Origin of the sequence: Actinoplanes campanulatus, from assembly GCF_014647795.1 — a bacterium.
GTDB classification, from domain to species: Bacteria; Actinomycetota; Actinomycetes; order Mycobacteriales; family Micromonosporaceae; genus Actinoplanes; species Actinoplanes campanulatus.
Genome location: NZ_BMPW01000003.1, coordinates 230,245 through 344,049 on the forward strand (window position 1 = coordinate 230,245; position 113,805 = coordinate 344,049).

The following is a 113,805-nucleotide window of genomic DNA, read 5'->3' on the forward strand; positions in this document are numbered from 1 at the left end:
CGACTCCTCACGGCGCTGGCCGGTGTCCCCGGTCTGCACCCGCGCGCCGACCAGCGGGTCCCCCCGGTCATCACCTGGGACGACGGGCCCTGCGGGCGGACCGCGACGGCCGCCCTCGCCGCCGCCGGCTTCCAGGTGAGCGAGCCGTTCTGGGCCGGCGGCCTGGTCGACACCCGCGACCCGGAACCCTGCGTCTTCCAGCGGGTGCTGCGCCCGGAGACGGCCGCGCTGCTCTACCTGCACGGCGCCGAACCGGACACACCGGACGGTGACCGCGCCCTGGCGCAGCGGATCTTCGCCACCGACCTGCCCGGTGAGGGCTACCTGCCCGGAGACCCGTCCGAACAGGTCGCCGTCCACCTGCTGGTCGGCGAGGCGGGTGACGCCGACTACGGCGGGGACGCGCTGTTCACGCAGATGGGCGAGGCGGTGCGGGCCACCTTCGGCGGCCGCGCCGGCCTGGTCGAGATCGCCCGCCGGGCCGCGATCTGATGCCGCCCCTCGCCCGCCGGGCCGGCTCCACCGGGTGGGGATCGCCGCGGTGAGCGGGCTGGCGCACGCCGGTTACATCCGGGCGGTGGCCGCGGCGCTCGAGGCTGCCGGGGTGCCGGTCGCCGACTGGCGCGCCGACGACGGCGTGCCGCGCGACGGCTGGATCCCCTTCGATCTGGCCCGGCAGGTCCGCCTGCACGGACGGCCGGTCTGGGACCACGACGAGGCCGGGGCCGCATGGTCCGAGATGGACGGCTGGCGACTGCTCACCGTCGACGACCCGGGTGGCCGGAACGTCCGGAGTGTCCATGCCCTGGACGTGACGACGGTCGCCGCGCCGTCGTCGGTGGCCCGGGCCGTGACCGAACGGGCGGGTATTCGATCCGGCGGGCCGGGCGACATCCCTCCCGGTTCGCCGGGCGACATCCCTCCCGGCTCGCGGGGCGACATCCCTCCCGGCGAGCCGGGCGCTGCCACTCGGCGGGCGGCAGACCCTTCGGGCAGTGGTCCCGCCACCGGCGATCCCGCGGACCGTGGGACCGGGGAACCCACAGGCGCCCGATCATCCGGCGCCGGCCGGTGCCCGGGGAGCGGCGAGTCCCGAGCGGAAGAGGTGGACACCGACTTCGCCGGGCGGCGGGCGGGCACCGGGGATCCCGCTTTCGAGGCGGCTCTGCGCCGATATTCGACGGGTCGCACAAAGTGCGTTGACGGGTGGCCGGAGGCGGCGGAAGGTCGAGGGTAGAACGACGACCTCCGACGGAGGGCCCCGTGACTCTCGTCGATGCCAGCCGGATCATCCTCATCCTCGCCGCCCCGGCCGTCGTGGTGGCCGCGGTGCGTCATGTGCCCCGGGGCTGCGCGGTCCTCGCCGACCGCTGGCGACAGCGGCGACCGGCCGAACCGGCACCCTACGGCCCACCGATCGAACGGCTCGCCGCCGACCTGCGGCGTCTGCTCCGGCTGCACGGAGAGCTGGCCGCGTCGGCGCACGCCGCGATGTCCGCGCACCGGGTGTGGGCGGTGGAGGCGGCCATCGGCGCCCGCGCGATCGAGGCGGCCACCGCGCTCGGGGTACCCCACCCGCATCCGTCCCGGGCGGCGGCGCTCACCCGTACCGAATTGTCGTCGATCTTGACCCTCTTGGCCGAGGCGGGCCTGGTGTTGCCGGCCCGGGTCGGCGGATTCACCACCGACGGGCGGTTCTGAAGCAGAGGCGGCGGCGGGCCTGCGCCCACCGCCGCCTCCGTCCCGGCCGGCCTGGGAAGGAGAAGACCACCAACCGGGATTCCCGGGAACAAAGCACCACGAAGAACTCAGAGGCCGGAGTGGTGGCGGAAGACGAGCTTCCGCCACCACCCCTCGACCCGGCCGGGTGGAGGTCACCGGCCACCGGACGACAGGGGGAATGCGTCCAGCGGACCGGTATCCGGGGGGAGACGACAACCACCGACCGGGAGGTTCGGGCATTACGGGTCCGGTGAGGGGAACAGCGGCGGGAGACAGGTCCCGCCGCCGTCCCTCAACCCGGGCAGGCGAAGTCACCGGCCGGAGGACGGAAGGGGGCGCCATCCATGGGCCGGTCTTGGGGGCGACAGTCGCCGACCGGGAGGTCTCAGGTGGTGATGGGGGACGGTGGCGGGAAGGAGGAACCCGCCACCGTCCGCCGGCCCGTCGGCCCCGGTCCGTGCGGACCCACGGACCGGGCGCCGGGCATGCGACGGCCACCGCATCGGGGGGAGCGGAGCGGCCGTCTGCCGGAGAAGGTCTGACTGGTGTGTGCCGGGGAGGACGGCGACGGGAGATGGGCTCCCGCCGCCGCCTCCTGCCCGGCCCCGTGCCGAACCGCCAACCGCGGAGGAGACAGGGGGCGTCGTCTCCGCGGATATCGCTCACGGGCAACGGTGCGGCCGCCTGACTGGGGGGCGGTGGCCGCCGGCCGGGAGGCCGAGGAATCTCAGACCCGGGCGGTGGGGCCCGGGAGACCAGGTCGTGGAAAATCCGCCGAGGACGTCGTTGGCCGCGGCGGGTCGCTCGGCAGAACCGGGCGCTCATCAACCGTGCCAGGCGGAAAGCCCTTGATCCGCGAAAGTCCAGAGTGGCCTTCGACACTTCGTGGTCACCTGTTCAGGGTCATCCACAAGTTCTTAGCTCTCCTGAAAGGGAGCTTAAAAGGTTCTTAAGTCGTCATGTGTGCCGTCACCCCTCAGCAGCGATCCCCGTTGATTGCGACGGGTCCGGCCGACCGCTCCCGAACTACGTGATACTCACTGCTCAAACCGTTGAACCGGGCAGCTCCGCAAGACGTATACCCCGGTGATCGCGCTATCCCGGCGGGCTGCGGCGCCGGGGCGGTCAACGCTCGCGGGCCGTCCGCGAGGCCGGTGACGGGGCTCCGCAGAGCGGTGGCGCACTTCGCAAATCCGTGGTTAACCTTCCACATCCACCACGTGGCAGGCGTTGATCGCGGAGGGCGAGGGGCGGGCACCGGGGTGCGGAGGTGGGACAGCATGAGGACGGTGGCACGGATGCGGTGTCGGGGCGAGGGGACCCTCCCCAGCCGATTCGGGACCGCGTCATGAGCTTCGAAGACGACGAGTACTGGGAGGACGAGTACAGCGAGTACTCGTTCATGCCCAGTTCCGCGGTCATGCAGGAGCAGCACTACACCAAACGTACGGTCCCCGACCCGGTCATCCCGACCCGCCGCCGGGCCGGAGGCGCCGACGAGGCCGCCGCGCAGCGGGCGAAACGGACCCCCTTCGACGGCGAACGGCCGAGCTGGCTCAACGACCCCGACTTCGAGCCGATCGACACCTCCGTCGACAACCTGGTCGGCGACGACTTCGACGACGTCGACTTCAACCGCCCCGAACTCGGTGTCGACTTCGACAAACCGGACTTTCCGATCATCGACCCGGCGGCCCGGCCCGATCTGCGCCGCGGCGCCGCCCCGCAACGTCGTGGGCCCGACCGGTACGACCCCGCCGCGGGCGAGCGCCGCGACCGGCGTGCCGATGACCGTGAGCCGGGGCGGCCTTCGGGTGGCCGTTCGGAACGGCGCCCGGACGGGCGTTCTGACCAGCGTCTGGACGGGCGTTCGGACCAGCGCCCGGACGGGCGTTCTGACCAGCGTCTGGACGGGCGTTCGGACCAGCGCTCGGACGGGCGTTCGGAGCGGCGCGACAGCCGGTATGCCGAGCCTCGGTACCGGGATGAGGCGCCCGGCGGCCGGGACGGCTACGAGCGCGGCTACCGGGACGACTGGGACGACCGCAGGCAGCCCTCCCGCCGGGACCGCGACGACCGCCGTGAGCCCGCTCGCGCCGACTGGAACGAACCGGTACGCGACGACCGCCGGGACCCCCGGGCCGATCGGGCGGGTTCTCGCGGCTCCCGCGACGTCCGGGACCCGCGCGACCCTCGGGATCTTCGCGACACTTCCGACATCCGCGGCGCACGGGACCCCCGCGACTCTCGGGATCTTCAGGACCCGCGCGACTCTCGTGAGGTCCGGGACACTCGCGACCTTCGGGACTCGCGCGATCCGCGGCGTGGCGAGGGCCGCGAGGCTGTCCGGGCGGACTGGGCGGATCCCGCTCGCCGCGAAGGCGGCCGCTCCGAGTGGGCCGAGCCGTCACGGGACGAGCGCCGCGACAACCGTCCGCCGCGCGACGACCGGCGCGGCCGGCGGGCCGTCGAGATCGGACCCGACGAGCTGTGGAGCAACGACGGCGACCTCGGCCGGGAACGTGCCGCCGAGCCGGTCCTCGAGGACGAGCGGCCGGCCGCCGGACGGACCATCGAACTGGGCGCCGACGAGTTCTGGGAGGAGCCCGCGGCCTCGCGGGACAACGCCACCGAGATCGACCCGGAGCGGCGGCGTGGGCCGGCCCCGGCATCCCGCAACGAACCCGGGCGGGCCGCTCAGACCTGGGACGACGAGAACTTCGGGCCGATCCGGCCGCCCGGCGGACGGCGTCCGCGCCGCGACGAGGAGGAGCCCCGGCGGGCCCCGGCGCCTCGCCGCGACGACCTCGCGGTCACCGGGCGCGCGCAGGTGCCGGCTCCGGGTGCGGAGGATCCGTACGAGGCCTCCCGGCCGGACGGGGAGCGCCGCGGCGTCCTCCCGGCCGGTGGGGACAGCCGCCCCGCCCTCGCACCGGACCAGCGTCCCGCCGCCCGGGAATCGGCCGACCGCCAGCGTCCCGGCACCCAGGCGCCCGGCGATCGCGCACAACCCGGCACCCAGGCACCCGGCGACCGCGCACATCCCGGCACCCAGGCGCCCGGCGATCCGGCACGCCCCGGCGCCCAGGCGCCCGGCGATCGGGCACATCCCGGCACGCAGGAACTCGGCGACCTCCGGCAGCCCGGAACCGGGAACGCCGGCGACCCGCAGCGGGCCGAACAGCGGCAGCGGACCACCGGGCCGGAAGCGGACGACGGACAGCGTTCCGCGGCGTGGGACGCGGACGGTCAGCGCCTGGCCGGTGGAGCCTGGGCGAACGGTCCCGGCACGACCGCCTCGGGCGTGGCCGGGAACGAGACGTCCGGATCCGGCGCGGGCCGGGCGGAGGATGGGCGCGGGCAGACCGGGTTCGGTTCTGCGGCTCCCGTGCAGGGCGCCGAGGTCTCCGGCCCGGTCGAGGCCGGGCGCGGCGTGCCGCCGTTCGCCGGCGAAGCCGCGGTGCGCGACGGCCGGGATGCCCGGCCGCACCCGGCGGAGCCCTATCCGGACGGTTCCGGTCCGGCCCCGGCCGGGGCTCGCGGGCAGGCACCTTCCGAGCCGGGTGGTCAGGTGGCGGCCGGTTCCGGCGCCACGGAACCCTCGAACACGGACGCGGCACGCGAAGGCAACGAGCGGCGGGGTGAATCCTGGCGGTCGAAGGTGGTTCGCCTGCTGCCCGGTCAGCGCCGGGCGGCCGCGAACAACCCCACGGAGCCGACAGCCGACCTGACCGACCGCGGGCGCGGCCCGGACGGGTCCGCCGCCATCCCCGCGCAGGCTCAGGAGCCGCAGGCCTACGGCACCGGGCAGGCCCCGCGGGATCCGGCCGCCGAGCGGGGTCAGCCGGCCTACGGCACGGCGCCGGGCACTGAGCGCCACGGCTCCGGCGACCAGATCCGCTCCGGCATGGGGGACGGCGGAAATCAGCCGGGGCCCGGAAGCGGACGTGATGCGGACCGGTCGGGTCCGAACAACGGACGTGACACGGACCGGTCGAATTCAAGCAACGAACGCGGCATGAGCCAGCCGGGTTCGAGCACCGGGCGCAGCGCGGACCAGTCGAATTCAAGCAACGAACACGGCATGAGCCAGCCCGGTTCGAGCACCGGGCGCAGCGCGGACCAGCCGCCCGTAGGCCACGGGCCGGGTGGGCATCGCGTGGAGCCGGGGAACGGGCGGGGAGCCGGCGGCGAGGCCGGTCCGGACCGGGTGGGAGCCGGCGACGAGGAGACCAGGGACCTGCGGGAATCCGGGTCCTGGCCGGCGCCGGGCAGCGAGACGGCCGGTGGGAACGGTCCGCGGGAGGACGGTCCTCGTGTGGTGCGGCGGGCGGAGCCGCCCGTACCGCCGAAGGTTGTCAGCAGGACCACTCCGCCGCCCGCACCGCGCGTGATCAAGGCTGACCCGCCGGCCGCACCGCGGGTTGTCGCGGCGCCAACGCCGGTGCCGCCGGCTCGCGTGATCGGGCCGAACGGGCCGCAACCAGCCGTCGAGCCCGCCCGCCCGGCAGCCGGTACGGACGCCACCTATCGACCGCACGATCCCGCCCCGGCGCAGTGGAGTGGCCCGGACGCCACCTCGCGCGGCACGGTCGCACCGCACGACCCCGCCATGACGCAAAGGGGTGGCCCGGACGCCGCCCCGCGCGGCGGGGCCACACCGCACGATCCCGCTACGGCGCAGTGGGCCGAGAGCGCGGGCGTGCCGGATGATCCGACCGGTGGCCGGTGGGGTGGTCCGGTGGACCCGCGGGGTGCCGCGGCCGGCGATGCGTGGCAGACGAACAACCCCTACGTGACCGGGGAGATCCGGCGGCCGGACGAGGCTCAGCCGGAGGTTCCGCAGCAGCGTTCCCGGCGGTCGCCCCGTGCGGCGCACGTGTTCCCCGCCGAGGGTGACGGTCCGTGGGCGATCGTGCCGGACGAGGCCCAGCCGCTCACCGGGTCGCGGCCGGTGTCACCGGCGCGGCCGCCGGTGGTTCCCGGGGCGGGTGCCGCGGGTCAGCCCGGTGCGGTCCCGGGCGGCCAGCCCGGTGCGGTCCCGGGCGGCCAGCATGGTGCGATTCCGGGCGGCCAGCATGGTGCGATTCCGGGCGGCCAGCATGGTGCGATTCCGGGCGGCCAGCCTGGTGCGATTCCGGGTGGTCAGCCCTCTCCCGCGGCGGCGTGGCCGCCCGCGGTTCGGCCGGACGCGAGTCGGCCTGTTTCGGGGGGTCCGGCCGTGCCGCGACCGGAGAGCGCCTGGCCGCCCGCGGTTCAGCGGGGCCCGGGCGGTGACAGGCAGGCGTGGCCGGTTTCCGGTCAGCAGCCGCCCTCGGCCGGGTGGCCTACGCCTCCGGTGGGGGGATCGACGCCGGTCCGGACGGGACCGCAGCCCTCGTCCCCGGCCGGACCGAACGCGACACCCACGGGCCCGACGCCGTCCGCCGCAGGCCAGGGCGAGACCGGACCGAACGCGACGACCACGGGTCCGATGCCACTCGCCCCGAACCAGGGCGGGACCGGACCGAACCCGGCACACGCGGGCCCGGTGCCACTCGCCGCGGACCAGGGCGGGGTCAGGCGGCCCAGTCCGAAAGCGGCGCCCAAGGCGGTCCCGCCGCCGCCGGGATGGACCGAGACGCGGCCCGCAGCCGATGGTGTCGCTCCTCCCGCCGCGACATGGCGGGAGGCGGGGCAGCCCGCAGCCTCCGGCGAGCGGAGTGACGCGACACCGCCCAGCACCGCATGGCGGGAGGACGGGCAGCCCGGGCTCACGCCTCGCTCGCCCGTGCCGGATGTGGATCGGTCGGCTTGGAATGCCGCGACGCCGATCTCGGTGCCTCCGGTGGACAAGGCGGACGGCGGCCAGAACCGGCAGGCCGGACCCGTGCCGGCGCCGCCGGTGGACGGTTTCGGTGGGCCGGGGCGGCCGACGAGTCCCGCCGCTCCCGGGGTGGCTCGCGCACAGTCGCTGGGCGACCTTCCGGGCGTTCAGGGACGCGGGCCGGGCGGATCGCAGGATTCCCGTCCGGTGGCGCAGCCGGGCGACGAACAGGCCGGCGGCGGTTCCGATGGCCGCTCCTCGGACGCGGTTCGCCGGGACGGGCAGCCGAGCGGGCAGCCAGCCGGCCGGGACGGTGCACCGGCCGGGCAGGCGATCCCGGGCGGAACGCAAGCCGGGCAGAGCGAGCCGACACGGAACGCAAGTCCCGGACCTATCGGCGGTGGGACGACCGCTGGGCGGCCGACGGTGGCGTTGCCGCGTCCGGCCGCGGGAACCGACCACGGCGACACCGCGGCCCGCGAGCGGATCGGATTCCCGCTGACGCGTCCGGGCCAGGCCGGACCGGAAGGGGCGCAAACCGGCCCGGATGCGGCGCAACCCGGACCGGAAGGGGCGCAACCCGGACCGGAGGCGCTCCGGGCCCACGCCGAAGCGGCACCGGCGCAGAGCCACACCGATGCGGCGCCGGACCGGCCCACGGCCGAGGGCGACCGGGCCGCGGTGCCCGCGCAGCCCGAGAAGGACCGGGCCGACATGGTGCGGGACTGGGCCGATATCGATCAGCCGTACATGGATGCGGACGGGGTGCTGCACAACCTGCGGCCGATCGCCCGTCTGGAGACCTCCGGGCCGGACACCGAGCCGCGGCGGTACTCGGACACCGCCCTCGGTAGCGGCTGGTTCGTCAGCAAGACGCCGGCGAAGACCGAGGACGCCACGGGTGCCGATGACGCCGCGGCAGCGACGCCGAAGGAGGCGAAGCCCGCGGAGGGCGAGGCCGCCGGCACTGCGGAGACGACGGCCGAGGGCGAGCAGCCGCCGGGCCCGGAACTGGCCCCGCATCTGCCGCTGACCGCCGCGGACCTGTCCGCGATCCGCTGGCGGCTGGACGGCGCCAGCCTCCGCGAGGTGGTCGACGACCGGAGCGCGCTGCGCGAGCTGGGCGAACGCCTGGACGGCCCGCTGGCCGACGAGGCCGACAACATCGTCAAGGCGGGGCTGCTGAGCGTACGCGCGGAGGTGTACCGCCTCCTGGGTGAGCTGGGCATGGCCGCGGCCGCCGCCCGGCTGGCCCTGGCGCACGCCGAGTCGGCGCAGGACCTTCAGTCGCAGGTGATCGCGCAGGCCGAGCTGGCCCACGTGCTGCGGCTGCGGGGCGACTACATGGAGGCGGACCGGCTGTTCCAGCGGGCGGTGGACGCGGATGTTCCGGCCGCCGTGCGCAGCGTGGTCCACGAGAACGCCGGGCGCAGCTGTTTCGACCAGAACCGGCACATGGAGGCGCTGGACCACTTCGCGCGGGCGATCCGGTTGGGTTCGCCGGAGGACACCGATCTGGTGGAGCGCATCGGCGTGTGCCTGGAGGCCGTCTACATCCATGTGCTGCGGGACGGCTGGGGCCCGTACCCGCGGAAGTCTCCGGAGATCAGGGCGCCGCTGGGCGCGCGCCCGGCCGCCGAGGGTGAGGAGGCGCTCACCGAGTCGACGGCCGAGCATCCGGTGGTGGATCCGCGGCGGTAGTCAGGCCGCCAGGCGGGCCGGGCCGGCCATCGTGCTGCGCCCGCGCCCGCCCTCCTTGGCCCGGTAGAGCGCGGCGTCGGCGACCCGCTGGAGGTCGTCGGGGCCGGTGGCGTGGTCGGGGGCGACGGCGATGCCGATGCTGAGCCGGGTACGCAGTGCCTGGTCCCCGGTGGCGTGCCCCCACGTGTCGTTGATCGTCTTGAAGTGGTCGACGTCGATCATCACGAGGGCGAGGGGGTCGTCTGGCCCGGCCCGGTTGACGGCGCGGCCGATTTCGGCGTCGAAGGCGCGCCGGTTGGCGGCGCCGGTGAGCGGATCCGAGGTGAGGTCACGCAGCCGAATGGGCAAGGCCGTTCGCCTCCGGGGGTCGATCCTGAACCTCATTCGGTACGGCCGGCGGTGATCTGAGGGGTTACTCGGTACGCAGGGCGACGACCGGGTCGAGCCGGCCGGCCCGCTGCGCCGGCACCACCCCGAAGATGATCCCGACGGCCGCCGACACCCCGAAGGCCAGTGCCATGGACCACCAGGTCAGGGCGGCCGGGACCGGGCTGAGCCGGTCGACGAGCAGGGCCGCGGAGCCGCCCAGCAGCATGCCGAGCACACCGCCGGTGGTGGTGAGCAGGACCGCTTCGAGGAGGAACTGGACGCCGATGTCGCGGGGCCGGGCGCCGACCGCCTTGCGCAGGCCGATCTCCTTCGTCCGCTCGCGCACCGAGACGAGCATGATGTTGGAGACGCCGACCCCGCCGACGAGCAGGCTGATCCCGGCGATGGCGGCGAGCACCCCGGTCAGCACACCGAGGATGTCGCCGAGCACGCCGAGGATCTGCTCCTGGGTGACGGCGGAGAAGTCGGTGTCCGGGTGCCGTTCGGCGAGTGCCGCGACGACGGCGTCGGAGAGTTCGCCGATGCGTTCCCGGTCGGGGGCGCGGATCGCGATGCCGTCGATGCGTTCGGTGCCGAGCAGGCGCTGCGCGGCGGTGACCGGTACGTGCACCTCGCCGTCCCGGTCGACGCCGAGGCTCTGCCCGAGCCGCTCGAACACGCCGATCACCCGGAACCGGACCCCGCCGATGGTGATCTGCCGGCCGATCGGGTCCCGGTCGCCGAACAGGTCCCGGGCCGTCCCGGCGCCGAGCACCGCGACCCGGCGGCCGGTGCTCACATCGGTCCTGGTCAGGTAGCTGCCCCGGTCGAGGCGGCGGACGAAGACGGTCGGCGTGGTCTCGAGGACGCCCTGCATGCTGGAGAAGCGGGTGCGCGAGCCGGCGCGTACCGTCTCGCCGGAGGCGATGGTGACCGCGACCCGCGTCCGATCGCCGACCACCCGGTTGATCGCGTCGATGTCGTCGAGGGTGAGCGGCGAGGACGTGGGCGCCGAGCCCGCCTCGATCCGGCCGGGCACGACCAGCAGCAGGTTGGAGCCGAGCCCCTCGACCTGGCGCTCGATCTGTTCCTTGGTGCCGGTGCCGATGGCGACCAGGGCGACCACGGCGGCCACCCCGATGACCACGCCGAGCATGGTGAGCAGGCTGCGCAGCCGGTTGGCGCGCAGCGCGTCGAGGGCGACCCGCCACGCCTCAGCGAGTCGCACTGATCAGCCCGTCCCTCATCACGATCTGCCGCCGGGCCCGGGCCGCGACCTCCCGGTCGTGGGTGACCAGCACGACCGCCACGCCGTCGTCGTTGAGCGATTCGAGCAGGGCCAGGACGGACTGTCCGGTGGCCGAGTCGAGGTTGCCGGTGGGTTCGTCGGCGAGCAGCACCGACGGCCCGGTGACCAGGGCCCGGGCGATGGCGACGCGCTGCTGTTCACCGCCGGACATCTGGTTGGGCCGGTGGGTGATCCGGTGGGCGAGGCCGACGCGTTCCAGCATGGCGGCGGCGCGGTCCCGGCGCTCGCGACGGCCGATGCCGCGGTAGACCAGCGGCAGGCCGACGTTGTCCTGGGCGGTGGTCCGGGCGAGCAGGTGGAACGACTGGAAGACGAACCCGATCGTGGTGTTGCGCAGTTCGGCGAGCTCGTTGGGGGTGAGCCGGGCGACGTCGCGGCCGCCGATCAGCAGGGTGCCGCCGGTGGGCCGGTCCAGGCCGCCGAGCAGGTGCATGAGCGTCGACTTGCCGGAGCCGGAGGTGCCGACGATGGCCACGTAGTCGCCGGGTTCGACGGTGAGCGACACCCCGCGCAGCGCCGGCACCGACAGGCCGTCGAGCTGGTAGGTGCGGCTCACGTCCTGCGCGACGATGGCCGGGGTGCTCACGGCGCCTCGTCCCCGGCGCTCACCTGGTCGGCGCCGGCGATCACCACCCGCTCCCCCGCGCCGACGCCGGACAGGATCTGCACGATGTCCTCGCCCTGGACGCCGAGCCGCACCGGGACGGCGGCGTACCTCCCGTCGCGCACCGTCCAGACGGTGTCCCGGCCGTCGGCGGCGACCACCGCCGAGGCGGGCACGGTGACCGCGCCGGCGGCCTGCCGCACCTTGAGACGGATCACGGCGCTCATCCCGGGGCGTGGGACGGGCGCGGTCTCGCCGCTGTCCGGGTAGCGGCCCTCGGCGAGTTCCAGGCGGACCCGGTAGGAGACGCCACCGCGGGCCGAGGTGGTGGGCAGCAGATCGACGGCGCGGACGGTGGCCGGGTAGCGGGCGCCGGGCGCGGCGTCGAGCTCCGCCTCCGCCTCGACCCCGTCCTCGACCAGCAGCACGTCGGTCTCGTCGACCTCGGCGGAGAGCCCGAGCCGGCCGGTGTCGACCACGGTGATCACCGGGGTGCCGGCGGCCACGTAGCCGCCCTCCGGCACGGCGGCGTCCACACCGGACGACACGGTCCCGGTGGTCTGCGGAATCTGGCCGCTCTCCAGCAGTCCGGCCAGGGATCCGCCGCCGCCGGCCGGGGGTGGCCCGCCGTACTGGACGACCCCGGCGACCGGGGCTTTCAGGGTGAGGGCGTCGACGGCCGTGTCGGCCAGCTGGTACGCCTGCTCGGCCTGCATCCGCTGCGCCGCGGCGAGGGAGCCCATGGCCCGCCCGAGCGACGCCACGCCGCGCTGCACCGACCGCAGCGCCGCGGCCGAGGCGGCCGACGCCGTCTCGTACTGCTTCTCGGCGGCGTCCACCTGATGCAGCAGCGCCGCACGCACCCGCGGGTCGGCGATCTGCCCGGCCGCGTCCCGGGCCTGCTCGAACGCGGCCGCCGCCTGCTTGTCGGTCCGCTTCCGCACGGCCGTGAACTCCACGGTGCCGCCGACCGGGACGCTCCCTCCGGACGGCGCCTGATCGAGCGCCTCCCGAGCCGCGTCCCGCCGCCGCGTGAGCTCCGGCGAGTCGATGACGGCGAGCACGTCGCCCTTCGCCACCCGCTCCCCCGGCTCGGCGAGCAGCTCACGCAGCGTGCCGGCGGCCGGGGCGGTCAGCGTCGCGGCGGTCCGGGCGGTCACCGTCCCGGGGGCCTCGACGATCTCGTCGACCGTCCCGACCTCGGCGGACCCGAGCCGGACGGCGCTCGCCTCGTCGTCACAGGAGGCGCCGGTCTGCGACAGGAGCAGGACACCGAGAGACATGATCACGGCACGTGAGCGGGCGCGAGACACAGAGGCCACTCTATGCCGAGAACGCGCCACCGGCTTTCCCCGAGATATCAAAACCTTTCTCTCGTACGGGCTACGCGCACCCGATCGTCCAGGGGGGCGATCGTCTGCCCGCACCGGGCCGTTGGGCCGCTGCGGGCGTGAGCGGGTCGCAAGCACACAGGCACGGGCCTCCGGCCCGCCCATGCCGCGTTTACGGGTCCGCCCGGTCCGGGTCGCGCTGGGTGGGGATGACGCCGTGGCCCGGGCGCGGGGACGGTGGCGCGGCCTCGTTCTCCGGCGCTGTGCCGTCGGCCGGGCTCGCGCCGTTCGACGCAGGCTCGTCCGGGGAACCGGGATCCGGGGCGGCGCCGTTGGTGGACGGCGGGTCGGGGCGGCGCCAGATGGACGGGTCCGGGGTGGTGGCGGCCGGGACCGCGGCGGGCTCCGGGGCGGCGACCGGCTCCGGGACGGGTTCGGCGCCCGGCCGGGACGGCAGCGCGACGGGGACCCCGCCGTGGTCGCGGTGTGCGGCGAGCGCGGCCCGGTGGTATTCCTCCAGCTCGGCGATGAACTCGGCGTCGGCGTAGACCGAACCGTCGATCAGCGGGCCCGGCCGGCCCTCCAGGACGGCGATGACGTCCTCGCCGGTCAGGGTCTTGTGCGTCTCCAGGGCGTGCGCCAGGGCGAGCACCTCCCGCCGGTTCTCCTCGAGCAGCGCGGCGGTGCGCCGCAGCATCTCGCCGAGGTTGTCCTCGATCCGGTCGGCCAGCGCGCGGCGGGCGCTGATCTCGGGTTTCTCGCCCTTGCCGGGACCGCCGGGGGTGCCGGTGCCGAGGCGGCTGGAGTAGGAGTACGACGACACGGTGGAGCCCATGCCCCAGACGCCCTCCATGTGGGTGGCCACCGCGGTCGCCGACTCGAGGTCGCCGGAGACGCCGGAGGAGCTGTCGCCGTCGAAGAACATCCGTTCCCCGGCGAGCGACGCGAGCGACACGTAGATGTCCGACTCGTAGTGGCTGCGCCAGGTGGTGAACTGGTCCTCCGGCGGGATGCTGGCGACCATGCCGAGGTAGCCGCTGCCCTTCTCGATGGTCGCGATGTCGATCTCGAGGTGGTGCCGGGTGCGGTAGGCGATGACGGCGTGGCAGGCCTCGTGCACCGCGACGGCGTGCCGTTCCCGTTCGATGTACTCGACGTTCTCCGCCGGGCCGAGTTCCTTGAGCTGCTTGGCGCGGATGATGTCCCGCCAGGTGATGGTGTCCCGGCCGTGGCGGATGGCGGTGATCAGCGCCTCGTTGACGGTGTCCTTGATGGTGGCGCCGGTCGCGTACGGGGTGATCGTGGCCAGTTTGTCGATCTGCTCCTCGGTCAGCTCGTGCTGCACCTTGTCCAGATAGCCCTGGTAGGTGCGCACCCGGCCGGCCTTGGTGGGGTAGCCGACCTTGTAGATGCGGTCGATCCGGCCGGGCCGCAGCAGCGCCTCGTCGAGGGCCTCGGGCAGGTTGGTGGCCATCATGACGAGGATCCGGTACTTGGGTGGCGGCTTGGGCCGCATGCCGAGCGCCCGGCGGACGTGCCGGTTGATGAAGCCGCGTGGCTTCTTCAGCCCGGACAGCTCGGTGAGCAGGGCTTCCAGCGTGCCCATGCCGCCGCCACCGCCCATGCCCCCGCCGTACATCATCCTGGTCTTGCGGGTTTCCGGAAGGTCGTGCCGCATGGCCTCGCGGGTGAGCAGCAGCCGCGAGTCGCCGGACAGGTAGGTGAAGCCCTGGCAGCCGTCGGCGAACGGCGCGGGGGTCATGCCGCCGCGCGGGAAGCCGGGCCCGCCCTGGGCGAGGGCGCCGCGGTTGCCGAGTGAGTCGGCCTCGTCGAAGAAGACGATCACGCCGCCGTACCGGAGCGCGAGTTTGCGCAGCTTGCGGAAGAGCGACTTGACCTTGAGCACGCCGACGCCGAAGAACATGTTGATGAAGGCGCCCGGGTCGACGAACACGTAGGGCTTGCCGGTCTCGCCGGCCACCGCCTCGGCCATCAGCGTCTTGCCGGTGCCGGGCGGGCCCCAGAGCAGGATGCCGCCGGGCACATAGCCGCCCTTGGTCTCGATGGCCTCCGGGTTCTCCAGGTAGACGATGTTCTCCTTGACGCGTTCCAGCACGTGGTCCTGGCCCCACACGTCGGCGAACCGGGTCTTCACGTCGTCCGGGTAGTAGACCTCGACGCCGCCCCGGGACAGGAACCAGAAGATCGCGACGAACTGGCCGACCGCGATGAACAGGATGAAGATGACCTGGAGGAACATCGGCGCGACGGACCACAGCAGGGCGGGCAGCTCGAAGAGGGCGAGGGCCGGCGAGGTGTCCAGCACGGACGCGAGCACCAGCGACACCAGGCTGATGAAGAGCAGCCACTTGAAGATGCGGACCAGCCGGAACCGGGTCCAGTCGGAGAACATCCGGTGGGTGAGCCGCTCGAAGCCGCCGAAGATGCCCCTGGTCCACAGCCGGTGGTAGCCGGCCGAGTGCTCACTGATCAGGAAGTGGATCTGGCGCAGCACCTCGATGCCGGACAGCACCATCACGGTGATGCCCTTGCCGCTGGCCGCGAGCTCGCGCACCGCGTCCTCGAACGGCAGGATCGGGTTGTCCGCCATCGCCGCCCAGACCAGGGCGAACCACACCACGACGAAGAGCAGCAGGAACTTGATCCGGTCCCAGAACGGCAGCCGCTTGCGGGTGGGGCGGACCTGTTCGCCGGGTCCCTCGTCGGGTGGGCGCAGTCCCTCGGGCGCGGTCATGTGTCACTCCTCACCGTGAAGGAGGTGGCGATCGTGTCGAGTTCGCCGGACCGCTCGGCGTAGCAGCTCGTGGTGCACCGGATCAGCAGCAGGTAGAGCTTGCTGCCGTCGTTGTTCACCAGGGCGGTCTGGTCGAAGGTGTGCAGGACGCCGAGCCCGAGGTCGTAGTTGTAGACGACGCGGACCCCGTGCAGCCCGTTCTCCGGGGTGAGCACCTCGTCCTGGAGCAGTTCGAACCCGGTCAGGGAGGTGCTCTGGGCGACCGAGTCGCGGGCCTCCTCGGTGACCGGGAGGAAGAAGTTGCGCAGGATGTCGAGCGAGATCGTGTCCCGTTGCGCCTCGGTGGTCTGGGCGACACGCGCGTACAGGATCGGCTCGGTGGTGACGCCGGCGGTCATCAGGTGCTCGGCGCTCGGGTCCGCGGAGGCGTCGTACGCGACCGACCACCACAGCCGCTGGCGCAGGCCCGCGGCGGCCGAGTCGGAGTTGAGCCCGGTCAGCGCGTCGTCGAGCGACTTGGTGCCGACCTCGTGCCACTCGTGCGGCACCTTGAAGTAGGTCTGCTCGCCCGAGTTCTTCACGTAGGTGAACTCGGAGGCGCCACACCCGGCGAAAAGGGTCAGAGCGGCGACGGCCGCCGCTGGAAGAGAGGTCGCTCGTTTCAGCATGGGCGGCTCCACTGCCTGACGGGTGAGTCCGTCCCCGCAGTGTCCCCCGAAATTGTTACGAAAACGCTATTCGGGATTCAGCTCCATCCGCAAGATCAGGCGGATCCGCCCAGGCCACCGCAGAAACGGGCCGCTCCCTGAGGAAGCGGCCCGTTCCACGGTTCGGACTCCGATCAGGTGCCGGGACGGCGTCCGAACACCTTCACCGTCATACCGATCTTGCCGATGCTGTAGTACAGCTTCGCGTCGGACTGCAGCAGGTTCACGCAGCCGTGCGACCCGCGCCACTTGTCGTGGATGTAGGTCGTGGTCTGGTGGAAGCCCCGCCCGCCGATGAAGCGCTGCCAGTACGGCAGCCACACCTCGTACGGGTCGGACCACTCCTTCTTCGTCCGCTTGTTGATCGAGAAGGTGCCCGCCGGGGTCCGGTATCCCGCGTACCCGGTACGGGTGACGGTCGGCTTGGTGTGCAGCTTCCCGTTCTTCATCACCCACGTCGTCTGGTTGGTCAGATCGACGCAGAAGGTGATGCCCTTCTTCTTCGGCTTGCAGGCCGACGTCTTCGTCGCCGCCAGTCGCTTGGCGACGTCGTAGGTGGTCGGGCCGGCGAGCCCCTTGGCCGGCTGGATACCGAACCGCTTCTGGAACTTCACGATCGCGGCACAGTCGGCGGTGGACTGCTTACCGTCGACCGTGACCGTGCCGTACCCGCCCAGCTGCTTGAGGTAGCCCTCGACCTTTTTCTGGTACTTGCCGGTCGCGCACGACGCGGCAGCCGCCTTCGTGACCACCGACGTGGTCACGGCCGCGGCCACCGGCGCGGCCGCACCGGCGCTCGCCGGCGTCAGCGCGACAGCGCCGAGACCGCCACCCACCAGAGCCGCCAAAACGGCCCCGGTGAGGCGGGCGGAAACCCGTCTCGTTGCCAATCTGATCCCTCCCCAGGGATGTGGTGTCCGCACATAGAAGCACAGCCGTCCCACCGGTGACCTGTGGGGAAGGACGGTGACATGAAACCGGTATGCCATCGGCACACGGCCATGCCCGCTTGAGGCGAACTCCGCTCCGGGGAGTCAGCGGATCATCAACGGTGCGTGGCGAGCTCCTGCACCCAGTACGGGGTCCCGCCGGACGACAGCGCCAGGCCCACCCCCGTCTGATCGAGGCGGCAGTCCAGGATGTTGCGCCGGTGGCCGGGGCTCTCCATCCAGTCGGTCACCACCCGGTACGGGCTGTCCTGCCCCCGGGCGATGTTCTCCCCGTAGCGGCTCCACGCGTAGCCCGCGTCGGTCACCCGCGATCCGGCCATCACGCCGCGCGGTGACTCGTGGTCGAAGTAGCCGCGCCGGGCCATGTCGGCGGCGTGCCGGTTGGCCGCCTCGATCAGCCGGCGGTCCAGACTGAGCGGCTCGCAGCCGGCGGCCCTCCGGTGCTGGTTGGCCAGCGCCAGAACCTGCTGCTGCACCGGGGCCTGCGGACTGGACGAGACCGACGCCGCGGTGACCACCGTCCGGGACCCCGAGATCGGGTCACCGGCCGGGGCGGCGCCCCGCCCGGTGAGCGTCTCGCCGTACGAGACGGCGGCGGGCACGGACACCGGCGCCCGCGCGGCGAACCCTCCCGCGACCAGCGCCAAGGTGCCCACACCGAGCACCACCGAAGGTTTCCGCATACCCCGTCGACCCCCTCGTCTCCGTGCGCTCCGGCCGTTCCGGGGCGCTCGCCCGGATGACCAACTCCGGTCGCCGATCACCGGTCACTGTGCCGTTTGCGCCCCGGCGCGCCACCGGAGCCCGCCGGGACCCGCTGGAACGTCGCTGAGCTGCTCGGACGCCGAGAACCGGGGAGCACATCCATCGCACAGCCGCACAGGATTCCGGCATTCTTCCTTCTACCGGGGTAACCCGCTCAGGCGTTGTTGCCGACCACCCGGAGGGTCCCGGCCGGCCTGCCGCGTCGCTACGGTTTCGCGGTGCGCAATCGATACCTGGACATGCTCCGTGCCGCCGCGGTGCTGCTCCGGCTGCGCTGGAAGCCGGTCCGGCAGGCCCCGGCGGCGGCCGAACCGGTGGCCGGGCCGATCCCGGCGGGCTGGCCCGAGGTGGCGCGCGACCAGCCCGCCCCGGCGCCGGATCCGCTGGCCGACGCGGTAACCCGGCGGATCACCGCGGCCCAGCGGGCCGACCTGCCGGTAGCCGGGCGCCCGGTGCCCGGCTACGGGCCGGCCCACGATGCGGGGTACGACGGGGCGCCCTGGTCCGGGTACTCCGCCCCACGGCACGCCGCCGGGAGCCAGCCGCTGTCGCTGCGGTTCCGCGAACCGGACGGCGGCGCCTGAGCAGGCCGGTCCCGGCGTACGGAGGGCGGCCGCACGCCGGGACCGGCCGAAGTACGCTGCTCCCGCCCGTACCAGGAAAAATGCTTGTAAAGGGTTGGCAAGGTGAGCGAAGCTCACAAAAACCTCGCTAGCCTGAAGCCGTGGGAGGGCAGCACGGCGATGCGACGGCCCCGGCGCTGGACGCCGGAGTCCTCGCGCTGGTCTGCCGGGCCGGGCCTCTCCTCTGCGCGCTGCCGCTGGACGAGGTCGTCGAGACCATGCGGCCGCTGGAGACCCGGCCGCTCGCCGGAACGCCGCCCTACGTGCGCGGCCTGACCGTCCTGCGCGGCGAGCCGGCGCCGGTGCTCGACGTGACCCGGCTGCTCACCGGCGCCGACGGCCGGATCGAGCGGTACGTGGCGGTGCGGGCCGGACGGGGCCCGGTCGCCTGCGCCACCGGCCCGGTACTCGGCGTCCAGGAGATCCGGGTGTCCCCGCCGGAGGGGCCGTCGGCGCTGCTCACCGGCGTGTCCCGGGCGCTGGTCGCGGGTGTCGGCACGATCGGCGCCGATCCGCTGCTGCTGTTGCGCGGCTTTCGTGCCGTGCCGGACGCGGTGTGGGAGGCCGCCGGGCACGCTCCGGAGCCGGTCCCATGATCGGGGCGCTGTCGCTGACCCGGTTCCGGGAGCTGTTGCAGAGGCGGCTGGGGTGGACGTTCGCCGACAACGACCCGGGGCAGACCGCCGCCGTGCTGGCCGCCCGGGCGAAGGCGCACGGGCTGACCGACCGGGAGTATCTGGACCGGCTGGCCGGCCGGCGCTGGACCGCGGAGATCGCCGAGCTGGCGCAGGCGCTGAGCATCACCGAGACCTACTTCTTCCGGCACGACGACCAGTTCCGGGTGCTGCGGGACACGGTGCTGCCGGAGCTGCTCCGCAAGCGGGCCGGGCAGCGGGTGCTGCGGCTGTTCTCGGTGGGCTGCTCGTCCGGCGAGGAGGCGTACTCCCTGGCCATGACGGCCTGGCCGGCCCGGCCCACCCCGGACTGGATCATCTCGGTCGTCGGCGTCGACGCCAACCGGGAGATGCTGCACCGGGCCCGTGCCGCGACCTACTCCGCGTGGTCGCTGCGGGACACCCCCGAAGAGGTACGACGGCGCTGGTTCCGGGAGACCGGCGACGAGTTCCGGGTGCACCCGGACATCGTGGCGACGGTGCGGTTCGTCGAGCACAACGTGGCCGGCGACGACCCGCAGCTGTGGCACCCGGCCCGCTACGACGTGATCTTCTGCCGCAACCTGCTGATGTACCTGACCGGTGAGGTCGCGGACGGCCTGGTGCGCCGGATGACCCGGGCGCTGACCGACGGCGGTTACCTGTTCCTCGGGCACACCGACTCGCTCGGCAGCCACCCGAAGGGCCTGGAGCTGTGCCACGACGGCGGCACCGTCTACTACCGCCGGCAGACCGCCGCCCCGCCCGTACCGGCGCCGGAACCCGCGCCGGCCCCGGCCCGCGAACCTCCGCCGGACCGTCCGGCGCCCGCCGGCACCCGGTCACGGGCCCTCGGGCTGCTGCGCGACGACCGCTTCGCCGAGGCCCTCGACCTGCTCGGGCCGGACGACATGCTGCTGCGCGGGGTGCTGCTGGCCCAGCTCGGCCGGGTCGCCGAGGCCCGGGACACCGCGCACCGGCTGATCGACGTGGGCGGGCCGCACCCGGACGCGCACCACCTGCTCGGCGTCTGCCACGAGCTGGACTGCGCGGATCAGGCGGCCGGGCAGTACCGGCTGGCGGCGTACCTGGATCCGGAATTCGCCATGCCCCGGCTGCGGATGGGACTGCTGGCCCGGCGGCACGGCGACCACCGGGGCGCGGCCGCGCACCTGGCGGCGGCGCTGGAGCTGCTGCCCCACGAGGACGAGGAGCGGGTCGTGCTGTTCGGCGGCGGGTTCGGGCGGCTGACGCTGACCACCCTGTGCCGTACCGAGCTGGAGGCGTGCGAGGTGCGGGGATGACGGTGGCCGGCCGGGTGACCCGGTTGCGGGAGGAGTTCGACCGGTCGTTCGCCGAGCCGGCCCGCGTCCTCGAGTGCGGGACCGTCGAGCTGCTCGCGGTCAGCGCCGGTGACCGGCCGTACGCGCTGCGGCTCGCCGAGGCGTCCGGGGTGCACCCGGACCGGCCGGTGACGCCGCTGCCCACCTCGGTCCGGGGACTGCTCGGGGTGGCCGGGTTCGCCGGCGCGGTGGTCCCGGTGTACGACCTGGCGGCGCTGCTCGGTCACCCGGTCCCCCGGCGGCCCCGCTGGCTGCTGCTCGCGCAGGGCACGCCGCCGCTGGCGCTCGCCTTCCATGAGCTCGACCGGCACCTGCGGGTGCCGTTCGCCGACGTGGTCGACGGTTTCGACGGCGGCGGCCAGGACGGCTGCCTGCACGAAATGGTGCGGCTGCCGGACGGCCACCGGCCGATCGTCGACGTGCCGGCCGTCCGGGAGCTCGTCCACCGCCTGGCCGGGCACCGGCCCGTCCCCGAGGAGGTCCGATGACAGCCGGACGTACGTACGGCGGCAAGCTGGCGGTCGGTGTCGTCATCACCGTCCTGCTCACCCTGCTCTCGGTCGCCACCGCGGTGGTCGCCCTGCTCTTCGTCGTCAGCGCGAAGGACGACGCCATCGTGGCGGCGACCGACGACCTGGCCGGCGCGGAGAACCTGAGCCGGACCATGGAGGCGCGGATCGCGGACTACCGGGCCTACCTGCTGGACGCGTCGGCCGATAACGCCCGGCTCACCGAGGAGAACCACCAGGAGTTCCGGCAGCGCCTCGACGAGCTGCGCGCCCACGTCACCGACACGCCGACCCGGCAGGCACTGGACCGGATCGCCGCCCTCGACGAGCAGCACGCGGTGGCGAGCACCGAGGTGATGCGGGCCCGCGCCTCCAACGCCGACATCCCGGCCATCACCCGGCTCAACGAGAACCTGGTCGTACCGGTCCGCAAGCAGCTCGAGGCCGCGCTCGCCGACGTGACCGGGCGGGTCCGGGTGACCGTCGACGACGACCGCGAGGCGGCGTCGAACCGGGCCGAACAGGCCATCGTGCTGATCGTCGGGTTGGGCCTGCTCACCACGCTCAGCGCCGTGCTGGTGGCCCTGCGGCTCAACCGCGAACTGCGCCGCGAGGTGGGCACCGCGGTGGGGCACATCCAGAGCTCCTCGGCCCAGTTGGAGGCCGCCGCGTCGCAGCAGGTCAACGGCGGCCGCGACCAGGCCAGCGCGATGAACGAGATCACCACGACGATCAGCGAGCTGCTGATCACCTCGCGCCAGATCGCGGACACCGCCCAGCGGGTCTCCAAGATCGCCGAGGAGACCGAGGCGGCGGCCCGCGCCGGGGACGCCACCATCGACCAGACCCGGGCCTCGATCACCGCGATCCGCACCCAGGTCGACCAGATCGTCCAGCACATGCTGGCGCTCGGCGAGAAGTCGCAGCAGATCGGGCTGGTCGTGGACCTGGTGTCGGAGCTGGCCGAACAGACCAACATCCTGGCCATCAACGCCACCATCGAGGCCAGCGGCGCCGGCGAGTGGGGCCGCCGGTTCGCCGTGGTGGCCGAGGAGATCCGCAAGCTGGCGGACCGGACAGCGGCGTCGGCCAAGGAGATCCGGGCGCTGATCGAGGACGTCCGCGGCGCGGTCAACACCACGGTGATGGCCACCGAGATCGGGTCGAAGGCGGTGGACACCGGGGCCCGGCAGTTCGACGACGCCACCGACTCGTTCCGGAAGATCGCGCGGCTGGTCTCCACCACCAACGACGCCACCCGCGAGATCGAGCTGTCCACCAAGCAGCAGACCACCGCGGTGGAGCAGGTCAACGTCGCCGCGTCGGAGACCGCCCGGGTGTCCCGGGAGACCGAGACGAGCGCCGTGCAGACCAAGCAGACCGCGGCGCACCTCTCCTCGCTCTCCGGTGACCTGCTGAACCTCGTCGGGACCGGGCACCACTGATGGCCGAGGGCAGGGATCCGCTGCGCTTTTTCCGGATCGAGGCGCGGGAGCTGGTCGACCAGATCAGCGCCGGTGTCCTCGACCTGGATCAGGGCGGCGGTCCCGAACCGGTGGCGCGGCTGCTGCGGGTGGCGCACACCCTCAAGGGCGCGGCCCGGGTGGTCAAGCAGAAGGAGATCGCCGACCACGCGCACGCCTTCGAGGAGGTGCTGATCCCGTACCGGGGTGGGGACGTGCCGCCGTCCGCCGACGCGATGCGGGAGCTGCTGCGGCTCAACGACGAGATCACCGCGCGGGTGGTGGAGCTCGAGGACCCGCCGAAGCCGCCGGTGGGCACCGGGCCGGACGAGCCGGCTCCGGCCCCGGCCCCGGCCGAGGTGGTGGTGAACCCGCGGGCGGCCACCGCCGACCTGGACGAGCTGCTCGACGCCATCGGGGAGACCACCGCCCGGATGGCCCCGCTGCGCACCGGCTGTGCCACCGTGGAGCGCCTGCACCGGTCCGCGGAGGTGCTCGCCGACCAGTTGCGGGTCGGCCGTAGCACCACCCCGGCGACGGCCCGGGCGGCGGCCGGGCGGCTGGCCGGGGAGCTGGGGTCGGCCGGCCGCCGGTTCACCGACGCGGTCGATCAGATCCAGCGGGAGCTGGACGAGGTCCGGGCCAGGGCGGAAGGGCTGCGGCTGGTGCCGGCCGGTTCGATGTTCACCGCCATGCGCCGGGCGGTCCGGGACGCCGCCGACGCCGAGGGCAAGCGGGTCCGGTTCGAGGCCCGGGGCGCCGGGGTCCGGATGGGCGCGCACCTGCTCGGCCCGGTCAGCGGCGCCTTCCTGCACCTGGTGCGCAACGCGGTGGTGCACGGCATCGAACCGGAGCCACTGCGGCTGGCGGCGGGCAAACCGGCCGAGGGGACGGTCACCGTCGAGGTGGAGCGGCGTGGCCGGCACGCGGTGTTCCGGTGCCTCGACGACGGGCGCGGCTTCGACATGGGCGCGCTGCGCGACACCGCCCGGGACCGGGGCCTGCTGCCGTCCGGCGCCGGGCCGCCGGACGACGCCGGCCTGCTCGACCTGGTGCTGCGCGGCGGGATCAGCACCTCGCCGTCGGTGACCGAGGTGGCCGGGCGGGCCATCGGCATGGACGCGGTCCGCGAGGTGGCGACCCGGCTGCGCGGCGAGGTGAAGGTACGCAGCACCCCGGGCGCCGGCGCATCGGTGGAGCTGGCGATCCCGCTGGTCCTGCTCAGCATGACCGGCCTGAACGTGGCGGCCGGCGGCATGATGGTCACCCTGCCGCTGGACGTCGTATGCGGCTGCGTGCGGCTGTCCGCCGAGGACGCCGCCACCGCCGCGGTGACCGGGCGGATCGTCTACGACGGCAGCGCGGCCCCGTTCCTGCCGCTGGCCGAGGCCCTGTACGCGGGCACGGCCGCCCCCGAGTCCGTCGGCATCGGCGCGGCCGTCGTGGTGAAGGGCGAGAGTGGCCTGTTCGCACTCGGCGTCGACCGGCTGGCCGGAACGTCCGCCCTGGTCGCCCGCCCGCTGCCGGAACTGGCCCGGGCGTCGCCGGCGGTCGGCAGCGTCACGGTCGACGCCGACGGCAATCCGCGCCTGGTGCTGGACCCGGACGGCCTGGCCGCCGAGGTGGCCGGCGGGCGCCTGTCCGAAGCCCGCCCGCAGGCGACGGCCGTCCTCACGCCGCTGCCGATCCTGGTGGTCGACGACTCCCTCACCACCCGGATGCTGGAGCGCAGCATCCTGGAGTCGGCGGGGTACGAGGTGGATCTGGCCGCCTCCGCGGAGGATGCCCTGGAGATGGCCCGCACCCGCCGGTACGGCCTGTTCCTCACCGACATCGACATGCCCGGCATCGACGGGTTCACCTTCGTCGAGCGGACCCGCGCCGACCCGCGGCTGGCCGGGATACCGGCGATCCTGGTCAGCTCCCGGGCCAGCGCCGCCGACCGGGACCGCGGCCGGGACGCCGGGGCCGGCGCCTACGTCGAGAAGGGCGAGTTCGACCAGGAGCGGTTGCTGGGCCACATCGAGCGGCTGGTGGTGCGGTCATGAGCGAGCTTGCGAGCGAATCATCGAGCTCAGTCCTGAAGGCATGCCGACGCCGGAGCGAAGCGGAGGTGGCGGCATGACGCGGGTGCTGATCGTCGACGACTCCCTGACCATGCGCCACCACCTGCGGGAGGCGCTCGCGGCGGACCCGGACCTGGAGATCGTCGGCGAGGCCCCGGACGGCGAGCGGGCCGTGGAGATGACCGCCCGGCTGCGCCCGGACGTGATCACGATGGACATGATGCTGCCCGGGATCAGCGGGCTGGCCGCCACCGAGCAGATCATGGCGCAGTGCCCGACGCCGATCCTGGTGGTGTCGTCGGCCGACCGGGAGGAGCTGTTCACCACGTACAACGCCCTGGCCGCCGGGGCGGTCGAGGTGATGGAGAAGCCGCGCGGCGACGACTCCGACGCGGACTGGCCCTTGCGGCTGCGGGCCACCCTGCGCCTGGTCTCCCGGATCCGGGTGATCACCCATCCCCGGGCCCGGCTGGACGGCCGGGTCGCCGCCCCGCCGTCGCCGGCGCCGGCGCCCGCGCCCGGTCCCCACGGCGGTCTCACCCTGGTCGCGGTGGGCGCCTCCACCGGTGGTCCCGCCGCGCTCACCGAGTTCCTGCGCGGGCTGCCCGCCGGGTTCGGGGTCCCGGTGCTCTGCGTGCAGCACATCGCGGCCGGCGAGCAGTTCGCGGTCGCCTTCTCCGACTGGCTGGCCGGGCAGACCGGGCGCGACATCCGGTACGCCGCCGACGGCACCGCTGTCGGCGGGCTCGGCGGGCGGGTGCTACTCGCTCCGCCCGACCGGCACCTGCTGGTCCGCGACCGGACACTGCGGCTCAGCACCGCGCCGCCCCGGCACTCCTGCCGCCCGTCGGTGGACGTGCTGTTCGAGTCGGTGGCCGAGGAGTTCGGGCCGCGCGGGGCCGGTTGCCTGCTCACCGGGATGGGCCGGGACGGCGCGGCCGGGCTGCTGCGGATGCGCGGCCGGGGCGCGGTCACCTTCGCCCAGGACGAGGGCAGCTGCGCGGTGTACGGCATGCCCCGGGAGGCGGCGCTGATCGGCGCGGCCGCGCACGTGCTGCCGCCCGGCCGGATGGCGGCCCGCCTCGGTGAGCTCCTGCCCGCGGCGGTGCGCCGATGACCCCGACCGTGCTGATCGTCGACGACAGCCTGACCGTACGGATGGACCTGCACGAGGCGTTCGCCGAGGACGGGTTCGCCACCATCCTGTGCGCCACCGGGGCGGAGGCGCGGCTCGCGTTCGCCGGGGCGCCGTTCGACGCGGCGGTGCTGGACGTGATGCTGCCCGACGCCGACGGTCTGGAGCTGCTCACCGAACTGCGGCACACGCCGGGCCGCTCCGGTGTGGTGACGATGCTGCTGTCCAGCGCGAGCGAGGTGGCCGACCGGCTGGCCGGGTTGCGCACCGGCGCCGACGAGTACGTGGGCAAGCCCTACGACGCCGGGTACGTGGTCGCCCGTACCCGGCAGTTGCTCGGTGACCTCCCGGACCACGACGGTGACCGGACCACCGTGCTGGTGATCGACGACAGCATGACGTTCCGGGAGGAACTGCGCGGGCTGCTCGAACCGGAGGGGTACACGGTGCTGACCGCGGCCGGCGGGGAGGAGGGCCTGCGGACGGCCGCCGACCGCCGGCCGAGCGCGGTGATCGTCGACGGGGTGATGCCGGACCTGGACGGCGCCACGGTGATCCGCCGGATCCGCCTCGACCCGGCGCTGCGCGACACCCCCTGCCTGCTGATGACCGCCGCCGACGACTACGCCACCGAGATGCAGGCGCTGGACGCCGGCGCCGACGCGTTCATCCGCAAGCAGCAGGACCTGAAGGTGGTGCTGGCGAAGCTGTCCGCGGTGCTGCGGCAGAGCGCCGAGCAGCTGCCGATCGGGGCGCTCGGCGCGATGCACGGGCCGGGCAAGGTGCTGATCGTCAGCACCGACCGCGCCGACCTGGAGCTGTGGGCCGACACGCTGCGGGCCGACGGCTACGACATCGTCCGGGCCACCGGCATCGACGACATCCTGGAGCTGCTCGCCGCCCAGCCGGTGGACTGCATCGTGCTCGGCTTCGACGACGACATGGACCTGGCCCGGGAGTCGTGCCACCGGCTGCGCGAGGTGCCGACCGTCCGGGACACGCCGCTGGTGATGACCGGTGACGACGAGCGGATGCTGGACTGCCTGGCCGCGGGCGCCGACGACTACGTCCGGCAGGCCGACGTGCCGGAGGGGCTGCGGGTGCACGTACGGGCCCAGATCCGCCGCAAGCAGGCGCACGACGAGGCCCGCCGGATCCGCGAGGAGCTGATGCGCCGCGAGCTGGACGCGGCCGAGGAGCGGGCGGCCCGGCAGCTCGCCGAGACCCGGGCGGCGCTGGTCGAGGAACTGGAGTGGCGCAACCGGGAGCTGGAGGCGTTCTCCGGCTCCGTCTCCCACGACCTGCGCGGCCCGTTGCAGGTGATCAGCAGTTTCGCCGAGCACATGCTGGAAGAGGAGGAGGAGACGCTCGGCGAGCGGACCCGGCACCGGCTGACCCGCATCCACTCGGCCGCGCTGCGGATGGCCGACCTGGTGGAGTCGCTGTTGATCCTGGCCCAGGCCAGCCGGGGCGAGCTGCGCCGGGGACGGTTCGACCTGACGGCCACGGCACGCCAGGTGATCGGTGACGTCACGGCCCGGGAGCCGGAGCGGCGGGTGACCTTCCAGGTGTACGAGGAGATGGTCGCCGACGCGGACGAGGGCCTGATCCGGGTGGTCCTGGAGAACCTGATCGCCAACGCGGTGAAGTTCAGCCGCAAGGTCGAGCGGCCGCTCGTCGAGGTGGGTTGCGAGAACGGCCGCTACTTCGTCCGCGACAACGGCGCCGGGTTCCCGGCCGAGCAGGCCGGTGAGCTGTTCCGCCCGTTCGCCCGGCTGCACGACGCCCGTGAGTTCCCGGGCACCGGGATCGGGCTGACCACCGTGCACCGGGCGGTGGAACGGCACGGCGGGGAGATCTGGGCGGAGGGCGGCGAGGGCCGGGGCGCGACCTTCTGGTTCACGCTGCCCCCGGCCCCCGGCCAGGAGGGACCGGAGCGGCACGGGACCTCGCGCCGCTCCGGTTGAGGATCACCTGACGTACGCGAGCCCGTCCGACACCACGGTCGGGCGGCCGGAGGTGCCCTGCACCACGATCGCCACGGTGTGCTTGCCGTAGGCGAGGTTCCGGGTCCACACCGCCTGCCGGTACAGCGACTTGCTCGACTTCAGGTCGATGGTGGTGACCTTCTTGCCGTCCACGTAGACGGCCACCTTGCCGGACTTGGCGGCGCGGGAGAACAGCAGCGACGCGTTCCGGCCGGTGAAGGTCCAGGTCAGCTTCGCGTTCTTCCTGGTCGCGGAGAGCGCCTTGCCGCCGAGGTACGCGCTGCCGGTCTTCTTCGTCCAGGTGCCGGTCTTCTTTGCGGCGGTCTCCGGGGAGAGCAGGACGGCCCGGGTGATCGTCGCGCCCCGGGTGTTGCCGGCCAGGTCCCGGGCGGTGACCGTCCAGGTGGCGGTGCCCGGCCGGACGGCGGTCGCCCAGCTCGTGACCGGTCCCAGGTTGCCGGAGACCGGCCGGCTGACCGTGTAGCCGGCCAGCTTCAGGTTGTCGGCGCCGTTCGGGTAGAACGTCACCGGCACCGAGCCGGTGCTGTACGTGCCGGTGCGCAGCGCCACCGCCGGGGTGCCGCGGAAGGTGGGAGCCGTGGTGTCGCCGTAGATCCACACGCCGAACCGGGCCGTGCTGCCGGACGTGTGCCGGGCCACGATGGTGATCCCGTGCTTCCCGGCCGGGACGCTGACCGTGGCGCTGCGGGCGGTGCCCGGGACGGTGCTGGCCACCGCGCCGTCGACGAGCACGTCGAACTGGGCGATCTCGGCGGAGTCGTTGCCGACGGTCCAGCTGACGGTGGCGGCGTTCTTCACGTACCAGGCGCCCGCCGAGTAGCCGCCGCCGGTGACCGACTTGAGGGCCAGGCCGGTGACCATGAGCTGCGCCTTGGCCCGCATGTCGGCCAGCGCGTCGTACAGGTTGCCGCCGGGGCAGAGGGTCGCGTCGGCGTCGGAGTGCCCGGCCAGCCGCGCCACCGTGATCTTGTCGCCGGCGGCGAGCTTGCCGTTGGCGGATCCGGCGGTGAGGGTCACCGTCGACGCCGGGTTGTAGCCGTACTTGCCGAGCCGGGCCGCCGCGACCTGCGCGATGGTCGTCTCGATGGCGTCGGTGGACTCGGCGTACCGGTAGTCGCCCAGCACCGCGATCGACGCGTACCCGGTGTTGAAGCCCCTCACCGCGGCCGGGACGACGGCGTTCTCCACCCCGCCGGTCCGCCCCTCGTAGAGCCGCCCGCACTTGTCGACCAGGTAGTTGTAGCCGATGTCGGAGAAGCCGTCGCTCTTGATGTCGTATGCCTGGATGGCCCGGATGATGGCCGGGGCGTCCGCGCACTCGTAGTCGTTGGAGCTGTCCCCGGCGTGGTAGGTGTGGTGCACCCAGACCGTCTGGACCTGGTTGGCCACCGAGATCTCGGTGGGCTTGGTGATGGTCTCGTCCGCGCTCCACGCCTTGCGCGAGTAGTAGGTGGGGAACTGCGCCTTGATCGGCGCCGTGGTCACCGCGGTGACCGCCGCGATGCCGGCGTCCGCGGTCGGGGTGACGACCTGCTCGTCGAGCGAGTCGACCTTGGTGGCGTCGTCGGCGCTCGGCGACGGCTCGGCCGTCGGCTCCCCGGTCGCGGCCGGCGCCTCGGTGGAGGTGGTGGTCTCGCCGGGCGCGGGCTCCTCGGCCACCGGTTCGGTCGGTTCCCCGGTCGGCTCGGCGCTGGGCTCGGCAGTCGTGGGTTCCACCGAGGGCGAGGCGGAGGCACTGGGCGCCGGCTCGCCGCCGCCACGGCCGCCGCTCTCGCTGCCCGGGTCGATCAGATCGACCCGCAGCCCGGCCGGCAGCCCGGCGCCCCGACCGGCGATGCGGGCGGCGACGCCGTCGGACGGACCGACCCAGAGCGGGGCGGTGGCGCCCCGGCCGAGGTCGTCGGCCTCCACCCCGGAGGGGGCGTCGTCGCGCATCGCCAGCTTCCGCCAGTCCGACCACTTACCGGTCGCGACGCTGCGGGTACGCACCTCGATGGTGCCGTCCGGGGCGGCGCCACCGTCGTTCCAGGTGACGCCGAGCAGACTGAACCGCTTGGTCCGCTGCTGGGCCAGGTCCGCCTTCGCGCCGTTCGCCGTCAGACCGACGGTGTTCAGCGCGGTCTTGACCCGCGGCGGTTCGGGGTTCGGCTCCGCGGCCAGCGTGCCGGTCACCGCGACCGGCTCGGCCGCCTCCGCCTCCGATGTGGACGGCCAGGTCAGGGCGGCGATGCCCCCGCCTGCCGCGAGCACGGCGACCGCCGTACCGATACCAATTGTCAGCCTTCGCTGCATTCCCCGTGTCCCCCGCGTTGATCGACAACCTTCGCGGGCGTGAACCTTACCGGACGATCCGGACGCGTCCCGTCCCCCATCGGGACATCGTTATCTGTGATCGGACGACTACGCGGGCCGTGTCACCACGGCCCGCGGCATCGATGCCGGTCAGTCGGCACTTTCGGTCAGTCGGCGCCCAGGGCGGTCACCGGGCTGACCCGGGCGGCCCGCCGGGCCGGCATCACCCCGGCCAGCGCGGTCAGCGCCACGAGGATGCCGAAGACCGCGGCCAGCTGCCACCCGGGCAGGGTGAGCGGCGCCTCCAGGCCGATGGCGGAGACCGCGAGCCAGGCGTACGGGACTCCGAGCAGCAGCCCGAGCACCGCCCCGATCACGCCGTACAGCGCGGACTCGGTGGTGAGCATGCCGTGCAGCCCGCCGCGGGACATCCCGACGGCGCGCAGCAGCCCGGACTCACGGACCCGTTCGACCACCGAGAGGGCGGTGGTGGAGCCGACGCCGACGATCGCGATCAGCACGGTCAGGCCGATCAGGGCGAGCGCGATCGCCATCAGCACGCCGAGCGCCTCGGTGATCTGGTCGCGCTGGTCGGCCAGGACGTTGACGCCCAGGTCCGGCTGCGCGGCGACGACCGTCCGCAGCGCACGCAACCCCTTGGCACGGCCGTCCTCGCCGGGCTGGGCGGCGTCGGCGAGCAGCCCGGTCGGCGCGGCGGCCACCCCGAGGGCGGTCAGGTCGGCCGGGTCGAGCAGGATCTGGCTGTGCAGCGGGGCATCGCCGCCGAGCACGGCCGCGACCGTCACCCGTACCTCCTTGCCGTCGGTCTTGACGGTGACCGGATCGCCCAGGGCGAGCCCCTCCATCTCGGCGACGTAGCCCGCGATCGCCGCCTTTCCGGGCGCCACGTCGGTGAGCGCGCCCGCCGAGGTGTCCAGTTCGGCGAGGCGGGGCACGGCCTTCGCGGACACGTCGGTGGCGACCGCGTCGGTGAAGGTGCCGACCTGCGCGCCGCCGGTCCAGCGGTAGGTGGCGACCCGGCTCAGGTCGGCGTTCTGCGCGGCCCGTTCCGCGAGGCCGGCCGGAAGGGTGCTGCCGTCCGGTCCCCGGACCTCGAAGTCGGTGGGCGCCGCGGCCACCGTCTCCCGCTCGGAGAGGACCCGGATCGAGTCGCCGCCGACCAGCACCCCGGCGATCAGGGTGACGCCGAGCGCGACCACCACCGACACCGCGGCCGCCCGCCGGGAGCTGCCGCCGACCCCGCCGACGGCGAGGCGGCCGACCGGCCCGGACCGGCGCAGCGGCCAGCCGGCGATCGCGAGGACCGGCCGGACCAGGACCGGGCCGAGGGCGATCAGGGCCAGGTACGCGAGCAGGCCCGACCCGACGACGGCCAGCATCATGGTCTCGGCGTCGTAGTCCTGCTCCTGCGGGCCGGGCAGGTTGATCGTGACCAGGGCGGCGATCCCGGCCGCGGCCGCCGCGAGGAGCAGCCCGGTGATCGCCCGCAGCAGGCCGACCCCCTGCCGGGCGCCGGTGGTGGCCGCCGAGCGCAGCGCTTCGAGCGGCGCCACCCGGGCCGCGGAGAGCGCCGGGGCGAGCACCGCGACGATCGTGATCAGCACCGCCAGCAGCACCGTCCCCACCGCCTGGACCAGCGGGAACCCGGGCCGGGACACCTCCACGCCGAAGGCGCTGAGCAGCGGCGGGATCAGGTGGCCGACGGCGAGCGCGGCCAGCACCCCGGTGACGCCGGCGACCAGTCCGGTGAGCGCGCCCTCGGCGGCGAGCGCCCGGGCCAGGGCTCCGCGGCCGGCGCCGACCGCGCGCAGCAGGGCCAGCTGCCGCATCCGCTGGGCGAAGACGATCCGGAAGGTGGAGGCGGCGATCAGGACGGCCGCGGCCACCGCCACCGCCACGAACACCCGGACCACGATGAACAGCTGGTCGATCTCGGCGGCCGCCTCCCGGGCCTCGGCGAGCCGGACCTCGGCCCCTCCGGCGACCTCCGGCGCGGCCTCGCCGGCCACCTGGGCGACGACCCTCTCCCGTACGGCGTCCGCGTCCGCGCCGCCGTCGAAGCGCACATCGATGCGGTTGAGCTGGTCGAACCCGTTGATCTGGACGACCGTGGACAGCGGCGCGTACGCCAGGAAGCCGATGTCGTCGCGCGGTTCCAGCACGCCGACCACGGTGAGCGGCACCGCCTTGCCCTCGCCGGGCTGGGCCGTGGTGGTGGAGCCGACGCCGAGGCCCATCCGTTCGACGGTCCGTGGGGTGACCGCGATCTCGCCGGCCGCCGCCGGGAAGCGGCCCTCGGTGACCTTGACCGTGCTGAGCGGGCCGCTGCCCGGGTCGGTGGCGATGATCAGGTCACCGGCCGGGGTCCGGGCGTAGGCCTCGGTGCGGGCGGCGGTCTCGGTGACCCCGGGCAGCTTGCCGATGGCGGTGAGATCCCCCGTGGTGATTTCACCGTTCTGGATCACCAGGTCGACGGTCTCCGGGGTGCCGCTCAGGCCGTTGAGCACGCTGCGCTCGGTGATCTGCTGGGCCAGCACGGTCGCATAGACCACGAACGAGGCGACCAGCACGGCCAGGCCGGTGAGCAGCAGCCGGGCCGGGCGCTTGGCCACCCCCGCCAACTGGGTACGAAGAACCACGCTCATTGGCCGGCCGCCAGATTGCGCAGGGACTCGGTGACCGCGGCGACGTCCGGCGAGTGGATCTCGCCGGCCAGCTGCCCGTCGGCGAGCATCACGACCCGGTCGGCGTAGGCCGCGGCGACCGGGTCGTGGGTGACCATGACGATGGTCTGCCCAAGCTCGTGGGCCGAGTCGCGCAGCAGGCCCAGCACCTCCGCGCCGGAGCGGGAGTCCAGGTTGCCGGTCGGCTCGTCGGCGAAGACCACCTCGGGGCGGGAGACCAGCGCCCGGGCCAGGGCGACCCGCTGCTGCTGGCCGCCGGACAGTTCGGCGGGCAGGTGCCCGAGCCGCCCGGCCAGGCCGAGCGTGGTGATCAGCCGGTCGTGGAACTCCGGATCCGGCTTCCGGCCCGCCAGGTCGAGCGGCAGGGTGATGTTGGCGGCCGCGGTGAGCTGCGGCAGCAGGTTGAACGACTGGAAGACGAAGCCGATCCGCTCCCGCCGGGCCTTGGTGAGCACCCGGTCCGGCTGCTTCGTGAGGTCGGTGCCGCCGAGCAGCACCTGGCCGGAGGTGGCGGTGTCCAGGCCGGCGAGGCAGTGCATGAGGGTCGACTTGCCGGAGCCGGACGGTCCCATGATCGCGGTGAACCGGCCCCGTTCGAAGCCCACGGTCACGCCGTCGAGGGCGCGCACCGCGGTGTCGCCGGTGCCGTACACCTTCACCAGGTCCACGGCCGCGACCGCCGCGAGGCTGTCGCGGCCGGCGACGGGTGAGGACTGCGTCTGCATGAGTGCTCCAAGGTCGCTGGGAACGGACAGAGGGATCCTGGTCGATCGCCGCAACCCGGCACATCGGCCCGCTGTCAGAGCGCGGCCTCTAACTTTCGGCCGATGGGGCACGCCGCCCGTCCGCCTACGCTGGGTCGCGATGATGAACCACACCCTGTTCCGGATGGGCCAGCTCATGGCCCTCGGGACGCTGGCCCTGCTCGGCATCCTCGACGTCAACGGCGGCATCGCATCGAGCGGTTTCGGGTACGGTCTGTGGCGGATCGGCGCCGCGGTCGCGGCCGCCGCGGTCTGGCTGCCCGCGCACCGGCCGGACTCGACGTTCCTGCCCCGGATCGCGACCCTGCTGGGCCTCCAGTCACTGCTGCTGACCTCGCTTGTGGTGCCGCGGTCGGACTTCGACTCGATCTGGGGCCTGGCCGAGTCGGCGGCGCTGCTCGGCGTGCTGATGGTGGTCGCCCGCCGGGGCCGCGCGACCTGGGCGGTGCCGGCGGTGGCGGTGCTGCTGCTGGCCGTGGCCCTGGTGCCGCTGCGAGCCGGGGACCTCGGCAGCTACATCACGTTCTCGCTGGTCCAGGCTCTGGCCGGGGCCGCGGCCATCGGTGTCGGCGTCTATCTGCGCACGCTGGAGGGCAACCGCCAGCGTGCGGTCGACGCGGTCCGCGCCGAGCAGCGTGCCGAGTTCGCCCGCGACCTGCACGACTTCATCGCCCACCACGTCACCGGGATCGTGGTCCAGGCGCAGGGCGCCCGGTTCGTCGCCGAGCAGGACCCGAAACGGGTGCTGCTGGCCCTGGAGCAGATCGAGCAGGCCGGCGCCGAGACGATGGCGTCGATGCGGCGGATGGTCGGCGTGCTGCGGGACGCGCAGTCCCGGCCGGACGCGCCGCTCGCCCCGGTCGCCGGGGTGCCGGAGCTGGCGGCGCTGGTCGAGCAGTTCACCGCGGCCGGTGGGCCGGTGGCCCGGCTGGACGTCGAGGGCGACGTGTCGGGGCTGCCGGTGGAGGTGTCGTCGTCGGCGTACCGGATCGTGATGGAGGCGCTGACCAACGCCCGGCAGCACGCGCCGGGCGCCTCGTCGGTGGCGGTGCAGCTCACCCGTACCCCGAAGCAGTTGTTCGTGCGGGTGAGCAACGACGGTCCGGCGCCGAGGCATCCGGCGCCGCGTGATCGCCCGGGGTACGGTCTCGTCGGCCTGGCCGAACGGGTCCGCGCGGTGGGTGGGCGGATGACGGCCGGGCCCGGCATCGGCGGCGGCTGGATCGTCGACGCCGCGTTACCTCTGGGTTGGAGCGTGCAGCAGTGATCCGGGTCCTGATCGCGGACGACCAGGCGATGGTCCGCACCGGTTTCGGCATGATCATCGGCGCGCAGCCGGACATGGTGGTGGTCGGTGAGGCCGCCGACGGCGTCGAGGCGGTGGCCGAGGCGCGCCGGCTGCGGCCGGACGTGGCGCTGATGGACATCCGGATGCCGCGGATGGACGGCCTCCAGGCGCTGCGGCTGCTGGCCGGGCCGGAGGTGGCCGACCCGGTGAAGGTGGTCGTGGTGACCACCTTCGACCTGGACGAGTACGTGCATCAGGCGCTGCTCGGCGGCGCGGCCGGGTTCCTGCTGAAGGACTCCGGCCCGGCGCTGCTGGTGGAGGCGGTCCGGGCCGCCGCCTCCGGGGACGCGCTGGTCAGCCCGTCGATCACGGTGCGCCTGCTACGGCACCTGGCCGCCCCGGTGGCCCCGTCCGGTGACGGCGGCCTCTCCCCGCGTGAGCTGGAGGTGGTCCGCCTCACCGCCCGGGGCCAGACCAACGCGGAGATCGCCGGCGAGCTGTTCATCTCGGTCGGCACCGTGAAGACCCATCTCGGCAGCATTCATGCCAAGCTGGGCACCCGGAACCGGGTGGAGATCGCCGCGTGGGCCTGGGAACGGCGGCTGGTGAGCTGACCCGGGTCAGCGCACCTGCCGGGTGGTGAGCCGGGCCGCGACCGGCGGCTCGGCCTGCTCGGAGGAGCGGATCTGTGTCCACAGGTTGCGGGCGGCCTGCTTGGCCGGGCCGAGCCGGTGCTTGGCGAGGAGCTCGGCGTCGGCCCGCATCTTGGCGCTACGGGGGATCGGGATCGACGGCTCGTAGCCGAACCGGGCCAGCCGGTCACCGAACGCCGCCTCGCACTTGCGCACCTCCTCGTCGGTGAGCCGGCTGCGCCAGCTCGCGATCCGCTCGGTGGTGGGCGCCTGGTGGGTCAGGGTGTGCCAGGTCTTGTACTCCGGCACGGCGACCGAGGCCAGCTTGTTCGGCGCGGTCATCGCCGGGTCGAAGTCCTCCTCGAGGAAGTCGCAGAGCCGGCGCAGGTGGGGTTCCGGGTCGGCGACCAGGTCCTCGTAGCGCACCTGGTGGTAGACGTCCTTCGGGTAGCGCCGCTGGGCCAGCAGCGACGCGTCAGCCGACTTCGCCCAGTAGTCGATGAGCGTGTCGAACTCGGACGGCTTCCACGGCGTCTCCTTGAGCGACGCCACGCAGTCCCGGCCGTCCCGCATGATGTTGATGATCTGCGCGTCCGGGAAGAGCCGCAGGATCGTCGGCAGGTGCCGCAGGTAGAGCGGCCGCTTGTCGCCCCACCGGGCCTTGCCGAAGCGTTCCGAGTACATCCGGAAGACGATCCCGAAGGCGGAGCCCAGGGTCGGCGGGCCGGCCACGACCGCCTCCACCGTCTTCTCCGGGTCCAGGCCGAGGTCCTCGAACTGTGACGATTCAACGATGAACTGCCCGAGCTCGCGCCGCTTCGCCGGGTCGCCGAGATCGCCGAACTCCGCACGCTTCTGGTAGGCCGCCAACAGGAAGCGGGTCTCCGGCGGCAGCGCGATGCGGGGGTGTGCATGCAGCATGAGCTGCAACATCGTCGTTCCGGACCGGGGGCAGCCGACGACGAAGATCGGGCGATCAGAGGACATGCCGACCACCGTAGATTGCTGCCACCGGGCTTGTCGCCCCCACTGCTGTCATGACGCTCCCTTCCAGGTCTTCCCCATGATCTTGAAGACTTGGCAAAGATTTCGCAAAAGTCGTCTGCATCCAAGCCGAACGAGCTGTCGTGTACCTGTGAATTAACTGAGTGTTCACACACCTTATCTACGCATGGTATTAGTTACCTATACAAAGAGTAATGGTCAGAGCCGATCACCGGGTGGACCGGTCCGCCGTCGCGAGCCGGTCCACTCGCGTCTGCGTCCGCGGCGGCCGCGTGGACAACCAGCAACCCGCCACCACCAGGGCGAACCCGGCAGCCGTGCCGGCCCCGACCGGCTCGTTCAGCAGCAGCACGCCGAGCAGGACCGCCACCACCGGGTTCACATAGGTGACCAGTCCGGCCCGATTCGAACCGGCCAGCGCGATGAGCCGGTAGAACGACAGCAGCGCGACGGCCGTGCAGAACACGCCGAGCACCACCAGCGCGGCCCACGAGTCGGCGCCGACCGGGCCGGCGGGGCGGGCCGTGACGGCGAACGGCAGCAGCACCACCGTGGTGATCGCGGTCGTGCCCACGGTCAGCGACTCCGGTGGGATGTCCGAGGCCCGGCGCTGCACCACCACGGTCGCCACCGCGTAGCTGACCGTCGCCAGCAGCACCATGGCAGCGCCGATCAGGCCCTGCCCGTCGCCGTCGCCGGAGACGTCGAGGCCGACCAGCACCGCCACCCCGGCGAAGCCGAGCACCAGACCGGCGAGGCGGATCGGCGTGATCGGCTCGGAGCCGGACAGCAGCAGGGCGATCACCACCGGCTCGACTGCGATCAGGAGGCCGGTCAGCGACGACGTGATGTGCTGCTCGCCGTACGTGATCAGCAGGAACGGCCCGACGATGTGCACCATCGCGATCAGCGCGACCACCCGGAACCGGCCACGCAGGGCGCCCAGGGTGCCGCGCGCCCACGCCACCGGGATCAGCACGGCGGCGGCGATGGCGGCCCGGCCGGCCACCACGAAGACCGGCGACAGGTCCTCGATCGAAATCTTGATGAGGAGGTAGGGGATGCCCCAGAGGAACGAGACCAGCACGAACAGAAACCAGGCGAGACGATTCACGCTGTCAGCCTGAGCCCGTACGGTAGTAAGCAGAAGTGGCCACTTACTGATGCCGTGTTAAGGAATACTGATGATCGACACGCGCCGCCTCCAGATCCTCACCGAGGTCGCCCGGCACGGCAGCTTCAACCGGGCGGCCGCCGAGCTCCGGCTCACCCCGTCCGCCGTGTCCCAGCAGATCGCCGCCCTGGAGCGGACGGTCGGCACCCCGGTGGTCCGGCGCAGCACCCGCGGCGTCGAGCTGACCGAGGCGGGCCGGGTCCTCACCGAGACCGCCGCCACCATCGCCGCCGAGCTGCTCACCGCCGAACGCGAGATCGAACGCCTCACCACCACCCGGCCCGAGCGGCTCACCGTCGCCACCTTCACCAGCGGCGGGCAGCGGATCCTGCCGCACGCGCTGACCCGGTTCACGGGCGACCACCCCGGCGTCGAGCTGACCGTCATCGAGAGCGAGCCGGAGGACAGCATCCCGGTGGTCCGGGCCGGCGCCGCCGACCTGGCGCTGGTCTACCACTTCGACGGGCAGCCGCCGTCGCCGAGCGGGCTGGACTACGAGCCGCTCCTCGACGACCCGATGTGGATCGTGCTGCCGGCCGGGCACCGGTTCGCCGGGCGGACCGGGCTGACCATCGCCGAGCTCGCCGGGGACCGCTGGGTGCACGGCTGCCTGTCGGTCGGCGAGATGCTCGACCACTACGCCGCGATGGCCGGCTTCGAGGTGCTGACCGCCTGCCGGGGCACCGACTACCAGTTCGCGCAGTCGCTGGTCCGCGCCGGCGTGGGCATCGCCATGATCCCGGAAGTGGCGCTCACCGCCGACCCGGCCGGGCTGACCGCGGCCCGGCTCGTCCCGCCCGGGCCGTGCCGCCACGTCGGCGTGGTCACCGCCCGCCGGCGGACCGGCCCGCTGGTCACCGGCCTGTTGCGGACCCTGCGCGCGACGGTCTCGGCCCTGCCCGCCACCCCGCTGGCTACAGCGTGATCCAGTAGCGCCGCAGGGTGCCCAGCTCGGTGTCCCGGATGTCCTCCAGGACGCCGCCGCCGCGCTCGATGGTCCGGGCCGAGGCCGGATTGTCCACCTTGCACGTCAGCAGCACGCGCGCCATCCCGAGCTTGCGGGCCTCCGGCAGGATCCCGGCGAGGGCCCACCCGGCCAGGCCACGGCCACGCGCCGACGGGCGGATGCCGTAACCGATGTGGCCGCCCGCGTCGAGCAGGAAGTCGTTGAGCTCGTGGCGGAGCGCGATCGCGCCCAGATAGCGGTCGCCCTCGACGATCCAGCGGAAGGTGCAGGGCACCCAGCCCTCGAACAGCGCGGTGCCCTCCGCCTCGTGCAGGCCGGCCACCCAGCGGGCGAAGCCCTCCGGGGTGTCCACCTCGTCGGCGGCACGCAGGCCCGCGCCGTCCTGGTGCACGCCGCGGCCCCACTCGTCACGGGACGCGATCCAGGCGGCGTGCAGGCGGGTGGTCGGTGCGATGAGTTCGGGCACGCGTTCGACCGTACCGTCATCGCTCGAGCTTTTTGGTCTTGCTCTCAGCCCGCCGCCATCGCGAGCAGGCGTTGGATCTGCTTCTGCCGCGACTCCGTCATGCGTTTGGCCAGGTCAACGGCTTCGGGGTACGAACCTGAGGCGGCCTCCATCCGGATGGTCTCCATGGCGTTGTGCAGGTTGCCGAGCAGCAGCGCCACCGCGCCGCGGTCCAGGTCGGGGCCGGTCAGCGCGCCCAGCCCGGTGAAGTCCTCCTCGCGCAGCGAGTGCAGCGCGCCGTGGCCCGCGTGCGCCCCGGCCGACGGGTCCGCCGCGTGCGGCCGCTCCCAGTCGTCGAGCCAGCCCCGCAGCGTCGCGCCCTCGGTACGCCACTGGCCGCGCAGCTCGGCCGCGACGGCCCGCAGCTCCGGGTTCGTGGTCCGCTGCTCGGTGATCTCCGCGACCCGGTCCCCCTCGGTGATCTGCGCGAGCCCCATCTGCGCGAACATCACGTCGGTGTCGCTGAACGCCGGCTTCGGCTCCCGGCCGCACCCGGCGGCGAGCAGCCCCAGGAGCAGTACGGCGAGGGCGGCCCGGAGGACCGGGCCGCCCGTGGCAGCTAGACGGCGGCCCACAGCGCCGCGGTGTACGGGGGCTCCCAGCCGGTCAGCGCGGTGTGCGCCTGCCGGCACTGGTAGGTGACGCCGTTGTAGGTCACCCGGTCACCCACCCGGTACGCCGTGCCGGCCGCCCACGTGGTCGTCCCCGAGGTGGCCGTCGGGGTCGGGGTCGGCGTGACCGTTGGCGTGGGCGTTGGCGTTGGCGTGGGCGTCGGGCCGGCGGTCGGGGTCGGCGTGGGCGTCGGGTTGGCGCCGCCGCCGATGTTCACATCGACGCACGAGTAGAACGCGTTGACCGTGTCCGCGATGTTCCACCGGGCCAGCACGGTCTGCCGTCCGCTGTAGCCGGACAGGTTCACCGTGTGCGACTTGGTGGCGCCGGGCTGCGCGCCGCCGTCGTTGAAGGACGCCACCAGCCTGTTGCCGATGAAGTACTCCCAGGTGGCGGTCGCGTGCCGGGCGGTGAGCACCCAGTTGAAGGTGACGCTGGTGCCGACGGTCGCGGCCGGCCAGCTCTTCGAGGTGTCGTTCAGGACGGTGAACCGGCTGGTGCCGCCGTTGCACTGCATCGAGCCCTTGGGCGCCTCGACGCTCTGCGGCTCGTAGACGATGTCGCCGCAGCCGGAGACCGCGCCGCTCGCGCAGTTGGCCTGCCGGCTGGGCGGGGACGAGATGTAGCCGTGGGCGGACGCCGGGGAAGCGGCCACCAGGAGGGAGCCACCGACCGTCGCGACGGTCAGCAGGGGAAGGGTGAGCCTACGTTTCATGAACTGCTCCTCATTCAGGGGAACGTGTTCATCAACGTAAATTAAAGACACCTAACAGTAAACACTGTTAAGGGATCTTTATGGTTGCCTACGCTGTGGGTATGTCCGTTGACCTGTTCGCCGGGATCTCCGTGCGCGACTACCCGGCCGCCCTCGAGTGGTACGAGAAGCTGTTCGGCGGCCCGCCCGCCTTCTCCCCCAACGACGTCGAATCGGTGTGGGAGGTGGCCGAGCACCGGTACGTCTACGTCGAGCACCGGCCGGAGCACGCCGGGCACGCGCTGATCACCCTCTTCGTCTCCGGCTTCGAGGAACGGATCGCCGGGATCACCGCCCGCGGCCTCGCCCCCGGCAGGGCGGAGACCTACGGCAACGGCGTCCGCAAGACCACGTACATCGACCCGGACGGCAACGAGATCGGGTTCGGCGGCGCTCCGCTCTGAATGTCGTACCCCGTGGGATGCTGCGGGCGTGCGGGGGCCCAGGCCCGGGCCACCACCGACGATCTGGTCGGCCTGCTCACCACCGCGGTCCAGCCCTTCGAGACGGAGGCCCGCCGCCGGCTGGCCTCCTTCACCCGCTGACCTTCCGCTCCCACCCCCGCACGGGTCCCGCTGCGTTCCCCGCCCGGCCCCGCACTCCACCCATCCTCCCGGCGAGCACCCACACTCCGCCTACCGTGAGACCTCACCCCGCCCACCGCACACGCACCACCCACCGTGAGACCCCACCTCCGCTCAAGGCGGCAGCGAGCGTGCGCGGCTGGCGGGGGTCACATGTCGCGACGGCGGAAGTTCAGGAAGGCCGCGGCCAGCAGGGTCAAGGCGGTAGCCGCCATGACGGCGAAACCCGCCCACGGCGACAGTAGGTTCGCGTCGGGAGTCGTGGAGATGACGCGCAGCCCGGCCACCGACGGCCAGAACTTGAGAATCCAGCGGGCCGCCGCCTCGGGCAGGGCGTTCGCGAAGATCGGAACGATCAGCAGACCGGTCATCACGATCGCCACCCCACCCGATGCGGACCGGACCAGCACCCCGACCGCGAGACCGATCACAGCGGCCACGGTGAGATACAGCCCCGCCCCGAGAACGGCCCGCGACACCCCCGGATCGCCGAGGCCGGCGGTCGGGACAAGCTGTCCGACGAGAACCGCATGTCCCACGACGAAGGCCAGGGCCGCCGCCCCGGTCCCGGTGACCAGGACGGTGAGCGCGGTGATCACCACCTTCGCGGCCAGCACCCGGCTCCGGCGCGGTATGGCGGCCAACGTGGACCGGATCGCCCCGGTACCGATCTCCGCGTTGATCACGATGAGCCCGAGCACGGCCGCCGCGATCTGCGTCATCAGGATCTCGGCAAGGCTCACCTCCACGGGATCGAAGGCTCCGCCGTCCCACTGCCGCGCCCGCGCCAACGAGATCATCGCGGCGAGCCCACCGTTCAGCACGACCAGAACGGCCAGCGCCGCAACCGGTGCCCGCAACGACCAGAACTTGATCCATTCAGACCGCAACGCCGCCCCGGCCCCAACCCGGAGCCGATCGCCACTCCGCCATGCCGGACCACGATCGGCACCACCGCCGGACCGAGAACGATCAGCTGCGCCACCGGGCCGGGAGCGCTCGGGAGTAGCGGCACTGTCGGGCCGGGACGCGGCGCTCACCGCGAGCCTCGCGCCGACCGAACCGGATCTCCGCCGGGAACACCGGAGACGGCGGAGACAGGTGCGCTGGCGTGACCGGTGAAATCGGTGCTGGAAGCGGTAGCGGACATGAAGACCTCCTCAAGGGATCCGCGGCGCGGGGACAATTCGGTCAGGACAATGCGGCGGGTCAGGGCGAGACGGCCTATCTCGTACGCCGGAAGCCCGAAGACCAGCCACCCACCCTCAGGAACCTCGCGCACGGAGCCGCCCGCGGCGCTCAGCGCCGCCGGGAATCCCGGATCCTCGGCCCGGACCAGCAGCCCAGCGGGCGCCGCACGATCGAGGAAGGCCGTCAACGAAGTGTCAGCGATGAGCCGTCCGCGACCGATAACGATCAGATGGTCAGCGGTCTGCTCCATCTCGCTCATCAGATGGCTGGACAGGACGACGGTCCGGCCTTCGGCGGCGAGTTCGCGCAGCAGGGCGCGCACCCAGGCGATACCACCCGGGTCGAGCCCGTTGATCGGTTCGTCGAGCAGCAACACGGCCGGATCACCGAGCAGCGCGGCGGCGATGCCGAGGCGCTGTTTCATGCCGAGCGAGAAGGTTCCGGCGCGCCGCCCGGCCACGGCGCTCAGCCCGACCCGCTCGAGAACCTCGCCGACGCGGGCGACGGGCAGGCGATTGCCGGCGGCCAGGGCCCGCAGATGGTCCCGCCCGGACCGATTCGGATGTACGGCCTGCGCGTCCAGAAGCGCACCGACCTCCCGCATGGGCGCGTCCAGTGCGGTGTAGCGCCGGCCGCCGACCCGCACCGTGCCGGCGTCCGGCCGTTGCAGCCCGAGGGCGAGCAGCAGGGTGGTGGTCTTGCCCGCGCCGTTGGGACCGAGGAAGCCGGTCACCCGCCCGGGCCGGAAGACACAGCTCAGGTCGTCGACGGCGGTCACGTCGCCGTACCGTTTCGTCAGTCCACGTAGTTCCAGCATGCCGACGAGCCTGGCCGCCGCTCCTGGCCGTTCCCGCAGAGTCCCTGAACGTTCTCCGAGGCAAGGCCGCTCCCCGAGGCGAGGCCGCTCCCCGAGGCGAGGCCGGAATGATCCGCGTCCGTGGCCGGGGCCTCGTTGATCGCCGGAAAGCGGAGCCGGAAGGTCGCGCCGCCGCCCGGTGGGCTGACCGCCTCGACCCGGCCACCGTGCGCGGCGACCAGGGAGCGCACGATCGACAGCCCCAGCCCCGCTCCGCCTCGGCCGTCACGAACCCGGGCACCGTCGCCACGGTGAAACCGCTCGAAGATCAGCTCAGCCTGGCCGGCTGGGATGCCGGGACCGCTGTCGGCGATCTCCAGGACGGATTCGCCGTCCAGCCGCCCGACCCCGATCCGCACCGGCGACCCGGCCGGCGTATGCGCGTGCACGTTGCCGACCAGGTTCGTGACCACCTGCCGCAGCCGGGCCTCGTCCCCGATGAGGGGCGCCGCCGAGGGCGGCCCGGCAAGCGGACCGGTGAGGGTGACCGGACGGCCCGGGTCGAGGGCGATCAGATCGTCGCGCGCGTCCACCGCCAGGGTGCGCAGATCCATCGGGGCAGTCTCGGGCACCGCCCGGGATTCGTCGAGACGGGCCAGGAGCAGCAGATTCTCCACCAGATCGGTGAGCCGGCGGGCCTCGGAGTCGATCCGCCGCATGGTGCGGTCGACCTCCGCGCCGCCGCCCATCAGGTGCAGTTCGGCGGAGCCGGCGATGCCGAACAGCGGGGTGCGCAGCTCATGGCTGACGTCGGCGACGAACCGCCGCATCCGCGCCTCGGACTCGGCACGGACGACGGCGCCCTCCTCGATCCGGTCGAGCATGCCGTTGAGCACACCGGTCAGCCGGGCCACCTCCGAGCCGGGTGGGGCACGCGCCGGGATGCGACGGCTCAGGTCGCCGCCGGCGATGGCGACGGCCGCGTCCTCGATGGCGCGCAACGGCCGGAACGCCGCCCGGATCGCCATCCACCCGGCCGTGCCCAGCAGCAGGACCAGGACCGCTCCGGTGGCCGCGCAGACCAGCCGCAGCCGGGCCATGACGGCGTCGACCGCGCTCAGTGAGGCGGCGACGGTGACCGTGCCGCCGCCGGGCCGGGACTGGGTGATCTGCCGCCAGGCCGAGCCGTCGCCGCCGCGGACGCCGGTCACCACCCCTGGCGAGGTGGGGGTGGCCGGCGGTGGCTCCGGCGCCGGCCCGTCCCGCATGGTCCGGGTCCGGCCGATGGGCTGTCCGGCGGCGTCGAGGTAGACCAGGGAGAGGTCACTGACCAGGTCGAGCCCGCCGCGCAGCCGCTCGGACGCGGCGTCGTCGGCGGCCCGCATGAGGGCCGGGTCGATCCGGGCCATGAGCGCGGCGAGCCCGGTCACCTGACGGTCCACCCGGCTGACCAGATGCTGCCGCAGCAGCCCGGCCACCACCACGTCGCTGATCACGATCCCGCACGTCAGGAGAAGGAGCGCGATGGCGAGCAGGCGCACCCGCAGAGAGCCCAGCATCATCGGCCCGGCGCCCGCAGCACGTAGCCCTCACCGCGGCGGGTCTGGATGAGGCGCGGCTCCGAGGTGTCGACCTTGCGCCGCAGATAGCTCACATACGTGTCGACGATGCTGGTGTCGCCGGCGAAGTCGTACCGCCAGACGGCGGCCAGGATCTCGTCCTTGGAGCAGACCCGCCCCGCGTTGGTCATCAGGAAGCGGAGCAGCCGGAACTCGGTCGGCGACAGCCGCACCACCCGCCCGCCGCGGGCGACCTCCTGCCGCTCCGGGTCGAGGGTCAGGTCGGCGACCCCGACCGTGGACTCCCCCGACCGCCGCAGCACCGCGCTGATCCGGGCGATCAGCTCCCGCAGGTGGAACGGCTTGGTCACATAGTCGTCGCCACCGGCGGTCAGCCCGGCGATCTTGTCGTCCGGCGCGTCCCGGGCGCTGAGGAAGAGCACCGGGACCCGCTGCCCCGAGGATCGCATCCGCCGGAGGACCTCGAACCCGTCCATCCCCGGGAGCATGACGTCGAGCAGCACCAGGTCCGGCGGCGGCGGAAGGCAGAGGGCCTGGACGGCCTGCGCTCCGCTCGCCGCCGACGTGACCTGGAATCCGGCGAACCGCAGGGCGTCGGAGAGCAGCTCACGAACGGTCGCCTCGTCGTCGACGACCAGCAGCCGATGCCCCGTCATGGCCCCGAGGCTACGGTTCACCTACGACATTTCCGCAGGCGTCTGGGAGAACTCTCAGGCACGCACGCCGCTAGAGGGCACGCCGCTCGAGGAAGTCGTAGACGTCGCGGTTGTCGACGCCCGGGAAGGTGCCCGGCGGCAGGGCGGCGAGCAGGTGCGAGTGCACCCGGGCGCTGGGCCAGGCGTTGCCGGACCAGCGGTCCACCAGCTGGGCGGGCGGGCGGCGGCAGCAGTCCGGGTCGGGGCAGTGCGAGACGGTGCGCCCGGTGACGTCCCCGCCGCGGAACCAGCGGGAGTGCTCGTACGGCGTGCCGACGGTGACCGAGAACAGCCCGGAGCTGGTCGCCTCCACGTGCACGGTGCACCAGTACGTCCCGGCCGTCGTGTCGGTGAACTGGTAGAACGACGAGTACGGGTCGTCGGCCTCGAACACCGTCCGCGACGCCCACTTGCGGCACACCGGCTGCCCCTCGATCGCACCGGTCACATCGGACGGGAAGCGCACGTTGTCGTTCTCGTACGCCTTGTAGACGATGCCGCTCTCGTGCACGCGCGCGAAGTGCACCGGGATGCCGAGATGGTGGGTCGCGAGGTTGGTGAACCGGTGTGCCGCCGTCTCGTAGGACACCCCGAACGCATCCCGGAAGTCGTCGATGGCCAGCGCCCGGTCGGTCTTGGCCTCGGCCAGAAAGTCGACGGCGAACTTCTCCGGCATGAGCAGCGCCGCTGCGAAGTAGTTGACCTCGACCCGCTGGCGCAGGAAGTCGCCGTAGTCGGCCGGGTCGTTGTGTCCGAGCACGAAGTGGCCGAGCGTCTGGAGCACCACGGCGCGCGGGTCGTGGCCCTTGCCGCTGGCCACCTGCGGGAGGTAGATCCTGCGGTTCTTCAGGTCGGTGACCGACCGGGTGGAGCTGGGCAGGTCGTTGACGTAGTGCAGGGTGAAGCCGATCTGGGCGGCGATGTCGAGGATGCCGCGCTGCGACAGGGGGCCGGTCGTGTGCCGTACCGATTGGAGGACCCGCGCCGCCGCCTGCTCGATCTCGGCGTAGTAGTTGTCGCGGCGGCGCATGTCGGCGCGCAGCTGCGCGTTGGCGCGCCGCGCCACCTCGGGTGTGGCGGTCTGTTCGGTGAGCACCCGGTTGAGCTCGCGGTGCATGCCGATGAGCGATTCCAGCGCGTCGGCCGGCAGCCGTCGCCCGGCGCGCACCACCGGCAGGCCGAGGGCCTGGTAGGCCGGGTTCTGCTGGAAGTGGGCCAGCTCGATCTCCAGCCCGGCGCGCCGGCTCGGCGCCTCCGGGCGGAGAAGATCCTGCATCGGTACGCCGAGAGCGCCCGCGATCGCCTGGAGCACCGAGAGTTTGGGCTCCCGTTTCCCGTTCTCGATCAGCGACAGCTGGGACGGCGCCCGCCCGACGGCGTCGCTGAGCTGGTCGAGCGTCATGCCCCGGGTGCGGCGCAGATGGCGGAGCCGTTGGCCCAGCGTCACCAGGTCTACGGAGGGGTCGGAAGGTGAAGCGGTCACGGGTTTCACACTAGCAGAATTTTTGCACTTCTTTCCGCGAGAAGAGACTTCAAAGGGGCTGGTGTGATCCGTGAGAGTGAAGTTCTTCCACGAGGAAGAACGCGACAGGGCACGAAAGGGATTTACCGATGACTGAGTTCGAGAACCGGGGCGGTACCGCTGAGGACCTCACCCGGGAGTGGGCCGACAACCCCCGCTGGGCCGGCATCAAGCGTGACTACACCGCGCAGGACGTCGTGAAGCTGCGGGGCACCCTGCAGGAGCGGCACACCCTGGCCGAGCGCGGCGCCGCCAAGCTGTGGGAGCTGCTGCACACCGAGGACTACATCAACGCCCTCGGCTCGCTGACCGGTGGCCAGGCGACCCAGATGGTGCGCGCCGGCCTCAAGGCGATCTACCTGTCCGGCTGGCAGGTCGCCGCGGACGCGAACCTCTCCGGCCACACCTACCCGGACCAGTCGCTCTACCCGGCGAACTCGGTGCCCGCGGTGGTCCGGCGGATCAACAACGCGCTGCTGCGCGCCGACCAGATCGACACCTCGAACGGCCGCTACGAGCGCGACTGGTTCGCCCCGATCGTCGCCGACGCGGAGGCCGGCTTCGGTGGCCCGCTCAACGCGTTCGAGCTGATGAAGGGCATGATCGCGGCCGGCGCCGCCGGTGTGCACTGGGAGGACCAGCTCGCCAGCGAGAAGAAGTGCGGCCACCTCGGCGGCAAGGTGCTGATCCCGACCCAGCAGCACATCCGTACGCTGAACGCCGCTCGCCTCGCGGCCGACGTGGCCGGCGTGCCGACGCTGGTCATCGCCCGCACCGACGCCCTCGCGGCCGACCTGCTGACCACCGACGTCGACCCCCGTGACCAGCCGTTCGTCACCGGCGAGCGGACCTCCGAGGGCTTCTTCCGGGTCACCCCGGGCGACGACGCCGCGATCGCCCGCGGTGTCGCCTACGCCGACTACGCCGACATGCTGTGGGTCGAGACCGGCAAGCCGGACCTCGAGTTCGCCCGCAAGTTCGCCGAGGCCGTGCACGCCAAGCACCCGGGCAAGCTGCTGTCGTACAACTGCTCGCCGTCGTTCAACTGGAAGAAGAACCTGGACGACGACACCATCGCGCGTTTCCAGAAGGAGCTCGGCGCGATGGGCTACAAGTTCCAGTTCGTCACCCTGGCCGGCTTCCACGCGCTCAACCACTCGATGTTCGAGCTGGCCCGCGGCTACGCCCAGACCGGCATGAGCGCCTACGTGAAGCTCCAGGAGGCCGAGTTCGCGGCCGAGGCCGACGGCTACACCGCGACCAAGCACCAGGCCGAGGTCGGCACCGGCTACTTCGACGCCGTCTCCACCGCTCTCAACCCGGACAGCTCCACCACCGCGCTGTCGGGTTCCACCGAGGCCGAGCAGTTCTGACAAGCGACAGCGACAGGTAGGTAGAGACAATGGGCGCCGAAGAGATCACCATCACCGGTACGACCGCAGGCCGTTACTCCGAGATCCTGACCGCTGAGGCTGTCGAGTTCATCGTGGCACTTGACCGCGAGTTCGGCGCCCGCCGGGTTCAGCTGCTGGAGCGCCGCCGGCGCCGCCGGGCCACCCGTACCACCGACCTGGACTTCCTCACCTCGACGCAGCACGTCCGGGACGACCTGTCCTGGCAGGTCGCCCCGGCGGCTGCGGACCTCACCGACCGGCGGGTCGAGATCACCGGCCCGCCGGAGCGGAAGATGACCATCAACGCCCTCAACTCGGGCGCCAAGGTCTGGATGGCCGACTTCGAGGACGCGACGTCGCCCACCTGGGACAACGTGATCCTCGGACAGCTCAACCTGCGTGACGCGCTGGACGGGACACTGGACTTCACCGCGGCCGACGGCAAGCGGTACGAGATCGGCGACACCACGCCCACGATCATGGTCCGGCCGCGGGGCTGGCACCTGCCGGAGTGCCACCTGCGCATCGGCGGCCGGGCCGTCTCGGCCTCGCTGTTCGACTTCGGCCTCTACCTGTTCCACTGCGGGCGCAGGCAGATCGACCGGGGCAGCGGACCGTACTTCTACCTGCCGAAGATGGAGTCGCACCTGGAGGCCCGCCTCTGGAACGACATCTTCGTCTTCGCGCAGGAGTACCTCGGCATCCCGCGCGGCACGATCCGGGCCACCGTCCTGATCGAGACGATCAACGCGGCGTTCGAGATGGAAGAGATCCTGTACGAACTGCGCGAGCACTCGGCCGGCCTGAACGCGGGCCGCTGGGACTACCTGTTCAGCATGATCAAGAACCGCCCGGACGTGGTCCTGCCCGAGCGTTCGCAGGTCACCATGACGGCGCCGTTCATGCGGGCCTACACCGAACTGCTGGTCCGTACGTGCCACAAGCGCGGCGCCCACGCGATCGGCGGGATGGCCGCGGTCGTCCCGAGCCGTGACCCGGTCGCCGCGAAGCGGGCCCTCAACCAGGTGCGCCAGGACAAGCGGCGCGAGGTCGGCGACGGCTTCGACGGCTCCTGGGTCGCGCACCCGGGCCTCGTCGAGACCTGCCGTGAGGTGTTCGACCAGTGGCTCGGCGACGAGCCGCACCAGATCGTGCGCAAGCGCGAGGACGTGCGGGTCACCGCCGCCGAACTGCTGGACGTCAAGTCCGCCGCGGTCTCGGTCAGCGAGGTCGCGCTGCGCAACAACGTGAGTGTCGCGCTGCGGTACATCGCGGCGTGGCTGGGCGGCCGGGGCGCGGTGGCGCTCGGCGGCCTGATGGAGGACGCGGCGACCGCCGAGATCTGCCGGGCCCAGCTCTGGCAGTGGATCTCGTCGGGCACCCCGACCGATTACGGTGTGCCGGTCACGGCCACCCTGGTCACCCGGATGCTGCGTGAGGAACTCGACGTGCTCAGCGAGACCGGCGCCCTGGACGAGGAAGGGGCCCGCTGCTTCGGCCAGGCCCGGACGCTGCTCTCGGTGCTGCTCACCGAGCGAACCTGCCCGGAGTTCCTGACCCTGCCGGCCTACCTTCGGCACCTGTCCGGCGGGACGGCGGCTCCGGTCACCGATCAGGCTCCTGTCGCGGCCTGATCGGTGCAGGGCGGGGCGGGGATGGTCTCGGTCCATCCCCGCCCCGTCGTTCCGTTTTCTGCTCTACCCCCGGTCCTGCCAGGTGCAGAGGCAGACCTTGTTGCCCTCCGGGTCGGCCAGCACCCAGAAGCTCGGCGCCTCGGCGTCACTGACCAGGGTGCCGCCGGCCGCCAGCGCCCGGTCGATCCGCGGCCGCACCTCGGACGGGTCGACCCACAGGTCCGGGTGCCAGCGCTGGCGCGGCTCCTCGCTTCCGGACCGTTGGAACCAGATCAACGGCACCTTCCCGTACGGGTCGCGCAGATCCCCTTCGGCGTCACGCGGATAGCCCAGCACCGCCTCCCAGAAGTCCAACTGCTCCGGGAACCCCGGGCTGTCCAGCGCCAGCTCCACGACGGCCAGACCATTCGCGGCCGCCGCCACGCCGACCGAGTCGGCCAGCTGACTGATCGTCGCCGCGAGCCGTAGGTCCCGCCCGGTCACCCCGCCCACGTCGTGGCTGCTCAGCACCACGTCCAGATAGGTGTACCGCAGATCCAGGTCGGGATGGTGGTCGGCCGCCTCGGCCGCCGCGCCGATCGTGTTCACCAATGCCAGCCCGGTCGCGAAGTCGCCGGTCCGCAGCCGGGTCCGCAGCGCCCCGAGCAGGTAGACCCACCCCTGCGGCGCCCGTTCGGTGATCTCGCGCCCACTCAGCTTCGTCATGGTCCTCATGCTTCCATCGCGTACCGTGATCCGGTGCTCAACGGGATCGACGACATCGACTGGTTCGCGCTGGACGGCGCCTACGGCCCGTGCACCGAGGCCCCGGACATCCTGCGCGCCATCGCCTCCCCCGATCCGGAGAAGGCCGGCGAGGGCCGCTACGACTTCTTTTCCAGCATCTGGCATCAGAACACCGTCTACCCGGTGACCGCCGAGGTGATCCCGTTCCTGGTGGAGCTGGCCGGCACCCCCGGCGTGCACCAGCGCGACCACCTGCTGCACGCCCTCGGCTCCCTCTGCGACCCCGACCAGGTCAACGGCGAGGCGCGGAACCTGGTCCGGGCCTCGGTGGCGGTGCACAGCGGCCCGCTGCTGCCTCTGCTCACCGACCCGGATCCGGAGATCCGGGCACAGGCCGCCTACGCGGCCGCATGGAGCGGTCCGCACTTCACCGACGCTCTGCGTGAGCGCTGGGCCGTCGAGACCCATCCAGCGGTACGCGCGATGCTGCTCCCCGGTCTGGCCATGCTGGATCCGGTCGCGGCCGGGCCACTGCTGGACGACGCCCTGCACGACCCCGCCCCGCAGGTCCGGGCCGCCGCCGCGGTGGCTCTCACCCGCACCGGGCAGCCACTGCCGGACGGTGCGCTGGAAGCGGTCGGGTCCGCGTTCGCCGAAGCCAACCCGTACGAGAACGCCTGGTCCGGCCAGCACCCCGGCTGGCAGCTCGTGTTCCGGGCGGCCGGCACCGCATCCGCCCGGGTGCTGGCAGCCCGGATGGCCGCGGCCACCGACCCGGAGGCCCGGGTCCGGCTGGCGCACATCCTGGCCGACCGTTTCCACGGTTCCCGGTCGGCGGCGGCCGACCTGCTGCCGGTGGTCCGCGACCTGTTCACCGACCCGGACCCGAAGGTGCGCGACGCCGCGGGCTTCGCCGTCCTGGCCGCCGGGGAGGCCGCCGCCCCGCTCGCCGACGTGCTGATCGCCGACGGCGGCCACGACGCGCTGGACGTCCTGGTTCGCCTCGGCCACCCCGGATACGCGCCGCTCCTGCTCGCCGCCTGGGCGGCCGGTGAGTCGCCGCGGGTCCTGGACACGTTCACCCACCCGGAACCGCCACCGTTCGATCCGGCGGTGCTCACCGCCATCCGCGAACGGCTCGCCCGGCCACCCGCCCGGCACTCCTCGCTCTTCGCGGCGTCCATGGCCGGCGACCCCGTCGGCGACCTGCTCCACGTGCTGCGCTCCTGGGGCCCGGCCGCCGCCGGCGCCGTCCCCGAGATCGTCGCCTGCCTGCCCCACCACCCGGCCGCCGCCGCCCCCGCCCTGGCCGCGATCCTCCCCACCACACTCCCCGCGACAGACCCCACCGCATTTTCCGAGGTGAGCCCGGCCGCGAATCCGGTCGCGCTCGCCGCGATCCCGGCCCTGACCGCCCGGGCCGAGGCCGGCGACGTCCGGTGTGGACACGCCGTGCTCCGGCTGACCGGCGACGCGGCCCCGCTGGTCACCGCCGCGGCACACCTGCTCGGCACCGATTCCGGATCCGCCTTCGAGCTGGACCTCGTCGCCGACGCCGGTCCGGCGGCCGCGCCGCTGCTGCCGCTCCTCACCCGCTGGTTCACCGGCGCGGCCGAACCGGATCACGGGCAGCGCCGAACCCAGGTCGCCGCCGCCCGGGTGGCCTGGCGGGCCACCGGCGACACCGGACCGTTCCTGCCCACCCTGCGCGCGCTGGTCCGGGCCGGTTTCGGCCCCGGCGGCCTGGCCGCCGACCTCCTGACGGAGACCGGCGAGGGCGCGGACCTCACCCACGAGATCCGGCGGCTGCTCAACTCCGATTGGTACGCCCGCAGCCGCGCCGCCCGGGCCCTGCACCGCCTGGGCGTCCCCGCCGAGGACCTGGTGCCCGCCCTGCTGACCGCCGTCGCCTCCGGCCACCGGGACGCCCACGACGCCCTGAACACCCTGGCGACCATCCGGGCGGTGACCGCGGTCCCGGCCCTGACCACGATGGCCGACCGCGACGAACGCCACCCGGCGAGCGCCCCCGGCGACCTCTCCTGGAACGACGACCTGTTCCGCCGCCACCTCCGCACCACGATCGTCGCCCTCACCCCCGTGACCGGGCGATGACCATGTTGTGGGGCGAGGTCGAGGTCTATCAGGGGCGGATGTTCGTGACCCAGGGGCGGTTCACCACCGGGGCGCACATCGCGGACGGCGCCTCCGACGAACAGCTCGGGCAGACGATCCTCGACGTCTACGCCATGCCCTCGGAGCCGTGGAAGAACGACCGGGGCCCGTGGCGGGAATTCTGTGCGAACGTCGTCGGGATTCCGGCTGACCGGTACCGACCCGAGAAGAGCGCCCGGGTCTTCCAGAGAATGGAAAAGTGGACCTTCGGGACCTACTTCGACCCGGACGTGTCGATCCCGGGCGACGCCACGCCGGCTGAGCTCGGCGCCTTCGTGCGCCGCGAACTCGCCGCGCTCGAACCGGACTGGCCGACGGTCCGGTGCGCGGCGATCGAGACGTCGGCGGCCGGCGGTGTGGTCGTCATGCCGGCCGTCCGCACTCGCCTGGTCGGCCCGGCCCGGCCGGTCGAGGCGGAGGCCGGGCCGCTACTCGCCGCCGTCCGGGCCGCGCTCGCCGACTCCGATGACGATCGCCGGGAGCATCGCGACTATCTCGAGGCGCTCGCCGCCGCCGACATCGACCCGCGGCTGTTGCGGGGCGCCGCGCGGTTGGCGGTGGAGGAGCTGTCCACCGGCACGATCCGGATCACCGGCGTGGGCAGCGCGGGCAACCGGCCGGTCGAGCATCAGGTTTGGCTGGGATCCGCCGACGACCTGGCCGCCGTCTGTGACGAGGTGTTGCGGATGCTTCCCGAGCTTCGGGTCGAACATCTGCCTCCGGGCACGCCCACCGGCGAGAGCTTCGGTATCAAGATCTGCTGGCTGGCGGTGCGCGGGAGCACGGTCGAGGAGGTGGCCGCCGCGGTCGGTTTGGAGGGCGCCTGGGAGGAGGGCTGGGAGGAGGGCGTGGCGGCCGCCTACGAGGACGGGGTCTTCGTCTCGCCGCCCGCCGCCGGCTGGATCTTCGTGGTGGGCCAGGTGCTCGGCGCGCCGATGGCGGCGGACCTCAGCGCCCGGCTCGGCGCCGAGGTGCAGTTCTTCGGCAACCACCGCGTCGTCGACTACGCCGAGTGCGCGCTGGCCGTCGGCGGGCGCCTGATCCGCCACGTCTATTGCTGCGAGGGTGTCGAGGGGTGCCAGCAGCAGGGCGAGCCGACGCCGGTGGAGATCGAGCTCGGCTGGTCGGACGACTGGTGGATCGATCAGGACGACGTCATGCGGATCGCCGCCGCCTGGAGCATCGATCCGCACGCCCTGAACGTGACCGAGTCGAGCCCCCGCCCCGGCCTGCTGGGCCGGATCGACGAATAGACCGGCGGACGCCGTCACCGCGGAGCGTGCCCGGCAGCGACCGTCACGGCTGTTTGGGCTACCGCGCCGCCGCTCTGGAACGGAGGCCGAAGCGGCGGCCGGCTCCCCCGTCCGCCGCTGACGACGGCCGCCAGCGGACGCGGCGGTCGAGTACCGCGCGGGACATGACGTAGACGCAGGTGCAGCCGTTCACGAAGGCGGCGACCACGTCGCTGGGGTGGTGCATGCCGCGGTACATGCGGGCCAGCGCCACCCCGGCCGGGACCAGCACGAGCGCCCAGCACAGAGCCTTCAGCCAGGTGTGCCGGGCCAGCATCGCCAGCAGGACGGCGAGGCCCAGGTAGAGGGCGACGGCGGCCGAGGTGTGCCCGGACGGGAAGCTGGAGGTGGGTGGCGATTCGTCCATCCGGGGCACGTCCGGCCGGGGCCGGTCGATGGCGACCGTGGTGAAGTAGAAGACCAGCGCCTGGGCGGTCACCGCGAGGCAGAGGAAGAGCGGCTCACGGACCCGGCGCAGGGTGAGCGCGAGCACGAGCGCGGCCACCGCTGTCACGCCGACGATCCGGGGCGTGTCGGCGATGCCGCTGGCCAGGTGTGACACGTCGCTGAGCGTCTCGGTGCGGTGCCCGGCGAAGTACCGGTTCACCCCGTCCTCGACGGTCAGCGGCCAGAGGTGGGTGGCCGCGCGGGTCAGCAGCACCCCGAGTCCGATCATGACGGCCAGCAGGGCGGCGATCGGCAGCAGCACCCGCTTGAGGGCTTGTACGGCTATCGGCACGGCCGTTGCGTTACCCCAACGGGCCACTCCGGACACCCACCCGCCGGCGGGGTCGGGCGCCGGCCCGCCGGAAGACGAGCAGGGTGATCGCCGGGACGACCGCGCCGAGCAGGAGACCGGCCACCACGTCGCTGGTCCAGTGCACGCCGAGGACCACCCGGCTGACCGCGGTGCCCACCGGGATCAGCACGGCCGCCGCCCACAGGGCCCGGACGTGCGGGAAGATCACCACGAAGACGGCCATGCCGACGGCGGCGTTGAGGGCGTGGCCGGACGGGAAGGCGTACCCGACGGCCCGCGCCACCGGCTCCAGCAGGTCCGGGCGGTCCCGGCCGACCAGCAGTTTGATCCCGCCGCCGAGCAGCCCGCCGACGACCGTCGTGACGGCCACCCAGACGGCCGGCCGGCGGGCGCCGCGGCGGACCAGCCAGATCACCAGCAGCAGCGCGGCCAGCCGGAAGACGTTCGGCTGGAAGACGTTCGTCCACCAGGTCATCGCGGTGGTCAGGGCCGGGCTGTCCAGGGCGGCCCCGTGCAGCCGGTCGGTGATCGACCGGTCGAACGAGTGCAGCGGCTCCCAGCCGCCCACCACCAGGGCGGCGAGCAGGGCGAACGGGATGAGCGGGAGAACGGCGACTCCCGCCGCCACGCCCGCCCGCGCTTCTAGGGAGATCTCCTGGTCCGGCTGCATGGCGAGTCATTACCCCACAGGTCGCCTGGATAGCACCTGTGGGGCCTTGAGGGTGACCACCCGCGTCAGCCCGGCGGGCGCGCCGCGGCCGTGCGCCGGCAGCGCCTCGCGGGTCGCCCACGGCAGAGCGCGTAGCCCGTACCAGAAAATGATCTAAGAATGACCCCGCAGATCCCGGACCGAGGTGATCAGCTCCTCCTGGGAGATCGGGGTGACCGGGCCGCCGCGCGCCTCCTGCATGGCCTTGCCGAGTTGCAGGCGGCGCAGCACCTCCTTGATGTCGGCGCCGGTCATGCCGGTGCTGGCGACGGCCAGCGCGTTCAGGTCGAGATCGTCGGCGAACATCCGGAAGCCGGGGGTCTCGTGGGCGGTGATCAGCCCGCGGATCATCTTGCGGAAGATCTCGGCGCGGCTCACCTCGTCCGGGCGCGGGATGCTCAGCTTCACGTCGAAGCGGCCGGACCGGGTCAGCGACTCGTCCACCCGGTGCGGGAAGTTGGTGGTGGCCACCACGATGACGTTCGGGTTCTCCTCGATCAGATCGTTCATCTCCTGCTTGAAGATGCCGGCCACGGCGTTGAGCGCCTGGCTCGCCGCGTCCCCGCCGGCGCCCGCGTAGCTGACGATCGAGTCGAACTCGTCGAAGAGCATCACCGTCGCGGTGCGGTAGCGGCGCGCGTCGCGGAAGATCTGCTTGATGTTGCGCTCCGAGCCGCCGAGCCACTTGTCCAGGATCTCCGGGGTGCGGATCTCCCGGAAGTCGGCGCCGATCTCGTTGGCCAGCGCCCGTGACAGCATGGTCTTGCCGGTGCCGGGCGGGCCGTACATGAGGATGCCCTGCGGACGGCGGGCGCCCCACCGGGCCATCGCCTCCGGATGCCGGAACGAGATCGCGATCTGGCGCAACTCGGCGACCACGTCGGTCAGGCCGCCGACCATGTCCAGCGTGACCGTCTCGGTGGTCGGTGGCGCCTTCGGCACCGCCTCCCGGCTGATCACGAAACGCCGCCCGTCGAGCGAGCCCGGCCCGGCCAGGTCGGTCACCGCCTGGAGGGTGAGGGTGACGAAGGCGCGCAGGTCGGCCGGGGTGACCTCGTCGCGCGGCACCCGCGCCTCGACGCGGGCCACGGTGCCGTCCGCCTCGTAGGTGACGGCCGCTTCGAGACCGGCGGCGGCGTCGGCGAGGACTTCCGGTTCGCGCTCGGCCGGTTTCTCCAGACCCAGTTTCCGGTACGCCGCGGCGGCGGCCGTCCCGACGCCGTCGACCAGCCTCGTGACCACCTGGTCGCCGGCGGCGATCCGACGGGCCAGCAGCGGGCCCAGCGGGTCGATGCTCAGCACGATGCCGCGCATCCGGTGCTCGGTGGCCAGCGGGGTGCTGAGGGTGGTGATCCGGGCGGTGAAGACGTGGTCGGTGGCGTCGGCCGCGACGGTCAGGTCGACCCGCTGGACCGGGGCCGGCCAGGCGGCCCGGCGCAGCGGCTCCACCGGGTTGACCCGCGCGGCGGCGAGCAGGGTGACCGCGTCGACCAGCTCGACGGTCGCGCCGGCGAACTCGAACGTCTCGGTACGCGGCCGTGCGAAGCTCGCGTCGGTCATGGTGTCCTCCGGTCGGGTATCCGGGCACGACCATCCCAGCGTGACACGGTGACGCACGGTTTGGCCCGTCACCCAGCGGGCATGCGGCTGCCATGACTGACTTCCTAGACAAGGCCAAGAAGTTCGCCGACCAGCACGACGAGCAGGTGGATCAGGGCCTGGAGAAGGCCGGCGACCAGATCGACGAGCGAACCGGGAACAGATACTCGGACCAGATCGGCCGGGGTGTCGACGAGGCGCAGAAACGCACCGGGGAGGGGGACACCGTTCCGGGTTGATGACGGGCGATGCCCGGGGTGGCAGGATGGCGGGATGCTGGTCGTGTTCGCGCACAGCAGCACCGGGTCTACCGTCGCCACCGTGCACCGGGCCGATGGGGTGGTCATGCAACTGCCTGGGCACGACCGGAAATATCGGGTACCGCACGACCTGGCACACTTCGCGACCGAGCGGGCCCTCGACATGGCCGGCGGCGTGTTCGGTTCGATCGCGGCCGGCGCCGTCTTCGCGAACATGCGCCTGGTCAGCGGCCGGCCCCGCCATGACGCGCCGGCCCGCGGCAAGCGGATCCTCGAGGCCAACAAGCAGACGCTCGGTCTGGCCGAGGTGCTGGCCGGGGTGATCCATCAGGTGGTCGAGACCGGCGACCCGGCCCCGGTCGCCCCGATGGTCCACAACGCCTATGCGGTGCTGGATCCGGGCGGGTTCCCGTGGAGCGACGACCAGGTCGGCGCGGCGGTCCGTGACCTGACCGAGCTGACCGCCGAGTGGGAGGCGCAGGGAACGCTCCGCGTCACCTGGCCGGACCATCTGATCGCCGCCCCTCCCCCGCCGCGCGGCATCCGGCGTGGCCGCCGCGGCCGCACCTGACCGGGCGTCGACGCTGACGCCCGGCTCGGCGTACCGGGCCTACCTGACGTAGGTGACGGTGACGTTCGGGTCGGCGGCGTCGCCGGTGGTGTAGACGTACTTCCTGGCCGCGCTGTCGCCGGTCTGGGCCAGCAGCCACTGGGCCGACCAGCGGGCGATCGTCTCGACGCCGGTCGCCTGGTCGAGGGTCTGGGCGGACGGGTCGGGGGCGGCGCCGGCCGGGTTCTGGCCGTCGGTGATGCCGTAGTGGTTGGCGCCGGTCAGGGAGATGAACGCCTTGGGGGTGCCTGCGGTCAGGTGGTAGGTGGTCTCGCCCTCGGCCGGGCCGGCGACGCCGTCGGCCAGGCCCTGGAGGTAGCCGACCGGGACGGTGTTGAGGACCGGCAGGACGAGTTCGGTGCCGGGCAGCACGTTGTTGCCGCCGTAGGTGACGACCGCCTCGAGCTCGCTCGGCGCGGTGTTCGCGATCGTGCAGAACGGGATGACGCAGAGGCCGGTGCTGACGCTGAGCGCGGTGGCCGCGCCGAACGAGTGTCCGGAGAGGACCAGCGTGTTCTCGTCGATCCGCCGGTAGAGCGGGGAGGCGGGGTTGTCGTCCTCGGCCTCGGCCCAGTCGACGGTCCAGCCGGCCTGGGCGCCCTCGGGGTAGAGGCCGCTCACGCCGAACAGGCTGCGGGTGTGGTTGGGGACGGCGACGACGAACCCGTACGAGGCGAGGATCCCCGCGTACGCCGAGTAGTTCGCCTTGTCGACGTTGGCGCCCTGGAGGAAGAGCGCGACCGGCAGCCGGGTGCCGGTCGTCGGGTAGTAGACGTCGGCGCTGTCGCCGTTGATCGTCGTCGTATAGCTCGCGACCGCCGTGGGGGCGGCGGACGCGGGCGCCGGCACGGAAAGCGCCGCGGCAAGGAGGGCGGCCGAGGCCACCACCGCCTGTCGTTTCCAAGAACGGAACAGTGTCACATTCATGGATACGGACTATGTCGATCGATCGATGCGGCGTCAAGAGCCGGAACCTGTGGATTGGGTCGCCACGGCCCGCCGGGCCCGGAAGACTGGTGACGATGTCGTCGGTGCTGGCGGTCTCAACCCCAAGGCCGCGGTCCTCTACCTGTCGCTGATCCCGCAGTTCATCCGGCCGGACGCCGGTCATGTGGTGGCGCAGGGCTTCCTGCTGGGCGGGGTGCAGCTGACCGTCAGCATGGCGGTGAACCTGGCGATCATCCTGGCCGCCGGCACGATCGCGGTGTTCCTCGGCCGCCGCCCCGGCTGGCTGCGGGCCCAGCGCTGGGTCATGGGCAGTGTGCTCGGCCTGATCGCGGTGAGGCTGGCCACCGACCGGGGCCGCCCACTGCCGGTGTAAGCGCTCACCCGTACCGGTGGAGGAAGGCGACCGCGCCCAGGACGGCCTGGAGGGCGGGCACCGCCAGGACCACCGCGAGCATCGCGCCCTCCGGGCGCATGCCCAGATGCAGCAGCATCATGAGGCCGCTGAGCGCGAGCAGGCTCATCCAGGCGGCGCGGTCGCCGGGCCGGCGCCACAGCTGGACGCCGCACGGCAGGCAGACCAGCGCCAGCACCGCGAGACCGGCCGGTACGGCGGGCGCGTGCCCGGCATGCTCCCCGGCGAGGGCCAGGTGCACGGCGATCCCGGCCACACCGGCCGCCGCCGCGATCCGGGCGGGGTAGGGGCGGTGCCGGGCCTCAGCGTGATCCACGGTTGTCATCGGCACGGTCCTGTGTGGTCGGATGATCGCAGAGTCTGCCACACGGAGGATGCCGAATCGACGCTCAGCGACCGCTTTCGATCAACGACAGCGCATGGAAAAGTGAGGACGAATTCAGGCGCTGTACGCCTGCCCTCCACCCGGCACTTCCATGATCCACCGTGCGCGCGCCGCGGTCGCGGCGCCGCAGAAGGAGGAACTCAGTGCGCACCCTTGCCCGATCCACGGCCGCCACCCTCGCGGCCGCCACGATAATCGCGCTGACCGGCGCCTGCTCGCCACCGGAGAAGGAGTCCGAGGCATCCGCCAGCGGCGCGGCCACCGCCACCAGCGCCGCCGCCCTGGGCGGCATGGACGACCTGATCGCGGCCGCCAAGAAGGAGGGCGCGCTCAACGTCATCGCCCTGCCGCCGGACTGGGCGAACTACGGCGAGATCATCAAGGCGTTCGGCGAGAAGTACGGCATCAAGGTCAACTCGGCGCAACCGGACGGCTCCAGCCAGGACGAGATCAACGCCGCCAACCAGCTCAAGGGCCAGGACACCGCGCCCGACGTGTTCGACCTCGGCGGCGCGGTGGCGAGCGCGAACACGGCGATGTTCGCGCCCTACAAGGTGGCCACGTTCGACGAGATCCCGGCCGGGCTGAAGGACGCGAACGGCGCCTGGGTCAACGACTACGGCGGCTACATGTCGATCGGCTACGACAGCGCCAAGGTGCCCGCCCCGGCGAGCGTCGACGACCTGCTGAAGGCCGAGTACAAGGGCAAGGTCGCACTGAACGGCGACCCGACCCAGGCCGGCGCCGCGTTCGGTGGCGTGCAGATGGTCGCGGTGGCCAAGGGCGGCACGCCGGAGGACATCAAGCCCGGTGTGGACTTCTTCGGCGCGCTGAAGAAGGCCGGCAACTTCCTGCCGGTCGACCCGACCCCGGCGACCATCGAGTCCGGCCAGACCCCGGTCGTCTTCGACTGGGACTACCTGAACGCCGCCCAGTCCAAGAAGCTGACCAGCTGGAAGGTCGTCGTCCCGAACGGGGCCGTGCTCGGCTCCTACTACGTGCAGGCGATCAGCAAGGACGCCCCGCACCCGGCCGCGGCCCGGCTCTGGCAGGAGTTCCTTTACTCGGACGAGGGCCAGAACCTGTGGCTCAAGGGCGGTGCCCGCCCGGTCCGCGCCGACGCGATGCAGAAGGCCGGAACCATCGACGCCACCGCCTTCGCCGCGCTGCCGAAGGTCGAGGGCACCCCGGTGATCCCGACCGAGGCGCAGAGCACCAAGGCCAAGGAGTACCTGACCGCGAACTGGGCCAAGGCCATTGGCTGAGGTCGCCGAGGCCGTTCCGCGGCGCGTGGCCGGCCGGTCACGCCCGCGGGCCGGCGCCCTGCTGGGCACGGTGCCGTTCTTCGCCTTCGTGACGATCTTCCTGGTCATCCCGACGCTGACCGTGGTGATCGGCGCGTTCACCGGTGCCGGTGGGCGCGGTTTCACGCCGGCGAACGTGCGTGCCCTCACCGACGAGTACATTCTCGCGGCGTTCGGCCGCAGCATCACCCTCTCCGCGGCCAGCGCGATCATCGGTGCGGTACTGGGCGCCCTGCTGGCCTACGCGCTGGTCACCGCGAAACCGGACGGCCCGCTGCGACGGGTGGTCACCGCGGCCGCCGGAGTGCTCGCGCAGTTCGGCGGCGTCACGCTCGCCTTCGCCTTCCTGGCGACGATCGGGCTGAGCGGTTTCGTCACCCTCTGGTTGCAGGAGCACGGCCTCGATCCGTACGCGAACGGCGTCTGGCTGTTCGAGCTGCCCGGCCTGACGCTGGTCTACACGTACTTCCAGATCCCGCTCATGGTGATCGTGTTCCTGCCGGCGCTGGACGGCATCCGGCCACAGTGGCGGGAGGCGACCGCGAGCCTGGGCGGCAACACCTGGCACTACTGGACCCGGGTGGCCGGGCCGCTGCTGGCGCCGGCGTTCCTCGGTTCGGCGCTGCTGCTGTTCGCCAACGCCTTCTCCGCGTACGCCACCGCCGCGGCCCTGGTCAGCCAGGGCAGCCCGATCGTGCCGCTCCAGATCCGCGGCGCCCTGACCAGCGAGGTCGTCCTCGGGCAGGCGAACCTGGGCAAGGCGATGGCGCTCGGCATGGTGGTGGTCGTGGCCGTGGTGATGACCCTCTACGCGCTGCTGCAGAGGAGGACCGCCAAGTGGCTCGGGTGATCTTCAGGTGGACGGTCCTCACCGTCATGGGCGTGTTCTTCCTGCTGCCGCTGATCGCCATGGTGGAGTTCAGCACCCGCGACCCGGAGACCTGGCCGCTGCTGCTGGACTGGCCCCGGCTCGCCGAGGAGTACCCGGCCCTGGCCGAGGGCATCCTGGCCTCGCTGGCGCAGGCGGCGCTGACCTCGGTGCTCATGCTGGTGCTGCTGGTGCCGACGGCGATCTGGGTCCGGCTGCGGCTGCCCCGGCTGCGGCGGGTGGTCGAGTTCCTCTGCCTGCTGCCGCTCACCATCCCGGCGATCGTGCTGGTGGTGGGCCTGGCCCCGGTGTACGCCTGGGTCAACTACCTCATCGGCGGCTCGTCGCTGACCCTGGTGTTCGCCTACACGATCCTGGTGCTGCCGTACGCCTACCGCGCCATCGACACCGGGCTGTCCGCGATCGACGTGCGGACCCTGGCCGAGGCCGCCCGCAGTCTGGGCGCCGGCTGGACCACCGTGATCTGGCGGGTGGTGCTGCCGAACATCCGCTCGGCGGTGCTGTCCGCCGCGTTCCTGACCGTGGCTCTGGTGCTCGGCGAGTTCACCATCGCCTCGCTGCTGCACCGTACCAACCTCCAGGTGGCCATCGAGTTCCTCGGCAAGAGCAGCGCGACCGTGTCGGTGGCGGTGTCGCTGACCGCGTTGCTGCTCGCGTTCGCCCTGCTGCTCGTGCTGTCCCTGGCGGGCTCGTCGTCCAAGGAGAGAAGATCATGACCGGGGTCGCCGTGAAGCTGGAAGGGCTGCGCCGGACGTTCGGCACCGTGCACGCCCTCGACGACCTGGACCTGGCGATCGAGCCGGGCGAGCTGATCGCCCTGCTCGGGCCGTCCGGCTGCGGCAAGACCACCGCGCTGCGGATCCTCGCCGGGCTGGAGGACGCCACGGCCGGGCGGGTGCTGGTCGACGGGAAGGACGTCACCCGGCTGCCTGCCAACCGGCGCGGCATGGGCATGGTGTTCCAGGCGTACAGCCTCTTCCCGCACCTCACCGCCGCGCAGAACGTGGAGTTCGGTCTGCGCCTGCGCCGGGGTCCGCTGACCCGGGCCGCCGAGATGCTGGACCTGGTGGGCCTGTCCGGCTTCGCGAAGCGGTACCCGCACCAGCTCTCCGGTGGGCAGCAGCAGCGGGTGGCGCTGGCCCGGGCGCTGGCGATCGAGCCGCGGGTGCTGTTGCTGGACGAGCCGCTCTCCGCGCTGGACGCCAAGGTGCGGGTGCAGTTGCGCGACGAGATCCGCCGGATCCAGACCGAGGTCGGCACCACCACCCTGTTCGTGACCCACGATCAGGAGGAGGCGCTCGCGATCGCCGACCGGGTCGGCGTGATGCGGGCCGGGCGGCTGGAGCAGTTGGCCACCCCGTCCGAGGTGTACCTGCGCCCGGCGACCGCGTTCGTGGCCGATTTCGTCGGTCTCAGCAACCGGCTGTCCGGTAGCGTGAACGGCGACGTGGTGGAGGTGCTCGGGGCCCGGCTGCCCCTGGTCACGCCGCACGCCGGCGGTGCGGTCACCGCGCTGGTCCGCCCGGAGGCGGTCGACGTCGTCCCGGATCCGGAGGCCACGGCCACGGTGCTGACCAGCAGCTTCCTCGGGTCGACCAGCCGCGTCACGGTGAGCGTCGGCGAGCAGGTGGTGGTGGCGCAGGTGCCGAGCGGCCGGTTGCCGGAGCTGCCCGCGGGCACCCGGGTCCGGGTCACGATCCAGCCGGTGGCGGTCGCTCTCGAATAGACAGGTATTGGCGCTCACGTTACAGTCGGAGACCCTGGGAGCGCTCCCAGCGCGGGTTGTCCCACCGCCGTTTCCCCGTGGCGGTCCCGCGTTCATCCCCCGAGGTGATGTTTCGTGAAACGCCGTACCACAACCATCCTGGCCACGGTGCTGGCCGCGGTCGCCGTCTCGACGGCCGTCCTCTTCTCGCTCCCCGCGAACGCCGAGACGGCGGCGTTCCGGGTGGCGAACTCCTGGAGCACCGGCTACCAGGCCGAGATCACGGTCAGCAACCCGTCCTCGTCGGCGATCAGCACCTGGAAGGTGGTGCTGACCCTGCCGGCCGGGACATCGGTCACGCAGGCCTGGAGCTCCACGCTCACCAGCAGCGGCAACACCTACACCTTCACCCCGGCGGCCTGGAACGGCACGATCGCCGCCAACTCCTCGACCAACTTCGGCTTCATCGTGACCGGCACCGGCCAGCCGACCGGCTGCCTGGTCAACGGCCAGACCTGCACCGGTACGACGACGCCGACGTCCTCCCCCAGCACACCTGTTTCCCCGAGCGCTTCGGTGAGCCCGCCGGTCAACGGCACCCCGGTCGGGATCAACGGCCAGCTCAAGGTCTGCGGCACCAAGCTGTGCAACCAGTACGGCAAGCCGATCCAGCTGCGCGGCATGAGCACCCACGGCATCCAGTGGTTCCCGGGTTGCTACACCGACGCGGCGCTCGACGCGCTGGCCACGGACTGGAACTCGGACCTGTTCCGGGTCTCGATGTACGTCCAGGAGCAGGGTTACGAGACCGACCCGGCCGGCTTCACCACGCGGGTCAACAACCTGGTCGACGAGGCCGAGCAGCGGGGCATGTACGCGCTGATCGACTTCCACATCCTCACGCCGGGCGACCCGATGTACAACCTGGACCGGGCCAAGACCTTCTTCGCCCAGGTGTCGGCCCGTAACGCCGCCAGGAAGAACGTCATCTACGAGATCGCCAACGAGCCGAACGGGGTGAGCTGGTCGACCATCAAGAACTACGCCGAGCAGGTCATCCCGGTGATCCGGGCGAACGACCCGGACGCCGTCGTGGTGGTCGGCACCCGGGGCTGGTCGTCGCTGGGCGTCTCCGAGGGCGGCAGCTCGTCCGAGATCATCGCCAACCCGGTGAACGCGTCCAACGTGATGTACACGTTCCACTTCTACGCGGCGTCGCACAAGGACAACTACCGCGCCGAGGTGGAGCGGGCCGCGGCCTCGCTGCCGCTGTTCGTGACCGAGTTCGGCACGGTGACCTACACCGGTGACGGCGCCGTCGACACGGCCGGCAGCAACGCCTGGCTGGATCTGCTGGACCGGCTCCAGATCAGCTACGCGAACTGGACGTTCTCCGACGCGGGCGAGGGCAGCGCGGCGCTCAAGCCGGGCACCTGCGCGGGCGGCTCGTTCGCCGGAACCGGGGTGCTGACCGAGTCGGGTCAGCTGATGCGGTCCCGGATCCGTACCGCGGACAACTTCCCGACCTCCTGAGAACCGTGTGAGCCGGCCGGCCCCGCTCCCGCCAAAGCAGGTCCGGCCCGGCGGCCCGCACCCACGATCCGGGTCGCCGACCGCGCCGGGTCCGCCCCCTCCACCGGGCGGGCCCGGCGCACCTTTTCAATGTCCCACTTATATAAGTCGCATCTGATAGGGTGGACCCGTGCATGCGTTCGACGTCCTCGGCGATCCGGTCCGGCGCCGGATCCTCGAGCTGCTCGCCGAGGGTGAGCAGACCTCCGGAGCCGTCACCGCCATCATCCGGGCGGAGTTCGGCATCACCCAGCCCGCCGTGTCCCAGCATCTGCGGGTGCTGCGCGACAACGGCTTCGCCACCGTGCGCCCGGACGGCGCACGCCGGCTCTACGCGGTCGACGACACCGCGTTCCGGCAGGTGGACGACTGGCTGGCGCCCTTCCGGCGGTTCTGGGCGCCGCACCTCGCCGCGATGGCCACCGAGGTGGCCCGCGGCAAGCGCCTGCGGCGACTGGCCGCCGGCGACGAACCCACCGATGCGAGGAGCACGCGATGATCGACGTCAAAGAGCAGATCAGTGAGGTACGGCGGACCATCGGCAGCCGTGTCCTGGAGGCCGGTGAGGCCCGGGTCATGACGATCAGCCAGGCCTACGACACCGACGTCGACGACCTGTGGGACGTGGTCACCAACCCCGAGCGGATCCCCCGCTGGTTCCTGCCGGTCTCCGGCGAGCTGCGCGAGGGCGGGAAGTACCAGTTCGAGGGCAACGCCGGCGGCACGATCACCAGGTGCGACCGGCCCCGCTCGGTCGCCGCCACCTGGGAGTTCGGCGGCGGCATCAGCTGGGTCGAGGTCCGGATCACCCCGGAGGCGGACGGCCGCGCCCGGTTCGAGCTGGAGCACGTGGCCCACGTCGAGGACGAGCACTGGGAGAAGTACGGTCCGGGCGCCGTCGGCCTCGGCTGGGAGGGCGCCTTCTGGGGCCTGGCCAACCACCTGGCCGCGCCGGACGCCCCACTCGACCCGGCGGCCGTCATGGCCTGGATGACGTCCGACGACGGCAAGCAGTTCATGCGGCTGTCCGCCGACGCCTGGGCCGAGGCCGACATCGCCTTCGGCACCGAGCCCGGACAGGCCCGGCGCCAGGCGGAGAACACCCTCAAGGCATACCTCGGCGAGGAGCACTAAAGCCCTTCCGTGGTCGAGGTCCGCGATTTTCCGGTACGCGGGTCCTCGCCCCGCCTCATAGGACCGTCCCGTCCGGTCGGCGCGATCTCGCTGCCCGCTCCGGCCCGTGCCGCGCCCGCCGGGCGCAGATCGGTGCCCGGGCGGGCCCGCCCCGACGCCACCACCTGCCCCTGCCGCCGCTCACGGCCGCGCGACCGACCCGCGACCCGGTCACGCCGAGCGCCGGCTCCCACCCTCGGCGACCCGGTCACGCTTGGCGGGTGGTCACGCTCTTGCGAGATCCGCCCGGTCACCGTCGCCCGTTCGAGTCGTCCACAAGCATCGATGTGGATCTTGGGCAATCGTCGCCGGCGGTGCGATGTTGAGCGATCGTGGCTGTCCGGATGCATCAGACAGCCCAAGATCTTCCAGCGGAAATGGGTCGTGGGCGATGATTGACCGCCGGACGGCAACCAGGAACCAAGATCGGCCCGACAGCCACCATCACCCAAGATCGCCAGCGAGTCGAGGTGACGCCGCAGCCATCCGGATGCGTGACTCGATGTCGCGGCCACCCACAACCGGAAGCGGGCTCCGGCTACCTCGATCTTCCACATGAGCCGGTGAACGGGATTCTTGCTCACGCGGAATTCCGGACGGTCAGGCTTTCGGAGGTGAGCGCACACAATGAGCTCCACAGCGGGCGGGCGCACACGTTCGAGCGGCCGAAGCCATGGCGGGCGCGCACGAAAGACGCCACGTGCGCGGCCACCCCGGCTACAGGCAACGTGGGCGACCACGACTCCGCCAGCGTGTGCGCCCACTCACCCCAGGCGACCGGCGTAACGGCCGGGAGCGGGCAACCCGGGTGCCTGGCGGGCAACACAGGGTGACCGAGAGGCGGGCGGGTGAGCCCCGTCGCGCGGCCAGGACCGGCGGCTGACCTCGGTGGCGGCGACCGGCCGGGCCTGCCGGGCCACCGAGGTCAGCCCGGCGGGCGCGACAAGTGGAACGCGGACCTGGATCGCAAACCTCACAGGCGGGCGGGCAGGGCCGGGCCGCGGCGGCGGGCTCGCAGGCGCCCGCGCACGGCGGCGGCCCGCTCCCGCGCCGGGCTGAGCCTGTCGCGCACCGCCAGCCAGGTGCGGGCCGCCGCGATCTCGGGGGTACGCCGGCGGGCGGTCGACACCTGGTAGCCGAACCGGGTCAGCCGGTCCCCGAAGATCGCCTCGCAGCGGGCGGTCTCCTCGGCCGTGAGCCGCCGCTGCCAGCTGCTCACCCGGGCCGTGGTGACCTCCGAGCGGGTCAGCGCGTGCCAGGTCTTGTACTCGGGGACGGCCACCGCGGCGAGTTCGGACGGGCGGGCCATCGCCGGGTCGTACTCCTCACCCAGGAAGTCGCAGATCGACCGCAGGTGCGGTTCCGGGTCGGCGACCAGGTCCTCGTAGCGCAGCTGGTGGTAGACGCCGGCCGGGTAGGCGCGGGCGGCCCGCAGCGAGGAGTCGGCGGACCGCGCCCAGATGTCGATCAGCTCGTCGACGTCGCGCGGCCCCCACGGCGTCTCCTTGAGCGACGCCACGCAGTCCCGCCCGTCCCGCACGATGTTGATGATCTGCGCGTCCGGGAAGAGCCGCCGGATGGTCGGCAGGTGCCGCAGGTAGAGCGGCCGCTTGTCGCCCCAGCGCGGCTTGCCGAACCGTTCGGCGTACAGCTTGAAGACCGTGCCGAGCGCCGAGCCGAGTGTGGGCGGCGCCGCGACGATCGCCTCGATCGTCGCCTGCGGGTCCAGGCCGAGGTCCTCGAAGTGGCTGGTGGCGGTGATGAACTCGGCCAGGGCGCGGCGCCGCGCCGGATCGCCCAGGTCGCCGAACTCGTGCCGCCGGTGATAGGCGGGCAGCAGGAAGCGGCTCTCCGGGGGCAGGGCGATCCGCGGGTGTGCGTGCAGCATCAACTGGAGCATCGTGGTGCCCGAGCGCGGGCAGCCGACGACGAAGATCGGGCGGTCAGACATGGCCTAGACGGTAAGATACGTTATGTCCGTTTTGCAAAGAGCGGTTGCCAGCGGCCCGCATGTGGCGTAAGCACAAGTCATGATCGGTGACGAACTGTTGCGACACTGTCTCGCCAAGCCGGGCGCCTGGCAGGACGAGCCGTGGGAGGGCGACGTCGTCGCCAAGGTCGGCAAGAAGATCTTCGCGTTCCTGGGCACCGGGGAGGCCGTCGGCGTCAAGTGCGGGCCGAACCGGGACGTCGCCGACGAATGGCTGGACCGCTACCCCGAGGACGCCTCGGCCAGCGCCTACATCGGCCGGCACGGGTGGAACACGCTGCGCCTGGGCGGCGCCATCCCGGACGACGAGATCCTCGAGGCGGTCGACGCGTCCTACGAGGCGATCGTCGCCACCCTGCCCAGGAAGGACCGGCCCGCCTGACGCGTACCGTGAACATCTCTGGAGGATCTCCTGGGGAGGGTGAATGCCACTCGCGCACCACTACGCCACCGTCGTCACCTGGACCGGCAACCGGGGCACCGGCACCAGCGGCTACCGGGACTACGGCCGCGATCACGACGTCACCGCGGAGGGGCCGCCGCCGATCGCCGGCAGCTCGGACAGGACGTTCCGCGGGGACCCGGAGCGGTGGAACCCGGAGCAGCTTCTGCTGGCCGCGCTGTCCCAGTGCCACATGCTGTCCTACCTGCACGCCTGCGCCGACGCGGGGATCGTCGTCACCTCCTATGTGGACCGCGCCGCCGGTGAGATGACCACCCGCGCCGGGTCCGGGCGGTTCACCGAGGCGGTGCTGCGGCCCGAGGTGACCGTGGCGTCGCCGGAGATGGTGGAGACGGCGGTCAAGCTGCACGACGACGCGCACCACGCCTGCTTCATCGCGAACTCGGTGAACTTCCCGGTGCGCCACGAGGCGGTCGTGACGGCCGGCTGATCCCGATGTGCCGAACCCCGCCACCGGCGTGGGCCGGTGGCGGGGCCGAAGGTCAGCGCCCGAGGGTCAGGCGAGCTTCTTGGACTTCGTGATGGCGGCGGTGATGGCCTCGATCAGCGGGGCCGAGCCGGCCCACGAGTAGATCGGGACGGCCTGCCACGGGAAGACCTGGTTCGCCTTGACGGCGGGCAGCGCGGCCCAGCCCGGCTTGGACGCCAGGTCGTTGGGCTGCAGGGTGCCGGTACGCGCGTCGAGGAAGATGATGTCGGCGTGGTACTTGTCGGCGTTCTCCCAGCTCAGCGACTCGTAGTAGTCGGCGCCCTCGACCTCGGGCATGACCAGGTCGACGCCGAGCTCCTTGAAGTACATGAGGTCGGAGCTGACCGCGGCGCTGGACACGTAGAAGATGTCGGCGGCGCCGGAGCCGAACAGCACCTTGACCCCACCGGCGGCCTTGGCGGCGGCGCTCAGGTCGGCGGCGGCCTTCTCGAAGCGGGCCTTGGCCTCGGCCACCTTCGGCGCGTTCAGGTCGGCGCCCAGCGACTTGGCGAGCTCGGCGTACCGCTCGATCGGCTTGTTCAGCGGGACCCGGCCCACGGTGATGGTGGCGGCCGGGGCGAGCTTGAGGATCTGGTCCTTGCTGGCGTCCGGGATGTACCAGTACGCGCCCGGGTCGAACATGTGCGTGACCAGCAGGTCGGGCTGGAGGGCCGCGTACTTCTCGACGGAGAACTCGCCCCAGGCGTTGCCGATGATCTGGACCTTGTTGATGTCCAGGTCGCCGGCCTGCTCCTCGGCGGTGCCGTCGGCCTTCTTGGTCTCGCCGAAGACGCCGGCGATCTTGTCCTGGAGGCCCAGGTCGACAAGCGCGGCGGCGGTGCCCGTGAAGGCGACGATCTTGCCGGGGGTCTTGTCGGCCTTGTGCTCCTTGGGCTGGTCGTCGGAGAACGCCCAGGGGCCGGCGGCGGTGGCGTCCGGCGTCGACCCGGTCTCCTCCTTGCCACCGCAGGCGGCGAGCAGGGCGCCCGCACCGGCGGCGCCACCCGCGGCCAGCAGACCACGACGGGACAAAGAAAGCTGTGAGTACTTCATGTTCAAGTCTTTCTGGGGGGACGACCGGCCCTACGGCCGAGTGCGATGGTTAGGCTAACCTAACGGACCGAACGCGCGTCAACAGGATCCAGATCACCAGGGCGGGAGAACCACGCTGTCCACCATCGACACCCCCGTCGAGCAGGGGTTACGCGCCACGGAGCCGGCCCGCGCCGGGCGCCGCTCCGTCGTACGCCTGTTCGGTCTGCTCCTGGCTCTGGTGGCGCTCGCCGCGGTCCTGGTCCTCAGTGTCGGGTTCGGCGCCCGCTTCCTCTCCTCCGGCGAGGTGTGGGCCGGCCTGACCGACCCGGCGTCGGACTACTACCGGATCGTCCACGAGATGCGCCTGCCGCGTACCCTGCTCGGTCTGATGGTCGGCATGGCGCTCGGCCTGGCCGGCGCGATCATGCAGGCCCTGACCCGCAACCCGCTGGCCGACCCGGGCCTGCTCGGCATCAACGCGGGCGCGTCGGCGGCGGTGGCCAGCGCCGCGGTCTTCTTCGGCGTCGGCACCTTCTTCGGGTACGTGTGGTTCGCCCTCGCCGGCGCCGCGGTCGTCACCGCCCTGGTGTACGCGGTCGGCGGCGGGCGGTCGGCCACCCCGGCCCGACTCGCGCTGGCCGGGGCCGCACTCAACGCCACTTTGTACTCCTATGTCAGCGCCACCCTGCTCTCCGACACCCAGGCCATCGACAAGGTGAAGTTCTGGACCGCCGGCTCGCTGGCCAGCGCCGACTTCGAGACCGTCGAGCTGCTGCTGCCGTTCTTCCTGGCCGGGCTGCTGGCCGGGCTGCTGGTGGCCCGGCCGCTCAACGCGCTGTCGCTGGGCGACGACGCGGCCCGCGCGCTGGGCGCCAGGCCGGGGGTGATCCGGGTCGCGGTGATCGTCGCGGTCACCCTGCTGTGCGGCAGCGCGACCGCGGCGTGCGGCCCGATCGTCTTCGTAGGACTGCTCATCCCGCACCTGGTGCGGCCGGTCACCGGACCGGACCTGCGCTGGATGCTGCCCTACACCGCGGTGCTGGCGCCGGTGCTGCTGCTCGGCGCCGACGTGCTCGGCCGGATCCTGGGCAGCCCCGGTGAGCTCCAGGTCGGCACGGTCACCGCGGTCCTCGGCGGCCCCCTGTTCCTCTATCTCGTGCGAGCCGCCAAATGACGCTGACAGAAGTGCGCAGGAACCCGGTGGGCATCCGTCCCCGGGCCGTCGTCGTCGGGGTGACCGCCGTCGTCGCCACCCTCGTGGTCAGCGTGTTCAGCCTCGGCACCGGCGACTTCCCGATCGCTCCGGCCGACGTGGTGGCGACCCTGTTCGGCGCGGGCAACCCGGCACACGAGTTCATCATCAACGAGCTGCGGCTGCCCCGGCTGATCGTCGCGATCCTGGTCGGCGCGGCCCTGGCGGCCGGCGGCGCGGTCTTCCAGTCGCTGGTCCGCAACCCGCTGGGCAGCCCGGACATGCTGGGCGTCACCAACGGCGCGAGCACCGCGGCGCTGGTCGTGGTGATCCTCGGCGGGTCCGACCTCCAACTGTCGATCGCCGCGATCGCCGGCGGGATGACCGCCACGCTGCTGATCCAGCTGATCGCCGGCCGGGCGCTGCACGGCTTCCGGTTCATCCTGGTCGGGGTCGGCATGGCGGCGATCCTCACCGGCATCAGCGGTTACCTGCTGACCCGCGGCCAGCAGATGGAGAACGCCCGGGCGCTGCTGTGGCTCACCGGCAGCCTGGACGGCCGCTCGTGGACCCAGGCGGTGCCGCTGCTCGTGGTGCTCGGCGCGGTGCTGCCGTTGCTGGTGCTGGCCTGCGGCCCCGGCCTGCGGATCCTGGAGATGGGCGACGACGCGGCGTCGGCGCTAGGGGTGCCGGTCAGCCTGCTGCGCAACGGCGCGCTGCTGGCCGCCGCGCTGCTGGTGTCGTTCGGCGCGGCCGCCGCCGGGCCGGTCGCCTTCGTGGCGCTGATCGCCCCGCACCTGGCCAAGCGGCTCACCCGGGCGCCCGGGCCGAACCTGCTGCCGTCGATCGCGGTCGGGGCGCTGCTGCTCAGCGGCGCCGACTTCATCGCCCAGCACGCTCTCGACGACCGGGTCCTCCCGGTCGGGGTGATCACCGGCCTGGTCGGTGGCGCCTACCTGGTCTGGCTGCTCACCACCGAACGGCGAGCGGGACGGATCTGAGGCGGATATGACGAACACGGCAACAGGAGAGAAAATGACCCGTCTCAGCGGCACCGGGATGACACTGGCCTACGACAAGCGGGTCATCGCCGAGGACCTCAGCGTCGAGATCCCGGACGGCTCGTTCACGGTCATCATCGGGCCGAACGCGTGCGGCAAGTCGACCCTGCTGCGGGCGCTGTCCCGGCTGCTCAAGCCGGCCACCGGCACGGTGCTCCTCGACGGCAGGGACGTGCACTCGCAGCCCACCCGGACCGTCGCGAAGACACTCGGCCTGCTCCCCCAGTCGTCGACCGCCCCGGACGGCATCACCGTCGCCGAGCTGGTGGCCCGTGGCCGCTACCCCCACCAGAGCATCCTGCGCCGCTGGTCGGCCGAGGACGAGCGGGTGGTCGAGGAGTCGATGGAGTCCACCGGGGTGGCCGACCTGGCCGACCGCAACGTCGACGAGCTGTCCGGCGGCCAGCGGCAGCGGGTGTGGCTGGCCATGGCGCTGGCCCAGCAGACGCCGCTGCTGCTGCTCGACGAGCCCACCACCTATCTGGACATCGCGCACCAGATCGAGGTGCTCGACCTCTGCGCCGAGCTGCACGAGCGCCAGGGCCGGACGCTCGTCGCCGTCCTGCACGACCTCAACCACGCGGCCCGCTACGCCACCCACCTCATCGCCATGCGCTCCGGCAAGGTGGCCCGTTCCGGCCTGCCGGGCGAGGTGCTCACCGCCGAACTGGTCGAGGAGGTGTTCGGGCTGCCCTGCCGGGTGATCGACGACCCGGAGACCGGCACCCCGCTGGTCGTGCCCGCCGCCCGTCGCCGTACCGGAGATCTCTCAACCAACGCCCGCATCTGACGATCGGAGGGGGTAACACCTTCCCCCCTCCCCTCGCCGGAGCGTGAAACGATGTCCTCCGAAGCCGCACCCGAGCGTGCGAGCAGCAACGCCGTGGTCGGCTGGTTCTCCGACCTCCGCGTCCGCACGAAGATCCTGGCGGCGATGTCGCTGGTGACGATCTTCGTCACCGCCGCCTGTGTGCTGGCCGTCGCCCGGATGGGAGACATGGACAGCCGCCTCGACGAGGTGCGCTCCACCAACGTCACCAACCTGACCCTGCTCGGTGAGATCCGGGGCCACCAGGCGCTGATCAACCACTACGCGGCCGCCCGGATGGCGGTCGGCTCGGACCGGGCCGCGCAGGCCTCCATCGGCGAGCAGCAGGCCGCGGCGATCAAGGGTCTCGACGAGACGCTCGAGAGGTACCGGGCCCAGCCGAAGAGCGCGTCCGAGCAGAAGACGCTCGACGATTTCACCGGCTTCTGGGACGAGTACACCGGGGCGATGGCCGACATCGCGGCCGGCCGCGAGCCGACGATCGACTTCGACGCCGTCAACAACGGTATGGAGACCTCCGTCGCCAAGCTCGCCGCCGAGACCGCCGCCAGCGCGGACGCCGCGGTGGCCGACGCGCACGACAGCTTCGAGTCGGCCCGGCGCCAGGTGCTGATCGTGCTCGGCGTGGGCCTGCTGCTGAGCATCGCGCTGTCCGTGCTGGCCGCGCGGTCGATCACCCGCCGTCTCGCCCCGGTGGCCGAGGCGATGGAGGCGATGGCGGCCGGTGACCTCACCCGCGAGGTCCCGGTCGAGGGCAGCGACGAGATCGGCATGATGGCCCGCTCGGTGAAGAAGGCGACCCTCTCGGTCCGGGAGACCGTGAGCGCCATGGCCGACAGCGCCCAGCTGCTGGCCCAGAGCACCAGGGAGCTGTCCCGGGTCAACGACCAGACGGTCGCCGGTTCGGAGGCGGTGTCGGCGGGCGCCGGCTCGGCCACCAACTCGGCCGACGAGGTGTCGTACAACCTGCAGACGGTCGCGACCGGCGCCGACGAGATGTCCCACGCCATCCAGGAGATCTCGCAGAGCGCGGTGGCCAGCGCGGGCGTCACGCTCGAGGCGGTGGCGGTGGTCGCCGAGACCACCGAGACGGTCAGCAAGCTGGGCGCCAGCTCGCAGGAGATCGGCGACGTGGTGAAGACGATCACCGCGATCGCGGAGCAGACCAACCTGCTGGCCCTGAACGCGACCATCGAGGCCGCCCGTGCCGGCGAGTCCGGCAAGGGGTTCGCCGTGGTGGCCAGCGAGGTCAAGGACCTGGCCCAGGAGACCGCTAAGGCGACCGAGACCATCTCCGGGCGGGTGCAGGCCATCCAGGCCGACACCGAGAGCGCGGTCGCGGCGATCGTCCGGATCGGCGCGGTCATCGAGCGGATCAACCAGTTCCAGACGACGATCGCGTCGGCCGTCGAGGAGCAGACCGCGACGACCACCGAGATGAACCGCAACGTGGCGACCGCCGCGGCCGGCGCCAAGGAGATCGCCGGCAACATCGGGCAGGTCTCCAGCGCCGCCGAGCAGTCCAAGATGGCCGTCGCGGCGGGTCAGCAGGCGGCTTCCGAGCTGGCCTCGCTCGCCGACGACCTGCACCGGCTGGTCGGCCGGTTCGCCTTCAAGTAAAGATCAAGAGCAGGATGTCGTAGCGGGGCGGTGGGTACAGACCGTCGCTCCCGCCGAGGGAAGGGCCGGGGCCCAGCTCACGCTGGCCCTGGCCCTTCTACCTGCGTGCGTGGTCGCGCCGAAAGCCATTCGGGCGCGACCACTTCGTTTTCAGGCGACGGCCGGGACCGCTACGCCCAGCTTTTCGGCGGATACCTGGAGCTCGCTCCAGACCTTGGCGGCGACCGGCACACCGTCGGCGGCCCGCTTCACGGCGACCGAGGCGCTGCCCTCGCCCGGATAGCGGATCTCGGCGCCCTCCCCGGCCGGGGTGAGGCCCTTGAGGGTGTCCAGCGTGGACGCCACCGCCGGGCCGAACGCGTCGCCGTCGCCGAAGGCGGCCGGGTCGAGCGCCAGGATCAGCGCGTTCTGCCGGTGCACCCGGCCCTGCGGGTCGTCACCGTGGAACGAGCTGAGGATCGGCGCACCCACCAGCACGCTGGTGAGCAGCTCGAACACCAGCGACATGCCGGCGCCCTTGACCCCGCCGAGCGGCAGCGGCATCTTCGCGAGGTTCGGGTCGGTGGTCGGGGTGCCGTCGGCGGTGGCGGCGGTGCCCGGCGGCAGTTCCTTCCCGGCGTTGCGGAACTGGGCGATCTTGCCGAGCGCGATGCCGGCGGTCGCCATGTCCAGCAGGGCCGGGGCGTGGCCGGGCGCGGGGACCGCGATGGAGAGCGGGCTGGTCGCCACGGCCGCGCCCCGCACCCCCGGGTAGGCCATGTTCGGCATGCCGGCCACGAAGGCGATGCCGACCAGTCCGGCCTCGGCGATCCGGGACGTGTAGTAGCCGATCGCTCCGGTGTGGACGGTACGGCGTACGCCGATCGCCCCGATGCCGTTGATCTCGGCCTTCTCCACCGCGAGATCGGCGGCCGCGGTCAGCGCCACCGGGCCCGGCGCCCGGTCCGCGTCGAGCACGGCGACCGCCGGGCTGGTCGAGCCGACCGACAGCGACGGGTCGCGGTTGGCCTCGCCGGAGTCGAGCAGCTCCAGGTAGCGGGGCACCCGGGAGGCGCCGTGCGAGTCGACGCCGCGCAGGCTGGCCCAGGTGAGGACGGCCGAGATGGTGGCCGCGTTCTCCGGGCTGACGCCCGCGGCGGTGAGCAGCGCGGTGGTGAAGGTGCCCAGCTCGTCGGCGGGGACCAGGACCTTGGCAGGAGGCATTCGGGGTAACTCCTAGCGGCTGACACGGACGTTGACGATCGCGGTGGTGCCGCCGCGTACGGCCTTGAGCGCCCGGTCCAGCGCCGGCGCCAGTTCGTCGGCGCGCTCGACGGTCTCCGCGTGCATGGCGAAGGGATCGGCGAGGGCGGCGAGATCCGGCTGGTCGCTGAGGTCGTTGCCGAGGAACTCCCCGGTGTCGACGGCGGCGCCCCGCGGGTAGAAGCGCAGGTGGTTCATCTTCATCGACCGGTACTCGTGGTTGTTGAAGACCACGATCAGCAGCGGCAGCCCGTTGGCGCGGGCGGCCTGCAACGACTGGACGATCGGGTTGTAGAGGAACGCCCCGTCGCCGATGGTGAGCACCACCGGCCGGTCCGGCGTGGCCAGCTTCACCCCGAGCGCCACGGCGATGCCCTGCCCGAGCCCGCCCTGCACGTAGAAGTACGAGTCGGGGGTGGCGCGCCGCAGGTGCCGCTGGACGATCCGGCTGTGCGTGATGGTCTCGTCGACGACGACCGAGTCCTCGCCGATCACCTCGCGCAACGTCGCCACGACCTGGACCGGGTCGAGCGTGCCGGCCGCCTTCCACTCCGCCGTCGTGACCGCCGCGCTCTCCATCGACCGGAACGTGGAACCGCTGACCAGCCCCTGCTCCCGGGCCCGGACGGCCAGCTCCCGCAGGGTGGCGGTGACCCCGCCCTCCAGGTAGAAGTCGGCGTTGAGCACCTGGTAGACGACGTGCGGCCGCTGCGGCACCTCGTCGATGACCACGATCTTCGCCCGCGCCGGCCGCCGCGACGGCGGGTAGAACGGGGCCCGGCAGTTGAGCAGCACGATCACGTCGGCGGTGTCGACGAACGGCTCGATCTCGCCGCCGGCGTGCAGTTCGTGGTCGCGCGGGAAGTTGGCGCAGACCGCCGAGCCGGGTTCGACCACCGGGATGGCCATCGCCTCGGCGAACGCGACGAGGGCCGCCATGCCGCCCGCCTCGCGCCCGGTCGTCTCCGTGATGATCACCGGGTTCGACGCGCCGGCGAGCAGCTCCAGGACGGCCTGCATGTCCTCGGCGGCGCTGACCGTCGTACCGTGCGCGGCGACCGGCTTGGGGTCGGGCCCGTCCCACGGGTCGAGCAGCACCTCGAGCGGGATGTTCAGGTAGACCGGGCCGGCCGGGGCGCGGGCCGCCATCTCGGCACTGCGGGTGATCATGGTGGTCAGCGTGTGCACGCTGGCCGCCTGGTTGGACCACTTGGTGAACGGCGCCGCCATCACGTGCGGGCCACCGACCACGGAGAGGTTGCGGTACCACTGGCCGCCCGGGTCGGGGCCGGGCCCGTCGCCGTAGGTGATCGACTCCGAGGAGGTCACCACCATCGGCACGCCGGCCAGCAGCGCGCCGTGCACGGCCATCGAGCCCTGGAGCAGGCCCGGTCCGGCGTGCAGGAGCACGCCCTGCGCGCGGCGGGTGACCAGGCCGTACCCGGTGGCCATGCCGACCGCGACGGTCTCGTGCGTCAGATCCAGGTAGCGGGGGCAGGGCAGCCCGTCGCGGTGCCGGCGGGCCAGCGACTCCCACACCGGGGCCCACTCGGACCCCGGTGAGGAGAAGATGTAGTCCGCCCCGACCGCGTTGAACGCGCTGACGACCGCGTCGCCGCCATCGGTTCGATGCGTCATTTCGAGATCGGCCAATCGAGGACCTCGCAGATGCCGCGACCCATGATGTATTCCAGCTCCTCCGGCGTGAAGTCGAAGTGCTTGGTGAACTGCTCGATGGTCTCCACGTAGCTGAGGCCGTGGCCCAGCAGACGGGTGATGTCGGTGCCCCAGAAGCAGCGCCGCGGGCCCATCTTGTCGACCATCTCACGCACGTACTTCTCGATGTTGAGGTTCGGGAACGGCCTCGTCGAGTAACCCGGCAGGGCCGAGACCTTCACGTAGATGTTCGGGTGCTCGTGCAGGTCGGCGGTCTCCTGCACCCAGTAGCCGATGGCGTCGTCCACGCAGCGGGCCATGATGCCCATGTGGTCGATGATGATCTTCAGGCCCGGGTGCCGCGCGGCGATCCGGCCCAGCTCGGCCTTCCAGATCGGGGCGTGCACCATGGTCGGGATGTTCAGTTCCTCGGCCAGCGGCCAGTACCAGTCGTTGGTGCCGTCGATCATCCAGTTCCGGTCGATCGGCCGGTGGAACGTCAGCCGGGTGCCCTTCACGTACGGGTTCTGCGCGAAGTCCCGCAGCATGGCCGCGCCCTCGAGAGGCTTGTTCTGCGGAATGCGGGCCATGATGCCGAAGCGGTCCGGGTGGGCCTCGCACGCTTCCAGGGCGTAGTCGATGCGGTCACCCTCCCACGACGGCGGCAGGATCAGCGCCCGGTTGACGCCCGCCTCGTCCATCAGCGCGAGGCACTCCTCGTAGCTGAACGGGTCCTCCCGGTGGCCGTTGAGCCGGATACGCTCGCGAGCTCCCGGCACCCAGGGGCGATCCGGGGTCTCTTCCTTCCAGATGTGCACCTGGGAGTCGACGACGAACATAGGTGTTTCCTTTCGTTCCGGCTGATGCGTAGCCAGCGGGGATGTCCATGAAGCTATTGAGGTTTTCCGCCGCTGCGGAGTCCCTGCCGCGCAATCGGTTGTTGCACGCGAGGAGTGCTTGCGGCTGGTTGTCAGTGCTGTCCCAGCGCCGCTGGGACAGCACTGACGGCCGGCCGGGATGTCACGTGCCGAAGACGCCGTCGACCACGTGCGCGGCGATCGCCAGCGACGACGTCGCCGCGGGTGACGGTGCGTTTCGTACGGCCGTGACGGGCCCCATCCGGTGGATGCGGAAGTCGTCGACGAGGCCGCCGTCGCGGTCCAGCGCCTGGGCGCGTACTCCGGCGCCGGCCCGCACCACGTCGGCCGCCCCGATCTCCGGGACGTAGCGCATGGCCTCGGCCATGTACCGCTTCCTGGACAGCGACCCGCGCACCTCCTTGATCCCGGTACGCCAGTGCTGCCGCGCCATGTGCCAGGTGCCCGGCCAGGCCGCGATGCCGGCCAGGTCGGGGATCGAGAGGCTGGTGCGCCGGTAGCCCTCCCGGGCGGTCGCCAGGACCGCGTTCGGGCCGACCTCGACGACCCCGGTCACCCGCCGGGTGAAGTGCACGCCGAGGAACGGGTACCGCGGGTCCGGAACCGGGTAGATCATGCCGCGGACCAGGTCCGCCTTCTCCTCGCGGACCCGCATGTACTCACCGCGGAACGGGATGATCCGCGGTTCGGCGGCGTCGCCGGCCAGCCGGGACACCCGGTCGGTGTGGATGCCGGCGCAGACGATCACCTGGTCGACGGCGACGTCCCGGTCGCCCGCGACGATCCGGATCCGGCCGGGCTCCCGGTGGATCGCGGTCACCGCGAAGCCGAGGACGACCTCGCCGCCGGCCGCCGCGATGTCCTCGGCGAACGCCTTCGCGACGCCGGAGAAGTCGGTGATCGCCGTCTCCGGTGAATGCAGCGCGGCCAGGCCGGCGGCATGCGGCTCGATCTCGCGGATCCCGGCCGGATCGACCCTCCGCAGACCGGGTACGCCGTTCTCCCGCGCCCGTCTCTCCAGATCGTCCAGCCGCCCCAGCTCGTCCTCGCGGACCGCCACGACCAGCTTGCCGCACTCGTCGTACGCGATCTGCCGGTCCGCGCAGTACTCCCGCAGCAGCAGCCGCCCGCGGGTGCACAGCTCCGCTTTCAGGCTGCCCGGCGTGTAGTAGATGCCGGCGTGCACCACCCCGGAGTTGTGGCCGGTCTGGTGCCGGGCCACCTCGTCCTCCTTGTCGACGACCACGACGCGGGTGCCCGGCCGGCGCAGCGCGATCTCCCGGCCGATCGCCAGCCCGACGATGCCGGCCCCGATGATTCCGATGGTCTCGTCCGCCATGTGTGCGGCCTCTCTGGTACGGCCACTTCAGATTCCGAAGTGGATGGCGAAGGTCTTGACCCTGGTATAGAACCGCAGCGCCTCCACGCCCTGCTCCTTGAAGGGCGATCCGGAGTCACGGAACCCGCCGAACGGCATGTGCACGTCCCATCCGGACGTGGTGGTGTTCACGGCGATCTGTCCACAGTCGGCCTCGGCCAGGAACCGGTGCGCGGCGGCGAGGCTGTCGGTGAAGACGGCGGCGGCCAGCCCGTACCGGGTGTCGTTGACCGCGGCGATCGCCTCGTCCAGGCCGTCGACGGTGCGGACCACCAGGACCGGGCCGAAGACCTCGTCGCGCCACACGTCCATGTCCGGGGTGACGCCGGTCAGGATCGCCGGGGTCACGTAGCAGCCGGTCCCGGGCAGTTCCTCGCCGCCCGACTCGACGTGGGCGCCCTGCTCGACCGCGGTGGCGATGTCCCGCAGCACGCTGTCCCGGTGCGACGGGCTGACCAGCGGGCCCACGTCGGTGCCGTCCGCCCTGCCCGGGCCGACCCGAAGCGCCGCGACCTTCTCCCGCAGCAGCACCATGAACTCGTCGAACACGGCCCGGTCGACCAGGAGCCGGCTGGTCGCCGTGCAGCGCTGCCCGGCCTGGCCGAACGACGCCGCGACGACCGCGGCAGCCGCCTTCGCAAGGTTCGCGCCGGCCAGCACCACGGACGCGTTCTTGCCGCCCAGCTCGGACTGGAACCGGACGCCGCGGGCCGCGAGCCGGACCCGCAGCGCCTCGCCGACGTCGTTGCCGCCGGTGAAGGTGACCGCGGCGATCCGCGGGTCGTCGAGCAGCGCGCCGGAGATCTCCGAGGTGCGGCCGGTGACCACACTGAGCACACCGGCCGGCAGGCCCGCGTCGTCCAGGGCCCGGGCCAGGTGCAGCGCCGAGGTGGGCGTCTCGCCGGCCGGCTTGAGCACCACGGCGTTGCCGGCGGCCAGGGCGGGCGCCAGCTTGCGGGCCGGGGTGATCAGCGGGTCGTTCCACGGCGTGATCGCCAGGACCACGCCGAGCGGCTCGCGCTGGAAGCCGGTACGGGTGTCCGGCCGCGCGTCGTGGATGAGGGAGCCGTAGTCCTGCCGTCCGACTGCCGCGTAGTACTCGAAGAAGTCGGCGGCCTTCTCCGCCTCGATCCGGGCCTCGGCGAGGGTCTTGCCGTTCTCGGTGACGATGGCGTCGGCGATCTCGGCGTTGCGGACCCGCAGCAGCACCGCGGCTTTCGCGAGGATCCTGGACCGCTGAAGCGCGGACATCGCCCGCCAGACGGCGAAACCGGCCCGCGCCGCGCCGTAGATCTCGGTGACCAGCTCGGCGGTGAGCGCCGGAACCCGGACGAAGGGCTCCCGGACGTCGGCCGGGTCGTACACGTCGACCCAGCTCTCGGCGCCCACCCAGCGTCCGCCGGCCAGGGTCTCCACGGTGCGAACGGACATCACTGCTCCTCAAGAGATCGCTTCGGTATCGCGAATGGTAGGAAGCCCGGAATGCGCCGACCATGCGCTGCGGAGGAAGCATTGGTTGCGCCTGGCGCACCCATTTCCCTGGTGGAATTCGGGCCGGAGAATCGCCTGTGAAGCAAGGGAGAAATCGTGGCCTACGCCGTCATCGCCCACTACCGGTGCGCTCCGGAGGACGTGGCCGTCGTCCGGGAGTCGCTGCTGACGATGCGCGAGCACACCCCGGCCGAGCCCGCGAACCTGGAATACGTGGTGCACACCGACGCCGAGGACCCGAACGCGTTCCTGCTGTACGAGGTCTACACCGACCGGGCCGGGTTCGGCGCGCACGCGGCGAGCGCCCACTTCGCCGAGCACATCATCGGCGTGATCCGCCCCCGCCTGCTGGACCGCCGGGTCACCTTCGCCGAAGTGTTGTGAACGACCGAGGGGCCGGCGCGCGGCCGGCCCCTCGACAGGACCTCAGAGTTCGTTGCCCCAGCACATGCGGGCGAACGTCTCGACGTGGATCAGCTTGCGCCACTGGTCCTCGACGCCGATCAGCGGCTGACCCGCGACATCGGCGAACCCGGCGCTCGGGCTGATCGCCACGTCCTCGATGTCGCGGATCGAGGCGACCACGTCCATCCGGTCCATCACCGTATCGACGTCCTCCAGCTCCGGCACCCGCGGGTCGACGATGCCGAGGCAGACGTCCCGCTCGGCGGGGACGGCCCGCAGCAGCTCGGTCTCGGCCGGGGAGCCGGTGTCGTACGGCAGGACCCACCGGTCCACCGGCACCGCCGCGAACAGGCGCTCGGCGGCCGCCGTGTCCAGACCGTCGCCGACCCGGGTGAGCGGGCACAGGCCGATCCGCACGTTGAACGGCTTGTCCGCCACCGCCACGGCGAGGGCGTCCACGGCGACGGCGTCGTCGAAGCCGAGCACATCGCCGTGGTAGAGGCCCTGCCCGTACCCGTGATTGTCGATCTGAATGAGCCGAACGCCGCGCGAGATGACCGCCTCGATCTCCGCACGCAGCAGGAGAGCGAGGGCTTCGCCCAGCTCGCGGGCGCTGGCCCAGGGACCGCCGGGCCGGAAGGTCCGCGCCGCGATCCAGGCCGGCGAGGGCAGCGTCGCCTTCGCCGGGATCTGGGTCTGCACGGCGATCGCGGCCGTGTCGTCGGCGACCAGCGACCGTTCGGCCGTCAGCTTCCCGTCCTCGAAACCGTGCACCGCGTCGAGCACCGCGCCGGCCGCCTCGGCACGCCGGAAGTGGCCGTCGGTGACCACGGTGAGGCTGAGTCTGCGCTGCTTACGGACCGCCTCGGCGATGGCCGCGTCCTCGACGGCCCGCAGGTCCGGGTCGCTCGCGGCGCGGGCGGCGAGCACCTCGGGCGGCCGGACCAGGCTGCCGTGGTGGTCGATGCGGAACTTGAAGGTGTCAGCCACGCTTCTTCCCCCAAGCCGCGAAGACCAGCTCGTAGCCGAGCTCGGTCAGGACCTCTTCACAGACCTGCTGGTCCTCGGCGGGGGTGCCGCCGGAGACGCCCAGGCCGCCGAGGATCTCGCCGTCCCGCTTGATCGTGACGCCGCCCTCGGTGGCCACGATCGGGTGCGCCGCCATGGTCGAGAGCTGGGCGAAGAAGCCCGGGTTGCTCTGCGCCCAGTCGTAGAGCATGTTCGTCGGGCGCTCCATGATCGCCGCGCTGTATGCCTTGGCGATCGCGATGCTCGGGGTCAGCGCGCGGGCGCCGTCCGAGCGCTTCACCGAGATGAGATGCCCGCCGGCGTCGACGACCGCGACACTGAGCGCCTTGCCCAGGTGCTCGCCGCGCTTCAGGGTGCCGGCCAGGATCTCCTCGGCCTGTGCGAGGGTGAGTTTCACAGCGACCCCCGAATCGAGGCGACGGCCTCGTTGTAGAGGTCGGGCGACTCCCAATACATCGAGTGCGGGGCGCCCGGGACGACCGACAGGTGCGAGCCCTTGACCAGCTCGTGGGCGCGGCGCACGGTGGCGACGCTGAGCACCGCGTCGGCCTCGCCGGCCAGGAACGTCAGGGCGATCCCGGACGCGACGATGTCGTCGATCGTCGGGCCATCCACGGCGAGATTACGCAGGTCGGCCATCTTGGCCACGTTGAACGTGCCCATCTGCTGGAAGAGGAACGTCTTGGCGGGCTCCTCCTCCTGGAAGCGCTTGGAGAGCAGCCGATCGAGCACCGGCAGCTTGACCGCCTCGGCCCGGTCCGCGTCGACCAGCGCGGTCAACTCCGGGTGGGACAGACCACCGAGGGAGTGCCCGAGCGCGACTCCACGAACCCGGTCCGGTCTTTTCAACCCCGCTTTCAGGGCGGCGACCGCGCCGATCGACTGGCCGACCAGCAGGACGTCGCGCAGATCCTCGGATTCCAGCACGGCGATCAGGTCGCCGGGGAAGTCCTGGCCGTCGAACTCGGGCATCGACGAGTCGGATCTGCCGAAGCCGCGCAGGTCGACGGTGACGACCGTGAACCTGTCGCGGAGCGCGGCGACCTGCTGCCACCAGGCGGCGTGGTGCCCGCCGGAGCCGTGCACGAAGAGGATCGCCGGGCCCTCGCCGTGCCGCTCGTAGTAGATGTTCGCGCCGTCGGGGGCGGTGGCGAGGGGCATCAGGCGGGCCGCTTTCCGTGGTAGACGATCTCGATCATGGTGTGGTCCGGGTCGTGGATGTAGCAGAACTTCGACTGGTTCTCCGGGCGCTCGATCGGCCGGGTGTGCCGGATGCCCAGGTCGGTGAGGTGCTTGAGGAAGCCGTCCCAGTCCTCCACCTCGATGGCGAAGTGGTAGGGCGCCATCCGGTCCATCTCCTCGACCGGGGTGAAGTGCAGGTCGAAGTTGCCGCGGGTCATCAGCACGACCCTGGTGTTGCTCTTCGGCGTGATCGCCTTGAGCCCGAAGACCTTGGCGTACCACTCCTTGGTGCGCTCCGGATCCGTGGTCGGGAAGTTCACATGGTGGATGTACTTCGGGGCGTTACTCATGGGGGTGCCTTTCTGCCTGTACGGGATTCGACAGCACACCGATGCCGGTGATCTCGATGTCCACGGTGGATCCGGGTTCCAGCTGGACGGTGCTGTCGGCGCCCATCCAGAGCACGTCGCCGGGGTGCATGGTGATGTACTTCGTGGTCTCGACGATGTAGTCGTAGGGGTCGAAAACCATGGCGCCGGTCGCGAACCTCGCCCTGACCTGCCCGTCGACGCGGACCGTGGTGGTCTGGGCCAGCGGGTCGACGTCGGTCTCGATCCACGGGCCCATCGGTTTGAAGGTGTCGCTGTTCTTGCTGCGCCAGAAGGTGCGGTCGGCGTTCTGCCACTCGCGGGCGCTGACGTCGTTGCCGATGGTCCAGCCGAAGATCGACTCCTGCGCCTCGGCCCGGGTCGCGTTGCGCAGCGTGCGCCCGATGACGGCCACCACCTCGCCCTCGGCCTCGAACCGCCCGGTCACCCCTGCGGGCCGCATGATCGGCGAGTTATGGCCGGTCAGCGCGTTGTTGGCCCGGTAGCCGACCTCCGGGCGCTCCGGGAGCTTCGCCACCGCGTACCCCATGGCTTTGGCATGGTCGATGTGGTCGCGATAGTTGAGGCCGACCGCGTAGAAGACGCCCGGGATGACCGGCGGCAGAAGATCAAGACCTTCGAGGGGTACGCGGTCAGCAGTCCGTTTCGACCGGCCGTGCAGAGGTGAGCCGTCGAGGACGTGGGCGATCCCGTCGGCGATCTCGGCGAAGACCGGCCGCCCGCCGAGGCTGATCCGTGCGTACCGCATCAGTCGACCAGCAGGTGCGAGACGCGCTTGGTGATCAGGTACGCCTCGACGCCCTCCGGGCCGCCCTCGCGCCCGTACCCGGACTGCTTCACCCCGCCGGACGGCGCCTCGTGCACCGACCCGCCACAGTGGTTGATCGACAGGATGCCCGCCTCGAAGCCGGTGGCCAGCCTCTCCGCCGTCTTCGAGGAGCGGGTGAAACCGTAGGCGGCCAGGCCGTACGGGAGCGAGTTGGCGATCCGCAGCGCCTCGTCCAGGTCGCTGAACGCCACGATCGGGGCGATCGGGCCGAACGGCTCCTCCCGCATGATCCGCGCGTCCCCGGGGACGTCGACCAGAACCGTGGGCGGGAAGAAATAGCCCGGCCGGTCCAGCCGCTCGCCGCCGGCCTTGATGACGGCGCCCCGGCTGACCGCGTCGGCGACCAGCTCCTCCATCGCCTTGAGCCGGCGCTCGTTGGCGAGTGGGCCCATCGTGACGCCCTCGTGCAGGCCGTCGCCGACCACGACCCGCCCGGCCGCCGCGGTGAACTCGGCGACGAACGTGCTGTACAGGGACTCGTGCACCAGGAACCGGCTCGGCGACGTGCACACCTGGCCGGCGTTGACGAACTTCGCGAAGGCGGCCTTCCGGGCGGCCTGCACCGGGTCGGCGTCGGCGGCCACGATGACCGGGGCGTGCCCGCCGAGTTCCATCAGCGACGGCTTCATCTCGGCGCCGGCCTGCGCGGCGAGCAGCTTGCCGACCGGGATCGAGCCGGTGAACGCGACCAGCCGGATGTCCGGGGAGGCGATCAGGTGCTTCGACACCTCGGCCGGCTCGCCGAAGACCAGGTTGAGCGCGCCGGCCGGCAGCCCGGCCTCGGCGAAGCACCGGACGATCTCAGAAGCCGTGCCCGGGGTCTCCTCGGAGGCCTTGATGACGATCGAGCAGCCGGCCGACAGGGCGCCGGCCATCTTGCGCATCGGCGACCCGGCCGGGAAGTTCCACGGGGTGAACGCGGCGACCGGGCCGACCGGCTCGTGCCGCACCGACAGGACGGTGTCGCCGGCCGACGGGATGATCCGCCCGTACGCCCGGCGGGCGTCCTCGGCGTCCCAGCGCAGCGCGCCGGCCACCCGCAGCACCTCGTTGCGGGCCTCGGCGCGTGGCTTGCCCTGTTCCAGGGTCATGATCTCGGCGACCCGGTCGGCCCGTCCGGCGAGCAGGTCGGCGGCCCTCAGCAGGATCCGGGTGCGGTCGGCGACCGGGGTGTCCCGCCAGACCTTTCCACCCCGGACGGCGGCCGCGATCGCCCGGTCCAGATCGTCCACGCCGGCGAGGGGCAGGTGGGCGAGGGTCTCCTCGGTGGCCGGGTTGATCACCGGGACGGTGACGCGGTCGGCGATCCACTCGCCGTCGATGTACAGCGACAGGTCTGGGTAGGTCATCACTCGCCTCGATCCCGGTTGGTGCGGAGGGTCCAGATGTGGTGCGGCGGGGTGGTCTCGTGCACCCGGGTGCCGTAGGAGTCGTCGATCCGGTCCATGTCCGCGGCCAGCTCGACCCGGCCGCCGCAGGGGGCGTGCACGAACCGGAAGACGTTCGACCCGACGGTGTGCCGGCCCAGTTTGCGGGCCTCCTGCCAGCCACGTTCGATCATGTGGTTGCCGCCCTCGATGACGTCGTCGAAGCCGTTCACCTCGTACGAGACGTGGTTGACCCCGGCTTTGTCCGGGCGGTGGCAGAGCAGGAAGTTGTGCTGGTCGGCGTCGCCCTCGACCCGCATGAACACGCCCATCGGCTTGACCACGTCGGTCGGGATGAACTCGAGCGGGCCGGTGTAGAACGCCACCGCCTCCTCGCGGCCCTCCTTGGGGATGTTCAGCGCGACGTGGCACATCCGGATCGGCCGGACCCGGCCGACCGGTCCCAGTGCTTCGTTGACGCGGTTCACGTACCCCGACTTGTTGGCCGCTCGCGGCGCCTCGTGCTCGCCTTCATAGGAGTGGGCGAGGGTGAGGCCGACGCCGAAGCCGGTCCGGTCGACGGTGTGCCGGATGCCGTCCGGGGTCTCCCGGTCCGCCCCGGCCCGTTTCGCCAGCCGGTCCAGCTCGGCGGGGGTGTCGACGCCCCAGACGATCTCGCGGAGGGTGGGCCCGTCCTCGACCGGCGGCGGCAGATCCGGGCGCTCGGTCGTGTCCAGGATCAGGGTCTGCTTGATGCGGGTCCTGAAGACCGCGCGCGTCTCGTCACGCGACACCGGGGTGAGCCCGAAATCCGTGAAGAAACGAACGTTCGTGTCGAGATCGTCGACGGTGTATGTCACCGACTCGATGCGCTGGATTCCCACCGCCGCCTGCCTTTCTGGGGTGATGCTCGTCAGCCTAGGAGCGATTTCGGCTGGTAAGACCCGGTGATTCCGCAACCCTTCATTGCACGGATTGCACGGGTTTCTCGAACACGGGGAGCGGGTTCTCGGCGAACCATTTGGTGAGGTACGCGAGGAACACCTCGACCTTGCGCGGCGCCTGCGCGGCCGGCCCGTAGATGGCGTAGAGCGACCGGCTCGGCACCGGCAACTCGGGCAGCAGCAGGCGCAGCGTCCCGTTCATCAGGTCGTCGTACGCCGACCGGGTCGGCAGCAGCGCGATGCCCCGGCCGTGCACCGCCGCCTTGTGCAGGGCGATGTACGAGTTCGACTGGAACGCGATGTTCCGGATCTTGTGCAGGGTGCTGGAGTGACCGTGCCCGATCCGCCATACCGGGTCGTTGACGTGCACGAGGCAGTCGTGCCGGCCGAGGTCGTTGGCGTCGGTGAGCAGCCCGTGCCGGGCGATGTACCGGTCCGACGCGCACAGCACGAACGGCAGCGACGCGATCCGCTTCAGCCGCACGCTGGAGTCCCGCAGGTCCCGGGTGTGGAAGGCGACGTCGAAGCCGGAGTCCAGGAAGTCGTAGGTGCGGTCGGACATGCCGCCGAGCTCGAACCGTACCGCGATCTTGGGGTGGGCCACCGAGAACTCGGCGATCGCGTCGCCCAGGTCCAGGCCGCCGATCCACTTCGGGCAGATGATCGACAGCGGGCCCTCGGGGCGGTCGTGCAGCTCCGCGATCCGGGTGTCCTCCTCGTCGATCTCGTCGAGGATCCGCTGCGCGAACTCGCTGTAGCGCAGGCCCGGCTCGGTGAGGCTGACCGAGCGGGCGGTGCGGTTGACGAGATGGACGCCGAGCTGCTTCTCCAGGTCGGCGACGTGTCTCGAGATCAGGGAGCCGGAGGTGCCGAGTTGTTTGGCGGCGCCGCTGAAGCTGCCCACCTTGGCGACCGTCACGAAACTGCGCATGACCAGAATGCGATCCATCGATCCTCCACCGGTAGAACGGGAGACGTGGGAGAGCGCGTCCGCTCCCCCACGGTTCCTGTTTCGAAAGAAGCGTCAGCCCTCGAGGCAGTACTGCGGCGCCTCGGACAGGTTGTCCTTGGTGATCAGCTTGATCGGCGTGTTCGCGATCTTCTCGGCGGTCTGCTTGTTCAGCAGCGCGATCGTGTTCTTGACCGCGAGCTGACCGGTGACCGTCGCCGAGTTGGCGACGGTGGCCGCGAACCGGCCGTCCTTCACCGCGGCGAGGCCGTCCTCGGTCCCGTTGACCGTGACGATCTTGACGTCCTTGCCGGCCGCCTGGAACGCCTGGAGCGCGCCGAACGCCATGTCCTCGTTGGCGACGAACGCGTACCTGAGGTTCGGGTGCGCCTGGATCATGTTCTCGGCGACGTCCTGGGCCTTGGCCCGGTTGAACATGCCGGGCTGGTTGGCGACCAGTGCGGCGTTGGTGGGCAGGGCGTCGGAGAACCCGTTGACCAGCAGGTCGGAGGCCGCGCCGGGGGCGCCGGCGATGACACCGACCTCGACCTGTGCGGCGCCCGCGTCCGTGGCGATGTAGCCGGCGTTGAGCGCGCCGACGCCCTTCAGGTCCACCACGACCGCGCCCAGGATGTCGGAGGTGTCCTGGGTGATCACCGAGGTCAGGAAGATCGGGATGCCGGCGGCCTTGGCCTTGGTGATGTCGTTCTTCAGGGCGTCCACGTTCACCGTCTGCACGATCAGCGCGTCGACGCTGCGCGAGATCATGTCCTCGATGTTGGCCAGCTCGGTGCCGGGGTCCTGCTTCGAGTTGGCCGCGATGACCGTGGCGCCGGAGGTCTTGGCCTGGGCCTCGACCGCCCGCTGGAGGCAGGTGTGGAACTCGGTGTTCGCGCCGTTGACGAAGCCCAGGGTGACGCTGTCACCGCCGGCTTCGGAGCCGGAGTCGTCGCCGCAGGCGCTCATCGTGGCGGCACAGAGGACGGTGGCGAACAGCGCGCTGAAGACACTCAGGGGTATAGGCATGTTTGTCGCCTTCCAAAAAGGGGGTTGTCTTGCGGGGTCAGTGCTTCCCGCGGCTCTGCATCAGGTTCGCGACGGCCGCGACCAGCAGGACGGCGCCGACCGAGATCTGCTGGTAGTACGAGGAGATCTGGAGCAGGTTGAGCACGTTGGCGACCACGCCGAGCAGCAGGACACCGAGGATGGTGCCGCCGATCGTGCCCTTGCCGCCGGCCAGCGAGGTGCCGCCGATGACCACCGCGGCCACCGCGGTGAGCTGCAACTGGAGGCCACCGGTGCCGGGGCTGCTGGCCGCCAGCCGGGAGAGCAGCATGATCCCGGCGAGACCGGAGAGGGCGCCGGCCAGACCGTAGAGCAGGAGCTTGTCGCGGACCACGTTGATGCCACTGAGCCGGGCCACGTCCTCGTTGCCGCCGATCGCGAAGGCGTCCCGGCCGAACGTGGTGTAGCGCATCACGAACGCGGTGACCGCGAGGACCAGGGCGGCCACGAAGGTCAGGTTGGGCAGGCCCAGGGTCTTGCCGTTGCCCAGGGTGGAGAGGTGGTCGTCGATCGAGATGCTCATGCCGTCGATGACGAGCAGGGCCACACCGTCGAGCAGGGTGGCGGTGGCCAGGGTGGCGACGAACGGCGCCACCCTCGTGAACGTCACGACGGCGCCGTTGACCAGGCCGACCGCGATCGACAGGGCGATCGAGACGGCCAGGGTGACCGCCGTCGACCAGCCGTGCGACAGCATCTGGGCCGCCACCGCGGTGGTCACCGCGACGTTGCCGCCCATCGAGAAGTCCATGCCGCCGGCGACCATCAGCAGGGTCAGCCCGGCCGCGATCACCGCCACCACGCTGACCTGCCGGGCCACGTTGATCAGGTTGTTCGGGTTGAGGAACGCGTCGGTCCGCACGCTCGCGAAGATCACGATCGCGATCAGGACCGCGAGCAGGCCGAGGTGGGGAATCGACCTCAGCCGGGCGAGCGGCGACGCGGCCGGCTTCGGCTTGGCGAGAGTCGACGGGCTGGTCACAGCGCTCCTCCTAGGGTGGCCGCGAGCAGCTCGTCGCGGGTGATCCGGTCGACCTGGTACTCGGCGATGCGGCGTCCGTCGCGTACCACCACGACGCGGTCGGCCAGGCGCATCACCTCCTCGGCGGACGAGGAGGCCAGCAGGACGGCGACGCCCTGACCGGTCAGCCCGTCGACGAGGCTGTGGATCTCCGCCATCGCGGCGACGTCCACGCCGTTGGTCGGGTCCTCGAGGAGCACCGCGGACGGCGCGGTGCCGAGCCACTTGGCCAGCAGCACCTTCTGCTGGTTGCCGCCGGACAGCTGCTCCACCGGCGGGTTCCGGACGAGCGACACCACCCGGTAGTCGTCGCGCAGCGGGGCGGCCCGCTCGGCCAGCCTGCCCCAGCGGTGCAGCCGCCGGCCCTCCAGCCGGTCCTGGGCGAGCAGGACGTTCTCGTCGATGGTGAGGCCGGGGATCAGCCCGAGCCGGCGACGGTCACCGGTCACGCAGCGCAGACCGCTGGCCAGCGAGTGCGCGATCCGGCCGGGCCGGACCGCGCGGCCACCGATCGACACCGTTCCGCTGTCCGGCCGGCGCCGGCCGGACAGCAGGTCGAACAGCCGGGACTGGGCGTCGCCGGCCGGGCCGAGCACGGCCACGATCTCGCCGCGCCGCACGTCGACATCGAAACGGTCCAGGAACCGCCCGTCACAGAGCCGCCGGATGCTGATGCCCACGTCGGGCGACCCGGCCGGGCGGACCGGGCGCCGCGACACCACGTCCCGGCCCACCATGTCGCGGACCAGGCCCTTCTCGTCGGTCTCCTTGGCCAGGCCGGCCCAGGTGACCTGCCCGTCGCGGAGCACGGTGATCCGGTCGGCGAGGTGCAGGACCTCGGAGATGTGGTGCGAGATGAAGACGATGGCGACGCCGTTGTCGCGCAGCCGCAGCACCAGCTCGCGGATCTGGGCCGCGGCCTCCGGTCCGAGGCACGCGGTGGGTTCGTCGAGGATCAGCACCCGGCCGCCCCGGCGAACCTCGCGGGCCACCTCCACCATGGTCTGCTCGGCCACGGTCAGGTCGCCGGCGACCGCGTCCGCGTCGATCGCGATGCCCAGGTCGGTGAGCGCCCGCTGGGCGGTGGCCCGGACCCGGTTCCAGCGGACCATCGACCCGCTGGCCGGCAGGTCGCCGAGCATGATGTTCTCGGCCACGGTCAGCGTCATGACCAGTTCCCGGCGCTGCGGGACGCAGGAGATGCCGACCCGGCGGGCCCGTCGCGGGGTCAGGTGGTTCTGCGTGTGGCCGTCGACCTCCAGCAGTCCCTCGTCCGGGTTCAGCGCCCCGGAGATGATCTGGACGAGCGTCGACTTGCCGGCGCCGTTCATGCCCATCAGGGCGTGCACCTCGCCGGGCCGGAACTCGACCGACACGTTCCGCAGCGCGGCCGCGCCGCCGAAGCTCTTGCTGACGCCGAGGACGCGCAGGACCGGGGGTCTCACTCGGTGACCCTGGCGTAGCCCCGGATGTCCGGGAACGGCGGCTCGCGGTCGGCCTGGAGGTCCACCTCGAAGGCGTTCAGGCACATGCCCAGCATGCTGAAGTTGCCGAGCGAGCCGACCGCGTCGACCAGGCCCCGCGACCCGAAGATCGCGTGCGCCCGCCGGAAGGTCTCCTCGCTGACGAAGTGGTTCTCCAGGATCTCCACGGAGAACCGGTAGAACACCTCGTCCTCCTCGTTGCCGAACTCGGGCTCGCGGCGCTCGGCGATGGCCCGGACCGCCTCGGCCGGGATGCCCTCGGAGACCGCCTTCTCCCAGTGCGCGTTCCAGGAGTACTGGGCGTCGAAGTGGCGGGCCGCGATCAGCAGCGACAGCTCCCGCAGGCGCAGCGGCAGGCTCGACTCGAAGCGGAGGAAGGCGCCCAGCGACTCGACCCGGTCGCACAGCTCGGGGCTGTTCAGCCACACACGGAACGGGCCACGGACGGCGCCCCGGCGGCCGGAGATGCGCTCGGCGACCTCCCGCTGCCGCGGGGTCATGTCGTCCGGATCAATCACGGGAAGTCTCATCGGTCAGCCTCTAGCTTGTGATCCCGAACACTCGGGGTGGGTGTTTCGCAAGAACGTAACAACGCGGTGTTAGGGCGTCACACGCCATGAAGTGCAAGGTAAGGCTGCATCTCGCGTGGCCCGGACCACCGGACGGCGGCCTACCCTCGGCCCCATGACCGTGATCATCAAGGCCTCGCAGGTCCCCGTCCTCGACCGTGGCGGGGCCATCGTCACGACGCCGCTCGTCACCACCACCGCGGCCGGCGGCGAGAACCGGATCACCAGCGGGATCAGCGTCTACCCGGCCGGCACCGGCGCGCCCATGCACTCGCACAACTGCGACGAGCACGTGACGATCCTGGACGGCGAGGCCGAGGTGCTCGTCGAGGGGACGGTGACCCGGCTGAGCCGGTACGACACCACCTACATCCCGTCGCCGATCCCGCACCTGTTCCGCAACGCCGGCGACACTCCACTGCGGATCCTGTGGGTCTACACCTCCGGGCACGTGACGCGGACCTTCACCGACACGGGCGTCACCGTGGAGCACCTGTCCCCACAGGACCAGATGGGCGAGGACTGAATCCATCCCGGCGGACCTCCCGGTTCTAGGGCGCGAAGACCCGGCCGTCGAGCAGCAGCCGCGCGGTGCTCACCACCGACGTGTCCGACGGCGAGTCCCCCAGCACCAGGTCGAAGTAGCCGGACGGATGCTCCAGCCGCAGCACGTCCCGGGGCACCGAACGGTCGGCGACCGGGGCCACCAGCCCCGCCGCGACGCTGCCGGAGAGCGCCACCGCCGAACCCACGCCGACCGCCGCGCGGACACCGATCGCCGCGTGCACCCGGTCCGGCAGGAACGTCCGCGTGCTCAGGCTGCCGCCGTCGGCCGGCCGCGCCAGCAGGCACATCCTCGGCACCGCGCCCATCAGCGCGCGGGCCGGGCGGCGCAGGCTCGCCACCCGGTGCCGCAGCCGGGCGTCGTACTCCAGGCGGGTCGCCGACTCGTGGCCGGTGACGCCGAGCGCCTCCGCCTCGATCAGCGCCATCGGCGTGCCGTTGTCGATCAGGGTGGCCGGAACCCCGTCCAGGTCGTCGATCACCCGGCCGGTGGGCAGCAGGGACGGGCCGTCCGCCCCCGGGTAGGAGATCCGGAGCCGGGCCGCGCCGCCGGGCACGCCGCTGAGCCGGGTGTCGCCGGCATACGACGGCCGGCCGTCCGCGGTGGGCACGTGCACGGTCACCACCTCGCCGGTGCCGAGCACGCGTACCCGTACGCCGGTGATGGGAGCGCAAGCGGGCACCAGGCCGCGCTCGATGGCGAAAGGCCCGACCCCCGCCAGGATGTCGCCGCACGGGCCCACCCGGGGCTCTGCCACGCCGACCTCGAGGAACAGGTAGTCGACGTCGGCGCCCGCGTCAGTCGAGCGGCTCACCACGGCGACCTTGCTCCCGCCGATGCCGTCGATCCGGCGCCGGCCGGGTGGTCCCATCAGCGCGCGCAGCAGCCGGTCCCGCTCGGCCGGGCCGGCCGGCAGGTCGGAGGCCAGGAAGTACGCACCCTTGGACGCGCCGCCGCGCAGCACCTGCACCGGGATCCCGCCCACGGGCCCTCCTTCGGAAAAGACGCCTCGGAGCGTTGTCGACAATCCTGTCGACCCCCCTGGCACGAGAAACCATAGGCTTGTCCTACCCAGCTGGGCAATTGTTGACAATAATGGGGGCACTCAGGCTGACAGCCAGCCGTGAAGACCGATGCCGACCACGGGGGACCGATGGCGCCCGAGCCCAGCACCGAACGACGGCCGGCCCGCGCCGGGAACACCGCGGTCCAGGTCCGCGACGCCCTGCGCGACGCGATCCTGAAAGGCGAGTACCTGCCGGGCGAGCGCCTGGTCGAGGCGCAGTTGTGCGTGCGCATGGAGACCAGCCGGTTCAATGTCCGCGCCGCCCTGGCGGACCTGGCCGCCGAGGGCCTCGTCGAGGTGCAGCGCAATCGAGGGGCCCAGGTCCGCAAGGTGTCGATGGCCGAGGCCGTGGAGATCACCGAGGTGCGGATGGTGGTCGAGGGCCTGATCGCGGCACGCGCCGCCGAGCTGGTCGACCCGGACCGCGCCACCGAGCTGGACGAGATCGGCGTGCTGATGCGCCGGGCCGTCGAGGCCGGCGAGCACCGCCGCTACAGCGACCTGAACCAGCGGCTGCACGCGCTGGTCCGGGAGATCGCCGGGCACGCCACCGCGGACCGGATCGTCGAGACGCTGCGCGGTCAGATCGTCCGCCATCAGTACATGCTGTCGCTCGTGCCGGGCCGGCCGGAGACGTCGCTGCCGCAGCACGAGCGGATCATCGCGGCCATCCGGGGCCGGGACCCGAAGGCCGCCGAGGCCGCCATGCGGGAGCACATCTCCAGCGTCATCGAGGCGCTGCGGGCCATCGACTACCTCGGCTCCTGAACCGGCAGCCGGACCGTGACGATCGTGCCGTGCGGCCGGTTGGTCCCGGCGGTCACCGTGCCGCCGTGCTGGGTGGCGGTCTGCGCGACGATCGCCAGGCCCAGCCCGGACCCGGGCATCGACCGGGCGGCCGGCGCGCGGTAGAAGCGGTCGAAGACGTACGGCAGGTCCTCCCCGGCGATCCCCGGCCCGGTGTCGGCGACGGTGAGCACCCCGGCCGGGGTCAGCCGGACCGTGACGGCGCCGCCCGGCGGGCTCCACTTGGCCGCGTTGTCCAGCACGTTCACCACCATCCGCTCCAGCTCGCCGGGGCGGCCCGGCACGGTCACCGGCGACAGCCCGGCGTCGAAGAGCAGGCCCGGGGCGCGGATCCGGACCCGGTTGATCGCGGCGGTCACCACCTCGGCGAACTCCACCTCCTCGATCGACTCCCGGCTGGTCTCCTCGCGGGACAGCTCGACCAGCTCGGTGGTGAGGGTGGCCAGCTCACGGACCTGCGCGTCCAGGTCGGCGAGCAGCCCGGCCCGCTCCTCCGGCGGCAGCCGGTGCGCCAGCTCGGGGCGGCGCTCGACCGCGAGCAGCAGCTCCACGTTCGTACGGATGCTGGTCAGCGGAGTACGCAGTTCGTGTCCGGCGTCCTCGACCAGGGCCCGCTGAGCCCGGCGGGACGCGTCGATGGCGGCCAGCATGGCGTTCACCGAGCGGCCCAGCCGGGCGATCTCGTCGTCGCCGGAGACGCTGATCGGCCGGGTCAGGTCCATCGTGACGGCGACGTCCTCGACCGCGCCGGTGAGCCGGTCCACCGGGGCCAGCCCGGCGCGGGCGACGGTCCGGCCGAGCAGCCCCGCCCCGGCGATCCCGGCCCCGCAGCCGACCGCCAGGAGCAGGGCGAACAGGGCCAGCACGCGGGCGTCCGGGTCCCGGTCCATGGCGACCTGCACCGCGCCCCCACCCTCGATCGGCACGGTGAGCATCAGGTAGTCGCCGGGCCCCAGGCCGATCTCCTCCAGCGCCTCCCCCTGGTGCCGGCCGGTGGCCACCCGTGTGGCCAGAGGGGTGACCGGCAGCCCGGTGTCGCTGCCGCCGGAGACCGCGCCGGCCGAGTCCAGGATCTGCCAGCACGGCCCGATCTCCCGGCCGCCGGAGCCGCCCGTCGCCGGGCCGGTCCGGGCGCCCCTGGTGCTCAGCCACTGCCACGGGTGCTCGGCGATGGTCCGGGCGTCGGCCAGCAGCTCGGCGGAGATCTTGTCCTGCTGGATCTCCCGGACGGCCAGCCACGCCCCGGCCGAGACAAGCAGCACGGCCGCCGCCACCGCGCCGGCGACCAGCAGGGAGACCCGGTCGTGCAGGGTCCGGCCGCGCCACCAGTTCCTCACAGTGGCTCCTCCCGCAGCACGAAGCCGACGCCCCGGACGGTGTGCAGCAGCCGGGACCCGCCCTCCGCCTCCAGCTTGCGCCGCAGGTAGCCGAGATAGACGTGCAGGCTGTTCGATCCCTCGCCGAAGTCGTAGCCCCACACCTGCTCGAACAGGGCGGCCCGGGTGAGCACCTGCCGTGGGTGGCGCAGGAACACCTCGAGGATCCCGAACTCGGTGCGGGTCAGCCGCAGCGCGCGGTCGCCCCGCCACACCTCCCGGGTGCCCTGGTCCATCCGTACGTCGGCGAAGGTGAGCAGGTCCCCGGTGGGCGCCGGCCCGATCAACGCCGACCGCCGCAGCAGCGCCCGGACCCGGGCCAGCAGCTCCTGGAGCGCGAACGGCTTGACCAGGTAGTCGTCGGCGCCCGCGTCGAGCCCGGCGACCCGGTCGCCGATGCTGTCGCGGGCGGTGAGCATCAGCACCGGCAGCACCGCGCCGTCGGCCCGCAGCCGGCGGCACGCCTCCAGCCCGTCCATCCGGGGCATGCTGACGTCGAGGATCAGCGCGTCCGGCTCGCGGGTACGAACCGCGTCGAGGGCGGCCCGGCCGTCGCCTGCGACGTCCACCTGATACCCCTCGAAGCGCAGCGTACGGGCCAGCGAGTCACGGACCGCCGCGTCGTCCTCCACCACCAGGATGCGCATCAGGCCATTAAAGCCACCCGTCCTAAGGGATCCCTAAGAGGCGGCCCGCCGAACTCTGACCAACGGCATAGAGGCCGCACAGGGTGCGGACAGGAAGATCCGGCGAAATGGAGAACACCTGATGAACGCCACTTGAAGGAAGTCCTCACGTGACCACGTTGCTCGCCGTCGCCGCGGATCTCATCGCGATCGCCATCCTGACGTTCGGTGTCTACTTTCCCCGCCACCGGCGCCGTGACCTGGTCGCCGCCTTCCTGGGAGTGAACATCGGCGTCCTGGCCGTCGCCAGCGTCCTCGGCTCCTCGACGGTCGGCGCCGGCCTCGGTCTCGGCCTGTTCGGCGTCCTGTCGATCATCCGGCTCCGCTCCGACGAGATCAGCCAGCACGAGATCGCCTACTACTTCGCGGCCCTGGCGCTGGGTCTGATCGCCGGTCTCGGCGATGTCATGGACCTGCTGCACCTCGGCCTCATGGCGCTGGTGGTGGCCGCCCTCGTCGTCGGCGACCACCCGGCCCTCTACCGCCGGCACCGCAACCAGCTGCTCCGGCTGGACGTGGCCCACACCGACGAGGACGCGCTGCGCGCCCACCTGGAGGCGGTCCTCGGCGGCCGGGTGACGAACGTGGTGGTCAAGCAGATCGACATGGTCAACGACAGCACCCTGGTCGAGGTCCGCTACGTGGCGGCGGCCGCCGCGCCGGCCGGCGCCCACCTCGGCCCGCGGATGGAGCGGGTGAGCGCCCGATGACGATCACCACCGAGGTTCCGCTCTTCCGCCGCTTCGCCCCGATCTCCCTCGGCGAACTGGTCGGTGAGGCCGCCCTGCTGACCCGGCTGGACCGCAAGTACGTCCTCCCGGCGACGGCGCTCCCGGTCCTGCTGGACCGGATGCCGGCCGGCGTACGGGCACTCCAGATCGACGACCGGCGCACCTTCGGCTACCGCTCGGTCTACTTCGACACCCCGGAGCTGGACGCCTACCGGGCCGCCGCCCGGCAGCGCCGCCGCCGGTTCAAGATCCGGGTGCGGACGTACCTGGACAGCGGACTCGAATTCGTCGAGGTCAAGACGCGCGGCACCCGCGGCGTCACGGTCAAGGAGCGGATCCCGTACACCGGGAACGGCGGCGACCTGGGGCCCGAAGGCCGGGAGTACGCCTACGAGACCCTGGCCGGCGCCGGCATCCGCCCGGACGGCCACGAGTTGCGCCCGGTGCTGGCCACCCACTACCGCCGCAACACGCTCTACGTCCCGTCCACCGGCAGCCGGGTCACCATCGACACCGGGCTGAGCTGGACACTGCCGGACGGATCGGCGGCACACATGCCGCACTCGGTGATCGTCGAGACCAAGTCCGGCCGGGCCGCCTCCGACGTCGACCGGCTGCTCTGGTCCCTGGGCCACCGCCCCTGCCGCATCTCCAAGTACGCCACCGGCCTGGCCGCGCTCCGCCCCGAGCTGCCCGCCAACCGCTGGCACCCCGTTCTGAGCCGTCACTTCTCCACCTGGAAAGGGTTCCGATGAGGATCCGCAACAAGGTCGTCGCCGCTGTCAGCTCCCTGGTCCTGGTCACGTCCGTACTGACCGGCTGCTCCTCGGCGGACAGTGCCGCCGAGACGGCCACCACCACCGCCACCACCGCGGCCGCCACCGCCACGGTCGACGGCACCCAGGACGCCGCTGCCGTGCTCGCCGCCAACGAATCGGTGCACTCGGCCGGTTCCACCGGCTCGGGCGCCACCGGCGCCATCCAGCTCACCGGCAGCTCGGCCACCTCGGGCGCCGAGGGCGTGACGGTCGACGGCGCGACGGTCACCATCACGGCCGCCGGGACGTACACGGTCAGCGGGAAGCTGGCCGGGCAGATCGTGGTGAACGCCCCGGACGCCACCGTCACGCTGATCCTCGACGGCGCCGAGATCACCAGCTCGGAGACCGCCGCGATCGCCGCCACCGAGGCCGAGGAGCTGGTGATCCGGCTCGCCGGCGGCTCCGTCAACACGCTCGCCGACGCCTCCTCGTACGCCGACGACGCCGACGTGAACGCCGCCCTGTTCAGCGCCGGCCACCTGACCGTCACCGGCTCCGGCAAGCTGACCGTCACGGGCAACGGCAACGACGGCATCACCAGCAAGGACGGCCTGCTCGTCGAGTCCGGCACGATCACCGTCAAGGCCAAGGACGACGGGCTGCGCGGTAAGGACTACGTGGTGGTCAACGACGGCACGATCACCGTGACCTCGGGCGGCGACGGCCTCAAGGCCGACAACGACGAGGACGCCACCGCCGGGTACGTCGCGATCACCGGCGGCACGATCAGCCTGACCACCACGGGTGACGGCGTCGACGCCACCACCGACATCGTGGTCACCGGCGGCACGCTGAAGGTCGCGGCCGGTGGCGGGCACACCGAGCAGGCCGCCGACGACACCTCCGCCAAGGGCCTCAAGGCCGGTGTCATTCAGGTGCTGGAGGGCGGCACGATCGTGGTCAGCTCCGCGGACGACGCCGTGCACAGCGACGGCGCGGTCCACTTCAACGGCGCCGAGGTGACCGTGGCCAGCGGCGACGACGGCGTCCACACCGAGGGCCGGCAGATCATCGACGGCGGCACCCTGAACGTCGCCGGTGCGGTCGAGGGCCTGGAGGCGGCCGAGTTCGTGCTCAACAAGGGCACCGTGCACGTGGTGTCCAGCGACGACGGCATCAACGGTTCGGGCAACAGCACCTCCTCCGAGACGACCACCGACCAGGGCGGCGGGTTCCCCGGCGGTGGCGGCGAGGAGGTCGGCGACTTCTCGGTCACCGTCAACGGCGGCACCCTGGTGATCGACTCCGAGGGCGACGGCCTGGACTCCAACGGCACCGCGTCGATCACCGGCGGCACCGTCGTGGTGAACGGCCCGCAGGGCGACGGCAACGGCGCCCTCGACGTCAACGGCAGCTTCACCATCAGCGGCGGCACCCTGCTCGCGGCCGGCAGCGCCGGCATGGTGGTGGCGCCCGGCACCGACTCGGAGCAGGGCTGGCTCTCCGCGACGCTGGACAGCGCGGTCGAGGCGGGCACCACCGTGCAGATCACCGACGGTGACGGCAAGGTGGTCGCCACCTATGTCACCACCAAGACCGTGCAGAACGTCGTCTTCTCGTCGCCGGCCATCACGCCCGGTCAGCAGTACACCGTCCACACGGGTGGCACGGCGACCGGCGCGAGCACCGGCGGCCTGTACGCGTCCGGCAAGCTCGGCCGGGCCATCGAGGTCGCCACGGTGACCGCGGGACAGGCGCCGGCCGGCGGCCGCGGCGGGCGCCGGCCCCGCTGATCCTCTCCCCCGACGGCGCGGCGCCCCAGGCGCCGCGCCGTCGCTCTTCCCGTTGACCTCCCGGACCCATAGCCACTTGCCATGGGTATGCTGAGGCCGAATGGCCCCGAAGGATCCACTGAGGACTGTCGAAGAGGTCCACGTGTCCGAGGAAGCGCCCGACAGCGACACCGAGAAGTTCGACGAGAACGGTCGAAGCGGGGCGACCGTGCGCCGGCTACAGGTCGGCGCACATCTGCGTGCCCTGCGCCGGGCCAGGGGCCTGAGCCGCGACGAGGCCGGCTACGTCATCCGGGCCTCCGAGTCGAAGATCAGCCGGATGGAGCTGGGCCGGGTCAGCTTCAAGGAACGGGACGTCACCGACCTGCTGACACTCTACGGAGTCGAGGATCAGGCCGAGCACCGCCGCATCCTCACCCTGGTCCGCGAGGCGAACGCGCCGAGCTGGTGGCAGGCGTACGGCGACGTTCTCGACACCTGGTTCCAGAGCTACCTCGACCTGGAGCAGGCGGCCGAGCTGATCCGCACCTACGAGGTCCAGTTCGTGCCCGGCCTGCTCCAGACCGACGCGTACGCCCGGGCCGTCATCAGGCTCGGCCACTCCGCCGACGGCCCCGAGGAGATCGACCGCCGGGCCCGGCTGCGGATGGCCCGCAAGCAGGTCCTGGACCGCGCCGACGCGCCCCGGCTCTGGGCAGTGCTGGACGAGGCGGTGCTGCTCCGGCCGATCGGCGGGGTGGAGGTGCTCCGTGACCAGATCCGCTACCTGCTGGAGATCAGCCGGTCGCCCCGGGTCCGCCTCCAGGTGATGCCGTTCGCCAAGGGCGGCCACGCGGCGCTCGGCGGCGCCTTCAGCATCCTGCGGTTCCCGCACGACAAGCTGCCCGACGTGGTCTACATCGAGCATCTCACCGGTGGGCTGTACCTGGAGAAGCGCGACGAGGTGGACCGGTACGCCGAGGCCATCGGGCGGCTCTTCATCGAGGCCGAGCAGCCCGACCGGACCCCCGCGATCCTCCAGCGCAGGCTCGACGAACTGGACTAGTGGTTCACCGATAGACCTCGCACAGGAGCGCCACAAGATCCACGGCTTCACTGCGGAGCGTGACGAACGAAACCGCTCCCGCCCGCCGCATCGGCCGCCGTGGCCTGCTCGCCGGCGGCCTGGGCCTGCTCGCCGCCGCCGGTGGTGGCGGCGCCTGGGCCCTCGACCGCTACGTCCTCGACCACGTGGAGGTGTCCGGCGCCTCCAGCCTGATCGCGCAGAACGTGGTCGCGGCCGAGGCCGACACCGACGGCACCGCCACCGCCACCTCCTACACCAGCGACACCGCGAAGATCTCCATCGAGACGGTGACCACCGGGTCCGGCGACGACCGGGTGACCTACTTCGTGGCCGACGTCCAGGTCACCGACGCCACCATCGTCAGGTCGGCGTTCGCCGGCGACCGGTTCGGCGAGAACATCATCGCGAACCCGTCGGAGATCGCGGCCGGCGCCGGCGCGGTCCTGGCGATCAACGGCGACTACTACGGGTTCCGAGACACCGGCATCGTGATCCGCAACGGTGTGAAATTTCGGGATAAAGGTGCTCGGCAGGGGCTGGCGCTCTACGCGGACGGCTCGATGCGGCTCTACGACGAGAGCGCCACCAGCGCCAGCGAGCTGATCGCCGACGGGGTGTGGAACACGCTGTCGTTCGGGCCGGGCCTGGTCGACGACGGCGCGGTGATCGACGGGATCGACCGGGTCGAGGTGGACACCAACTTCGGCAACCACTCGATCCAGGGCCGCCAACCGCGCACCGGGATCGGCCTCGTCGGCGCCAACCACCTGCTGTTCATCGTGGCCGACGGGCGCAGCAGCGGATACAGCCGGGGCGTCACCATGCCGGAGTTCGCGCGGATCTTCGCCGACCGGGGCGCGCGGACCGCGTACAACCTCGACGGTGGCGGCTCGTCGGTGATGGTCTTCCGGGACGGTCTGGTCAACAATCCGCTCGGTAAGGGCAAAGAGCGGGGCACCAGCGACATCCTGTACGTCGCGGGCTGATCGCCATGATCGTGCTGATCCCCGCGTACCAGCCCGACCTCCGGCTCGCCGAGCTCGTCGGGCGTCTGGGCCACCACCGGGTCGTGGTGGTCGACGACGGCAGCGGTCCCCCGTACGCCGAGATGTTCGAAAAGGCCCGCCGGGCCGGCGCCGAGGTGATCACGCTGGACCGCAACCGGGGCAAGGGTTTCGCGCTGCGGACCGGGTTCGCGCACATCGGGGCGCGCTGCCCGGGCGAGGACGTGGTCTGCGCGGACAGCGACGGCCAGCACCGGGTCGAGGACATCGAGGCGGTCGCCGCCCGGGTCCGGGTCTCCGGCGCCGCCATGGTGCTCGGGGTGCGCCGTTTCACCGGCCGGGTCCCGGCCCGCAGCCGGTTCGGCAACGCCGCCACCCGGATCCTGTTCCGCCTGATCACCCGGCTGTCGGTGACCGACACCCAGACCGGGCTGCGCGGTTATCCGGCCCGCACGCTGCCCTGGCTGTGCCGGGTGCCGGGCGACCGGTTCGAGTACGAGCTGCGGCTGCTGCTGCGGGCCGCGGGTGAGCGGATGGACGTCGAGGAGGTCGAGATCGCCACCGTGTACCTGGACGGCAACCGGTCGTCCCACTTCCGGCCGGTGATCGACTCGGTCCGGATCTACGGCCCGCTGCTCACCTTCGCCGGATCGTCGCTGCTCGCCTTCGCGGTCGACGCCGCCCTGCTCGCCGGTCTCGTCGCCTGGACCGGTCATCTGACCGCCTCGGCGGTCGCGGCCCGGCTGGTCAGCGCCACGCTGAACTACAGCGTCAACCGCACCGCCGTCTTCCGTCACGGCACACCCGCGCCGCACCGCACGGCCGCCCCGCGCTACCTCGCCCTCGCCGCGGTCTGCCTGGCCGCCAACATCACGCTGCTGCACCTGCTGAGCGCGGTGACCGGCTCGCTGGTGACCGGCAAGCTGGCCACCGAGATCGCGCTGTTCCTGGCCGGGTTCGCGATCCAGCGGGCGTTCGTCTTCCGCCGCTCCACGACCGCGCCACCGCCGGCCGCCCGGGCCACCGCCGGCCACGACACGACCACCGGGGCGATGGCCGCCTGAGGCGGGCGGCAGAATCGTCGCCATGCGGTTCGGCATCCTCGGTCCCCTGTGGGCGGGGCACCCGGACGGGACCCCGGTCCCGCTCGGCGGGCCCCGCCTGCGGGCGTTGCTCGCGATGCTGCTGCTCGACGCCGGCCGTCCGGTGGGCGTCGACCGCCTGATCGACGGGCTCTACGGCGAGCATCCGCCCGCCGGGGCCGGTAACGCCCTCCAGTCCCAGGTGTCGCGCCTGCGGCAGGTGCTGCCGGTCGAGCGGGATCCGGCCGGGTACCGGCTGGCCGTCTCCCCCGGCGAGGTCGACGCCCACCGCTTCGCCGCGCTCGCCGCCGACGGCCACCGGGCGCTGGCCGCCGGCGAGCCGGACCGGGCGGTCACCCTGTTGCGCGAGGCCGTGGCCCTCTGGCGCGGCGACGCCCTCGCCGACGTCCGGGACGCGCCGTTCGCCGCCGCGCCGATCACCCGCCTCACCGAGCTGCGCCTCACCGCCGTCGAGGACCTCCACGACGCGCTCCTGACCGGCGCACGGCCCTCCCCCACCGCGATCACCGAGCTGCGCGGCCTGATCGCCGCGCATCCGCTGCGCGAGCGCCTTCGGTCCCTGCTGATCCGTTCGCTCACGGCCGCGGGCCACACCGCCGAGGCCCTTTCCGCGTACGAGGACGCGCGCCGGATCCTCGCCGACGAACTGGGCGCCGACCCGGGCCCCGAACTGACCGCCCTGCACGCCGCCCTGCTCGGCCCGTCGTCCCGGGTCACGCCGCCGCCGGGGCTCTCCCCCGCCCCGGCCCGGCACGGGGTGCCCAGCCAGCTGACCAGCTTCGTGGGGCGGGACGGGGAGCTGGCGCGGGTGGCGGCGGCGTTGCGTACCGGGCGGCTGGTGACCCTGCACGGGCCCGGCGGCGCGGGCAAGACCAGGCTCGCCGCCGAGGTCGCGGCCCGGCACGACGGTGATGTGTACTTCGCCGAGCTGGCCGCCGCCGCTCCCGGTGACGTGGCCGGGACGCTGCTCACCGCGCTGGGGGTGCGGGATCCGGCCCGGCGGGACGCGGGCCGGCCGCCCGGCGCCCCGGAACGCCTGGCCGCCGCCCTGGCCGGCCGCCGGCTGCTGCTGGTCCTGGACAACTGCGAGCAGGTTGTCGACGAGGCCGCCGCGCTGGCCGGCCATCTGCTCCCGCGCGCCCCGGAGCTGCGGATCCTGGCCACCAGCCGGGAGCCGCTCGGGCTCACCGGCGAGGTGCTGCACCCGGTCGGCGGCCTGCCCGTCCCGCCGGAGGACACCACCGACCTGGACGCGTTCCCGGCGGTGCGCCTGTTCGCCGACCGGGCCGCGGACGTCTCCCCCGGGTTCCGCGTCACGCGTGCGAACGCCGCCGCGATCCGCCGGATCTGCCGCACCCTGGACGGCCTGCCGCTGGCCGTGGAACTGGCCGCCGCCCGCCTGCACGCGCTCCCGGTCGGCGAGGTGGCGGCCCGCCTCGACGACCGGTTCCGGCTGCTGTCGCGGGCCGGTCGCGGCGCCACCGCACGCCACCGCACCCTCCAGGCCGTGGTCGACTGGAGCTGGGACCTGCTCACCGAACCGGAACGCCGGCTGGCCCGCCGGTTCGCCGCCTTCGCCTCGGGCGCGACCCTGGACGCCGTCGAGCGGGTGTGCGGGCCGTTGCCGGACATCGTCGAACTGCTGGCCGGGCTGGTCTCCAAGTCGCTGATCGAGCGCGACGGCGACCGTTACCGGATGTTGGAGACGATCCGCGAGTACTGCGCCGGGCGGCTGGACGAGGCCGGCGAACGGGACCGGATGCACCGCGCCCATGCCGGGTACTTCCTCGACCTGGCGGCCGGCGCCGACCCGGTGCTGCGGACCGCCGGGCAGCTCACCGCCCTGGAGCGCCTCGACGCGGACCGCGACAACCTGCACACCGCGTTGCGGCGCAGCGCGTCGGCCGGCGCGCCACGGACCGCGTTGCGCCTGGTGGCGGCGCTCTCCTTCTACTGGTGGCTGCGCGGGCTCCGGGCCGAGGCCGCGACGCTCGCCGGGCTCGCCCTGGACGCGGCAGGCCCGGAGCCGCCGCCGGACCTCACCGAGGAGTACGTGATGAGCGTCTTCACGGCGGCCCTCGGCGGCTCGGGCCGGCCGGCCGGGCGGTGGACCGAGTTCATGCGCACGCTGACCGCGCCGCCCCGGCAGCCGTTCCTGCTCTACCTGTCGGCGATGGCGGTCGGCCCACCGGACGGCGGCGCCGACGACATCGTGGCCCTCAACCGGTACCTGCGCGCCCAGCTGACCGGCGACCCGTGGAGCGAGGCCCTCGGCGCCATCGGCGGCGGCTGGATGGTGCTGTTCTCCGGCGCCGACCCGGCCCTGGCCGAACCCGAGTTCCGGGCCTCGCTGGCCGGCTTCCGGGCCCTCGGCGAACGCTGGGGCGCCATGCTCGCCCTGTCCGGCCTGGCCGAGACCGCCGCCTGGCGCGGTGACCCGGCGGCCGGGACGGAGTCCGTCGCCGAGGCGCTGCGGCTGGCCGGGGAGCTGGGCTCCACGGTGGACGTGGCCGACCTGATCCGCGGCCGCGCCGAGGCCCGGCACGCGGCCGGCGACCGCACCGGCGCGGCCGAGGACTTCACCCGCTCCGCCGAGCTGGCCCGCCGGGCCGGCGCCCCCGAGCTCACCGCGGCCGCCCAGCTCGGCCTGGGCGTGCTGGCCCTCGACCGGGGCGACCTGCCCGAGGCCACCCGCCTGTGCTCGGCGGCGCTGGCCACCTGCCCGGAGGGCTGGTACAGCGCCGAGGGCACCCGGATGGCGATCCTGCTGGCGCTGGGCCGGATCGCCGAGGCCGCCGGTGACCCGGAGGCGGCCGCGGCCCGCTACCGCGAGATGTTCACGGTGCGCGGCGGCATGCTCGGCTTCCAGGTGCTGGCCGAGGGCCTCGACCGGCTCGCCGCCCTCGCGCTGGCCGGCGGCGACCCGGAACGCGCCGCCCACCTGCTCGGCGCGATCCGGGCGCTGGCCCTGCGGCCCGGACCGGAGTCGTCCCCGCTGGGCGCGCGGACCGCGGCGGCGGCGCGGGCCGCTCTGGGCGAGACCCGGTACGCGGCGGCGCTCGCCCACGGCGCCTCCCTCACCCCCGAGCAGGCGCTCGCCCTCCCCCACAGCTGAGGTGCGTGCGCCGTCAGCGGACGGTGCGCGGCCGGTCAGCGGGCACCACCAGCCTGGGGGCATGCAGACGACATTCGCGGTCGTGGCCGAGAGGCTGCGGAAACGGTATCGGGGCGGGCACGGGGCCACCGCGCTCGACGGATTCGATCTCCGGGTGCCCGCCGGGACGGTGTACGGGCTGCTCGGCCCGAACGGGGCGGGCAAGACCACGGCGGTGCGGGCGCTCACCACGCTGTTGCGGTTCGATGCCGGCCGGGCGGAGGTGGCCGGCGCCGACGTCGCCCGGGAGCCCGGGACGGTCCGTGAGCGGATCGCGCTGACCGGCCAGTACGCGGCCGTCGACGAGTTGCTCAGCGGGCGGCAGAACCTGGTGCTGTTCGGGCGGCTGCACCGGCTGAGCGGACCGGCCGCGCGCCGCCGGGCCGACGAGCTGCTGGAACGGTTCGGGCTGACCGAGGCGGCGGGCCGGTCGGCGAAGGACTACTCGGGCGGCATGCGGCGGCGGCTCGACCTGGCGACCAGCATGATCCGGCGGCCCCGGGTGCTGTTCCTGGACGAGCCGACCACCGGACTCGACCCGCGCAGCCGCAACCAGGTGTGGGAGGCGGTGCGCGGCCTGGTCGCCGACGGCACCACGGTGCTGCTCACCACGCAGTATCTGGACGAGGCCGATCAGCTGGCCGCCCGGATCGCGGTGGTGGACGCCGGGCGGGTGGTGGCCGAGGGCAGCCCGGACGAGCTGAAGGCGGCGATCGGCGCGGACCGGCTCGAGGTGGTGGTCCGGGACGTGGACCGGCTCGCCGAGGCGGCCGCCGCGGTGGCCGGGGCGGTGGGCGCCGCCGCGGACGTGGACCCCGATCAGCGGCGGTTGCGGGTGCCGGTCACCGACCGGGTGGGCGGTCTGACGGCGGCGGCCCGGGCCCTGCAGGACGCCGGGATCACGGTCGCCGAGCTGGGCGTCCACCGGCCCACGCTGGACGAGGTCTTCCTCAACCTGACCCGGGCGGAGGCACGGCGATGAGCGTGCGGACCGAGCGGAGCGGGGCGCTGGTGGACGGCTGGGTGATGACCGGACGGTACCTGCGGCACGTGGTGCGGGCGCCCGAGGAGATCGTCATCTACTTCAGCCTGCCGATCATGTTCGTGCTGGTCTTCGGGTACGTCTTCGGCAGCGGGATGTCGGTGCCGGGCGGCGGCGGGTACCGCGAGTTCCTGATCCCGGGCGTGTTCGTGATGACGATGCTCTACGGGATCGGGGCGACGGCCACCGCGATCGCCGTGGACACCGGCCGGGGTGTGCTGGACCGGTTCCGGTCGATGCCGATGGCCCGGTCCGCGCTGATCACCGGCCGGGTGCTGGCCGACCTGGCCCGGGCGCTGCTGGAGACGACGGTGCTGCTGGTGTGCGGGCTGCTGGTCGGCTGGAGCTGGCACCACGGGACCGGGCCGCTGCTGGCGTCGATCGGGCTGCTCCTGCTGCTGCGGCTGGCGCTGAGCTGCGCCGGGGTGGCGCTCGGGCTGGTCGCGCCGAACCCGGACACGGTGTCGATGATCGTGTTCCCGCTGGCCTTCCCGCTGAGCGCGGTGTCCAACGTGTTCGTGGCGCCGGAGATGATGCCGGGCTGGCTGGGCGCGGTGTCCGAGTGGAACCCGATCTCGGCGACCACGGCCGCGATCCGTGAGCTGAACGGCAACCCGGGCCTGGGCGGCGAGACCTGGGCGGCCGACCATTCGCTGCTGCTCGCGGTGGCCTGGCCGGTCGCGCTGATCGCGGTCCTCGGGCCGCTGTCGGTGCGCCTCTACCGGCGGCTGGGCCGCTGACCAGGTCTTTTCCCAGCGGACAAATAACGCAAAAGCGCACGAAGACCCAACTACCTTGCAAAGATCATCTCTGACGTGACGACGGCGGGGGTGGGCAGTTGCGGAACGAGGAGACGGGAGGCACACCCGTCATCAACCGGTGTGCCTCCCTCGACAGGACGACCGCCGACCGGCCCCTTCCCCGGCCGGCGCAGCGCGTCCCCCAGCACGCCCGGCTGATCCGCGCCGAACCCGGCAGCACCGAGCCGATGCCGCTCGAACTGGTCCGCCGGGACGTCGCCGGCGACCGGCCCGGGGTGGCGCTCATGCTGCGGATACGGGTCCTCGACGCGCACACCGGGACACCGGTCGGCGGCGCCGTCCTGGACATCCGGCACCGCGACGCGACCGGCGACGGCGAGGTGCGCGGCGCCCAGGTGACCGGCGCCGAGGGGTACGCGGAGTTCCGTACCGTCCATCCGGGCCGGGAGGCGGGCGCGCCGGTGGCCATCCACGCCGAGGTCCATGTGGGCGGTTACCTGGCCGGGGGACGGTCGGTGACGTACGCCGGCCCGCTCTTCGTCCCCGAGCAGATCGCCGGCCAGATCGACGGTCAGGTGGCCGCACGGGCCGAGGATCCGAGCCCGGACACCGGCGGGGTGCTGCACGTGGTGCCGAGGGACCGGTTCGATCTCAAGGCCGGACTTCTCGGCAGCATCACCGTGACGATCGGCGAATGACGCCCGGTAATGAACCGCCCAGCATGATATTTCGTGATCTTGACCGGGCGGGCTTTGCGCCGGACCTGCTTCGGGGGGTTCTCTGCGGGCCTGAACGTTTCTAGGCTGACGCGACCACACTCAGCCAGGGGGTTGCGACGATGCAGGGCAGTGCGCGGAACGAGACCGTTCCCGGGTCGGCGAGCCTCAAGCGCCGCTGGACGCTGGTCGCCATCCAGGGCGGCACTCTGATCCCGCTGACCTACCTCTGGCTCGGCCCGGCCAGCGAGGCGGCCGCCACCAGTCCCGAGCCCGATCTGGCCGCCGGGCTGGTCGGTCTCCTGCTGACCGTCTTCGGCCTGCCCTGGTCGGTCTTCGTCTGCCTGCTGGACAACCGTTACGACCTGTTCGACAGCCCGCTGCGCGACCTCTTCGTCATCGGCCCGGCGGTGTTCAACCTGGGCCTGACCGCCTTCGGCGTCTGGTGGACGAACCGCCACCCGGCCGTCGAGCACGAGTGGGAGATCATCGAGGTCACCGACGCCGACGGCGTGGAGCTCGAGGTGGAGGCGGAGCCCCGGTCCTGACCGGTTCAGTTACCGGTCTTGCCGGGGGCGTAGGCGTTGGCCGCCGTGAGGGTGAGGGTCGACCAGCGCATCGCGTCGAGGGAGAGCCCGGCCAGGTCGCCGGTGCCCCACTCGCCGTCCTCGTACGCCTGCACCGTCTGCAGCACCTTGCCCAGCCGGCCGGCCCCGTGGATGACCGCGTCGGCCACCTCGGCGCTCAGCGGCAACTGCTCGGCCATCGCGGCCGGGGTCGTCGCCATCACGCCGGCCATGCCGGTGACCAGCCCGGCCACGAAGGCGGCGCCCGGGTCGGCGCCGAAGCGCGGGGCCAGGCTCTCACAGAGGCGGGCCTGGGCCAGAGCGGTGAGCAGCTGCTCCTCGGGGGCCTCGCCCACGTCGTCGACCACCATGAGGGTGGCCCAGCGGCGGATCCGGTTGAGGCCGACCATCATGATCGCCTGACGGACCGAGGAGATCCGGCTGACCACCCCGGCGGCGACCGAGTTGCTGACCCGCAGCACACGCAGCGCCAGCGCCGGGTCGCTCGCGATGATCGTGGTGATCTTGTCGAGCGGCACGTCGGGTGACATGAGGGCGGCGACCAGCTCCAGCCGGCGCAGCCGGGACGGGGAGAGGCTGGGCGTGCTGAGCACCTGGGGACGGCTCAGCGCGTACCCCTGGCGGAGCTCCATGCCGTAATGGTCGGCGAGCGCCACCTGGGCCTCGGTCTCCAGCCGCTCGGCGACGAGCTGGATCCCCGGATACTGGCGGCAGGCCGCCACGATCTCGTCGAGACGGCTCAGGTCGCCGTCGAGAAGATCGAGTTTGACGTACGAGGCCAGGCCGAGCAGCCGCTCGTGGCCGGAGCCCCAGACGAAGTCGTCGAGGGCGATCCGGTAACCGGCCTCGGTGAGGGCGGTCAGCCCGGCGATCACCTCGTCGTCGACGTCGACCGTCTCCAGCACCTCGAGCACCACCTGGTCGGGGTCGAACGGCAACGGCAGCCGCCCGGTCACGAACTCGCGGGTGAGGTTGATGAAGCATGGTCGGTTGCCGACCACCTCGGCGATGCCGAACTCGGTGAACGTGTTCACCATGACGGCACTGGTGGCGTACGTATCCTGCCGCCCCGACTCGACGGCATCCAGACGGCCACGGAAGAGCAGCTCATACGCCACCACCGCGCCGGCCGCGTCAAAGATCGGCTGGCGGCCCACGTGTACCGCGTCCAACACCGGGATTCCCACGTCTGAGCCATCGGCACCCGGCGGCCGGACTTGATGAATCGCACCACGAAACAAAGACGAAACGGTGACTTCCACCGGCGGGGGCGGTCGTGCTGGGATGAGGCGGCCGTCACAACTCACCGGTAAGAAGGGTTCCACCGCATGCTCAACCTCTCCGTACTGCTGGAGGACAGCGCTCGCCACTACCCGGAGCGCACGGCTGTGGTGCTCGGCCCGCAGCGGCTGACCTACGCCCAGGTGGACGCCGCGGCGAGCCAGGTGGCGAACATGCTTGCCGCGCGGGGCGTGCAGCCCGGCGACAAGGTGGCGCTGACCTGCCCCAACCTGCCGTACTTCCCGATCGTCTACTACGGCATCCTCAAGGCCGGCGCGGTCGTGGTGCCGCTGAACGTGCTACTCAAGGGCCGGGAGATCGCCTACCACCTGCGTGACTCGGGCGCCAAGGCGTACTTCTGCTTCCAGGGCACCCCGGAGCTGCCGATGGGCGCCGAGGGCTTCGCGGGCTTCACCGAGGCCACCGACTGCGAGCAGTTCTTCCTGATCACCGCCGACCCGGCGGCCGCGTCGCCGATCGAGGGCGCCGAGACGATGGGCGCGGCGCTGGCCGGGCAGTCGCCGGCCTTCGAGACGGTGCTGCGCGACGAGACCGACGCCGCGGTGATCCTCTACACGAGCGGCACCACCGGCCAGGCCAAGGGCGCCGAGCTGTCCCACTCGAACCTGGTGCTCAACGCGCTGACCTGCAACCGGCTCTTCGGCACCCGGCCGGGCACCGACACCCACCTGCTGGTCCTGCCGCTGTTCCACTCGTTCGGCTCGACGGTCAACATGAACGCCGGCTTCGCCACGGCGTCGACCCTGGTGCTGCTGCCCCGCTTCGAGGCGACGGCCGCCGTCCAGCTGCTCCAGTCGGAGAACGTGACGTTCTTCGCCGGCGTCCCGACCATGTACTGGGGCCTGCTCAACGCCCTGGACCAGACCGAGGGCGTCGACGTCGAGCGGATCGCCCGCAACATGCGGGTCGCCGTCTCCGGCGGCTCCAGCCTCCCCGTGGAGATCATCAAGGCGGTCAAGGAGCGCTTCGGGGTGACCATCCTCGAGGGGTACGGGCTGTCCGAGACCTCCCCGGTGGCCACCTTCAGCGACCCGGACAGCGACCCGCGCCCCGGGTCCATCGGCATCCCGATCTGGGGTGTCGAGGTGAAGCTGATCGACGGCGACTGGAACACCATCGAGAACCCGGACGAGATCGGCGAGATCGCGATCCGCGGGCACAACATCTTCCGGGGCTACATCGGCCGGCCCGAGGCGACCGCCGAGGTGATGCGCAACGGCTGGTTCCGTACCGGTGACCTGGCGCGCCGCGACAAGGACGGCTTCTACTACATCGTCGACCGGGCCAAGGACATGATCATCCGGGGTGGCTTCAACGTCTACCCCCGGGAGATCGAGGAGGTGCTGATCACCCACGACGCGGTCTCGCTGGCCGCGGTGATCGGGGTGCCGCACGAGAGCCACGGCGAGGAGGTCAAGGCGTTCGTGATCCTCAAGCCGGGGGCAGACGTCACCGAGGAGGAACTCGTCGCGTGGGGTAGGGAGCAGATGGCCTCCTACAAGTACCCGCGGATCATCAAGATCGTCGAGTCGCTGCCCATGACGGCGACCGGCAAGCTGCTCAAGCGTGAGCTCAGCTGAACACTGACTTCCACGCGGTGCGCCCGGCGGATCCCGCCGGGCGCCCGCTGTTGCGCCCATGACGCACAGTGGACCTGCGGTTCCAACTGGGGAGAGGCTCGAAGCGTGACGATGGTTCAGGCGCCGACAAGGGCCGCGCTGCAGCACCTCACCGGGTTGCGGCACACCTCGCCCGGCCGCCTCCAGCTGCTGCTCGTCACCCTGCTCGCGCTCACCGCGCTGACCGGCCTGGTCGCCGGCGTGACCGCGAGCGCCGCCGCCACCGGCACCGCCGACCTGCGTGACCGGGCCCAGCCGCTGATGAGCGAGGCGCAGACCGTCTACTCCTCGCTGGCCGACGCCGACACCACCGCGGCCCGCGCCTTCATCACCGGCGGCCTGGAGCCGGCCGTGCTGACCCGCCGTTACGAGGGCGACCTGGAGCGGGCCGCCGCCGCGCTCACCTCGGCCGCCCGCCGCGTCCCCGCCGACGGCCGGGCCGGCGAGGCCATCCAGCGGATCGCCACCGGGCTCACCCGCTACACCGCGCTGATCGCCTCGGCCCGCACCCTGAACCGGCAGGGAAAGCCGGTCGGCGCCGCCTACCTGTCCACCGCCTCCCAGCTCAACCGGGAGACCCTGCAACCGCAGGCGCAGCTGCTCTTCCAGGAGGCGCGCCGCGCGGCCGACAGTGGGTACGACGACGCCAACGCCTCCTGGTGGCTCATGCTGCTGGTGGTGCTGTTCGTCGGGCTC

The 113,805-nt window shown here is 72.4% G+C and carries 102 protein-coding genes and 1 pseudogene (2 of these 103 cut by a window edge); 53 read left to right on the top strand and 50 right to left on the bottom strand.

The features are described from left to right. The 4 genes from IEZ13_RS07900 to IEZ13_RS07915 all read left to right on the top strand — a co-directional run. Window positions 1–492: the 3' portion of a hypothetical protein gene (locus IEZ13_RS07900; RefSeq protein WP_183219071.1), read on the top strand. The gene continues 12 nt to the left of window position 1, outside the view; 492 of the gene's 504 nt are visible here — the last part of the coding sequence; its start codon lies beyond the left edge, outside the window; it ends in the stop codon at window positions 490–492. A 49-nt stretch (window positions 493–541) separates the two neighbouring features. Continuing rightward, window positions 542–1,237 (top strand): DUF6292 family protein, encoded by a 696-nt coding sequence (locus IEZ13_RS07905; RefSeq protein WP_189285732.1) that lies wholly within the window; start codon window positions 542–544, stop codon window positions 1,235–1,237. Window positions 1,238–1,263: 26 nt separating this feature from the next. Then, window positions 1,264–1,701: a hypothetical protein gene (locus IEZ13_RS07910; RefSeq protein ID WP_221245329.1), complete on the top strand. Its 438-nt coding sequence runs from the start codon at window positions 1,264–1,266 to the stop codon at window positions 1,699–1,701. A gap of 1,369 nt (window positions 1,702–3,070) precedes the next feature. Further along, entirely contained in the window at window positions 3,071–9,229 is a 6,159-nt protein-coding gene (locus IEZ13_RS07915) for a hypothetical protein (RefSeq protein ID WP_183219073.1), read from the top strand. Here IEZ13_RS07915 and IEZ13_RS47720 read toward each other — a convergent pair whose 3' ends face one another. The 8 genes and pseudogenes from IEZ13_RS47720 to IEZ13_RS07955 all read right to left on the bottom strand — a co-directional run bounded on the left by IEZ13_RS47720 (window position 9,230) and on the right by IEZ13_RS07955 (window position 17,937). Continuing rightward, complete coding sequence (locus IEZ13_RS47720) at window positions 9,230–9,577, bottom strand: GGDEF domain-containing protein (protein WP_275408357.1); 348 nt, start codon at window positions 9,575–9,577, stop codon at window positions 9,230–9,232. It abuts the gene before it with no gap. Window positions 9,578–9,641: 64 nt separating this feature from the next. Beyond that, the gene (locus tag IEZ13_RS07925; protein ID WP_183219075.1) at window positions 9,642–10,826 is read right to left on the bottom strand and encodes an ABC transporter permease; all 1,185 of its coding nucleotides are present in this window, start codon (window positions 10,824–10,826) and stop codon (window positions 9,642–9,644) included. Beyond that, window positions 10,822–11,493: pseudogene (locus IEZ13_RS07930) on the bottom strand (ABC transporter ATP-binding protein); the annotation flags it as partial. The pseudogene IEZ13_RS07930 and the gene IEZ13_RS07925, both read right to left, overlap by 5 nt. Beyond that, on the bottom strand, window positions 11,490–12,794 hold the full coding sequence (locus IEZ13_RS07935) for an efflux RND transporter periplasmic adaptor subunit (protein ID WP_183219077.1): 1,305 nt from the start codon (window positions 12,792–12,794) through the stop codon (window positions 11,490–11,492). The gene IEZ13_RS07935 and the pseudogene IEZ13_RS07930, both read right to left, overlap by 4 nt. Before the next feature lie 220 nt (window positions 12,795–13,014). Beyond that, on the bottom strand, window positions 13,015–15,597 hold the full coding sequence (locus tag IEZ13_RS07940) for an AAA family ATPase (protein WP_183219078.1): 2,583 nt from the start codon (window positions 15,595–15,597) through the stop codon (window positions 13,015–13,017). Beyond that, window positions 15,594–16,265 carry a hypothetical protein gene (locus tag IEZ13_RS07945; RefSeq protein ID WP_183219079.1) on the bottom strand — a complete coding sequence of 224 codons (672 nt, stop codon included), beginning with the start codon at window positions 16,263–16,265 and terminating at the stop codon, window positions 15,594–15,596. Before IEZ13_RS07945 ends, IEZ13_RS07940 begins: the two co-directional genes overlap by 4 nt. A gap of 173 nt (window positions 16,266–16,438) precedes the next feature. Then, window positions 16,439–17,194 carry a L,D-transpeptidase family protein gene (locus IEZ13_RS07950; protein ID WP_229794540.1) on the bottom strand — a complete coding sequence of 252 codons (756 nt, stop codon included), beginning with the start codon at window positions 17,192–17,194 and terminating at the stop codon, window positions 16,439–16,441. Window positions 17,195–17,349: 155 nt separating this feature from the next. Beyond that, window positions 17,350–17,937, bottom strand: a complete 588-nt coding sequence (locus IEZ13_RS07955; RefSeq protein WP_183219081.1) for a CAP domain-containing protein — start codon at window positions 17,935–17,937, stop codon at window positions 17,350–17,352. A 300-nt stretch (window positions 17,938–18,237) separates the two neighbouring features. Here IEZ13_RS07955 and IEZ13_RS07960 point away from each other — a divergent pair, with 300 nt between their 5' ends. From IEZ13_RS07960 to IEZ13_RS07995, 8 genes are all read left to right on the top strand, one after another. Next, the gene (locus IEZ13_RS07960) at window positions 18,238–18,603 is read left to right on the top strand and encodes a hypothetical protein (RefSeq protein ID WP_183219082.1); all 366 of its coding nucleotides are present in this window, start codon (window positions 18,238–18,240) and stop codon (window positions 18,601–18,603) included. A gap of 140 nt (window positions 18,604–18,743) precedes the next feature. Beyond that, window positions 18,744–19,238 carry a chemotaxis protein CheW gene (locus IEZ13_RS07965; protein WP_183219083.1) on the top strand — a complete coding sequence of 165 codons (495 nt, stop codon included), beginning with the start codon at window positions 18,744–18,746 and terminating at the stop codon, window positions 19,236–19,238. After that, complete coding sequence (locus IEZ13_RS07970; protein ID WP_183219084.1) at window positions 19,235–20,599, top strand: CheR family methyltransferase; 1,365 nt, start codon at window positions 19,235–19,237, stop codon at window positions 20,597–20,599. Before IEZ13_RS07965 ends, IEZ13_RS07970 begins: the two co-directional genes overlap by 4 nt. Then, window positions 20,596–21,126 (top strand): chemotaxis protein CheW, encoded by a 531-nt coding sequence (locus IEZ13_RS07975; RefSeq protein ID WP_183219085.1) that lies wholly within the window; start codon window positions 20,596–20,598, stop codon window positions 21,124–21,126. Before IEZ13_RS07970 ends, IEZ13_RS07975 begins: the two co-directional genes overlap by 4 nt. Continuing rightward, complete coding sequence (locus IEZ13_RS07980) at window positions 21,123–22,592, top strand: methyl-accepting chemotaxis protein (RefSeq protein WP_183219086.1); 1,470 nt, start codon at window positions 21,123–21,125, stop codon at window positions 22,590–22,592. The genes IEZ13_RS07975 and IEZ13_RS07980 overlap by 4 nt, the downstream gene beginning before the upstream one ends. After that, window positions 22,592–24,658, top strand: coding sequence for a hybrid sensor histidine kinase/response regulator (locus IEZ13_RS07985; protein ID WP_183219087.1), 2,067 nt, complete (start codon window positions 22,592–22,594; stop codon window positions 24,656–24,658). The genes IEZ13_RS07980 and IEZ13_RS07985 overlap by 1 nt, the downstream gene beginning before the upstream one ends. Before the next feature lie 73 nt (window positions 24,659–24,731). Beyond that, window positions 24,732–25,793 carry a chemotaxis-specific protein-glutamate methyltransferase CheB gene (gene cheB / locus IEZ13_RS07990; protein ID WP_183219088.1) on the top strand — a complete coding sequence of 354 codons (1,062 nt, stop codon included), beginning with the start codon at window positions 24,732–24,734 and terminating at the stop codon, window positions 25,791–25,793. Then, the gene (locus tag IEZ13_RS07995) at window positions 25,790–27,778 is read left to right on the top strand and encodes a response regulator (RefSeq protein ID WP_183219089.1); all 1,989 of its coding nucleotides are present in this window, start codon (window positions 25,790–25,792) and stop codon (window positions 27,776–27,778) included. Before cheB ends, IEZ13_RS07995 begins: the two co-directional genes overlap by 4 nt. Before the next feature lie 3 nt (window positions 27,779–27,781). Here IEZ13_RS07995 and IEZ13_RS08000 read toward each other — a convergent pair whose 3' ends face one another. From IEZ13_RS08000 to IEZ13_RS08010, 3 genes are all read right to left on the bottom strand, one after another. Further along, window positions 27,782–30,112: an N-acetylmuramoyl-L-alanine amidase gene (locus IEZ13_RS08000; protein WP_183219090.1), complete on the bottom strand. Its 2,331-nt coding sequence runs from the start codon at window positions 30,110–30,112 to the stop codon at window positions 27,782–27,784. A gap of 167 nt (window positions 30,113–30,279) precedes the next feature. Then, complete coding sequence (locus tag IEZ13_RS08005; protein WP_183219091.1) at window positions 30,280–32,778, bottom strand: FtsX-like permease family protein; 2,499 nt, start codon at window positions 32,776–32,778, stop codon at window positions 30,280–30,282. Further along, window positions 32,775–33,542 carry an ABC transporter ATP-binding protein gene (locus IEZ13_RS08010; RefSeq protein WP_183219092.1) on the bottom strand — a complete coding sequence of 256 codons (768 nt, stop codon included), beginning with the start codon at window positions 33,540–33,542 and terminating at the stop codon, window positions 32,775–32,777. The genes IEZ13_RS08005 and IEZ13_RS08010 overlap by 4 nt, the downstream gene beginning before the upstream one ends. Window positions 33,543–33,681: 139 nt before the next feature. Here IEZ13_RS08010 and IEZ13_RS08015 point away from each other — a divergent pair, with 139 nt between their 5' ends. Together IEZ13_RS08015 and IEZ13_RS08020 are read left to right on the top strand one after the other, a co-directional pair. Continuing rightward, window positions 33,682–34,848 carry a sensor histidine kinase gene (locus tag IEZ13_RS08015; protein WP_183219093.1) on the top strand — a complete coding sequence of 389 codons (1,167 nt, stop codon included), beginning with the start codon at window positions 33,682–33,684 and terminating at the stop codon, window positions 34,846–34,848. Then, window positions 34,845–35,483 (top strand): response regulator, encoded by a 639-nt coding sequence (locus IEZ13_RS08020; protein ID WP_183219094.1) that lies wholly within the window; start codon window positions 34,845–34,847, stop codon window positions 35,481–35,483. The genes IEZ13_RS08015 and IEZ13_RS08020 overlap by 4 nt, the downstream gene beginning before the upstream one ends. Window positions 35,484–35,489: 6 nt before the next feature. Here the strand turns inward: IEZ13_RS08020 and IEZ13_RS08025 are convergent, their stop codons facing one another. Both IEZ13_RS08025 and IEZ13_RS08030 read right to left on the bottom strand, forming a co-directional pair. Beyond that, window positions 35,490–36,488 (bottom strand): sulfotransferase family protein, encoded by a 999-nt coding sequence (locus IEZ13_RS08025; RefSeq protein WP_183219095.1) that lies wholly within the window; start codon window positions 36,486–36,488, stop codon window positions 35,490–35,492. Between the two features lie 226 nt (window positions 36,489–36,714). Then, window positions 36,715–37,620 (bottom strand): DMT family transporter, encoded by a 906-nt coding sequence (locus tag IEZ13_RS08030; protein WP_183219096.1) that lies wholly within the window; start codon window positions 37,618–37,620, stop codon window positions 36,715–36,717. Between the two features lie 70 nt (window positions 37,621–37,690). Between IEZ13_RS08030 and IEZ13_RS08035 the strand changes: the two genes are divergently transcribed. Further along, a complete protein-coding gene (locus IEZ13_RS08035; protein ID WP_183219097.1) occupies window positions 37,691–38,605 on the top strand; it encodes a LysR family transcriptional regulator in 915 nt (304 codons plus the stop codon). Here the strand turns inward: IEZ13_RS08035 and IEZ13_RS08040 are convergent. Genes IEZ13_RS08040 through IEZ13_RS08050 form a run of 3 tightly spaced genes read right to left on the bottom strand, consistent with a single transcriptional unit; the run spans window position 38,595 to window position 40,479 of the window. Then, window positions 38,595–39,113, bottom strand: a complete 519-nt coding sequence (locus IEZ13_RS08040) for a GNAT family N-acetyltransferase (RefSeq protein ID WP_183219098.1) — start codon at window positions 39,111–39,113, stop codon at window positions 38,595–38,597. The genes IEZ13_RS08035 and IEZ13_RS08040 overlap by 11 nt on opposite strands. A gap of 44 nt (window positions 39,114–39,157) precedes the next feature. Continuing rightward, a complete protein-coding gene (locus IEZ13_RS08045) occupies window positions 39,158–39,727 on the bottom strand; it encodes a DUF305 domain-containing protein (RefSeq protein WP_229794541.1) in 570 nt (189 codons plus the stop codon). Continuing rightward, a complete protein-coding gene (locus IEZ13_RS08050; protein ID WP_183219099.1) occupies window positions 39,712–40,479 on the bottom strand; it encodes a lytic polysaccharide monooxygenase in 768 nt (255 codons plus the stop codon). The genes IEZ13_RS08045 and IEZ13_RS08050 overlap by 16 nt, the downstream gene beginning before the upstream one ends. Window positions 40,480–40,580: 101 nt before the next feature. Here IEZ13_RS08050 and IEZ13_RS08055 point away from each other — a divergent pair, with 101 nt between their 5' ends. Continuing rightward, a complete protein-coding gene (locus IEZ13_RS08055; protein ID WP_183219100.1) occupies window positions 40,581–40,922 on the top strand; it encodes a VOC family protein in 342 nt (113 codons plus the stop codon). Next, window positions 40,923–41,063, top strand: a complete 141-nt coding sequence (locus IEZ13_RS08060) for a hypothetical protein (protein WP_183219101.1) — start codon at window positions 40,923–40,925, stop codon at window positions 41,061–41,063. A gap of 188 nt (window positions 41,064–41,251) precedes the next feature. On the opposite strand, the gene IEZ13_RS08065 is transcribed toward IEZ13_RS08060, so the two are convergent. The 5 genes from IEZ13_RS08065 to IEZ13_RS08085 form a co-directional block, all read right to left on the bottom strand. Beyond that, entirely contained in the window at window positions 41,252–41,962 is a 711-nt protein-coding gene (locus tag IEZ13_RS08065) for an ABC transporter permease (RefSeq protein ID WP_183219102.1), read from the bottom strand. Between the two features lie 176 nt (window positions 41,963–42,138). Next, on the bottom strand, window positions 42,139–43,110 hold the full coding sequence (locus IEZ13_RS08070; protein WP_183219103.1) for an ATP-binding cassette domain-containing protein: 972 nt from the start codon (window positions 43,108–43,110) through the stop codon (window positions 42,139–42,141). Next, window positions 43,089–44,651 (bottom strand): sensor histidine kinase, encoded by a 1,563-nt coding sequence (locus tag IEZ13_RS08075; RefSeq protein WP_183219104.1) that lies wholly within the window; start codon window positions 44,649–44,651, stop codon window positions 43,089–43,091. Before IEZ13_RS08075 ends, IEZ13_RS08070 begins: the two co-directional genes overlap by 22 nt. Further along, complete coding sequence (locus tag IEZ13_RS08080) at window positions 44,648–45,325, bottom strand: response regulator transcription factor (protein WP_183219105.1); 678 nt, start codon at window positions 45,323–45,325, stop codon at window positions 44,648–44,650. The genes IEZ13_RS08075 and IEZ13_RS08080 overlap by 4 nt, the downstream gene beginning before the upstream one ends. A 70-nt stretch (window positions 45,326–45,395) precedes the next feature. Then, window positions 45,396–46,847 carry an XRE family transcriptional regulator gene (locus tag IEZ13_RS08085; RefSeq protein WP_183219106.1) on the bottom strand — a complete coding sequence of 484 codons (1,452 nt, stop codon included), beginning with the start codon at window positions 46,845–46,847 and terminating at the stop codon, window positions 45,396–45,398. A 128-nt stretch (window positions 46,848–46,975) separates the two neighbouring features. Here IEZ13_RS08085 and aceA point away from each other — a divergent pair, with 128 nt between their 5' ends. Together aceA and aceB are read left to right on the top strand one after the other, a co-directional pair. After that, the gene (gene aceA / locus IEZ13_RS08090; RefSeq protein WP_183219107.1) at window positions 46,976–48,259 is read left to right on the top strand and encodes an isocitrate lyase; all 1,284 of its coding nucleotides are present in this window, start codon (window positions 46,976–46,978) and stop codon (window positions 48,257–48,259) included. A gap of 29 nt (window positions 48,260–48,288) precedes the next feature. Beyond that, window positions 48,289–49,914, top strand: coding sequence for a malate synthase A (gene aceB / locus IEZ13_RS08095; protein WP_183219108.1), 1,626 nt, complete (start codon window positions 48,289–48,291; stop codon window positions 49,912–49,914). Between the two features lie 63 nt (window positions 49,915–49,977). Here aceB and IEZ13_RS08100 read toward each other — a convergent pair whose 3' ends face one another. After that, window positions 49,978–50,619, bottom strand: coding sequence for a VOC family protein (locus IEZ13_RS08100; RefSeq protein WP_183219109.1), 642 nt, complete (start codon window positions 50,617–50,619; stop codon window positions 49,978–49,980). Window positions 50,620–50,652: 33 nt separating this feature from the next. Here IEZ13_RS08100 and IEZ13_RS08105 point away from each other — a divergent pair, with 33 nt between their 5' ends. Together IEZ13_RS08105 and IEZ13_RS08110 are read left to right on the top strand one after the other, a co-directional pair. Next, the gene (locus tag IEZ13_RS08105) at window positions 50,653–52,755 is read left to right on the top strand and encodes a hypothetical protein (RefSeq protein ID WP_183219110.1); all 2,103 of its coding nucleotides are present in this window, start codon (window positions 50,653–50,655) and stop codon (window positions 52,753–52,755) included. Continuing rightward, window positions 52,752–54,068, top strand: coding sequence for a hypothetical protein (locus IEZ13_RS08110; protein ID WP_183219111.1), 1,317 nt, complete (start codon window positions 52,752–52,754; stop codon window positions 54,066–54,068). Before IEZ13_RS08105 ends, IEZ13_RS08110 begins: the two co-directional genes overlap by 4 nt. Window positions 54,069–54,126: 58 nt before the next feature. Here IEZ13_RS08110 and IEZ13_RS08115 read toward each other — a convergent pair whose 3' ends face one another. The 3 genes from IEZ13_RS08115 to IEZ13_RS08125 form a co-directional block, all read right to left on the bottom strand. Then, window positions 54,127–54,846 (bottom strand): phosphatase PAP2 family protein, encoded by a 720-nt coding sequence (locus IEZ13_RS08115; RefSeq protein ID WP_229794542.1) that lies wholly within the window; start codon window positions 54,844–54,846, stop codon window positions 54,127–54,129. Between the two features lie 10 nt (window positions 54,847–54,856). Further along, complete coding sequence (locus IEZ13_RS08120; RefSeq protein WP_183219112.1) at window positions 54,857–55,537, bottom strand: phosphatase PAP2 family protein; 681 nt, start codon at window positions 55,535–55,537, stop codon at window positions 54,857–54,859. A gap of 153 nt (window positions 55,538–55,690) precedes the next feature. Continuing rightward, a complete protein-coding gene (locus tag IEZ13_RS08125) occupies window positions 55,691–57,136 on the bottom strand; it encodes an ATP-binding protein (RefSeq protein ID WP_183219113.1) in 1,446 nt (481 codons plus the stop codon). Between the two features lie 92 nt (window positions 57,137–57,228). Here IEZ13_RS08125 and IEZ13_RS08130 point away from each other — a divergent pair, with 92 nt between their 5' ends. Together IEZ13_RS08130 and IEZ13_RS08135 are read left to right on the top strand one after the other, a co-directional pair. Further along, window positions 57,229–57,414 (top strand): antitoxin, encoded by a 186-nt coding sequence (locus IEZ13_RS08130; protein WP_183219114.1) that lies wholly within the window; start codon window positions 57,229–57,231, stop codon window positions 57,412–57,414. A 34-nt stretch (window positions 57,415–57,448) separates the two neighbouring features. Further along, window positions 57,449–58,006 carry a hypothetical protein gene (locus tag IEZ13_RS08135; RefSeq protein WP_183219115.1) on the top strand — a complete coding sequence of 186 codons (558 nt, stop codon included), beginning with the start codon at window positions 57,449–57,451 and terminating at the stop codon, window positions 58,004–58,006. Between the two features lie 39 nt (window positions 58,007–58,045). On the opposite strand, the gene IEZ13_RS08140 is transcribed toward IEZ13_RS08135, so the two are convergent. Continuing rightward, window positions 58,046–58,972: an alpha/beta hydrolase family protein gene (locus tag IEZ13_RS08140; protein ID WP_183219116.1), complete on the bottom strand. Its 927-nt coding sequence runs from the start codon at window positions 58,970–58,972 to the stop codon at window positions 58,046–58,048. Between the two features lie 49 nt (window positions 58,973–59,021). Here IEZ13_RS08140 and IEZ13_RS08145 point away from each other — a divergent pair, with 49 nt between their 5' ends. Continuing rightward, window positions 59,022–59,366 carry a LysE family translocator gene (locus IEZ13_RS08145; protein WP_189285733.1) on the top strand — a complete coding sequence of 115 codons (345 nt, stop codon included), beginning with the start codon at window positions 59,022–59,024 and terminating at the stop codon, window positions 59,364–59,366. Between the two features lie 4 nt (window positions 59,367–59,370). Here IEZ13_RS08145 and IEZ13_RS08150 read toward each other — a convergent pair whose 3' ends face one another. Then, window positions 59,371–59,730, bottom strand: coding sequence for a hypothetical protein (locus tag IEZ13_RS08150; protein WP_183219117.1), 360 nt, complete (start codon window positions 59,728–59,730; stop codon window positions 59,371–59,373). A 203-nt stretch (window positions 59,731–59,933) separates the two neighbouring features. Here IEZ13_RS08150 and IEZ13_RS08155 point away from each other — a divergent pair, with 203 nt between their 5' ends. The 7 genes from IEZ13_RS08155 to IEZ13_RS08185 all read left to right on the top strand — a co-directional run bounded on the left by IEZ13_RS08155 (window position 59,934) and on the right by IEZ13_RS08185 (window position 66,394). After that, entirely contained in the window at window positions 59,934–61,055 is a 1,122-nt protein-coding gene (locus IEZ13_RS08155; protein WP_183219118.1) for an ABC transporter substrate-binding protein, read from the top strand. Then, window positions 61,048–61,944, top strand: coding sequence for an ABC transporter permease (locus tag IEZ13_RS08160; RefSeq protein ID WP_203833730.1), 897 nt, complete (start codon window positions 61,048–61,050; stop codon window positions 61,942–61,944). Before IEZ13_RS08155 ends, IEZ13_RS08160 begins: the two co-directional genes overlap by 8 nt. Then, complete coding sequence (locus tag IEZ13_RS08165; protein WP_229794543.1) at window positions 61,941–62,699, top strand: ABC transporter permease; 759 nt, start codon at window positions 61,941–61,943, stop codon at window positions 62,697–62,699. Before IEZ13_RS08160 ends, IEZ13_RS08165 begins: the two co-directional genes overlap by 4 nt. Then, the gene (locus IEZ13_RS08170) at window positions 62,696–63,709 is read left to right on the top strand and encodes an ABC transporter ATP-binding protein (RefSeq protein WP_183219119.1); all 1,014 of its coding nucleotides are present in this window, start codon (window positions 62,696–62,698) and stop codon (window positions 63,707–63,709) included. Before IEZ13_RS08165 ends, IEZ13_RS08170 begins: the two co-directional genes overlap by 4 nt. Before the next feature lie 114 nt (window positions 63,710–63,823). Beyond that, window positions 63,824–65,221 carry a cellulase family glycosylhydrolase gene (locus IEZ13_RS08175; RefSeq protein WP_183219120.1) on the top strand — a complete coding sequence of 466 codons (1,398 nt, stop codon included), beginning with the start codon at window positions 63,824–63,826 and terminating at the stop codon, window positions 65,219–65,221. Between the two features lie 169 nt (window positions 65,222–65,390). Continuing rightward, entirely contained in the window at window positions 65,391–65,759 is a 369-nt protein-coding gene (locus tag IEZ13_RS08180) for an ArsR/SmtB family transcription factor (RefSeq protein WP_183219121.1), read from the top strand. Then, window positions 65,756–66,394, top strand: coding sequence for an SRPBCC family protein (locus IEZ13_RS08185; protein WP_183219122.1), 639 nt, complete (start codon window positions 65,756–65,758; stop codon window positions 66,392–66,394). The genes IEZ13_RS08180 and IEZ13_RS08185 overlap by 4 nt, the downstream gene beginning before the upstream one ends. A 1,012-nt stretch (window positions 66,395–67,406) precedes the next feature. On the opposite strand, the gene IEZ13_RS08190 is transcribed toward IEZ13_RS08185, so the two are convergent. After that, window positions 67,407–68,384, bottom strand: coding sequence for a sulfotransferase family protein (locus tag IEZ13_RS08190; protein WP_183219123.1), 978 nt, complete (start codon window positions 68,382–68,384; stop codon window positions 67,407–67,409). A gap of 79 nt (window positions 68,385–68,463) precedes the next feature. Here IEZ13_RS08190 and IEZ13_RS08195 point away from each other — a divergent pair, with 79 nt between their 5' ends. Both IEZ13_RS08195 and IEZ13_RS08200 read left to right on the top strand, forming a co-directional pair. After that, window positions 68,464–68,805 carry an MmcQ/YjbR family DNA-binding protein gene (locus tag IEZ13_RS08195; RefSeq protein ID WP_183219124.1) on the top strand — a complete coding sequence of 114 codons (342 nt, stop codon included), beginning with the start codon at window positions 68,464–68,466 and terminating at the stop codon, window positions 68,803–68,805. Window positions 68,806–68,848: 43 nt separating this feature from the next. Continuing rightward, window positions 68,849–69,316, top strand: coding sequence for an OsmC family protein (locus IEZ13_RS08200; protein ID WP_183219125.1), 468 nt, complete (start codon window positions 68,849–68,851; stop codon window positions 69,314–69,316). A gap of 66 nt (window positions 69,317–69,382) precedes the next feature. On the opposite strand, the gene IEZ13_RS08205 is transcribed toward IEZ13_RS08200, so the two are convergent. Beyond that, window positions 69,383–70,408 carry an ABC transporter substrate-binding protein gene (locus IEZ13_RS08205; protein WP_183219126.1) on the bottom strand — a complete coding sequence of 342 codons (1,026 nt, stop codon included), beginning with the start codon at window positions 70,406–70,408 and terminating at the stop codon, window positions 69,383–69,385. A 217-nt stretch (window positions 70,409–70,625) separates the two neighbouring features. On the opposite strand from IEZ13_RS08205, the gene IEZ13_RS08210 reads away from it, so the two are divergent. Genes IEZ13_RS08210 through IEZ13_RS08225 form a run of 4 tightly spaced genes read left to right on the top strand, consistent with a single transcriptional unit; the run spans window position 70,626 to window position 75,092 of the window. Then, complete coding sequence (locus IEZ13_RS08210; RefSeq protein WP_203833732.1) at window positions 70,626–71,564, top strand: FecCD family ABC transporter permease; 939 nt, start codon at window positions 70,626–70,628, stop codon at window positions 71,562–71,564. Next, window positions 71,561–72,583, top strand: a complete 1,023-nt coding sequence (locus IEZ13_RS08215; RefSeq protein WP_183219127.1) for a FecCD family ABC transporter permease — start codon at window positions 71,561–71,563, stop codon at window positions 72,581–72,583. The genes IEZ13_RS08210 and IEZ13_RS08215 overlap by 4 nt, the downstream gene beginning before the upstream one ends. 7 nt (window positions 72,584–72,590) lie before the next feature. After that, window positions 72,591–73,433, top strand: a complete 843-nt coding sequence (locus tag IEZ13_RS08220) for an ABC transporter ATP-binding protein (protein ID WP_372441850.1) — start codon at window positions 72,591–72,593, stop codon at window positions 73,431–73,433. A 51-nt stretch (window positions 73,434–73,484) separates the two neighbouring features. Then, the gene (locus tag IEZ13_RS08225) at window positions 73,485–75,092 is read left to right on the top strand and encodes a methyl-accepting chemotaxis protein (protein WP_183219129.1); all 1,608 of its coding nucleotides are present in this window, start codon (window positions 73,485–73,487) and stop codon (window positions 75,090–75,092) included. Between the two features lie 150 nt (window positions 75,093–75,242). Here IEZ13_RS08225 and IEZ13_RS08230 read toward each other — a convergent pair whose 3' ends face one another. The 5 genes from IEZ13_RS08230 to IEZ13_RS08250 form a co-directional block, all read right to left on the bottom strand. Further along, window positions 75,243–76,295, bottom strand: a complete 1,053-nt coding sequence (locus IEZ13_RS08230) for an Ldh family oxidoreductase (protein WP_183219130.1) — start codon at window positions 76,293–76,295, stop codon at window positions 75,243–75,245. Window positions 76,296–76,307: 12 nt separating this feature from the next. Further along, a complete protein-coding gene (locus IEZ13_RS08235) occupies window positions 76,308–77,972 on the bottom strand; it encodes a thiamine pyrophosphate-dependent enzyme (protein ID WP_183219131.1) in 1,665 nt (554 codons plus the stop codon). Then, complete coding sequence (locus tag IEZ13_RS08240) at window positions 77,969–78,829, bottom strand: amidohydrolase family protein (RefSeq protein WP_183219132.1); 861 nt, start codon at window positions 78,827–78,829, stop codon at window positions 77,969–77,971. The genes IEZ13_RS08235 and IEZ13_RS08240 overlap by 4 nt, the downstream gene beginning before the upstream one ends. Before the next feature lie 181 nt (window positions 78,830–79,010). Continuing rightward, window positions 79,011–80,207: an L-2-hydroxyglutarate oxidase gene (gene lhgO, locus IEZ13_RS08245; RefSeq protein ID WP_183219133.1), complete on the bottom strand. Its 1,197-nt coding sequence runs from the start codon at window positions 80,205–80,207 to the stop codon at window positions 79,011–79,013. A 27-nt stretch (window positions 80,208–80,234) separates the two neighbouring features. Continuing rightward, window positions 80,235–81,677 carry an aldehyde dehydrogenase family protein gene (locus IEZ13_RS08250; protein WP_183219134.1) on the bottom strand — a complete coding sequence of 481 codons (1,443 nt, stop codon included), beginning with the start codon at window positions 81,675–81,677 and terminating at the stop codon, window positions 80,235–80,237. Between the two features lie 156 nt (window positions 81,678–81,833). Between IEZ13_RS08250 and IEZ13_RS08255 the strand changes: the two genes are divergently transcribed. Next, window positions 81,834–82,121: a putative quinol monooxygenase gene (locus IEZ13_RS08255; protein ID WP_183219135.1), complete on the top strand. Its 288-nt coding sequence runs from the start codon at window positions 81,834–81,836 to the stop codon at window positions 82,119–82,121. A 42-nt stretch (window positions 82,122–82,163) separates the two neighbouring features. On the opposite strand, the gene IEZ13_RS08260 is transcribed toward IEZ13_RS08255, so the two are convergent. The 12 genes from IEZ13_RS08260 to IEZ13_RS08315 all read right to left on the bottom strand — a co-directional run bounded on the left by IEZ13_RS08260 (window position 82,164) and on the right by IEZ13_RS08315 (window position 92,931). After that, window positions 82,164–83,132 carry a uroporphyrinogen decarboxylase/cobalamine-independent methonine synthase family protein gene (locus tag IEZ13_RS08260; RefSeq protein ID WP_183219136.1) on the bottom strand — a complete coding sequence of 323 codons (969 nt, stop codon included), beginning with the start codon at window positions 83,130–83,132 and terminating at the stop codon, window positions 82,164–82,166. Next, complete coding sequence (locus IEZ13_RS08265; RefSeq protein WP_183219137.1) at window positions 83,125–83,568, bottom strand: GlcG/HbpS family heme-binding protein; 444 nt, start codon at window positions 83,566–83,568, stop codon at window positions 83,125–83,127. Before IEZ13_RS08265 ends, IEZ13_RS08260 begins: the two co-directional genes overlap by 8 nt. Continuing rightward, entirely contained in the window at window positions 83,565–84,332 is a 768-nt protein-coding gene (locus IEZ13_RS08270; protein ID WP_183219138.1) for an alpha/beta fold hydrolase, read from the bottom strand. The genes IEZ13_RS08265 and IEZ13_RS08270 overlap by 4 nt, the downstream gene beginning before the upstream one ends. After that, on the bottom strand, window positions 84,332–84,703 hold the full coding sequence (locus IEZ13_RS08275) for a VOC family protein (RefSeq protein ID WP_183219139.1): 372 nt from the start codon (window positions 84,701–84,703) through the stop codon (window positions 84,332–84,334). Before IEZ13_RS08275 ends, IEZ13_RS08270 begins: the two co-directional genes overlap by 1 nt. Next, a complete protein-coding gene (locus tag IEZ13_RS08280; protein ID WP_183219140.1) occupies window positions 84,696–85,490 on the bottom strand; it encodes a fumarylacetoacetate hydrolase family protein in 795 nt (264 codons plus the stop codon). The genes IEZ13_RS08275 and IEZ13_RS08280 overlap by 8 nt, the downstream gene beginning before the upstream one ends. Then, window positions 85,490–86,920 (bottom strand): NAD-dependent succinate-semialdehyde dehydrogenase, encoded by a 1,431-nt coding sequence (locus IEZ13_RS08285; protein ID WP_183219141.1) that lies wholly within the window; start codon window positions 86,918–86,920, stop codon window positions 85,490–85,492. The genes IEZ13_RS08280 and IEZ13_RS08285 overlap by 1 nt, the downstream gene beginning before the upstream one ends. Beyond that, a complete protein-coding gene (locus tag IEZ13_RS08290) occupies window positions 86,920–87,822 on the bottom strand; it encodes a VOC family protein (RefSeq protein WP_183219142.1) in 903 nt (300 codons plus the stop codon). Before IEZ13_RS08290 ends, IEZ13_RS08285 begins: the two co-directional genes overlap by 1 nt. A gap of 79 nt (window positions 87,823–87,901) precedes the next feature. After that, window positions 87,902–88,831: a LysR family transcriptional regulator gene (locus IEZ13_RS08295; protein WP_183219143.1), complete on the bottom strand. Its 930-nt coding sequence runs from the start codon at window positions 88,829–88,831 to the stop codon at window positions 87,902–87,904. 75 nt (window positions 88,832–88,906) lie between these two features. Further along, entirely contained in the window at window positions 88,907–89,857 is a 951-nt protein-coding gene (locus tag IEZ13_RS08300) for a sugar ABC transporter substrate-binding protein (RefSeq protein ID WP_183219144.1), read from the bottom strand. Between the two features lie 37 nt (window positions 89,858–89,894). Next, window positions 89,895–90,878: an ABC transporter permease gene (locus IEZ13_RS08305; RefSeq protein ID WP_183219145.1), complete on the bottom strand. Its 984-nt coding sequence runs from the start codon at window positions 90,876–90,878 to the stop codon at window positions 89,895–89,897. After that, a complete protein-coding gene (locus tag IEZ13_RS08310) occupies window positions 90,875–92,362 on the bottom strand; it encodes a sugar ABC transporter ATP-binding protein (protein WP_183219146.1) in 1,488 nt (495 codons plus the stop codon). Before IEZ13_RS08310 ends, IEZ13_RS08305 begins: the two co-directional genes overlap by 4 nt. Continuing rightward, the gene (locus IEZ13_RS08315) at window positions 92,359–92,931 is read right to left on the bottom strand and encodes a carboxymuconolactone decarboxylase family protein (RefSeq protein ID WP_183219147.1); all 573 of its coding nucleotides are present in this window, start codon (window positions 92,929–92,931) and stop codon (window positions 92,359–92,361) included. The genes IEZ13_RS08310 and IEZ13_RS08315 overlap by 4 nt, the downstream gene beginning before the upstream one ends. Window positions 92,932–93,085: 154 nt before the next feature. Between IEZ13_RS08315 and IEZ13_RS08320 the strand changes: the two genes are divergently transcribed. Next, a complete protein-coding gene (locus tag IEZ13_RS08320) occupies window positions 93,086–93,496 on the top strand; it encodes a cupin domain-containing protein (protein WP_183219148.1) in 411 nt (136 codons plus the stop codon). A 25-nt stretch (window positions 93,497–93,521) separates the two neighbouring features. On the opposite strand, the gene IEZ13_RS08325 is transcribed toward IEZ13_RS08320, so the two are convergent. Continuing rightward, window positions 93,522–94,520 (bottom strand): PrpF domain-containing protein, encoded by a 999-nt coding sequence (locus tag IEZ13_RS08325; protein WP_183219149.1) that lies wholly within the window; start codon window positions 94,518–94,520, stop codon window positions 93,522–93,524. 168 nt (window positions 94,521–94,688) lie between these two features. Between IEZ13_RS08325 and IEZ13_RS08330 the strand changes: the two genes are divergently transcribed. After that, window positions 94,689–95,369: a GntR family transcriptional regulator gene (locus IEZ13_RS08330; protein WP_183219150.1), complete on the top strand. Its 681-nt coding sequence runs from the start codon at window positions 94,689–94,691 to the stop codon at window positions 95,367–95,369. Here the strand turns inward: IEZ13_RS08330 and IEZ13_RS08335 are convergent. Continuing rightward, a complete protein-coding gene (locus IEZ13_RS08335; protein ID WP_183219151.1) occupies window positions 95,354–96,745 on the bottom strand; it encodes a HAMP domain-containing sensor histidine kinase in 1,392 nt (463 codons plus the stop codon). The genes IEZ13_RS08330 and IEZ13_RS08335 overlap by 16 nt on opposite strands. After that, window positions 96,742–97,431: a response regulator transcription factor gene (locus tag IEZ13_RS08340; RefSeq protein ID WP_183219152.1), complete on the bottom strand. Its 690-nt coding sequence runs from the start codon at window positions 97,429–97,431 to the stop codon at window positions 96,742–96,744. The genes IEZ13_RS08335 and IEZ13_RS08340 overlap by 4 nt, the downstream gene beginning before the upstream one ends. A 149-nt stretch (window positions 97,432–97,580) precedes the next feature. Between IEZ13_RS08340 and IEZ13_RS08345 the strand changes: the two genes are divergently transcribed. The 11 genes from IEZ13_RS08345 (at window position 97,581) to IEZ13_RS08395 (ending at window position 110,149) form a co-directional block, all read left to right on the top strand. Continuing rightward, a complete protein-coding gene (locus IEZ13_RS08345) occupies window positions 97,581–98,180 on the top strand; it encodes a DUF4956 domain-containing protein (protein ID WP_183219153.1) in 600 nt (199 codons plus the stop codon). Continuing rightward, on the top strand, window positions 98,177–98,956 hold the full coding sequence (locus IEZ13_RS08350; protein WP_183219154.1) for a polyphosphate polymerase domain-containing protein: 780 nt from the start codon (window positions 98,177–98,179) through the stop codon (window positions 98,954–98,956). The genes IEZ13_RS08345 and IEZ13_RS08350 overlap by 4 nt, the downstream gene beginning before the upstream one ends. After that, a complete protein-coding gene (locus tag IEZ13_RS08355; protein WP_183219155.1) occupies window positions 98,953–100,755 on the top strand; it encodes a carbohydrate-binding domain-containing protein in 1,803 nt (600 codons plus the stop codon). The genes IEZ13_RS08350 and IEZ13_RS08355 overlap by 4 nt, the downstream gene beginning before the upstream one ends. A gap of 142 nt (window positions 100,756–100,897) precedes the next feature. Then, window positions 100,898–101,800: a helix-turn-helix domain-containing protein gene (locus tag IEZ13_RS08360; protein WP_229794544.1), complete on the top strand. Its 903-nt coding sequence runs from the start codon at window positions 100,898–100,900 to the stop codon at window positions 101,798–101,800. Between the two features lie 59 nt (window positions 101,801–101,859). Next, window positions 101,860–102,807, top strand: coding sequence for a phosphodiester glycosidase family protein (locus IEZ13_RS08365; RefSeq protein WP_229794545.1), 948 nt, complete (start codon window positions 101,860–101,862; stop codon window positions 102,805–102,807). A gap of 5 nt (window positions 102,808–102,812) precedes the next feature. Further along, entirely contained in the window at window positions 102,813–103,889 is a 1,077-nt protein-coding gene (locus tag IEZ13_RS08370; RefSeq protein ID WP_183219157.1) for a bifunctional glycosyltransferase family 2/GtrA family protein, read from the top strand. A 22-nt stretch (window positions 103,890–103,911) separates the two neighbouring features. After that, window positions 103,912–107,043, top strand: coding sequence for an AfsR/SARP family transcriptional regulator (locus tag IEZ13_RS08375; RefSeq protein ID WP_183219158.1), 3,132 nt, complete (start codon window positions 103,912–103,914; stop codon window positions 107,041–107,043). 61 nt (window positions 107,044–107,104) lie between these two features. Then, complete coding sequence (locus tag IEZ13_RS08380) at window positions 107,105–108,064, top strand: ATP-binding cassette domain-containing protein (protein WP_183219159.1); 960 nt, start codon at window positions 107,105–107,107, stop codon at window positions 108,062–108,064. Then, a complete protein-coding gene (locus IEZ13_RS08385) occupies window positions 108,061–108,864 on the top strand; it encodes an ABC transporter permease (protein WP_229794546.1) in 804 nt (267 codons plus the stop codon). The genes IEZ13_RS08380 and IEZ13_RS08385 overlap by 4 nt, the downstream gene beginning before the upstream one ends. A 98-nt stretch (window positions 108,865–108,962) precedes the next feature. Beyond that, window positions 108,963–109,583 carry a peptidase associated/transthyretin-like domain-containing protein gene (locus IEZ13_RS08390; RefSeq protein WP_183219160.1) on the top strand — a complete coding sequence of 207 codons (621 nt, stop codon included), beginning with the start codon at window positions 108,963–108,965 and terminating at the stop codon, window positions 109,581–109,583. A 140-nt stretch (window positions 109,584–109,723) separates the two neighbouring features. Then, window positions 109,724–110,149 (top strand): hypothetical protein, encoded by a 426-nt coding sequence (locus tag IEZ13_RS08395; RefSeq protein WP_183219161.1) that lies wholly within the window; start codon window positions 109,724–109,726, stop codon window positions 110,147–110,149. Window positions 110,150–110,154: 5 nt separating this feature from the next. Here the strand turns inward: IEZ13_RS08395 and IEZ13_RS08400 are convergent, their stop codons facing one another. Continuing rightward, the gene (locus IEZ13_RS08400; protein WP_229794547.1) at window positions 110,155–111,363 is read right to left on the bottom strand and encodes an EAL and HDOD domain-containing protein; all 1,209 of its coding nucleotides are present in this window, start codon (window positions 111,361–111,363) and stop codon (window positions 110,155–110,157) included. Window positions 111,364–111,516: 153 nt separating this feature from the next. Here IEZ13_RS08400 and IEZ13_RS08405 point away from each other — a divergent pair, with 153 nt between their 5' ends. After that, a complete protein-coding gene (locus tag IEZ13_RS08405) occupies window positions 111,517–113,070 on the top strand; it encodes a long-chain-fatty-acid--CoA ligase (protein WP_183219163.1) in 1,554 nt (517 codons plus the stop codon). A gap of 111 nt (window positions 113,071–113,181) precedes the next feature. Next, on the top strand, window positions 113,182–113,805 hold the beginning of the coding sequence (locus tag IEZ13_RS08410; RefSeq protein WP_229794563.1) for a hypothetical protein. It continues 648 nt past the right edge of the window; only the first 624 of its 1,272 coding nucleotides appear in the window; the start codon lies at window positions 113,182–113,184; its stop codon lies off the right edge, out of view.

What these genes read in the sequence shown, in the direction of transcription:
- IEZ13_RS08195 (WP_183219124.1), top strand. Translation starts at nt 68,464, where the DNA reads ATGATCGGTGACGAACTGTTGCGACACTGTCTCGCCAAGCCGGGCGCC.
- IEZ13_RS08385 (WP_229794546.1), top strand. Translation starts at nt 108,061, where the DNA reads ATGAGCGTGCGGACCGAGCGGAGCGGGGCGCTGGTGGACGGCTGGGTG.
- IEZ13_RS07945 (WP_183219079.1), bottom strand. Translation starts at nt 16,265, where the DNA reads ATGCTGAAACGAGCGACCTCTCTTCCAGCGGCGGCCGTCGCCGCTCTG.
- cheB (WP_183219088.1), top strand. Translation starts at nt 24,732, where the DNA reads ATGACGCGGGTGCTGATCGTCGACGACTCCCTGACCATGCGCCACCAC.
- aceB (WP_183219108.1), top strand. Translation starts at nt 48,289, where the DNA reads ATGGGCGCCGAAGAGATCACCATCACCGGTACGACCGCAGGCCGTTAC.
- IEZ13_RS08285 (WP_183219141.1), bottom strand. Translation starts at nt 86,920, where the DNA reads ATGACCTACCCAGACCTGTCGCTGTACATCGACGGCGAGTGGATCGCC.
- IEZ13_RS08050 (WP_183219099.1), bottom strand. Translation starts at nt 40,479, where the DNA reads ATGAAACGTAGGCTCACCCTTCCCCTGCTGACCGTCGCGACGGTCGGT.
- IEZ13_RS08130 (WP_183219114.1), top strand. Translation starts at nt 57,229, where the DNA reads ATGACTGACTTCCTAGACAAGGCCAAGAAGTTCGCCGACCAGCACGAC.
- IEZ13_RS08315 (WP_183219147.1), bottom strand. Translation starts at nt 92,931, where the DNA reads ATGAGACTTCCCGTGATTGATCCGGACGACATGACCCCGCGGCAGCGG.
- IEZ13_RS08205 (WP_183219126.1), bottom strand. Translation starts at nt 70,408, where the DNA reads ATGAAGTACTCACAGCTTTCTTTGTCCCGTCGTGGTCTGCTGGCCGCG.
- IEZ13_RS08140 (WP_183219116.1), bottom strand. Translation starts at nt 58,972, where the DNA reads ATGAATGTGACACTGTTCCGTTCTTGGAAACGACAGGCGGTGGTGGCC.
- IEZ13_RS08135 (WP_183219115.1), top strand. Translation starts at nt 57,449, where the DNA reads ATGCTGGTCGTGTTCGCGCACAGCAGCACCGGGTCTACCGTCGCCACC.
- IEZ13_RS08070 (WP_183219103.1), bottom strand. Translation starts at nt 43,110, where the DNA reads ATGCTGGAACTACGTGGACTGACGAAACGGTACGGCGACGTGACCGCC.
- IEZ13_RS08035 (WP_183219097.1), top strand. Translation starts at nt 37,691, where the DNA reads ATGATCGACACGCGCCGCCTCCAGATCCTCACCGAGGTCGCCCGGCAC.
- IEZ13_RS08200 (WP_183219125.1), top strand. Translation starts at nt 68,849, where the DNA reads ATGCCACTCGCGCACCACTACGCCACCGTCGTCACCTGGACCGGCAAC.
- IEZ13_RS08370 (WP_183219157.1), top strand. Translation starts at nt 102,813, where the DNA reads ATGATCGTGCTGATCCCCGCGTACCAGCCCGACCTCCGGCTCGCCGAG.
- lhgO (WP_183219133.1), bottom strand. Translation starts at nt 80,207, where the DNA reads ATGGCGGACGAGACCATCGGAATCATCGGGGCCGGCATCGTCGGGCTG.
- IEZ13_RS08295 (WP_183219143.1), bottom strand. Translation starts at nt 88,831, where the DNA reads ATGGATCGCATTCTGGTCATGCGCAGTTTCGTGACGGTCGCCAAGGTG.
- IEZ13_RS07915 (WP_183219073.1), top strand. Translation starts at nt 3,071, where the DNA reads ATGAGCTTCGAAGACGACGAGTACTGGGAGGACGAGTACAGCGAGTAC.
- IEZ13_RS08280 (WP_183219140.1), bottom strand. Translation starts at nt 85,490, where the DNA reads ATGCGGTACGCACGGATCAGCCTCGGCGGGCGGCCGGTCTTCGCCGAG.
- IEZ13_RS07970 (WP_183219084.1), top strand. Translation starts at nt 19,235, where the DNA reads ATGATCGGGGCGCTGTCGCTGACCCGGTTCCGGGAGCTGTTGCAGAGG.
- IEZ13_RS08375 (WP_183219158.1), top strand. Translation starts at nt 103,912, where the DNA reads ATGCGGTTCGGCATCCTCGGTCCCCTGTGGGCGGGGCACCCGGACGGG.
- IEZ13_RS08170 (WP_183219119.1), top strand. Translation starts at nt 62,696, where the DNA reads ATGACCGGGGTCGCCGTGAAGCTGGAAGGGCTGCGCCGGACGTTCGGC.
- IEZ13_RS07955 (WP_183219081.1), bottom strand. Translation starts at nt 17,937, where the DNA reads ATGCGGAAACCTTCGGTGGTGCTCGGTGTGGGCACCTTGGCGCTGGTC.
- IEZ13_RS08120 (WP_183219112.1), bottom strand. Translation starts at nt 55,537, where the DNA reads ATGCAGCCGGACCAGGAGATCTCCCTAGAAGCGCGGGCGGGCGTGGCG.
- IEZ13_RS08010 (WP_183219092.1), bottom strand. Translation starts at nt 33,542, where the DNA reads ATGCAGACGCAGTCCTCACCCGTCGCCGGCCGCGACAGCCTCGCGGCG.
- IEZ13_RS07940 (WP_183219078.1), bottom strand. Translation starts at nt 15,597, where the DNA reads ATGACCGCGCCCGAGGGACTGCGCCCACCCGACGAGGGACCCGGCGAA.
- IEZ13_RS08185 (WP_183219122.1), top strand. Translation starts at nt 65,756, where the DNA reads ATGATCGACGTCAAAGAGCAGATCAGTGAGGTACGGCGGACCATCGGC.
- IEZ13_RS08220 (WP_372441850.1), top strand. Translation starts at nt 72,591, where the DNA reads ATGACGAACACGGCAACAGGAGAGAAAATGACCCGTCTCAGCGGCACC.
- IEZ13_RS08320 (WP_183219148.1), top strand. Translation starts at nt 93,086, where the DNA reads ATGACCGTGATCATCAAGGCCTCGCAGGTCCCCGTCCTCGACCGTGGC.
- IEZ13_RS08350 (WP_183219154.1), top strand. Translation starts at nt 98,177, where the DNA reads ATGACGATCACCACCGAGGTTCCGCTCTTCCGCCGCTTCGCCCCGATC.
- aceA (WP_183219107.1), top strand. Translation starts at nt 46,976, where the DNA reads ATGACTGAGTTCGAGAACCGGGGCGGTACCGCTGAGGACCTCACCCGG.
- IEZ13_RS08405 (WP_183219163.1), top strand. Translation starts at nt 111,517, where the DNA reads ATGCTCAACCTCTCCGTACTGCTGGAGGACAGCGCTCGCCACTACCCG.
- IEZ13_RS08330 (WP_183219150.1), top strand. Translation starts at nt 94,689, where the DNA reads ATGGCGCCCGAGCCCAGCACCGAACGACGGCCGGCCCGCGCCGGGAAC.
- IEZ13_RS07975 (WP_183219085.1), top strand. Translation starts at nt 20,596, where the DNA reads ATGACGGTGGCCGGCCGGGTGACCCGGTTGCGGGAGGAGTTCGACCGG.
- IEZ13_RS08215 (WP_183219127.1), top strand. Translation starts at nt 71,561, where the DNA reads ATGACGCTGACAGAAGTGCGCAGGAACCCGGTGGGCATCCGTCCCCGG.
- IEZ13_RS08055 (WP_183219100.1), top strand. Translation starts at nt 40,581, where the DNA reads ATGTCCGTTGACCTGTTCGCCGGGATCTCCGTGCGCGACTACCCGGCC.
- IEZ13_RS08110 (WP_183219111.1), top strand. Translation starts at nt 52,752, where the DNA reads ATGACCATGTTGTGGGGCGAGGTCGAGGTCTATCAGGGGCGGATGTTC.
- IEZ13_RS08100 (WP_183219109.1), bottom strand. Translation starts at nt 50,619, where the DNA reads ATGACGAAGCTGAGTGGGCGCGAGATCACCGAACGGGCGCCGCAGGGG.
- IEZ13_RS08300 (WP_183219144.1), bottom strand. Translation starts at nt 89,857, where the DNA reads ATGCCTATACCCCTGAGTGTCTTCAGCGCGCTGTTCGCCACCGTCCTC.
- IEZ13_RS08060 (WP_183219101.1), top strand. Translation starts at nt 40,923, where the DNA reads ATGTCGTACCCCGTGGGATGCTGCGGGCGTGCGGGGGCCCAGGCCCGG.
- IEZ13_RS08080 (WP_183219105.1), bottom strand. Translation starts at nt 45,325, where the DNA reads ATGACGGGGCATCGGCTGCTGGTCGTCGACGACGAGGCGACCGTTCGT.
- IEZ13_RS08380 (WP_183219159.1), top strand. Translation starts at nt 107,105, where the DNA reads ATGCAGACGACATTCGCGGTCGTGGCCGAGAGGCTGCGGAAACGGTAT.
- IEZ13_RS07985 (WP_183219087.1), top strand. Translation starts at nt 22,592, where the DNA reads ATGGCCGAGGGCAGGGATCCGCTGCGCTTTTTCCGGATCGAGGCGCGG.
- IEZ13_RS08270 (WP_183219138.1), bottom strand. Translation starts at nt 84,332, where the DNA reads ATGCCCCTCGCCACCGCCCCCGACGGCGCGAACATCTACTACGAGCGG.
- IEZ13_RS08150 (WP_183219117.1), bottom strand. Translation starts at nt 59,730, where the DNA reads ATGACAACCGTGGATCACGCTGAGGCCCGGCACCGCCCCTACCCCGCC.
- IEZ13_RS08015 (WP_183219093.1), top strand. Translation starts at nt 33,682, where the DNA reads ATGATGAACCACACCCTGTTCCGGATGGGCCAGCTCATGGCCCTCGGG.
- IEZ13_RS08225 (WP_183219129.1), top strand. Translation starts at nt 73,485, where the DNA reads ATGTCCTCCGAAGCCGCACCCGAGCGTGCGAGCAGCAACGCCGTGGTC.
- IEZ13_RS08340 (WP_183219152.1), bottom strand. Translation starts at nt 97,431, where the DNA reads ATGCGCATCCTGGTGGTGGAGGACGACGCGGCGGTCCGTGACTCGCTG.
- IEZ13_RS08275 (WP_183219139.1), bottom strand. Translation starts at nt 84,703, where the DNA reads ATGAGTAACGCCCCGAAGTACATCCACCATGTGAACTTCCCGACCACG.
- IEZ13_RS07980 (WP_183219086.1), top strand. Translation starts at nt 21,123, where the DNA reads ATGACAGCCGGACGTACGTACGGCGGCAAGCTGGCGGTCGGTGTCGTC.
- IEZ13_RS08235 (WP_183219131.1), bottom strand. Translation starts at nt 77,972, where the DNA reads ATGACGCATCGAACCGATGGCGGCGACGCGGTCGTCAGCGCGTTCAAC.
- IEZ13_RS07935 (WP_183219077.1), bottom strand. Translation starts at nt 12,794, where the DNA reads ATGTCTCTCGGTGTCCTGCTCCTGTCGCAGACCGGCGCCTCCTGTGAC.
- IEZ13_RS08250 (WP_183219134.1), bottom strand. Translation starts at nt 81,677, where the DNA reads ATGTCCGTTCGCACCGTGGAGACCCTGGCCGGCGGACGCTGGGTGGGC.
- IEZ13_RS08190 (WP_183219123.1), bottom strand. Translation starts at nt 68,384, where the DNA reads ATGTCTGACCGCCCGATCTTCGTCGTCGGCTGCCCGCGCTCGGGCACC.
- IEZ13_RS07995 (WP_183219089.1), top strand. Translation starts at nt 25,790, where the DNA reads ATGACCCCGACCGTGCTGATCGTCGACGACAGCCTGACCGTACGGATG.
- IEZ13_RS08005 (WP_183219091.1), bottom strand. Translation starts at nt 32,778, where the DNA reads ATGAGCGTGGTTCTTCGTACCCAGTTGGCGGGGGTGGCCAAGCGCCCG.
- IEZ13_RS08025 (WP_183219095.1), bottom strand. Translation starts at nt 36,488, where the DNA reads ATGTCCTCTGATCGCCCGATCTTCGTCGTCGGCTGCCCCCGGTCCGGA.
- IEZ13_RS08230 (WP_183219130.1), bottom strand. Translation starts at nt 76,295, where the DNA reads ATGCCTCCTGCCAAGGTCCTGGTCCCCGCCGACGAGCTGGGCACCTTC.
- IEZ13_RS08000 (WP_183219090.1), bottom strand. Translation starts at nt 30,112, where the DNA reads ATGCAGCGAAGGCTGACAATTGGTATCGGTACGGCGGTCGCCGTGCTC.
- IEZ13_RS08240 (WP_183219132.1), bottom strand. Translation starts at nt 78,829, where the DNA reads ATGTTCGTCGTCGACTCCCAGGTGCACATCTGGAAGGAAGAGACCCCG.
- IEZ13_RS08355 (WP_183219155.1), top strand. Translation starts at nt 98,953, where the DNA reads ATGAGGATCCGCAACAAGGTCGTCGCCGCTGTCAGCTCCCTGGTCCTG.
- IEZ13_RS08125 (WP_183219113.1), bottom strand. Translation starts at nt 57,136, where the DNA reads ATGACCGACGCGAGCTTCGCACGGCCGCGTACCGAGACGTTCGAGTTC.
- IEZ13_RS08395 (WP_183219161.1), top strand. Translation starts at nt 109,724, where the DNA reads ATGCAGGGCAGTGCGCGGAACGAGACCGTTCCCGGGTCGGCGAGCCTC.
- IEZ13_RS08075 (WP_183219104.1), bottom strand. Translation starts at nt 44,651, where the DNA reads ATGATGCTGGGCTCTCTGCGGGTGCGCCTGCTCGCCATCGCGCTCCTT.